The sequence below is a fragment of the Nostoc sp. genome (genome assembly GCF_036917315.1).
Taxonomy (GTDB): domain Bacteria; phylum Cyanobacteriota; class Cyanobacteriia; order Cyanobacteriales; family Nostocaceae; genus Nostoc.
This window is the reverse complement of sequence record NZ_JBALDR010000042.1, coordinates 57,672-173,014: the sequence shown is the minus strand read 5'-3', so window position 1 is coordinate 173,014 and position 115,343 is coordinate 57,672. Positions and strand designations below refer to the sequence as shown.

The window sequence follows — 115,343 nt, the reverse complement described above, 5'->3', positions numbered from 1 at the left end:
GCATCCAGTCGTACCACAATATCCTTTGTCTACGAGGACAACTCTAGCTCCATTTGATGCAGCACTCCATGCCGCCCAAGTTCCAGCTGGCCCACCTCCAATCACAAGCACATCTGCTTCTAAGTCGAGTTCAAAATCGTTTGTTAACGTCTTCAGCATCTACCATTTCCCTCCATCAATAAACTCTTAAGCATCAAGTCTTCACCCCATCCATACTGCAAAATAAATATTTAAAAATCTAGGAATTGCGACCCCTTAATACAGGTTCTGACTAGCTTGACATTACTTAAATACTTTAAATCGATCGATAAACCGTAGTTTTTAGCATAATAAAGTCTTTCACAGTTTTCAACAAAAAGCAAGCATTTTACCAAACAACTCCAAACGTAAATTTATGTAAAACCAACTGAGTTATCTTTCTCAATAACTTGCTTTGTAACGTCTTTTGTGTAGTGGTCTAATTTTGGTTGATAAAATATTTAAATTCCATAAATTTACAGTAGTTTAATAAATTTTTTCTAAACGGTTTTGTCTAGATAGAAAAGACGCGAAATTGGATTGGGCTTTGTCTTGGGGCACTAACGAATGGCACTAAGTTAATCGCAAAGCCCTGATATAACAAGATTTTTGAGTGTGGGGAGTGGGGGGAGTGGGGGAAGTGTGGGGAATGGGGGAAGTGTGGGGAGAAAGAGGAGAAATTGAATAACTGCATATCAACAAATGCTGCATTGCCTCCCCATCTTCCCACACCTCCCACACCCTGCCAGCAAGGAGGTTTCAGCTTTTCTTAGTGCCATTCGGGCACTAACAGTTGACTCCCTTAAGACTCAAGAATCCCCGGACTTTTGATTAAACCTCAGCAAATTTTTATTCAGTCCGGGGAGTGTCAAAGGTTAAAACCTAAAGACAGTACGAACCCAAGCAAATAAACTATCAGGATTGCTGGAATCTGAGTTCGGTGCAGTAATCCAGATCAAACCCGGTGTAACCTCAATATTATCTCCGATTCTATATTGGTAGAATGCCTCAACGTGTAGGGAAGTATCTTTGTCTGCTTGACCCGCACCCGCTCCCAAATCTACACCCCTACTGAGACTAATCATTTTTGGTTCCATACCAACTAAAACCCCCCCTAGAGCACCTTCACTAAAAAGATCCGGGAATGCCAGCCCTACCGCCCAATCCATAGCTTCGCCATCTCCGCGCCCCAAATAACGGTGTGCTGCATAACTTACCCAGGCATTGACTGCAAACTTGGGATTAACTTGATAAAACGCCTGTAGACCATAAAGGTTGCCCACAGTTGAGGCTCCAGGCACGGTGCTGTTTACTAGGTTACTCCCGACTGCTGGGCCGAAATTTGTTCCACTAAAACCTAGAGTATTTGGTGGGCTATAGGTATTGACGTAAGTTGCCGCCACCCGAAAATTCCGATTAGAAGAGTAGTATATTAACTGTGCTAAAGCTAAATATCTGCCTGTAAATAAGCCGTTATTAGTTGTGGGATTACCACCGTTTGGTGCGCTGTACGCTAGCCCTAATTGAACCTGTTTGCCCAATCCCTGGAGTACAGCAATTCCAGGGCCGCTATCTCCATAGTTATAGACCAAAGATCGCCGTGAAAATCGTGAAATCCCATTAGCACCAGTTGCAGAAGACGATTCAAAATATGGGTTAATAGGGCCAGAAAGACCTATCTCACTAGCTCCATCAGACAAGGGATAAATGTTGACTTGGGTATTTGGAAAAGGTAGAAACCGATAGCGAACACCACTGAGAATAAGAGTGTTGCGTGCAAAAGTAATACTGGAGTTATCAGCAGTTCTCCCCTCATAAGTTCCCAATAATCCAGCTCTTGTTTGTCCCAGTGATTCAATATTTCCACCTCCTATTGTTATACCTAGTGAATCTTTTCCGTTAAAACTGGTGTTTAACCGTAAAGAAGTTGAGCCTTGAAGTGTGACATTGTTAGGTGCTGGTCTCTTGGTGACGACATTATTACCCGCCAGAAGTTCGCTAGCAACAATTTGGACTCGACCTATAAGTTTGGTTGTGGTTGTAAACTTCGTTGCTTCTAACTTCGCAGTTCGCGTTTCCAAGCTATCTACACGTCCCCGAAGTTGAGCGAGTTCTGGAGAAAATTGTTCTTGTAGTTTTTTGATGGTATCCAAGTCTTCGCGTTTAACTAAATCTGTTGTCGAAGTCGCTATTAGTTCATTGAGGCGATCTAAAGCTGCATTCAACCCAGCGGCAAATTCATAGCGTGTTAGGGAGCGATCGCCTTTAAATGTACCATCTGTATATCCTGCAATTACACCGTAGCGCTCAACTAGAGACTGTAATGCTTGAAATGCCCAATCTGTCGGCTTAATATCTGATAGTTGCGAGACGGATGTCACTTGTCCTGCTGCATTATTTGGAGCTTTTTGCTTAGTTGGCGGTGTAGCTTGCAACAATTGCGATACAGGTATCACTCGATCTCGGAGATCGTTTGGAGCTTTTTTAAGAGTGACTGGTGCAATTAAAGTGTCTACTGTTTGATTGACAACTGATTCTGGAGCTTTGTTCTCTTCTACTTCAATATTAGATACATCAGATTTCGGTAATTCAGCCTGACTTTTAGCTGGATGAAAAACCAGTATAGCTAGAATATCTAGTATCGAAAGCAGGAACACTATGGATCTATAATTCCAGCGAAATTTTGACATGACTCCTTAACTCCTCAACCTTAAAAATGAATAAATTCGCCCGTAATTTGACATAAAAGGCACGACAAATCATTGCTCTAATGTTTATAAAAAACGATTAGAACATAGATTTATGAGGGCTTTAACCGCTAAAAAAGTGCAAAGTTCTGATAAATATCGAAACCATTGCTAAGTAGTTTAATGTCCAATTCAAAATTCGCAGCAAACTAGGAATTCTGACGTCTAAAAGAATCCTAAAAACATCTAGAATCAGACAGTGACTGCCTTAGCAAAGACTTCTCGACTTTTAAGGTAAACTCAACCACACGCTATATTATGAACTGATCCTTCTAATACATCCTAAAATCCTTTTTTTTGGTTATGCTGTATAAAGTTCATTAATGGCTATTGACATTGACTCAAGCTTGATTTAGATTCGATTATTTGCCAATTAACATTAATTGAAAACACTATTTTCTAATCAGCTATATTTTGACAGCATCAATCGTTACATAAGTACGATAGTTCTATCGACTTACCGTACTTTGGTAGAATTATCTTTGCATAGAGCTTGGTACAATGCAAGACCTAGTACTTTTTCTTCGTAGATGCGCCTTATATATTCGCCTCAAATGCCAACACTGAACTAACTGCACAGATCCGAGGCAGAAAATTGCCATCAAAATAATCGTAAATCCGGTTAAAGGCGAATAGGGGACAAAAAGACGCCGATACAAGACTAAGCTGTTAAGTACTTAATTTACACGTTGAGATCGCAGGGGAGAGGGTTTGAAGTTCTTACCCACAATTTAAATTGTGCAACTTGTATGCACAACAGCTTAATAAAGCCACCGCCACTCTACTAAGCCTAAGTAAGTTGATAACTACAGTGGCACTATTGAAAAGGACACTAGACCATTCATTGATAGCAAGGGCTAAGGATTTGCTAAAAGTGTATTTAACTTCCCCAACCAAGCGGGGGTTGCGCTCGAACCGAATTGCTGTTTGCTGAAAGCCAACCCAAGAACGTAAAGATCGTAACCTTTATCCAAACACAGACTTAGAAAGTGCAAGTTAGCAAGGTTTCTGTCGATGAAACCAGAAATGAACACTTCCAAGTCGCAAAAATGTGGGTAATTGACACAAAACTTGTATTCTTCACGACAGCTATTGTTGCAAAAAAAGTGTCATGATTATTGGCACTGTGCGTGAAAACGTCAATCTTGTGGGCAGTTATTCTTTATGAATCGTTAATCTATCACTGGCGTTTTAAATAATTTCCTGTAAAATGCTGACTATAAACTCCGGCAATTCGATCGATCTGCCGTAGGATATATACTTGTACCCTGTCTGACACAAATGCAAATTCTTTGGTTTATCCCTACTGGATCTCATGACGGACGCTATTTAGGCACAGATATTGGTTCTCGTGTTGTCACACCTGATTATTTACAACAAATTGCCCAAGCTGTGGATAGTTTAGGCTACACGGGCGCATTGTTACCGACAGGGAGTTCTTGTGAAGATGCTTGGATAACTGCCGCTGCTTTCATCTCTGTCACAAAGCAGATGAAATTTCTGGTGGCAATTCGTCCAGGAATTACTTCCCCAGGTGCTGCTGCACGGATGGCAGCAACATTTGACCGAATTTCTAAAGGAAGATTGTTAATTAATGTAGTGACAGGTGGAGATCCGGTACAGCTGGCTGGGGATGGCTTGCATCTTAGTCATGACGATCGCTATGATTTAACCGATGAATTTCTCAGAGTTTGGCGGGGTATTGTCAGTGGGGAAACAGTCGATTTTAAAGGAAACTACCTGGATATTAAAGGCGGTAAACTCCTATTTCCACCAGTTCAACAACCCTATCCACCTTTGTGGTTTGGTGGCTCATCTGCTGCCGCCAAGCGGGTTGCTGCTAAACATATAGATGTTTACCTGACTTGGGGTGAACCTCCACAACAAGTAGCCCAAAAGATCGCCGAAGTTCGGCGACTAGCGGCTGAACAAGGTAGAACAGTCCGTTTTGGGATTCGCTTGCATGTAATTGTGCGAGAAACCGAGTCAGCTGCTTGGGATGCAGCCAATGAGTTAATTAAGTATGTGGATGAGGATGCGATCGCAAAAGCTCAGAAAGACTTAGCTCAATCTGATTCTGAAGGACAGCGGCGCATAAGTCAACTACATAGTGGTAGTCGAGAAGCCTTAGAAATTAGCCCCAATCTCTGGACAGGAATTGGATTGGTGCGGGGTGGTGCTGGTACGGCCTTAGTCGGAGATCCTGACACCGTTGCCGCTAGGATGCTGGAATATCGCAATTTGGGGATAGAAACATTCGTTTTCTCTGGGTATCCCCATTTAGAAGAAGCGTATCGCACCGCTGAATTATTATTTCCCCGCCTACCTTTGCAAAGTGAACCTGCACCTTTAACGCCACCAGTATTGAGTCCCATTGGCGAAGATTTCGCCAATGAAAAATTTGCGAAACAATTAACAAGTGCTTCATGACCTAATAATTCGTAATTCGTAATTAAAGAGCAAGTTACGAATTATGCGAACGATGCTTCTAGATTCATCCTTGTGGACAATCTAAAACTCCAAATCCCATGACTATTACCCTTAAACACACCAAAAGCAACAACAATACAATATTCCTGAACGAATTGTGGGAAAACCAACAATTCCAGAAGATAGTTCCTTGGATTGTGCCTGTTACCGTATTAGTTCTTTGGGAACTTGCTTCTAGAACTGGTCTACTTTCAACCAGGATTTTACCAGCACCAAGTGGTGTAATCGCTACAGCAATTAAACTAGGCTCAACTGGAGAACTGTTCCAACATATAGGAATTAGTGCAGGGCGGGCGATATCTGGTTTTATAGTTGGTGGCAGTATTGGCTTCGGTTTGGGATTACTCAATGGCTTTTCCCGTGTAGCAGAAAAGTTATTGGATAGTTCCTTGCAAATGCTGCGTACTATCCCTAATTTGGCATTAATTCCGCTAGTCATTCTCTGGTTTGGTATTGGCGATCAAGCTAGACTATTTCTAGTATCTATGGGGGTCTTTTTCCCGTTATATCTCAATACATTTCATGGTATCCGCAGTGTTGACCCTGGACTGATTGAAATGGGAAAAGTTTATGGATTAAAAACACCACAACTTCTGTGGCAAATTATTTTTCCAGGAGCTTTATCTTCGATTCTCGTTGGTGTCCGTTTTTCCTTAGGGATTATGTGGTTGACACTAATTGTGGCAGAAACGATCGCAGCAGATTCTGGTCTTGGTTATATGGCAATGAATGCCCGTGAGTTTATGCAAACTGATGTTGTGGTTTTGAGTATTGTAATCTATGCACTGCTGGGTAAATTAGCAGATGCTGTCGCCAGAGGATTAGAAACAAAATTCTTGGCTTGGAACCCCAATTACCAAAAGTCATAAATGCTAAACTCACCAGAATTAAAGGTTGAAAATTCCTGATTTTAACTTTTGACTTCTGTTGATTTTGAGTGTGATTTGCTTTCTTCAACGTCTTATCAAATAAATAATAAAATTCAAATTGTTCTCAAAAGGAGGTTTTGCAAGTGAGTTCAAATGTACAGGGTACACAACTAAGTATTTTGGATTTGACGAAAACTTTTGGCAATAAAACTGTTCTAAACTCGCTGAATTTAGAAGTTGAAGCAGGTGAGTTTGTCGCTATTGTTGGACGAAGTGGTTGTGGTAAGAGTACCTTATTGCGTCTTGTGTCAGGATTAGATAGAGCAACTTCAGGTGGAATACTACTGGATGGAGAACCACTACATAGACTCAGCCGCTTTGTAACAGTGATGTTTCAAGATCCCCGCTTGCTGCCGTGGAAGCGCGTTATTCAGAACGTGGGGTTGGGCTTAGAAGGTAATTGGCGTGAAAAAGCTTTGTGGGTACTCAATAAAGTCGGACTCAAAGATAGAGCTGATGAGTGGCCTTATGTTTTGTCTGGAGGACAACGGCAAAGGGTATCATTGGCCAGAGCTTTAGCCAGTCAGCCCCGTTTGTTGTTGCTAGATGAACCTTTGGGAGCATTGGATGCTCTAACTCGCCAAGAAATGCAGCATTTGATTGAAAACTTGTGGCAAGAGCGAAGATTTACTGCGTTTTTGGTTACTCACGATGTAGAAGAGGCTGTGGCGTTGGCAGACCGAGTGATAGTGATTGATGAAGGAAAGATTTCTATGGATTTACCTGTGAGACTTTCACGCCCGCGAGATCGAAGTAGCGAAATGTTTATCAATATCAGAGAAGCTGTTTTAGAACGAGTAATGAGCAATGATAATACTCAGGTAAACAACCAGTTATTACAGCTAAGTAGTTGAAATTTAAGCTTTTTGTAGTCAATCAATATTAAACTTGGGGTAGCTGCGGTAAATAGGCTACTTCGAGATTAAAACCTGCTCTTAAAAAGCAGTTATCTATAGCAATAAAAAATTATTAATGAACAATCAAAATACCTCCCAACTCTTATCTCTGGTGCTTTGGGTGATATTTTTTCTATATTCACGTTTTAGATAAACTAAAATATAATAAATAATCTATATTGCTTTATTAAAAGTGAATAATACATAAATATCTAATGATTGTCAAAAAATTAACAAAATATGATGCAGAAAATTATAGACAAATCAGATTAGAAGCTTTAGATAAAAATCCAGATTCATTTGGCACAACATATCAAGAAGAAGTAATTAAGCCAATAGAGCAATTTCGGGATAGAATTCCAGTAGATAATAATAACTTTATTTTGGGATGTTTTGAGGATAAAAACTTAATTGCAATAGTTGCGTTTAACCAATAATCAAGAATAAAGCTCTGGCATAAAGCATATATTAGTAGTATGTATGTTCAACAAGAATATCGCGGAAAAAGTGTAGGTAAATTGTTACTAAATGAATTAATTGAAAGAGCAAAAGCTCTTAACGAGGTAGAAATATTATTACTTGATATTGTTAAAAATAATGTTTTAGCAAAATCACTTTATTTATCATTGGGATTTCAAATATATGGAACAGAGAAAAGAGCGTATAAATATAAAAGCCAATATTTTGATCTAGAGTTTATGTGTTTACAGATTAAATAATCAGCGATGAAATCTTACTAAATATTATCATAATCAGTGCCAAGGGAAAATGGCACTTAATTTTTTGTCAAACATAGGCAATTTCCAGATATAGCCTTGTAAATAAAGAAGAGGTAATCTACAATGAAGCTCATTTTACCGCTCGATTTGGTTGCTGATATTGAGCCACATCTACCACCCAATACACAGATTGTACGAGTAGATGTTGAAGGAAATCTAGATGGGGATGCTAGCGATGCTGAAGTTTATTTCAGTTGGTTTTTATCGAGAAGTCCTATACTGCATAAAATACTAGAATCAGCACCAGCATTGCGTTGGCATCATGCACCAAATGCAGGGGTGAATCACATCCTGACACCAACTTATTTGCAAAGAGATATTATCCTCACAAATGGGGCTGGAGTGCATGGAATTCCGATCGCAGAATTTGTCATTACTTACATACTGGCTCATGCCAAATACCTACCAGAATTATATGCTTTACAGGCTGAACGTCACTGGAAAAGAGGCTTCGCCATCCAAGAATTGACAGATGCAACCTTGCTAATTATTGGCGCTGGTGGTATTGGTCAAGAAATTGCCGCCCGTGCTAAACCCTTTGGCTTAAGAATTATTGGCAGTCGTCGTCATCCCCAAGAGCTACCAAATTTTGATAAAGTAGTGGGTGCTGATGAATGGCGATCGCTCCTGCCAGGAGTTGATTATGTAGTTATTGCAACACCTCTAACTCCCGAAACCAAAGAATTTATTGATGAATCTGTATTGCGTTCCCTGCCAAATCATGCCTACCTAATTAATATTGCTCGCGGCGGCGTAGTCGATGAATCGGCATTAATAAAAGCGCTCACAGAAGGTTGGATTGCAGGTGCAGCATTAGACACAGTTAACTCAGAACCTTTACCACCAGAAAGTCCTTTGTGGTCACTTCCTAACATCTTTATCACACCTCATACTTCCGGCCATTCACGCAAAAGTAAACAACGTTCAATAGCTCTATTTATCGACAATTTAAAGCGTTACCAAGCTGGTCAGCCGTTACGAAATGTAGTAGATAAAGAAGCAGGATACTAAGCAATTAAAAATTAAAACTTAAAAATTAAAAATTAAAAATGAAGAGGTGCTGCCGATTGGGTTGCACAATCCAAAATCCAAATCAAAAATTGAATTAGGGAGTAGCTAATGGTGAAACTAATTTTACCCGATCATCTCATTGCAGATATAGAACCACACCTACCATCTAATATAGATGTCGTGGAGGTGGATAGTGAAGGTAATCTCGATGGTGATGTTAGTGATGCAGAGATTTATGTCAATGGATTTTATCTGAAAACCTCTACCCTTGACAAAGTATTGACAGCAGCACCCGCGCTACGTTGGCAACAGTCACCAAGTGCTGGCGTGAATCACATCCTCACGCCAACTTTTTTGCAAAAGGACATTATCCTCACCAATGGTGCAGGAGTTCATGCAATTCCAATTTCGGAATTTGTACTGGCATTTATGCTCTATCACGCCAAGAATCTGCGGAAATTGCAAACTTTGCAGAATGAACACACTTGGGTAAGAGGAGTGTTTCTTGAAGAGTTGGCAGACGCGACTTTATTAATTCTCGGCACAGGAAATATCGGTCAAGCGATCGCATCTCGTGCTAAAGCCTTTGGAGTCACAGTTTGGGGTAGTCGCCGCCATCCCGAACCCCTGCCGAATTTTGACAAAATTGTGGGCGCTGATGAGTGGCGATCGCTCCTCCCAGCCGCAGACTATGTAGTTATTGCCACACCTTTAACTCCAGAAACTAAAGGCTCGATCGATGAAGCTGCGTTGCGCTCTATGCGTCAGTCTGCTTACCTAATTAACATTGCTCGTGGTGCGATCGTAGATGAAGCCGCATTACTTACTGCACTACGTGAGGGATGGATTGCGGGTGCTGGATTAGACACTGTTGCAACCGAACCTCTGCCACCGGAAAGTCCCTTATGGTCGCTACCGAACGCCTTTATCACACCCCATTGTTCAGCCTTATCGCCACGCCTGAGAGAACGCATAGCACAACTATTTATCGACAATCTTCAACGCTACCAAAACGGTCAGCCCTTGCGGAATGTTGTAGATAAGCAAGCAGGATACTGAGCAATTCAAAATTCCAAAAAATTAATTATTGCTCCTATAACGATGCGATAGCACTTGACATCCTCTCCACCTTACTTCGTTGAAGGTGGAGATTCCAAAGATCGCTCATTGGGTTTCCTCTTTCCACGAGTTGATTTACTTGAAGGAGTCACCTCACCCAAGTATCGATCGGTCTCTCCAGAGGCGTTATATCATGTCCGCATAATTAGTTATGATTCCCACAGTCATTGCACCCCACCCCCAACCCCTCCCCGCTCTTCGCTATCCATTACCCGGATCTTTCTCAACATTTACGAGAGTATTCACTCACGCTTTTTCTAACCCTGATTCGTTCGTCGTCAATTCTCAATAAAAACCTAATTTTAGCGAGAAGACTAAGAGCCAATCTGTCAAGTATGTTTGACACCTCAGTGTTCAAGATGCCTACAAAACAAGCGTTTCAAGATTGTAAAGAAAGATGTGACTAATGGATAGCCGCTCTTCGGGAGGGGAGACAAAGCGCAGCTTTGGCGGGGTGGGGTTCTTGGGGTTTAGTAAGTAATCAAGCGGACATGATATTAGTTCCGACGTGACCCGCCGTACTCAATCCTTTTTCTAATATGTCCGTGCAGCGTTCCAGTCCCGGTCTTGAATATGTCCACAAGGAAGGCAAGTATTGGTTCTTGTACAATGTGTGCAAAGGGATTTGGGCAATCTCATAACCCAAAAATCCACAAGCTAGTTTTAAAGGGAGTGAGCTATTGCCAGCAACGTAGTCCAGAAGCTTCAATTAAAAGCATTTGCCTCGTTATGTCGCTTGAATAAAGATAAATGATAGAGTATATAGCGATCGCTATGCGAAAAATGTAAATAAGATATGGCTGACCAAAAAGATAAAGCTCAAGAAAAAAACCGCCTTGAACAGCTTCAAGAAGAACAAGGCAACACAGATTCTAAACACTCAGGGGGTGCTGGCGCTTCTGGCGGCAACTCAGGTGCAGGTAAATCTGGCACATCAAAAATTTCTGCCACTGGTACACCTGATGATATCGAAAAAATCGATCAAGAGTAAAGCTGACTCCGAAAACGAGTCAAGGTTTAACTACGTCGGCTCTAATTAGTAACTCAACTCAACAAAGTCCTGATTATTTTAAGGGAACTGAGCATTGAGTATGGAGGAAGATTTTTTTCTCCTGCTCACTGCTCTTTGTCCCTAATCCGAATGGCACTAAGTTTAGCTCTTTATTAGGGTGAGGCAGGAGGCAGAGGGCTGTCTTCCTGGAGTACATGCTTTAGAGTGCATTTATACAATATTCGCTCCTGCCTCCTGCCTTCTGCCTTATCTTAGTGACATTCGTCCCTAATCCCTAGTCTTATAATCACTTGACTTTCAGCACCGACTTGCCCAAAGATTGGCAAATAACATCATTTTGTGGCGTATGTATACGGCTGCACAGAACGTCACGGTAGTGTCGCTCTAAAGGATTTCTCTTTAATAAACCAGGATTACCAGTTAGTTCTAAGGCAATCTCCACAGCACGAATCGAGTTAGTTGTAGTGAGATATTTAACAGCCTGTGTCTGTAATCCTACGTTAGGCTCATATTTGCCCTTGTCAATATCTTGAGCCAAACTATAAATCAATCTATTATTAGCAAATAGCAGTGCTTCTATCTCACCCACGGCAGTTTGGAAGCGTGGTAGAGTTGCTAGTGGCTCTTGGAGATTAGAAGGCGATCGCTCCCAAAGATATTTAACAAGCCAGTCTCGCGCACTACTAGCAACACCGAGATATAAAGCACTCACTGTCAAACTGCCCCAAGTAGAAATCAGCGGATCAAAAGATGGCGCAGCAGATATGGGGTTGATATTTAGAGCATACTCTGAGGGAATTAATACATTCTCTAAAATGAGGTCATGGCTGCCCGTAGCTCTCATCCCCAGGTGATCCCAAGTTTCGACAATTCGCAAACCAGGCAGATCGCGCGGAACCAGAAAATTCCCAACTTGTGGTTCATCTTCAGTTGTCCGTGCCCAAACAACAAAATAGCTGAGGATAGGACTGCCCGTGGTGTATTGCTTATGTCCTGTTAAACGCCAGCCATCTGCTGTTCGTTCGGCAATTGTTGCAGGTAATCCGCCTCTGGCTGGCGTTCCTAACTCTGGTTCAACACGGGCAGCATTCAGCAGGGCGATGCCTTCAATTGATTCACGACACAGCCGCCTATATACTTCTGGATGCCAGCGACGGCTACGGGCTGCATGAGCATGTTGAAGATAGTGCATTGTCAGTACTAATGCCGTCGAAGCATCGCCACGCGCTATCCCTTCAATCACCCGGCAGATAGTTGCCAATCCCAAATCCTGGCCACCGAATTCACACGGAATGGTGAGGTTGAGCAATCCTGCTTCATGCAAAGCTGTAAAATTCTCGAAAGGAAAGGAAGCATCTCTATCGTGTGCCCCTGCACGGGTGGCAAAATCTTTGGCCAGAGCCTCAATTCGGTCGAAAATATTGGGGAGAGTTTCTAAGCCTTGGGCTACAAAGGTGTCTGGCACTGCTTGCTCCAACTGTGACATAAATACTCCTTCGTAATTCACTGTACTACTAAATCAGAGATGTTTTTTCACTATGGAAGCATCTGAAGTTTGCAGGAACATCAATTTTTCGCATGACGGCAGTCTCCCCTCAATCTTCAATCCTCATTACCCAGACTGTATTACTTCTAGCGCTCGTAAAAATACTACTTAAAATCGACCGATATTTAGTAATTTAGTGGTTTTTGTAAGTATGACACAAACTCCTTTCATAGAGCAAGCCAAGTAGAAAATTCAGCGATCGCCCCACAATTTAGGAACTGAGTTCCCTACTGGTCTTTTAAGCTAATCGTCATTCAAATTAAATCTCCGCATTTGGAACTAAGCACGGAGAAACAAGCGTTTAAATATTCTCTGTTGAGAGTAATATAAAGATCCCTAGATAACACAGGGATAATTTTCTCATCAAGTAGATTTTCCAATGGATAAATATACAGCAGCACCATTGGCGATCGCAACCAAGGTGATATTGGTTGCTTTTATAGCGGTTCTTCTGCTACTGAGGTATAACTGGACTTCATATATAAATTTTTTAACTTTGAGGATGTACCCGATCTGAGTGAGAACCGCTATGGATGATTTCCTATATTTAACCAAATCTATGGTGTCACAATTTCGTCAGGGCACTGGCTCTATAAGCACCATTCAATTTATCCATTTACTACTTGACTCGATCGGATCGCAATATTAGGTTTTAAGAGACGAATTTGCGATTTATTGTCATTTTTTGAACTCTAGGCTCATTTAAACATCATGCTTATTTCTCAACTTCTATCAAGCTGTAATATGTATTGCTGCTATGCCCTTGATAGGAAAAATGCTAAGATTGCCTTAGTTAACTAGTGTGTGTGCCCGATCACAATATTAATGTGTTTTACCTCACAGCTAATTTAAACAACTTAAATATCACCTTTAAGCAAACAATAGTCGCCGTTATGGCTACCATCATGTTATGCAGCCTAGCTATTTAAAGATTTAATGTATAAATGGTTGTGAAATATATTTTTTTTGTTAAAAATCACCTATTAGATGACTTGTCCGAAAATTTACATTAAGAAACTACTAAAATATCTAAATTTAAGTGCTAAGGAGTGTAAGCTAATTATGTAAATATCATGTTTGTATGTAAATATGATGATGTTCGCAAGTCTCTTTTCGTCACTTGCATTTATTACACTATAGGAGGTATAATACAAACGTTAAATAACTTGCTAGATGCTCCCTTAAAGATACTAGGCAGTGCTGGAAAAAGATCCATTATGGAATCTCCAAGCAAGGTTAAGCAATATTTGTTTAAGTGGAGTTTTGCTTAATTGGTAAAATATTACTTAAACAAAAATTACGGTGTGCTTTTATAGCTTTATAGTTTTTATAGTCTTCTGTTTCCTGTAGCCTACTCAAGATCCTCTTTTGTTTCAGGTTGCACGAGCGGGATGAGGCTATCCCGAAGACTATCCCCTAGACTCGCAAAGCACTAGGGAATATGCCGGGAACTAATTGCACATTGTGTAAATTTCTGATTAACATTACAACGTTAGTCAGATTTGTAGTTGTGGCTTTTTTGCTGTCAGGCTTTGATCACACAACTGCAATGAATTACGTTTTCACATAATTTACGACTCAATGCAATTTCTAACTACAATTATGTCACACCATTTAAGTCAAGACAAGGCTGTTAAAGAGTTAGGAATGTCTGAAAACATTCTTTTAAGAATTCTTCCGATTCAGGTCTTGTTTAAGAGGATGAAAGCTAACTTTCAGCCATAACATTGTCCCGAACTAGAAAAAACTTTGAGAGTTTGTGATTGAGAAATGAAATACTTTGCATAGCTATATTACTGCATATAGCAAATTATGCTCCGAAAAGAATTCCTCTTAATCATCATTTACAACCACTGCTGATTGCAAAAATGAGCAATCCCGATTTGTGTGGAGTCTGTCAATGCAGTTATTTGCTCTGGAAGCTAAATGTCGGGAAACAAAGCTCTAGCTCGATATTCTGGCATTTACACAAGTTATTGCCACATCAAGAACTGGCTGCAACAAGTAGATTGCCCACTCAAGAAAAATACCTTGTATGTAAAAGAGAGATGCTTTACTACCATACTATTTCTCTCTAAACTCTACTCTAATAAAGCTTAGAGTTTCCTCGGTGAAAATACGGGATTAAATAATATTTTTAATGAAGTTTTGATTGGATTGCGACTGATAACTAACTAAATTTTTTTGTGGAGATTAGAAAATGCCACCAGTGCTTTCTGAGCAACATGTGGGTGAAAGAATTTTGTACACCTTGGGTACAAAACTTTCAGAAAAAGAATTAGAGAACTTATTGGCAGAAATGGAGGTTGTGGAGCCACCATCAGCAAAGCAATTCTGGCAATCTGCACAGACGAGTCCTGGTATATACATTATTCTTACAGGTAAAGTCCGACTATTAGATAGCTCTGAGAATTTAATTACTACCTTTGGTGCATGGTCTGTTTTTGGTGAATTGACCTTGTTTCCCGAAGCTAACTTTAGTCCTTATGCAGTTAGAGCTTCGACAAGCTTAAAACTTGGCTATTTTAGGCAAGAAGCATTGCAAAGGTTGATAGACAAGTATCCTAACATTCGCGATCGCCTATTTGCCCGTGCAGAACTTTGGGATTTGTTGTTGTTATGTCGCCAAGTATCACAATTCCCACGCCATACATCACAAGTTTCAGGAATGCTCAAAGCCTTATCTTTGTTTGAGCGACACCAGTTAGAAACTGGCTCTGTAAGTCCACACATATCACAAGATTCACAGTTGTGGCTATTGTACAAAGGTCAACTGCGGCATTCTGAAGACCATTCTTTGACACCAGGTACAATCTTTGCTCAACCAAAACAAGGAGATTGGCAAACAACGCAACCAACGATTGCTTACATTCTGAAAAACGACCAGATGCAAACAGCATTAGAATACTTCCCGGAGTTGGGGGAGTGGGCTTTTGCCATGAGCGTCAGCGGAACGGGATTGGAAACTGAGGATTGGGGACTGGGTGCTAGAGAAAAAATTCAATCTCCAAAATCTAAAATTATTCCTTTCCCCCAAAGAGAGAAGCAGTCACAACAACAGCCAACAAAAAAATCACGTTTTTACTTTCCCAGCCCGAAAGTACAAGTGGGGCATTGGTGGAAACGCATCACCAAAAGCTATCCCTTCTATGCCCAACAAAGTGCAGCTGATTGTGGCTCTGCTTGCTTGGTGATGATTGGTAACTATTGGGGCAAAAATTTTAGCATCAATCGCCTACGGGATATGACCAATGTCACCCGCAACGGTGCATCCCTAAAGGCTATGGCAGCAACAGCAGAATACTTGGGTTTTGCCACCCGTCCAGTGAAAGCTACTCTTGATAAATTAGCAGAACAACCTTTACCTGCAATTGCTCACTGGGAAGGTAAACACTTTATTGTTGTCTATGAAATTACCAAAAAGCGGGTGATTGTATGCGATCCGGCTCTTGGTCAACGCAGTCTGACAAAAGCTGAATTTCAAGCAGGTTGGACTGGTTATGCATTGTTATTGCAACCGACAGCTCTACTAAAAAGTGCTAAAAACGAAAGTAGAAGCTTCTGGAAATTTTTTGAGTTAGTCAAACCTCACTATCGAACACTAATAGAAATTTTCATCGCTTCGATAGTCATTCAATTATTTGGGTTAGTAACGCCAGTATTTACCCAGTTATTGCTCGATAGAGTACTTGTGCAACGCAGTGTTCCAACCTTAAACGCCATTGGTTTGGGAATGATTGTTTTTGGGTTGTTTGGTGTTGCTGTCAACGGTGTACGGCAATATCTCTTATTTCACACTGCTAACCGCATTAGTATCGCCTTACTCGTAGGCTTCATCAAACATACCTTCCGTTTACCCCTTGCTTATTTTGAGTCGCGTTTCGTTGGAGATATAATCTCGCGCATCCAAGAAAACCAGAAAATTCAGCACTTCCTGACTGGTCAGACACTCTCCATTGTGTTGGATATGCTGACATTAGTGGTTTATCTGGCTTTGATGTTTTCCTATAGCTGGCGGATGGCATTATTCGTGCTGTGTACTGTACCGCCATTTTTTATCTTGGCGCTGGCCAGCACAAGTATTTTACGCCGCATCTCCAGAGATATTTTTAATGCAGCTACCAAAGAACAAAGCTATCTCATAGAATCCCTAAGCGGAATTCGTACCGTCCGTTCATTAGCAATTGAACAGACAGTGCGTTGGCGTTGGGAGGAACTGCTAAATGATTTAATCAAAAAAGACTTTAATGCTCAAATAATTGACAATCGCATACAAATTATCAGTGGCGTCATCCACACCTTTGTAAATACTTCATTGCTGTGGTATGGAGCAACCCAGGTAATTAATAACGAACTAACTATTGGACAATTAGTTGCTTTCAATATGTTGGTGGGTAACGTCTTGAGTCCTTTCCAGCGACTGGCTCTGCTGTGGAATGAATTACAGGAAATCGTGATTTCTACCGAACGCATTAATGATGTATTGGAGGCGGAACCAGAAGAAGACTTAGAAACTAAACCCCGCAAATCGTTGGGTAAACTTCGCGGTAACATTTGTTTTCAGAATGTTACCTTTCGTTATCACCCAGAAAGTGACACTAACGTATTAGAAAATCTCAACTTTGAAATTAAGCCAGAACAGATGGTTGCAGTCGTAGGGCGCAGCGGTTCTGGAAAAACAACTCTCAGTAAATTGATTTTGGGTTTATACCCACCGACAGATGGCAAAATCCTCATTGATGGTAACGATATCACCAGTGTATCTATGCGATCGCTGCGTTCCCAAATCGGCGTTGTAGACCAAGATACTTTTCTGTTTGGTGGGACTGTTCGCGAAAACATTGCGATCGCTAATTCAAATGCTTCTTCAGAAGAAATTATCCAAGCAGCAAAATATGCTGGAGCCGATGAATTTATTCAAAAATTACCGATAGGTTACGAATCCGAAATTGGTGAAAGCGGCGGAATGCTCTCTGGTGGACAGCGCCAACGCCTAGCAATTGCTCGTGCTTTGCTCGGAAATCCTCGGTTATTACTATTTGATGAAGCCACTAGTCACCTAGATTCAGAATCAGAACGGATTATTCAAAACAACCTCAAAACAATTCTTCAAGGACGCACAAGTGTAATTATTGCCCATCGCCTCTCTACAGTCCGCAACGCGGATTTAATCCTGGTTTTAGATCAAGGTATTTTGGTAGAAAGCGGTACCCACGACGAATTAATCGCTAAAAAAGGTCATTATTACTACCTGAATCAACAACAGATGTCTCAAGTTAGTTGATGGGGCATTGGGCAGTCTTTTTCTTCTTTACGTTCGCGCAGCGTGTCGCAGACAGACTCTACACGTAGCTTGCTTCTCTGTAAGAGTACAATTTTGAATTTTGAATTTTGAATTTTGAATTTTGAATTGATTTCTCCCCCACTCCCCATCTACTATTATCGGAAAAAAAACCATGCCACATCCCAATAGATCGTCCCCACTTCCCCCAGATGAGCAAGATAAATATCAAGGTTACAAACAGCAAGAGGAATCGGTATTTGACGAGCAGACAGAGGCAGACAATGAAACTCAAGATTTGTACTACGGTACAGAAAAACTACTCAATGCCTTACCTCGAATTTGGACTCGTGGTTTGTTGTATACGCTCATTGCCTTTGCTGGCCTATTCTTGCCTTGGGCAATTCTCTCGAAAGTAGATGAGACTGGTAGCGCCAGAGGGCGTATAGAACCTAAAGGTGCAACTCAAAAATTAGACGCTCAAGCTGCTGGAAGTGTCAAAGCAGTTACAGTCAAAGAAGGAGATACAGTTAGAGCCGGCCAGGTTTTACTGGAACTGGATTCTGATTTGCTAGAAACAGACCTGCAACAAGTCCAGAGCAAATTGCAAGGGCTACAAAATCGGCAATCCCAACTGGAATTGCTGAAAAATCAACTCTTAATGTCAACGAGTCTTTTAGAACAACAAAATAAATCCCAAGAATTAGAAAAATTGGCTCAACTCAACCAGGTGCAGCAAAACCTGGATGCCAAACTGAGTAGCTATAACCTCCAAAAGTTAGAAAAAGAATCATCAGTTAAACAAGCACAGCAGCAAATTTCCACCAGTCGCGACGATCAAGAATCGGCTAAAAAACTTTTGAGTATAAATTCTAACCAAGTTGCTCGTTTTAGCCAACTTGTTGACCAGAAGGCAGTTCCGACAATCCAATTAGAGGAAAGCAAAAAACAAGAGGAAGAAAGCAAACGACTTTATAACAAGTCTCTATCAGATATTAAACAAGCCGAATTGCGTTTAGCCCAAGAGGTAAATAGTTATCAGGTAACTATCAAAACCTTGGAGTCTGATATCAAACAAGCAAAACTCCGACTGCAAGAAGAACAAAGTAGTTATAAAAGTGCCACGCAAGCCGGACAACTAGCTGTAATGAAAAATCAGGAACAGCTAAAAGACATACAGTCACAAATAACAGCAACGCAATCAGAAATCGCTCAGACTAAAAGTCAGCTTACATCTATAAGAGTACAAATTCAGCAGCGCGTGGTGCGATCGCCGATTAATGGGGTGATTTTTGAATTACCCACCACTAAGGCAGGAGCGGTGGTACAAGTCGGTCAAAGGATTGCCCAAATTGCACCCACGAAAACAGACTTCGTACTCAGAGCAAATATGCCTAATCAGGATAGCGGTTTCTTGAAGTTAGGAATGCCAGTAAAAATCAAGTTTGATGCCTATCCCTTCCAAGAGTATGGCATCGTGCAAGGGAAAGTTACTTGGATCTCGCCTGACTCGAAAGTTAGCCAAACACCCCAAGGCAACATCGAAACCTATGAGTTAGAAATCACTTTAGACCAGCAATATGTCCAAAATGGTAACAAACGTATTCGATTAGGTGCGGGTCAGACAGCAAATGCTGAAGTCATCATTCGTCAACGGCGAGTAATTGACTTTGTTCTAGATCCGTTCAAAAAACTGAAAAAGGGTGGTTTGGAGATGTAGTTAAAGGTATCGAAATCAGGAAATAGGACAAGGGAGATTGGAGGAATAATTAATGCCCCGTGCCCACCTGCCCTGAGCGTACCCCTGCGGGGAAGCAAGCTACGCGTAGCGTCTTGTAGAGAAGCCGAAGGGATGCCCAATCCCGCTTAATTATTGGAGATATCGTGTTATGCCCCACAATCTGACAATTTCCACCTCAGATATCATTCACAGTCTGAAACTCTCCTGTCAGATACCTGCTGTTGTGGAAGCGATCGCATCGCAAAGTATTATTGCTGAAGCCGCTCAAGCGGCAGGAATTACAGTCACGCCAGAAGAACTACAGCAAGAAGGAGATAACTTAAGGTTTGCCAAGAAGCTTGTCAAAGCTAAAGACACCTGGTCATGGCTAGAAAAACACCACCTCTCTGTGGATCAGTTTGAAGAATTAGCCTACAACAATATCCTTGCGCGGAAGTTAGCGAATCATCTATTTTCCGATCAGCTGGAAAAGCACTTTTACGAACATCAGCTAGATTATATCGCTGCCGTTACCTACGAAGTTGTTTTCGAGGATCGAGACTTGGCTTTAGAGCTTTTTTATGCCCTAGAAGAAGGCGAAATCAATTTTCCAGATATTGCTCGTCTATATATCTCAGAACCAGAAGCCCGTCGTGCTTATGGATACAAAGGACTCCGATACCGCAAAGATTTTCGTCCAGAGATTGCAGCCGCTGTCTTTGCTGCTGCACCACCAGAAGCTCTCAAACCGATAACTACTCCCAAGGGAGTGTATTTAATTTGGGTGGAAGAAGTCACTCAACCCCAATTAGATGAACAGTTGCGCCAAAAAATCATTACAGAATCCTTTTCTGATTGGTTAAAGCAACAAATCACCACGATGAAAATAGTTACTCAAATAGACTCAGACGGTTCACAAGAGGAATTAATAGATATGTTATTCACCAAGACTAAATAATGTAGGAGTTTTGAAATGTTTTTGTCGCTAAGTGTCTACCCTAAATTAGGATAGATTTCTCTAGTCTTCAAAAATGTTGCATATACAAGTTTTATTTACTTCAAAACTTAATAGCTTTTCTTTTTTAGTGTTTTGTAAATATATCTACAAAGTGCTGCTTTTGCTTTATTCAAAAATTAAATTAAATCGCTACAACTCTTGCTGGGCAGCAATTATTTAAATTTCTGCTTAAATTTGTTATGCAGTTTTTTCTAACTTCATATAGGACTACATACAATGCTTTTTAAACATAAACACATTAGTTTTTTTAATCATAAATTCCTCAAGAAAAGATTGACTTTTTTGAGGAATAAAGTATATTAGATGTATAGCCAAACGAAACAAGTTGGTTAGACCAAATATTCCCAACAACAGTTACAAATTTTAGGAGAACTCAAATGATCATTTCTGATCTAAACTACTTGGAAAATACCTCTGAAGAAATTCTTGGTGGTTGGAAGAAGATTGTAATCGTTAAGCCTGTAATCAAAAAATTCAACAGCGTTGCACAAGCTGATGCAGATGCTTCAGCAACCGGCGGCCTCAACAATGTAGCCGTAACTTTTACTAACGCTACCGTCACTCCTACTAGTGCTACTGCTTCATCATCAAGCTTTGCTCAAACTAGCAATTAGTAGTAAAAAGTAGTAATAATTAAACTCTACTTACGAAAAGTATTAACTTCTGCAAGTAGAGTTAGGCTCGAAAGCTTAGTATATTGATAAATGCCGAAGGCTCTTTGCTCATTTGAGCCTTCGGCTTTTACCAAAAATACATCTTTTGATCTTAAAAAACTGTTTCCGCAATCAAATTTTACAACTTACAACATTTAATTCTCAACTCAGTTTGCAGTCTGTGTTGTTTGCCCGCCCTGAATTAAAACTCTGGGCTAATAGTTATAAGAGGATTATTTTACCGTAGCGTTAAGCTTCTCGTAGACCCCGAAAGTAGAGAAGGGTAAAATTCCTTTTAATTAAGTTTAGGAAGTAATTAAGCAGACATGATATCAATCGATATCAGCTATAAGTTTCAAAAGCTTGAGTTCCTTGCAGATATAGGAACAAAAGACATATTAAATAAATAAAGATTGTATAAATTATAGCTCATAAATAAAAGGATACAAGCTCCTAACTTTATTTATGGGGATTGTTAATTTTGAATTTGGAGCAAAGCGACGTGACCACAATTCCTGATGCTCTCCAACTCGCAAGTTTATATTACCAAACTAAGCGCTTCACCCAAGCCGAAGAGATTTATCGTCAAATTATAGACTTAGATCCCCAGCAGTCAGAGGCATTGTATGGATTAGGTCTGCTGGCGCAGCAACGGGAACAATATCAAAATGCAGAACAATTTTTTCAAGCAGCCCTGCAATTACAGCCAGAAGTAGGGGCAATAAATAATAGTTTGGGGTTTACTCTGCAACAACAGGGTAAACTAAAAGAAGCGATCGCCTGTTATGAAAAAGCACTCTTAATTCTCCCTGACAGCATAGAAGTACAAATTAATATCAGAAATATTCTTCACATTCAAGGTAAGCTGTCACCAGAAGAACAAATCCACTACGCAGAGTTGAATGAGCAGCTTGCTTTAGGTAGGCAACAGGCAGGCGATTTCAAGATAGCAGAATTATATTATCGCCAAGCTATTGCATTGCAGCCAGATTTGGTATCATCTCATACTAATTTAGGAGAAGTACTCCAAAAACAAGGGCGATTCAATGATGCCATCGATTCTTACCAACAAGCAATAAAAATTAAACCAGACTATCATTACGCCTATCATAACTTAGGGTATCTTTTCCAGGAAAAAGGAAAATTTGCAGAAGCAATAGAAGTTTACGAAAAAACTTTAAGCATTCAACCTGATTTTGCAATCACCTATAACAACTTGGGAAATATTCTCAGGGCACAAAATAAATTTGATGCTGCCATAGAATCCTATCAAAAAGCGATTAAAATTCGACCTGATGTTGATTACATATATTCCAACTTAGGAACAGCATTGAGAGATGATAACCAAATAGAAGCGGCAGTCCAGGCATTTGAGCAAGCCGTCAAAGTGACACCAAACTACGATCTGGCTAAATTTGGTGCTTGCATGAGCCAACTACCAGTTATCTATTCTAATGTTGAAGAAATTGCATTCAGACGAAATCAGTATCAACAGTATTTGCAAGATTTAGCTAAATATTATGAATTAACTAATCGGGAAGAACGGGCCAAAGCATCTGAGGCTGTGGGAGCATTTCAACCTTTTTATTTGACATATCAAGGTTTAAATGACCGAGATTTACAGCGAACTTATGGAGAAATGATTTTCCAGATTATGTCGAGTCGCTATCCCCAAGATTGCCAGCCGCTGGTTCTGCCAAATTTAGATAAAAATCAAAAGGTTCGTATTGGTATTGTTTCTGGGTTTTTATCTAGTCATTCTAATTGGAAAATCCCGATTAAAGGTTGGGTAGAAAATATAGATCGAAGTGAGTTTGAATTATTTGGTTATTATACCGGAGACAAAACAGATTACTCAACAATGAGTGCCACCAAGGCTTTTGATAAATTTGTCCAAGGTGTTCGCTCAACTGAACAATGGTGTGAGGCGATCGCAAAAGATAAATTACATATCTTGATTTTCCCAGAATTTGGGATGGACCCAATGACGCTCAAACTGGGTTGTCTGAGATTAGCGCCAATTCAAATGACATCTTGGGGACACCCTGAGACTAGTGGACTCCCGACAATTGACTATTACTTGAGCAGTGACTTAATGGAACCAGAAAATGCTCAAGAACATTATACAGAAAAATTAGTTAGATTACCCAATCTATCTATTCATTATATGCCTTTAGTAATTAAACCCGAAGAAATTAAGAAACCAGATATAGGTTTAAAAGAGGATGATATTTTCTTCTGGTGTTGTCAGTCATTATATAAATATTTGCCCAATCATGATGATGTTTTCCCTTCTATTGCTAAAGAGTTAGGGAATTCTAAGTTTGTATTTATTAAAAGCAAAAGTGAAGAAATAACAGAAAGATTTCGCCAGCGCTTAAACCATGCTTTTGCAGCATTCGGGTTAGATTATCAAGATCACTGTTTGTTTTTGTCTTTCCTGAATAACAGTAAGTTTGCTGGGACTACAGCTTTAGCAGATGTCTTCTTAGATAGTATTGGTTGGTCTGGATGTAACTCCACGCTCGAATCTATTGCTCATAATATTCCGGTTGTCACTTTACCAGGAGAACTGATGCGATCGCGGCATTCTCTGGCAATTTTGCAGATGATGGGTATCGAAGAGACGATCGCTTCAAGTAAAGCAGAATACGTCAAAATTGCCATCCGTCTGGGGAAAGATGCTAAATATCGGCAATGTATTTCCCAACAAGTTGCAGAAAATAAACATAAATTATATGGCGATTTAAAGCCAGTCAAAGCGCTGGAAGATTTTATTTTGCAACTGGTTAATAAACCAAGACAATTTAACGCCGAAGAAGTTGCTGAACTGTTTCAACTTGCACTTCAAGATCATCGAGCTAATCGCCTAGACACAGCCGAAGAGCTATATCGTCAGGTGATAGAAAAACAACCAGACTATTCAGAAGCATTATACGGTTTAGGGATGCTGGCACAGCAGAAAGGTGAGTTGCAGGAAGCTCAGAAGCATTTGAGTGTAGCTTCGCAAGTTCAACCTAATTCTGTGAAAATTTGGTTTAGTTTAGGCAATTTGCTCCAAGGTCAAGGACAGTTACCAGAAGCTGAAGCCGCTTACCGAAAAGCTATTGCGTTGCGACCAGATGCAGGGACAATATACAACAATTTGGGCTACACCTTGCAACAACAAGATAAGTGGGAGGATGCGATCGCATCTTATCAAAAAGCTCTGGAATTTCAGCCCAACTGCATAGAAGCAGAAATCAATTTAGCGAATGCGCTGTTTGCCCAAGGGAAGCTTTCACCAGACAAACAAGCCTATTATGCAGAATTGAATTATCAGATGGGCTTTGCCCACCAAGAAGGAGCTGATTGGCAAACTGCTGTTGTTTACTATCGAACTGCGATCGCAATACAGCCTGATTTAGTAGAAGCCCATTATAACTTGGGGGTGATACTGCAAGAACACGGGGAGTTAGAAGAAGCGATCGCTTGCTATCAAAAAGCTTTGGAGTTCCATCCCCAACACCAGGAAGCCAACATCAAATTAGGAGATATTTACCAAACCCAGTAATAATAATTTACACAAGTTTACTCACTAAAATTTTCTGGCAAAACGGATTTATTTCACGCGATCGTCAATTTTCATCAATCTAAACTTAAACTTTCAAATTAAGGGGGTAAGATTTATGTCATTAACAATTTTTGAGAAAGTTAAAGACTTCCTGATCAGACTAGTCAAAGACGAAGCTTTTTACACTCAATTGATGAGTGATAAGATTGAGGAAGTGATAAAAGTCATGGAAGAAGGTGGCTATAATTTTTCTCAAGAAGAATTTGAAACAGCCTCAATTAAAATCTTGGAATTAAAAGAGCTAGGTCAGTTTGATGACCTCAGTGAAGAAGAATTAGTGGGAGCATTTGGCGGGCTTACAAACACTAAGGAAGCAGTCGCTCAACCATTGTATGGTGTTGTAGTCTCACCTCCCGAAAAAGGTGGAAAACCACCAATTAAATGTAGATGGATTCCTAAACCACATCCCAAGCCATGGCCACTTCCTTGTCAAGCAATAGATCCACCTGTACAAGCGTTATATGGAGTAGTTAGCCCAACAGCAGTACAATAACCCGATAAAAACGATGAAGAAATAGAATGCGTTAGTTTATTTTGAGGGTTGAGATTGAGAGTTAACCTATGACATATCACCGCAAAAGCTACGCAGTTTGGGAAATTACCTTAAAGTGCAATCTAGCTTGTAGTCACTGTGGTTCCCGTGCAGGACATGAACGCGCCAACGAACTTTCCCCAGAGGAAGCTTTGGATCTCGTCAAGCAGATGGCAGAAGTTGGAATTAAAGAAGTTACTCTCATTGGAGGTGAAGCTTTTCTGCGTCCAGACTGGCTGGAAATTGCCAAAGCTATCAACGAGGCGGGAATGTTATGTGGTATGACTACAGGCGGCTATGGCATTTCGTTAGAAACCGCCCAAAAAATGAAGTCAGCGGGAATTCGTACAGTCTCTGTTTCTATTGATGGCTTGGAAGCAACTCATGACCGCCTGCGGGGAAAGAAAGGCTCATGGAAATATGCATTTAAGACCATGAGTCATCTGCGAGAAGTCGGTATTTCTTTTGGTTGCAACACCCAAATTAACCGCCTGTCAGCGCCAGAATTTCCGTGCATCTATGAGTGCATTCGTGATGCCGGCGCTCGTGCTTGGCAAGTTCAATTAACTGTACCAATGGGGAATGCAGCCGATAACGCAGATATCCTCCTCCAACCCCATGAACTGTTAGATATCTACCCCATGCTTGCCCGTGTGGCGCGTCGTGCTTACCAAGAAGGTGTGCAACTTCAGGCGGGAAATAACATTGGTTACTACGGCCCTTATGAACGACTGTTACGGGGACGGGGAAAGGAGCATGATTTCTCATTTTGGCAAGGTTGCGGTGCAGGACTCTCAACCTTGGGAATTGAAGCTGACGGAGCGATTAAAGGTTGTCCCTCACTGCCGACTACTGCCTATACAGGTGGTAACATTCGAGAACAGACCTTGCATGATATTATCGAGGGTGCAGAAGAACTACGCTTCAATCTAGGAGCAGGAACACCTGAAGGGACAAAACACCTGTGGGGTTTCTGTAAAACCTGCGAATATGCTGAACTTTGTCGTGGGGGTTGCAGTTGGACTGCCCATGTTTTCTTTAATAAGAGAGGTAATAATCCTTACTGTCATCATCGCGCTCTTGTTCATGCCAAACAAGGTATGAGAGAGCGTGTAGTTCCCAAAGTCAAGGCGCAAGGATTGCCATTTGATAATGGCGAATTTGAGCTAATTGTCGAGCCTACAGATACTTTATTGCCAGCAAACGACCGATTACACTTTACTGCTGACAGCATTCAGTGGTCGGAAAGTTGGCAACAAGAACCCGAATTTTCTTACTCTTTAGTGAGACAATAAATCATGGCAGAAAATTCAGAAATTAACACAATTTCAGAGAACAAAACTGACCTTAAGTCATTACCATCTCAAGACTTAGAGAAAATACCACTGCTTCCACGTTCAGCTTGGAATAGTCAATTAGGCTATTTAAAAGTGCTGTTAAAAGCAAAGCAAATCCTAGACAAAAGCTGACAGTTTTATAGGGAACTCGAGAGGTTTTGCTCGTAAATTAGGAGAGAATTACTCCCCGAATATTTACGCGCAAATTTGTTAACTCACAAAATCAACACAGGTTTTTTATGGCATCAATAGTAAGTCTAAGACTGACACCCCAAAAGTTACTTTCTTTCAATGGTAGAACTAATCTCAATAATAGGCCCGATCCCAAGCCCGATCCTAGCCCTAATTTTGCTACAGCTGAAGGAGATGCTACTTTTTCTAACTATAGTGAAGGTGCTACAAGCATTTTAACTGCTACCCAGGCAGATACCTTAGTTAAAGGTGGCGTAACTGCTGCTATTGCTGAGGCTCAAGCAAGTTTTGATCCAACTTTTTCATCACTTTTCACTCAGGCTGCTGTAGTTGGATTAAGTGGTCAGTTTGAAGGTACTTCCAACAGCGAAGCAAAGATACTTGCTAGTTTTGCAGTTGGTCGTAATGAAAGCTTCTCTTTTGATTTTTCAGCAAATTTAGCATTGGCAGCTAAAGAAATTGAAAATCCTGACGTTGAATATAACAAGGCTCAATCTACAACCACTTTTTTGGTATTAGATACCACAAATCCTAACAGGGCTAGAGTTTTAGATTATTTTGGCATCCAGGGGAAATTAGTCTCCTCCGATAAAATCGGGGATCTAAAATTTGGTCGTAGTGGCAATGTCACAATCGACAGTCGTGATAAAGATTCTGATATTAATGGCAACAATGGTAGTGACTTTTTGGATGGTAATGCTGTTGGGACTTATGAACGGAATTTTAAGCGCAATACCAACCTAACTATAGTCAAAATTAATACTAGTTCTGTTGAATTGGCAGGAGATACTTTAATCGGCAACCTGGGTAGAGATGTTATCTATGGCACGATTCGGAAGGATAATCTGACGGGAACCAACGGGGCGGACAAACTTTATGCCAGCTTGGGAGATGATAAGCTATCTGGAAAAAGAGGCAATGATAACCTGGACGCCGGCCAAGGTAATGATTCGCTAGATGGTGGCGATGGCAATGATACACTCTATGGCGGTAAAGGCAATGATACACTCTATGGTGGTAGTGGTAATGATGTCTTAGCTGGTGGCGAAGGTAATGACACATTTACTTTCAAACGTAGCGATACCTTGTTTAAAAAAGACTTCGATGTCATTCAAGATTTCCAGGTTGGTGTTGATAAGCTTGTATTAGATGGCTGGGGAAGTCGAGGTAACATCACAGATACCAGCGATGGCGCTCTTCTCACCTTAAATTCTTTCTCTCTCGGTAATTCTTTGTCTCTTGGTAATTCTTTGATTCTCGGTAATAATCCTCAACAAAGCATACTATTTTCAAACGTGAGTGCCAGTGATATCAGCTCGGTAATATAATTTGCGTAAGGCTAATTGCTCGTTTTTGCTCGTTTCATTTCCTAACAGACTCTGATTTACAAGCATTTCAGTCAAAACAATCAGGTGAGTAAAAAATCTGATTGCACAAGAAAATGTTGATACCTTTTCTGGGAGAGATTTTGCCAACAGGAACCTCTATAATGTACGCACTGAAATTACTTGAATTGGTAATGTTTGATCGCTAAGTTCAGGTTTATTTTTCGCCCATACTGTTGACAAAATATCTCCCTTATCTTAACTAAATAGACTTGCTTTATTAACACGCAAAAATAGGTAAAATATTTTATTGAGAGTTATCACTTATGCTCTGAATTTATAGTAATCTATAACAATATAATATCCAATTCAAATATAGTTATAGATACTACATAGTTATGAATAATACAAACATTTCAGAATCTAGAGTTAAATCCTTTATTCAAATTGCGGTGCAAACGCATCAGTCAGGTGACAAGGATGAAGCTGAATCGCTAGATCGAACAGAAGTAGCTGAAATCCTCGAACTAGCAGTTCAACAGCAACAAGAGAATAGTTTATTGGAGGCAGAACAGCTATATAGTCAAGTTCTGGAAAAACAACCCGATAACCCTGAAGCTTTATATGGTTTGGGAATGTTAGCGCAGCAGATGGGGCAACCTGAAATTGCTGAACAGTGGCTAAGTGCGGCTTCACAAGTTCAACCAGATTCTGTTAAAACTTGGTTCAGTTTAGGTAATTTGCATTTAGTTCAAGAACAGTTTTCCCAAGCAGAGAAAGCTTATCGGCAAGCTTTAGTTTTATTACCTAACTCACTACCAATTTACAACAACTTGGGCTATGCTTTGCAACAACAAGGATTATTTGAAGAAGCAATTCACTATTATCAAAAAGCTCTAGAGTTAAAGCCAGACTTTATCGAAGCAGAGACTAATTTGGGCAATGCGTTACACGCCCAAGGTAAGCTCTCCAGCAATCAAAAAATCTACTATGCGCAATTAAATAATAAATTGGGTGTTGCGCGTAAAAAAGCAGGGGATTTGAAAAATGCTGTTACTTGTCACAAGCAAGCGATCGCACTACAACCAAATTTGTTAGAAGCCCATTATAACTTGGCTTTGATGCTGCAAGAACAAGGGGAATTAGAAGAGGCGATCGCATCCTATCAAAACCTCTTGGAACTTAATCCCAATTATGGAGAAGTTTACCTGAATTTAGGCAAAATTTACCAACAGCAGAATAATTTAACAGAGGCGATCTCTGCTTATCAACAAGGGTTAAAGCTAATTAATCCACATTATGCTAAAGTATTTGCAGCTACCCAAGAAAATAAAGAAGAGATATCAGCAACTCCCCTACTTCCTCAAGGAGAAGTGCAAATAGGTAAATATTACTTTCCACTAATCCCTCCAGTATCGGAAACAGAAGACAAGCGACCATTTTGGAGTGTGGTTATTCCTGCATATCAACGTCCTGACTATCTGCTAGAGTCCTTAGTTAGTGTCCTAGCTCAATGGTCAGGTATTGAGGAAATGGAAATTCTTGTGATTGATGATGCAAGTACGCCACCTCTGTATCAACTAGTAAATGCGATCGGGCGAGGTATAGTACGCTATTACCGCAATCCGCAAAATCTCAGACAGCAGGGAACTTGGAATGCAGGAGTTACTAATAGTCGAGGATTGTGGATTCACTTACTTCATGATGATGACTATGTGTTGCCAGGTTTTTATACTAGCCTCAAGCAGAGTCTAGAAGGTTGTCCAGATTCCGTTGGAGCAGCTTTTACAGGTTATGAAAATATCAACGAAACAAGAGAAATTACTTTCCGCCAACAATTATACGGAGCATACAAAGGTATAGTTTCAGATTTACTGCTATATATTGGTGTAGCAAACTCATTGAATCCACCTGCTGTTGTGATTCGTCGAACAACCTATGAACGGCTAGGTGGATATCATCCAGAATTAACCTCTACTCTCGACTGGGAACTCTATAAACGGATCGCTACCTTCTATGATTGGTGGTACGAGCCAGAAATTTTGGTTCATTATCGCGTGCATTCCCAAAGTATGAGAACTGAACTTTCCTTATCTGGAGATCGGGTAGCATCGATCCGTCGTTCTATTGAGATTTCTGAAAGCTATCTTCCAGCCGATCTTTGTGCAGGAATTACAGCACAATCACGTAAACATTACTTCATTAATTGTTTAGCAGATACAGAAGTTCCTCTCAAGGCTGGTCATCTGACAGGCGCTTTTCGCACACTTGAAGAGATTCTCAAAATCGATCGGTCTGCTGAGTCACTAGCACAGTTATTTAATTGGCTGAGAACAGATATTGCCACTCCTGTGAGGGATGAGATCGCCTTCAGGTTGATCTCTTTGCCTCTCGATAATTAGATAATCAAAACCTTAACTAAATACTGGGAGTTCGCCCATTTTTTTTGAAGTTAGAGAAATTGGTAAATGACGTAGAAATAAGGTTTTTGGATAATAGCGATCGCAATCTGGGACAAACGTTATAACCCTTATTTTTACGTTCCGTGTTTTTTATAACTGCCTAAAAAATGAGCAAACTGGGAGTAATAAATCATAAAAATACTTAAAATGACAACAATTACTGAATCTCTCCAAATAGCATCGAAACATTATAGAGCCAATGATTTAATCAAAGCCGAACAACTGTACCGTCAGATTTTGGAAAAAGAGCCTAACCACCCAGAAGCTTTATATGGATTAGGCATACTGGCACAGCAGGTTGGTCAGTTCCAAAATGCTGAACAGTTGTTGAATGAACTCCTCCAGATTCAGCCCAACTCCGTCAAGGCTTGGTTCAGTCTAGGTAATTTATATCAAGCCCAAGGTCAGTTACCAGCAGCGGTGGAAGCATATCAGCAAGCCATAGCACTAAAGACAGACTCAGCGCCACTTTATAATAACCTTGGCTATACCTTACAACTACAAAGCAAATGGGAAGAGGCAGTTGCTTGCTATCAAAAAGCATTAGAGTTACAGCCCAACTGTATTGAAGCTGAAGCGAATTTGGGGAACGCATTGCACGCCCAAGGAAAGCTTTCTTCCCAACAACAGGCTCAATACGGGGCGTTAAACAATCAGTTAGGCAGAAATCGGCACCAAGTAAAAGATTTAAAGACTGCTGTGGCTTACTATCGAGCTGCGATCGCTTTACAGCCTGATTTGCTCGATGCTCACTATAACTTGGGAATTGCGCTTCAACAACAAGGTGATTTTCAAGAGGCAGTAGCCTCTTATCAAAAAATATTGGAACTTTATCCTCACAACGGAGAAATTTACTTCAAATTAGGCAAAATTTACCAAGATCAAAACAAATTACCAGAGGCAATATCTGCCTATCAACAAGGGTTGAAGCTCACCAATCCCCACTACCTCAAAGCGTTTGTAGCTGATGCAGAAACCGACAAACATGAAGAAGTGCCGATTACACCGGAGCTTCCTCAAGAGGAAGTAATTGTGAGAAACTATAAGTTTCCCAAGATTCCAGCCGTTGTGGCTAGTGAAAAAAAGAGGCCATTCTGGAGTGTGGTGATTCCTGCATATAAACGTACTGACTATCTTCTCGAATGTCTAGCTAGTGTTTTAGCACAATGGACTGGAGAAGAAGAAATGGAAATTCTGGTAATGGATAATGCCAGTACGCCGCCACTCTTCGATCTAGTGAATTCTATTGGCAGAGGTATAGTAAGCTACTACCGTAATTCGCAAAATATTGGGTTAGCGGGAAACCATAATACAGGGATTACACTCAGTCGAGGGCAATGGATTCACATACTTCATGATGATGATTACGTTCTCCCTGGTTTTTATTCCCAACTCAAGGAGAGTTTGGAGAATTGTTCGGATTCTGTTGGAGCAGCTTTCACAGGTTTTGAGAATATTAACGAAAAAGGGGTGTTTCTTTCTCAAGGGGATATTTGTTATTGGTATGGAGAAAACAGAGGTATTATTCAAGATTGGCTCTCACAGATTGTAGTGACAAATCCGTTGAGACCCTCAGCAATAGTTGTTCGGCGGCAAACCTATGAAAGACTAGGGGGATATTGTTCTGAGTTGAGCGATCTTAACGGGTGGGAAGTGTGTAAACGGATTGCTACTTTTTATGATTGTTGGTATGAACCAGAAATTTTGGCTTCTTATCGCGTAGATACAAGTTTGTACACTAACAAAAGGTCGAACGATCTTTTTTTGACAGGAAATCATGCAGTATTTCTTCGCCGTGCTATCGAGATTACAGAGAGCTATCTTCCTGAGGATCTTTGTACAGAGATGACAGCAAAAGCCCGTAGCTATAACTTTGACTATCTTCTAGAAAGGAGGGTAATCATTCCTCTAAGAGCCGGTTATCTGACTGGTGCTTTGCGTATGCTCCAAGAAGCTCTCAAAATCGATTGTTCTCCTGAAGCGATCGCCAAGTTATTTGCTTGGTTGACTCAAGATGAAGCAGCTCCTTTGCGGAATGAGATTGCTACCAAGTTGCTTGCTATTCCTGGAGAAAATATTCCAGACAAGATTCCTGCTGAATTAAAATCCCCACAAACTGCGATCGCACTATAGGATATGAAAATACTTGTAACTGGAACTGAAGGTTATATCGGCTCGTTATTAGCTCCTCTGTTGATTCAAGAAGGTCATGAAGTTATTGGTTTAGATACTGGCTTTTATAAAGTAGGTTGGCTATATAACGGCACCAAAATAACTGCCAAAACCCTCAACAAAGACATCCGCCACATTACAACAGAAGACCTACAAGGTGTGGAAGCAGTAGTTCACATGGCAGAACTCTCTAACGACCCTTTAGGTCAGTTAGCCCCTGATATCACCTACGATATCAACCACAAAGGCTCGGTACATATAGCGAAACTGGCGAAAGCAGCTGGAATCCAACGCTTTGTCTATACTTCGTCATGCAGTGTCTATGGTTTTGCCACTGAAGACTACGTTAGCGAAGAGTCTACCATCAATCCCCAAACAGCTTATGCCAAATGCAAAGCACTTGTCGAACAGGATGTAAAACTCCTTGCTGATGATGGCTTTTCTCCCACCTTTCTCCGAAATGCCACAGCCTATGGCGCTTCTCCAAGAATGCGCTTTGATATTGTCTTAAACAATCTAGCCGGTTGGGCATGGACAATTAAAGAAATCAAGATGAACAGCGACGGTACACCTTGGCGTCCCCTAGTACATCTATTGGATATCTGCAAAGCAATTATCTGTACCTTAGAAGCTCCGCGTGATGTAATTCATAACCAAATTTTCAATGTCGGTGATACAAATAGCAACTATCAAGTCAAACAAATTGCTCAAATAGTTGCAAATGTTTTTACAGATTGTGAATTGAGCTTTGGTAAACACGATCCTGATAACCGCAGCTATCGGGTTTTATTTAATAAAATTAACCAAAATTTACCAGGATTCAAATGTGAATGGGATGCCCAACGAGGTGCCCAACAACTATATAATATTTTTCAGCAAATTGATATGGATAAAGGAACATTTGAGTCTAGAGGCTTTACCCGCCTTAAACAACTGGAATACCTCATTCGCACTCAGCAAATCGATCGAGATTTCTTCTGGCAGACTGTTTAAAAAGTTTATATAATAAGTTATGAATTTACTAAAGCCAACAAATAATCAGCTAATAACTGGTAATTGTCTATTCTGTGGAACAGGCTTACACCATACTTTTGTAGATTTAGGGATGTCTCCTCCCTGCGAAAGTTATCGCAGTCTTAAACAACTCAATGAAGTAGAGCCATTTTATCCTCTGCATGTCTATGTTTGTGAGGAATGTTTTTTAGTTCAACTCCAAGAATACATTAGTCCAGAAAATATTTTTAGCGACTACGCTTATTTCTCTTCCTACTCTGATAGCTGGTTACAACACGCCAAAAAATACGTTGATTTAGTAGTCGAACGTTTCCAATTAAACCAGGAAAGTCAGGTAATAGAAATTGCTAGTAATGATGGCTACTTGCTGCAATACTTTGTTGCCAAAAGCATCCCAGCGCTAGGAATAGAGCCAGCAGCAAATGTTGCTGAAGTAGCAATTCAAAAAGGTATTCCTACAGTTGTCAAATTTTTCGGACAGGAGACAGCAAAAGAACAGGTTGCTAAGGGCAAACAGGCAGATTTATTACTAGGAAATAATGTCCTTGCTCATACACCATATCTGAATGATTTTGTCAAAGGAATGAAAATTATCCTCAAACCGCATGGTGTAATTACTATGGAATTTCCCCACCTAATGCGGTTAATTGAGGAAAATCAGTTTGATACTATTTACCACGAGCATTTTTCTTATTTTTCATTTCTTACTGTAGACAAGATTTTTGCTGCTCATGGGTTGACAATTTTTGATGTAGAAGAATTAACTACTCATGGTGGTTCTTTGAGAATTTATGCGCGCCACAACGAAGACTCTTCTAAACCCGTTACTCAGCAAGTATCAGAACTGAAAAATAGAGAAGAAGCGGCTGGTTTTACGCAATTAGAATACTATTTCTCCTTTGGAGAACAAGTTAAAGAAACTAAACGCAACTTATTAGATTTTTTGATAAAAGTTAAGCGAGAGGGCAAATCGATTGTTGGTTACGGTGCTCCAGGTAAGGGAAATACTCTCTTAAACTATTGCGGTATCCGCACAGATTTTCTTGACTATACAGTAGATCGTAACCCTTATAAACAGGGTCAATTTTTACCAGGAACTCATATTCCGATTTTTCATCCAGACAAAATTGCCGAAACAAAGCCTGACTATATACTAATATTACCCTGGAATCTGAAAAATGAAATTATGACACAAATGGCTTACATTCGGGATTGGGGAGGTCAATTTGTTGTACCAATTCCTGAAGTTAATGTCTACTCTTAAGTATTTAATATTTTTGCTCGTCAAAAAGGGGTAAGTGACATGAAAGTAGTTTTATTTTGCGGTGGTTTAGGAGCCAGAATGAGAGAATATTCAGAAAGTATTCCTAAGCCAATGGTGAATATTGGTTATCGACCAATATTATGGCATGTCATGAAATACTATGCTCACTATGGGCACAAGGATTTTATTTTATGTCTTGGTTACAAGTCTGACCTAATTAAAAGCTATTTCTTAAATTACAATGAATGGCTTTCTAATAACTTTACCCTTTCTAACGGTAGCCAAATTCAATTGTTTAATCGAGATATTCAAGATTGGAATATTACATTTGTAGATACAGGGTTAACTGCCAACATTGGTCAAAGATTCAAAGCAGTAGAAAAGTATCTAGAAGGAGAAGAAGTATTTTTAGCTAATTATAGTGATGGTTTGACAGATTTACATTTACCAACGTATATCAATAATTTTTATCAGCGTGATAAAATCGGTAGTTTTTTATCTGTCAGACCAAGCCAAACTTTTCACTTAGTTGACATGCAAGAGGATGGTTTGGTAAAAAATATCCAAGATGTAAAGCAATGTGATATTTGGATTAATGGAGGATATTTTATCTTTAAAAAAGAGATTTTTAACTATATAAATTATGGTGAAGAACTTGTACTTGAGCCTTTTCAAAGATTGATTGCCAAAGAAGAACTTTTTGCATATAAATACACTGGCTTTTTCGGAGTAATGGATACATTTAAAGAGAAACAACAGTTGGATGATATGTATGCTCAAGGCAAAAGACCTTGGGAAGTTTGGGGAGATGAACAAGTACAAGTCGACCATATATGATCCAACTTAGTTTGAATAAGATAGAAGAATCTGAGTACAAAATTCTTTGTTTAGGTTCTCATTGTGATGATATCGAGATTGGTTGTGGAGGCACAATCTTAAAGCTGATAGAGAATTACCAAGATGTTGTTATCTATTGGGTTGTCTTTAGTTCCAATGAGCAAAGAGCAGAAGAAGCAACTGCAAGTGCTAATCTATTCTTAAAAGAAATCCCAGTCAAGAAAATTATCATTAAAAATTTTCGAGATGGCTTTCTACCTTTTCAAGGGATGGAGGTGAAGGAATGCTTTGAACAGTTGAAGCAAGAATTTTCACCAGATATAATCTTTACTCATCATCGAGACGATCGCCATCAAGATCACCGCTTAATTTCTGACTTTACTTGGAATACCTTTAGAAATCATTTAATTTTAGAATATGAAATACCCAAATATGATGGTGATTTGGGTATTCCTAATTTCTTTGTTCATTTAAATGAAACACTCTGCCGTCGAAAAATTCAATATATTTTAGATGCGTTTGCTACCCAGAATAATAAGCAGTGGTTTACAGAAGAGACTTTTCGTGCGATTCTCAGAATTCGCGGGATTGAATCAAATTCACCGAGTAAATATGCGGAAGCATTTTACTGTCGAAAAATGTTTTTCTAAAAAATTAGAATTTTAATTTTTTTCATAATTTGTAATATTTATGATCTTCACTGAAACTAAAATAAAAGAAGCATTTATTGTTGATTTAGAACTGCACCGAGATATTCGCGGCTTTTTTGCTCGGAGTTTCTGTACTCAGGAATTTCAAGATCGTGGCTTAAAACCTACTATTGCCCAATGCAATTTATCTTTTAACTATAAAAAAGGAACATTGCGGGGTATGCATTATCAAATGCCTCCTTCTCAGGAAACAAAATTGGTGCGTTGTATCAGAGGAGCTATTTATGATGTAATTATCGATTTGCGTCCAGATTCTCCTAGCTATTTATCTCATATTGGTATAGAGTTAACTGCTGAAAATCGTCTTGCTCTCTATATCCCAGATAGGTGTGCTCACGGTTTTCAAACTCTGAGCGATGAGACGGAGGTGATGTATCAAATGGGTGACTTTTATGCACCAGAATATGCTGCCGGGTATCGCTATGATGACCCAGCTTTTGGTATTGAATGGCCTCTATCTGTGACTGAAATTTCGGATAAAGATCGGGCTTGGAGTTTATTTGAATCGAAAAAAATTGTAACGACTACGGTAATGTAGGACTTTTAAGATCAATTTAAAAATATATAGTTGCTGAGTAAATATAGGATTAGGAACACACAGAGGCGCAGAGACACGGAAAATCAAAATTTGAAAAATTGAATTTTGAGTTTCTTACTTAATACTGTGTTCAAACTTTGTTACAGCAGATGAGGGCGAAGTGAGTACAATTTATTTTGATTCGATTTTTAGTGATGAAATCAGACGCAAGCATCTTTATAACGGACAAGTGTTTGTCTTTTCTCCTTGCGCCAGTGCGATCGCTCTATGTGATTTTGCTCGTGGCATGGTTGAAGAAGCATTTGCCCCTTTAGATCCGAGAGAAGCACAACATAGCTTGCCTGTAGAGAAATACGTTGAGATTTTAGCACAACTCAAGCCAGCTTTTATCCATCACCCTGAATCTAAACAACTCATTCAAGGCATCTTGAAAGAAAGTGGATGTGACTTGAACAAAACCTATTTCGATGTACCTCGCCTGAGAACAGCAACCAGCGATCGCTATCTGACTGCTGGTATTGCTTATGCTTTCCATCCTCATCGTGACACCTGGTATTCTGCTCCTATGTGCCAGATTAACTGGTGGATTCCTGTCTACGATATTACCCCAGAGAATGCGATGGCATTCCATCCCCGCTACTGGAGTCAACCAGTTAAGAATAGCTCAAGAGATTATAACTACGCTGAGTGGATTAAAGAAAGTCGCAAAAATGCGGCACAGCACATTGAAATAGATACGCGCAAGCAACCCCATGCGGAAGAAACTTTAGAAATGGAGCCGCAATTGCGGTTAATTACACAAGTTGGTGGCATGATTCTCTTTTCAGGAGCGCAGATGCACTCCACTATTCCCAACACATCAGGCTATACCCGTTTCAGTATTGACTTTAGAACTGTACATTTTGATGATGTCATAGCTCAAAAGGGTGCGCCAAATATTGATTCAGCTTGTACAGGAACTTCTTTAGGCGACTTCTTACGAGGCACTGACTTCTGCCCGATTACTGATACATTGTTGTTGTCTACAACAAACAATCTCTTGTAGAAGAACTTTTGTTTTCCCAACTCCAGTCTGCGAACAATAAATGGTGAACTCTGTTGAAAAATTGTCTGGACAAACAATACTGATTACAGGTGCTAGCGGATTTCTAGGATCTCATTTAGTCCGTCATTTATGCCACAATGGTGCAGAAGTACATGCCGTTTCTCGGAGTTTTCATACTTCTGATATCAGCTGCTTGCGATGGTGGCACGGTGACATGGAAGACATTAAGTTTGTTCAAAACCTTTTCCACAGCATTAAACCTGATGTAATCTTCCATTTATCCGGTCTTGTAACAGCAGTTCCTAATCTAGAGTTCATATTGCCTACCTTTCACAGTTTACTGACTAGTACTATTAACTTATTGACGGTAGCTGCCGAAATTGGCTGTAGTCGCATTGTGTTAATAGCTTCTTTAGAGGAACCAGAACAAGATCGTCCTGAAGTAGTTCCTTCTTCTCCTTACGCTATTGCTAAATTTGCTAGTAGTACTTATGGTCGGATGTTCCATCAACTCTATCAAACACCTGTAGTTCTTGTTAGACCTTTTATGACCTATGGGCCAGGGCAAAATGTGTCTAAGATCGTTCCTTCTGTTATTCTTTCCTTGTTGCAAGGGCAAGCTCCAAAACTTAGTAGTGGAAAGCGTCAAGTTGATTGGATTTATATCGATGACGTGATTGCAGGACTTCTTGCTGCAACACAAGTTCCTAGTGTAGAGGGTTGTACATTCGACTTAGGTTCGGGAGAACTTGTACCCATTCATGCAGTTGTGTCCCAGCTTGTTAATCTGGTTAACCCTCAAATCCAGCCTCTATTTGGTGCTTTACCTGAGCGACCGATGGAAAGGATAAGAGTAGCTGATACGGCTTATACATACGATAAACTAGGTTGGCAACCTTCAATTTCTCTAAAGAAGGGCTTGGAATTGACTGTAAATTGGTATACAAAACATCAACAAAAGATTGGATACACCAGTTAGCAAGGATTCTACTTATGGTTGCAGATAGACTTCAGAATATTAATTTAGTCGATCTAAAAAATTCTTTTAACTTAAAAGATATCAGTCTAGAAATTTACCAGCTAATTTCTGATTTATATCCCATTTGCCGTAGTATTACAGGTGATGGATTTAGAGAAACTTTAAAAATTCTCCAGCAGCATCTTTCTTTGTCAGTTCATGAAGTGCCGACAGGAACAGAGGTATTTGATTGGACAGTCCCTAATGAGTGGAATATTAAAGATGCCTATATTAAAAATTCTCAAGGTGAAAAGATTGTAGATTTTAATAATTCAAATTTGCACGTTGTTAACTATAGTATTCCCATACATCAAAAAATATCTCTTCAAGAACTTAAATCGCATCTATTTACACTTGCCGATTATCCTAATTGGATTCCTTACCGAACTTCATATTACAAGGAAAGTTGGGGTTTTTGCCTGACTCATAATCAATATTTGCAACTAAATGATGAAGAATATGAAGTATGTATTGATTCTTCTCTAAAACCAGGTTATTTGACTTATGGTGAGTATTATATTCCCGGAGACAGTACTGATGAAGTCTTGATTTCTTGCCATGCCTGTCATCCTTCACTGTGTAATGATAATCTTTCGGGAATTGCGATCGCTACTTTTATCGCTAAATATTTAAGTCAAACTACACCAAGATATTCCTATAGATTTCTCTGGATTCCCGGAACCATTGGCTCAATTACATGGTTGGCTCTCAATGAAGTTAAAGTCAATAACATTAAACATGGCTTGGTATTAACTTGTTTAGGAGATGCAGGCAACTTTACCTACAAAAAAAGTCGTAGAGGTGACACTGAAATCGATAAAGTTGCTGCTTATGTACTCAAAAACTCAAAACAAGATCACAAAATTATAGATTTCTTTCCCTATGGCTATGATGAGCGACAATATTGCTCGCCAGGATTTAATTTAGCTGTAGGTTGCTTCATGCGATCGCCTCATGGTAGTTTTCCTGAATACCATACCTCAGCAGATGATTTAAATTTCGTTCAACCCCAATATCTTGCCGAGTCATTCTTTCAATGTAATTCGATGTTGTATATCCTCAACAATAACGAAATCTACTACAACAAAAATCCCAAATGTGAGCCACAGTTAGGTAAAAGAGGAATATATCGGGCAGTTGGTGCTAACAAAGATAGCGGGCTAAATGAAATGGCAATCCTGTGGGTTTTAAATTTATCTGACGGTCAGCATACTCTATTAGATATTGCAGAAAAGTCGGGTATGTCATTTGATACGATCAAATCTGCTGCCGATACATTATCAACACATGACTTATTAACAATTAAAACCAATTAAGTTTGAAAAAGATAGGGAAAATGAAATTCGCTACGACGCAAACGTAGGCAAGTCCTTCTCACCAGGTAATCTAAAAGGGAGCATCCACTTTTGGCGGATCGCCCGCTACGCCAACAGACTAGAAGTCTGGGGCTATAAAACTAAACCCGCACAACGACCGACTCAGTGACCACCTGCGCGGGTTTCAGAAAGTCCGTGTAGGCGGCCTACCCTTCTCTTCGACCCGGATTTCTCACCACACCTCGAATGGAGGAGTAATGAGTAGTGAGTAAGGAGTAACTCGTCAAGAATGTACAAGTTCTTGCACTGGTATTGCGCCTGTTGCTCTTTTACTTATTACTCATTACCCATTACTTATTACTCATCATCAAACGCAAAGGAGCTTGTGAGAAATGCGGGTTCGAGAGGCTACGCCAACGGGTTCTCCAAAGGAGTACGTTTGTGTAGCCGCGATTTCCAATCGCCCAGTGTTTCTTCCAAAAGTGGATGTCCCGTCTAAAAGAATATCTAGGGTTTAAAACCCCTGGAGGTGGGTTAATACTTCTCGGATAAACCCAACAATCCCTCTTTGAGTCTGGGGAAAGGTTAGTGGGCTTGCGATAAAGGTAGATTCAAACCCTTTCCCTTTCCCCTTTTCCCCAAAACCCGAAAAGTATTGGGAGGTGGGTTTGATGTGTGTAGCCGCGAATTCTATTTGCTAGGTCTGCCAACTTTTTCTATATTATTATCCTCAATTGTTCTGTGAGAATACTTATTCTGTATTGATATATTTAATGTTAGTTTTACATTCTATTTATAATTACTGCCCGGAAAGTAGCTTAACTTTATAATCTAGAATATACTTCACCTCTTCACTATTACTTGGAAAAATATCCTATTTAACTTCATGATTACTTGAAATAAATGTCATTACTTATACCATTGTAAGAGCAGTTTAGATGATTGATATTAGAGAAGTAGTTTAAAAACATACCTTGTCTAGTACATGAATAAAAAATGGGCTGTTAAACGACTTACAATCAATCTCACATCAGGCGAGGCACAGAAGCTTGAACAATACTGTTCAACGACTGGCAGACCAGCAACTGATGTAATTCGGGAGTTAATTCGCTCTCTTTATGCTAAAGATGAAAAAGCCTCTGAAAGCTCATGAATCAAACTGCAAAAAAGTGAAACAGGATAAGTACATCTTAATTTGTCAGTGAAATATGCTGCTTAACAGTTATCAGCTAACAGTGAATCCCTATAATTAAAGTTAGGGAATTTAAATAAGAATACTCTCTTACAAAGTTCAGAGCCGAGGAAATCTTCGCTCTGACTTTTGCTTTGGATATTGTGCAATCATCTTGATACACTTGCATAATTAAAAATATCAAATTAATTGAATAAAAGATAGGTAGAATTCAGCATCCAGATGTTCTTACTAGCTTGCTTACCCGTAGCGGTAGGGAGTCTGTAAGTGTTTTTTAAACTACTAAATTTCAAGTTTTGTGGCTGTCTTTAAGCAGTAATTTATCCATTTTTTCGGTCAGAATACCCTTCTTGTATCTGGCTTTGCTCCTGAATTCTTTTTTGACAAATAGTAATATTACTGATCTTTTCGGAAAATTTTTAAGTTAGATATAGTACTTACCACTTATTTACTTATACTTTCCAAAGTATTAAGAATTTAATCTCTAATTTATTTAATTACAAATAATGGTTAGAAAAACCTTGGTCATAAATCAGCCAAAGGTAAGCAATTCCGTGGGCGAACTGAGGATTTTTGCTGGATTTATAACACTCAGCTTTGCGATCGCCGCAATATTGTGTAACTATCAGGATGCAATCGCCCAAACTCCTGCACCTCAGACATTACCTCCAGGTCGGTTAGACGATCTTCCTGACACTGCGTTACCGTCGGATGTGCTACCCAAGCCACCAGACGAGAATCAATTGCTTCCATCCCTAAAATTACCGAATCAGCCGATTCTGGAGCAGAATGACCCTAATACCAAATTTCGGGTCGATCGCATTGAAGTTGTGGGCAGTACAGTTTTCAAAGCAGAACAGTTTGCCGCTGTCACAAATTCCTTTGTGGGACAAGAACTGACATTTGCAGAGTTGTTGCAAGTTAAAGATGCCATCACCAAACTCTACACTGATAACGGCTATGTCACCACAGGCGCATTGATTACACCGCAGACAATTGAAGCTGGGACAATCAAAATTCAGGTGATTGAGGGTAGTTTGGAAGAAATTAAGATTGTCGGTAATAGGCGATTACACACTCAATACATTCGCGATCGCATTAAACTTGGTGCAGGCAAACCTCTAAATGTACCGCGTTTAATAGAAAAGCTGCAACTACTCCGCCTCAATCCGCGGATTCAAAACCTGTCAGCCGAGTTGCAGACAGGCGTGCAACCGGGAACCAATGTGTTGCAAGTGGAGGTTAAAGAAGCAGAAACTTTTAAACTGACAGCAAGCCTGGATAATGGGCGATCGCCAAGTGTGGGCAGTTTTCGCCGGGGAGTGGATCTGCAAGAAGCCAATTTATTGGGTTTGGGCGATACCCTGAGCGTGGGATACGCCAATACCGATGGCAGTAATACAATCAATGTCAATTACACGTTGCCGATTAATGCCCACGATGGCACTGTATCCTTTGGTTTTAGCCAAGGATGGAATCGCGTGATTGAAGAACCATTCAGTGTCCTTGATATCCAGTCAAATACTCGCTCTTACGAATTGAGTTATCGGCAACCACTGGTGCAAAAACCAACCCAAGAGTTGGCAGTGGGGCTATCGTTCTCGCGTCAGTCAAGCCAAACTGAGTTAGGTCTTGATAATATTGGGCCGTTTCGACTCTCCCCAGGTGCAGATGCGAACGGAAAAACCAATATTTCGGCTCTGCGCTTTTTTCAAGAATATACCCAGCGAAGCAACCAGTATGTATTTGCGGCGCGATCGCAATTTAGCTTAGGTGTAGATTGGTTCGATGCGAATGTCAGTAATAATGAACCAGATAGCCGCTTTTTTGCGTGGCGGGGACAAGCACAGTGGGTGCGACAATTAGCACCGGATACTCTATTTTTAGCTAGGGGCGATTTCCAACTGGCAGCAGATTCATTAGTACCTTTGGAGCAATTTGGTCTTGGTGGACAGCTAAGTGTACGGGGCTATCGCCAAGATGCATTACTCACAGATAATGGTATGTTATTTTCGGCGGAATTTCGAGTCCCAATTGTCCGCGCTGCCAAAATTGGCGGAGTGTTGCAACTGACACCCTTCATTGATGTAGGTAAAGGCTGGAATACCAAAGGCGAAAATCCATCACCGAGTACGCTTGTTAGTACTGGGTTGGGGCTGTTATGGAAACAGGGTGATGACTTCTTGGCCCGCATAGATTGGGGCATTCCTTTGATTTCAGTGGACGGGGAAAGGCGATCGCTCCAGGAAAATGGACTGTACTTCTCAGTGAGTTATTCAGCGTTTTGAGGCAATCAATAATCCCTGTGACTATGAATATATCTCAAAGAGTTTTATTCAAAAAACTCTTTGAGTTTTGCTAGTCATGGTTTTAGCAATTTGAAATGTTGGCAAACTAAATGAAAACAACCTTTATTTGGCTGGGTTTGGTGAATATTATATTGAGAAGTGGGATGTTTATCCCTCTGGCTGCTATGCTCCTCTGGAGTAATTCAACCAACGCCCAGGTGACACCTGATAGCACCCTCAACACTACCGTCTCCCAAAGCGGTAATAACTTCACCATCATCAATGGCAATCAGATTGGGAAAAACTTGTTCCATAGCTTCAGCCAGTTCTCTTTGCCTACAAATGGTTCCGCCTTCTTCAATAATGCCACCGATATCCAAAACATCTTTGCCCGTGTCACAGGTGGTAGTGTGTCTAATATCGATGGGTTAATCCGTGCCAACGGTAGCGCCAATTTATTCCTGCTCAATCCTGCGGGTATTTTGTTTGGGGCCAATGCCCAACTGAATATTGGTGGATCGTTTGTTGGAACAACTGCAACCAGCATCAAGTTCTCTAACGGGGTGGAGTTTAGTGCTACCAACACTACACCAGCCCCTTTGTTGACGATCGATGTGCCAGTTGGCTTACAATTTGGTAGTAATCCAGGAGCCATTACCGTCCAAGGGTCAGGACACAATGCCCAATTAGGCGACTCACTTCAGGTTTCTGGATTAAACCTCGGTACGAGAGGATTGCAGTTGCAACCTGGAAAGATGCTGGCATTGCTGGGTGGGAATGTTGCCTTAAATGGAGGATTGCTCTCCGCACCAGGAGGGCAAATAGAACTGGGTAGCATCACTAACGGAAGCGTCACCCTCAATTCCATCCCTGAAGGATTTGCGCTGAGTTATCCTAATGCTTCGAGTTTTGGCGATATTCAGATAACTCAACGAGCTTTAGCATCTACACGCGACCTCAGTGGGCAATGGGGAGGAGCCATTCAAATTCAGGGGAAACAGGTCAGCATCCGAGATGGTTCGCTGATATTAGTGCAAAATCGCAGCAATCAAACTGCTGGTGATATTGCAATCAATGCCACCCAGTCCCTCCAGATTATCGGCAAGTCTCCTGATTTTAAAAGTTCCAGCAGTTTAATTAATGAAACTATATCCCCAGGTGCAGCAGGGAATATTATCGTTACCACCCCACAATTGAATATTGATGGGGGTGGGTATATCTTAAACCGTACCTTTAGCACAGCACCGGGTGGCAATATTGCAATAAATACTGATGAAATGCGGGTGAATGGTTTTGCATTTGGCGATCCTTCTCCTTTTCGAGCAGTCAGCCAGATATTAGCTGCTTCCTATGGGGCTGGAAAAGGTGGAAATGTTAACATCTCCACTCAAAACCTGTCTATTTTAGCTGGCGGCAATATAGCAGCAAGACCCTACGCTTCAGGTAATGGCGGCGATCTCATCGTCAAGGCAGATACAATTCAGGTGACAAATGAGGGAGCGCCAAAGGGTTTTTATTTTAGTTTGTTGTCTACTGCCACATTCGGGTTTGGTAATGCAGGGGATTTGAAAATCGATACCCGCAAGCTGTCGGTTCAAGCTGGCGGCAGAGTGTCAGCTTCTAGCATAGTTTTAGGAAATGCGGGTTCACTGACTATCAATGCGTCTGAATCGATTGATGTGAATGGGGTCAAAGATGCAGAAAATCCCAGCTATATTGGTACTGCTGTTCGTCCTGTTTTTGGAGTTTCCAGCGCTACTTCAGGTAACACCACGATTAACACCCCACTTTTTAACATCAGTAATGGTGCAACAGTTTTTGTCCAAAACCTTGGCTCCGGTAAAGCTGGTACTCTAAACATTCAGGCGAACACCCTACGACTCGATAATCGGGCCAGCATTTCAGCATCCACAAAAGCCGGCGGTGGCGGTAACACTAATTTACAACTGCGGGATTTACTACTGATGCGTCATGGCAGCTTTATCAGTGCAGAAGCAGGTAGCAGTGGTAATGGTGGCAATATTACGATTAATGCTCCGAACATCGTGGGTTTAGAAAATAGTGACATTATTGCCAATGCTGTGAAAGGAAAGGGTGGCAATATTCAAATCGCAACCCAAGGGATTATCGGACTCAAGTTCCGTCCCCAACTCACTTCCGAAAATGACATTACCGCTAGTTCTGAATTTGGGGTTAGCGGTACCGTTCAAATCAATAACATTGGTGTTGACCCCAATTCTGGCTTAGTTGAACTACCAGCGAATGTAACCGATCCATCGCAACAAATAGCCAGTGGTTGTTCTGCAAACCAAGGCAGTCGATTTGTGGTAACGGGACGGGGTGGTGTACCGCAAAATCCCAATCAAGATGTGACGAGCAATGTCTACGACGGGCTACGCCTAAGCACTTGGTCTGATATCCGCGATATCTCTGCATACCGCAAAACTGGCGAAATCACAGCACAAATACCTGAATCTTCAGAAGTTATTGTCCAAGCTACTTCCTGGCATCGCAACACCCAAGGCAAAATTGAGTTAATTGCGGCTCAAGCAACCCATGTACAACCATATTTAACCTGTGGTGCAACGAACTGAAGTTCCAGCAATTGCAATGCCTGCGGCAAGTTTCGTTTTCAGAAAGCTACACCAAGATGACAACTAAAACCGTTGATGCTGTTCAAACACAATACCGTTTAGGGAACCCTATATGTATTAAGTATTGATGGAAAGTGAGCGATGAAAGCACCTTCTGTTTGCTGGGGTTTGATCGATATAATGCTGACAGGTGGGATGCTCCTTTGGTGTGCCTCTGTGAGTGCCCAGCTAACTCCCGATGGCACCCTCAATACTGCTGTCTCCCAAAGCGGTAATAACTTCACCATTACTAATGGTAGTGCCGCCAACAGTAACTTATTTCACAGTTTCCAGCAGTTTTCGATTCCCACTGGCGGTTCGGCTACTTTTGATTTAACGAACACGCCCAACATTTCTACCATCTTCAGCCGTGTTACTGGCGGTAATATTTCTAACATTGATGGCTTGATTCAGACGATTAACGGCAACAACCCCGTCAGTCTGTTCTTGATCAACCCTAGTGGGATAATCTTTGGAGCTAATGCCCAACTAAACATTGGGGGTTCGTTTATTGGTAGCACTGCCAGCAGTATTAAATTTGCCGATGGTGCTGAGTTTAGTGTAATTAATTCGGAATCTGCCCCCTTGTTGAGTATCAATGTTCCCATTGGGTTGCAACTGGGTAACAATCCCGCATCAATCACTGTTCAAGGTACAGGACATACTTTGAGGAATCCCAGTGGACTGACTCTAGCTCCCCCGATTCAGACTCCCAGTTCTACAAAACTGCGGGTACAGCCGGGAAACACCCTAGCTTTAGTGGGTGGCGACATACATCTAAATGGGGCAAACCTAATCGCCGAACAAGGGCGAGTTGAATTGGGTAGTGTAAGCGGTACAGCATTGGTAAACCTGATACCAACCACACAGGGCTATACACTGGGATATGGGAATGTACAAAGCTTTGGCGATATTCAACTGGCACAGCGATCGCTCTTAGATATCAGCGGCGTGAATGCAGGTTCCGTTCAAATTCAGGGTAGGCAAATTCAATTCACCGATGGCTCTCTGGTACTGGCGCAAAATTTTGGCAATCTCCCTGGTGGTGACATTCGCCTTCAGGCTACAGAGTCCATTAATCTAATTGCCAAAACAGCTGATGGCGCAATTCAGAGCGGAGTGCGTACTAATGCTTTTGGTATGGGAGCTAGTGGGAATATCAGCGTTATTACTCCCAACTTCACTATCAAGTCGGGAGCGGGGTTGAATAGCACAACTCTTGGAGCAGCTCCCAGTGGCAATATTTACATTGATGCAACCGCCATTGAACTGTCTGGCTTTTCAGCCAATAATCCTGCTGATGTCACCACAGTTAACACTACTACACTAGGCACTGGGAATGCTGGTGATGTTTTCGTCAATGGTAATAGTCTACTAGTATCAAGCGGTGCCTCACTATCTTCGGCTACCTTTGGCAGTGGTTCTAGCGGTAAAGTGACGATTCGCAACAACAATACCACGGTGATCGGAGAAAGTCCCTCTGGACTTTACAGCAACATTAGCTCAACTACATTTGCAACCGGAAGTGCCAAAACCTTGACCCTAGATACTGCGAAATTGCAAATTTTGGATGGGGGAGCAGTTGCCGCTACCGCATTTTTTGCAGGTAATGGGGGAGATTTGAGCATCAACGCTACTGAAGCTATCGCCATCAGTGGTCAAGGTCGGGCAACTAATAGTAGCATTAACGCCTCCACCATCCGACCCGATCCGTCATTGCGGAAACGATTTGGTTTGCCAGATATATTAACAGCGAATGCCGGCACTGTCAGCATTACCACACCGAACTTAACGCTGACGAATGGCGGGACAGTCAGTGTCACCAGTCAAGGTAGTGGAAATGGTGGCAATATTAATATTAGTGCAGATACCATCCAATTAAAGAATCAAGGATTTATTCAAGCACAAACAGAATCCGGTAATGGTGGCAATATTAAATTGTCCACCAAAAATCTGTTGCTTCTGCAAGACAATAGCCAGATAACTTCAACAGCTGGCGGTTCAGGGAATGGAGGTAATATAAACATCAATGCACCCATCATCATCGGCTTGAAAAACAGCGACATTATTGCCAATGCAGTCCGAGGCAGAGGTGGTAATATTCAAATCACCACTCAAGGCATCTTTGGGCTGAAGTTCCGCAACCAACTCACACCTGAAAGTGACATCACCGCCAGTTCCCAATTTGGGGTAAGTGGCACGGTTCAAGTTAATACTATCGGTATCGATCCAAATTCTGGTTTAGTCGAACTGCCTGCAAATGTCACCGATCCATCTCAGCAAATTGCTACAGGCTGCGCGGGCAGTGAAGGCAGCCGCTTTGTGGCAACGGGACGAGGTGGTGTGCCGCAAAATCCTAATCAGGTGACGAGTGATGTCTACGATGGGCTACGTCTACGCACTTGGTCTGATATCCGCCATCTCTCTGCATACCGCAAAACAAGCGAAGTGATAGCCCAAATACCCACAAAAGAGGCAGTTTTTGTCCAGGCTACAGGTTGGGGACGTAATGCTGATGGCAAAATCGAGATATTTGGAGATAAATCTGCTACTCAGGTGCAACCAGCATTAACCTGTGCTGCGGTTCCGAGAAGTTAATGATGTTATCAATCATATCATTTAGGGAATTCTAATTTTAAATCAGTAAAAGAAGTCTTTAATAATGAAAGCCGTACCCTTTGTATTTATATTGACAAGTGGGTTATTAACTCCAGGGATGATGCTAAGGGCGATCGCTCAGGTGACATCCGATGGTACTACCAATACCGTTGTCAACCAAAGTGGTAATAATTTTAATATTATTAACGGTATACAAAAAGGTAATAATTTATTTCACAGTTTCAGTAATTTCTCTATACCCACAGGTAAAACAGCAATCTTCAACAACGCCGCAGATGTGCAGAATATCTTCAGTCGCGTCACTGGTGGGAGTGTTTCCAACATTGATGGTTTAATTCAAGCCAATGGTAGCGCTAATTTATTTTTGCTTAATCCCAGTGGGATAATTTTCGGTGCAAATGCCCAACTTAATATTGGCGGCTCCTTTATTGGGACAACTGCCCAGAGCATTAAATTTAGTGATGGTGCTGAATTTAACGCTATTAATCCCCAAGCTAACCCCTTATTAAGTATCAATGTTCCTATTGGTTTGCAAATGGGCAACAATCCTACACCGTTGGCGCAGCCCGCCTTCGGCATCACCGTTCAAGGCACAGGACACCGCTTGACTAATATCGGTGTCCTGCCTCTTGTCACTCAAAATCCGAGTGCGACAGAATTGCGGGTACAGCCGAGAAAAACCCTAGCTTTGGTGGGTGGCAATCTGAATCTGAATGGGGCAACTCTGACCGCCAAGCAAGGGCAAGTAGAATTAGGCAGTGTGAGTGGTTCAGGATTGGTTAGTTTGCTCCCAACTGCACAGGGGTATACTTTGGGATATGAAGATGGGCAAAAGTTTGGTGATATTCAGCTTACACAGCGATCGCTATTAGATATAAGCGGGGTGAATGCAGGTTCCGTTCAAATTCGGGGGCGACACATTCAATTCACCGATGGCTCTCTGGTGCTGGCGCGAAATTTAGGCAATCTCCCCGGCGGCGACATTCGCCTTCAGGCTACAGAAGCGATTGATTTGATTGGCACAACAGCTGATAGCACAATTCGCAGTGGGGTGCGTACTGAAGTTGTGGGTATCGCAGCTAGTGGGAACATCAGTGTAATTACTCCCCGTCTTACCCTCCAGCAGGGAGGGGGGTTGAATAGCATTTCAGTTGGAGTGGCTCCCAGTGGCAATATCCACGTTGATGCAACAGCGATTGAACTGTCTGGCTTCTCACCAATCAATCCAAAGGTTAGTAGCCTTTCTACTTCTGGCTATGGTTCTGGGAACGCTGGCGATATCTCCGTCAATGCCAATAGTTTACTGGTGTCAAATGGTGGATCGCTGATTTCAGGTACATTTGGCAGTGGCTCCAGTGGTAAAGTGACGATTCGCACCAATCACACCACTGTCATGGGAGAAGGCCCCGATGGAGTATATAGCAACATTAGCTCAATCACTTTTGCGACCGGAAACGCCAAAACTTTGACCCTAGATACCGCCAAATTGCAAATTCTGGATGGGGGAGCAATTGGGACAACTACATTTTTTGCCGGTAATGGGGGAGATATAAGCATTAACGCCACGGAATTCATCGAGATTAGCGGTCGCAGTCGAAGCAATAACAGCAGTATCAACTCATCTAGCATTCTACTACCTCTACTACTCCGGCAGAGATTCCATCTACCGGATAAACTCACGGCAAATGCAGGTAATGTGAGCATTAACACGCCGAGCCTAACGCTGACAGATGGCGGGACAGTCGGTGTCACTAGTCAAGGTAGCGGCAATGGTGGCAGTCTCAAGATCGCAGCCAATACCATCCGATTAGACCGTCAAGGAAGTATTCAGGCACAAACAGAATCAGGTAATGGAGGTAATATCAACTTACAAGTTGGGAACTTATTGCTACTGCGTGACAAGAGCGCGATCGCAGCAACAGCAGGCGGTAATGGTGATGGAGGTAATATAAACATTAATGCACCGATCATCGTTGGCTTAGAAAACAGTGACATTATTGCTAATGCCATTAAAGGCCGGGGGGGCAATATTCAAATCACTACCCAAGGCATCTTTGGGCTGAAGTTCCGCAACCAACTCACACCTGATAGTGACATCACCGCCAGTTCCCAATTTGGAGTGAGTGGCACGGTTCAAGTTAATACTATTGGTATCGATCCAAATTCCGGCTTAGTCGAACTACCAGCAAATGTCACCGATCCATCCCAGCAAATTACTACAGGCTGCGCGGATAGTGAAGGCAGCCGCTTTGTGGCAACGGGACGAGGTGGTGTGCCGCAAAATCCCACACAGGAAGTGAGGAGCGATGTCTACGACGGGCTACGCCTACGCACTTGGTCTGATATCCGCAATCTGACTGCATACCGCAAAACAGGCGAAGTGATTGCCCAAATACCCACAAAAGAGGCAGTTCTTGTCCAGGCTACAGGTTGGCGACGTAATGCACAAGGAAAAATTGAGTTAATTGCAGATAAATCTCCTACTCAGGGGCAACAACCATTAACCTGTGCTGCTGTTCCTAAAAGTTAATCATGTTATAAATAATGCCCTGAATGGGAACTATAACTTGAAATCAGTAAGAGAAGTCCTTGGTGATGAGAGTCTTAGCTTTTCTATTTATATTTACAACTGGGTTATTCACTCCAGGGATGATGCTAAGGGCGATCGCTCAGGTGACATCCGATGGCACAACTAACACCACTGTCAATCCAAGTGGTAATAATTTTACTATTCTTAACGGGATTGAAAAAGGTAATAATTTATTTCATAGCTTCAGTAATTTCTCCGTGCCTACAGGTGGTTCAGCGAGATTCGATTTAATTAACACGCCAAATATTACAACCATATTTAGTCGAGTTACAGGTGGGAATGTTTCCAATATTGATGGGTTAATTCAAACTCTCAACACTAATAATCCGGTAAGTTTGTTTTTAATGAATCCTGCGGGGATTGTGTTTGGAGCAAATGCCCGCTTGAATATTGGCGGCTCCTTTGTGGGAACGGCGGCGAATAGTATTAACTTTGCCGATGGGACGGAATTTAGTGCTGTGAATGCTTCGGGTACTCCTTTGCTGACTATAAGTGTACCTGTGGGTTTGCAACTTGGGGCAAATGCTGGAGCGATACAAGTTCAAGGGGCAGACTTGCGAGTTAAAACCGGGCAAACACTAGGGTTAGTTGGTAGTCAAATCGACATGACCAAGGCAAAACTGACGGCACCAGATGGGCATATCGAACTATGGGCTTTGCAGAATGCTGGGATTCAAATGGAAAATCAAGCTCAATGGCAACTGACGAGTCCTGTGGCTACGACAAATTGGGGCACAATTACGTTACAAAAAGCTTCATTGGTTGATGCAAGTGGAATTAACGGGGGTGCAATCAACATCCGTGGACGTGGGTTGACGGTGCAGGATGGGTCGAATATTAGTTCCACTACCTTTGCTGGGCAAGGTAAGGGAATTACTGTCAACACCACAGACTTTGTTGACCTGCTGGGTGTTTCTCTCCCAGAACAATTTAATCCTGGCATTGGAACTTCTTTAGGTATCTTTTTTGGGCCTCCAGCAACTGGACGAGCTGGAGATGTAACAGTAGAGACAGGACGCTTAAAGTTAGCAAATGGAGCTTGGCTTCAGTCCTCTTCTAATGGCAACAATTCTCGATCGGGAGATGTAACTGTTCGGGCTTCAGATGTAGAGGTGGTAGGTTCTCATCCATTTTTTGCAATCCCCACCTCGATTACCACCACTCTCTTTGGTGGCAAGAACAATCAGAGTGGAAATATTTCCATCGAAACAAATCGAATGCGGCTGCAAGATGGTGGAATCGTCAGTACATCTTTGATACCCTTTAACGGTATCTCTCCTCCCACGGGCAAGGCTGGAAATATCTCAATCCGAGCAACTGAGAGCCTTGATATCTCAGGATACACACCCTCTCTACTACTGTCTGGAGTGGGTACGAGAATTGGTCAAACAGAAGGAGACGCGGGAAATATCTCAATCGATGTTGGACGTTTGCATCTCTTTAATGGCGGGTCTATCCGCAGTACTTTATCAGGAAAAGGGAAAGCGGGAAATATCACCATTCACGCGCAAGAGGTAGCAGTTAGCGATCCAGTAATTGATGTTATCAGCAAATTACCTGGTGGCATTACTGTTTCTGCGGGTGATAATTCAGTAGGTTCAGGTGGAAATATCGCTTTAACTGCTGACAACCTACGGCTCTTTAATGGCGGACAGATCACCTCTTCCAGTCAGGGTCAGGCAAATGCGGGGAATATTAACTTACAAGTTAAAAACATTGATATCCAGGGTATGTCTCAACCTTTAACTAACGGTGAAATTGTGCCCAGTACGATCGCAGCATCTTCAACAACTAATTTTAACGCCGGAACCATAAATATTACATCTAACACACTGAAAGTACGTAATGGTGCGGAAGTGACCGTGAGCAATATAGGAGGCGGAGATGCAGGTAATTTGAATATTACAGCCAATAATATTTTCCTCGACAATAAAGCCAGTCTGCGATCGGAAGTCAAAGGAGGTAGTCAAGGTAACATTCATCTCCAAGCAAATGATGTTTTGCTGTTACGTCGTGGCAGTAATATTACAACTAATGCCACTGGTACTTCTACCGGAGGTAACATTGATATTACTGCTGGAGCTATTATTGCCCTTCCTGACGAAGATAGCGATATCGTTGCCAATGCGGTACTCGGAAGCGGTGGAAATATTCAAATCACCACCCAAGGCATCTTTGGGCTGAAATTCCGTCCCCAACTCACCCCAGAAAGCGACATCACCGCCAGTTCCCAATTTGGAGTGAGTGGCACTGTTCAAGTTAATACTATTGGTATCGATCCAAATTCCGGCTTAGTCGAACTACCAGCAAATGTCACCGATCCATCCCAGCAAATTGCTACAGGCTGCGCGGATAGTCAAGGCAGTCGCTTTGTGGCAACGGGACGGGGTGGTGTGCCGCAAAATCCTAATCAGGTGACGAGCGATGTCTACGAAGGGCTACGCCTACGAACCTGGGATGATATACGAGATTTATCTGCTTACCGCAAAACGGGTGAGCTAAATGTCCAGATTCCAGCATCCTCAAAGGTTCTCGTCGAAGCCACAACCTGGCATCGCAATGCTGACGGTAAAATTGAATTGATTGCGGTTAAACCAGCGTATGTACAACCATCTTTAACCTGTGCTGCCGTTCGTAAAAGTTGATGATGTTAGCGAAAATACCATTTCGGGAACACCTGATAATATGCCGATCGCTGATAATTATTTTGATTTCAGGCAATGGGCGTTACCAACACAACTATTTTGGGAATTCTAAGACCATTAGTTAAAGGTAAAGTATTTAAATGCCAATGAGAGGTATGTCTAACAACAAGCCGCGAAGCGTCTATGCTTTTCTAATTATATTAACAAGCGGGTTGTTAACTCCAGGGATAATGCGATCGGCGATCGCTCAGGTAATATCTGACGGCACTACCAATACCATTGTCAACCCCGACGGTAATAACTTCACAATTATTAATGGTATAGAAAAAGGCAATAATTTATTTCACAGCTTCAGGAATTTCTCAATACCTGCTGGCGGTTCAGCAACCTTTGATTTAGTGAATACACCTACTATTACAACTATATTTAGTCGGGTGACGGGTGGAAATATTTCCGATATTAATGGATTAATTAGCACTATTAATAATAGTAACTCGGTAAGTTTGTTTTTAATGAATCCTGCGGGGATTGTGTTTGGTAAAAATGCCGCGTTGAATATTGGCGGTTCGTTTGTGGGGACAACGGCGAATAGTATTAAGTTTGCCGATGGGGTGGAATTTAGCGCTACTAATTCCGGTGCTGTGCCTTTGTTGACGATGAATGTGCCCATTGGTTTGCAGATGGGGACAAATCCAGAAGCGTTGGCACTTCAAGGTACAGGACACACCTTAACACTTAGCAATAGTCGGACTCCTATCAATCGCACTCCTAGTCCCACACAACTGCGGGTACAGCCTGGAAAAACCCTGGCGTTGGTCGGTGGTACTCTAAATTTGTATGGGGCAACTCTGACTGCCGAACAAGGGCGGATTGAATTGGGTAGTTTGGGCGACGCAGGGTTAGTTAGCCTCGTGCCAACCACTCAGGGTTATACACTGGGGTATAGCAATGGGCAAAGCTTTGGTGACATTCAACTTGCTCAAAAATCTCTACTAGATGTCAGTGGGGTAAATGCAGGTTCCGTGCAGGTGCAGGGTAAACACATTCAACTTACCGATAGCTCCCTGGTGTTGGCACAAAATCTCGGTAATCTTCCTGGTGGCAACATACATCTGCAAGCATCAGCAGGAATCGATGTGACTGGTACACTCAGCGGAATTCGCAGTGAAACCTTAAGCACTGGCACTAGTGGGAACATCAGCGTCATTACTCCCCGATTCAGCCTTCAGCAGGGAGCAGCATTAAACAACATTACTTTTGGAACAGCTACCAGTGGTGATGTTCAGGTTGATGCCTCAGTGCTGGAGATATCTGGCTTCTCGCCCATCAGTTCAACTGGTAGCGTGATTAACACTAGTACCTTCAGTTCTGGAAGTGCAGGTAATGTCTTTGTTAATGGCAATAGTTTACTAGTGTCCGATGGTGCAGGGCTGTCTTCAATATCCCGTGGTAGCGGTGACAGTGGTCAAGTTTTCATTCGCAACATGGAAACTACCGTCAGGGGAAGCAACTTAGCACCTATGGGTACTAGGATTGGCTCAACTGCTTTCAGTACAGGAAACGCTAAAACCATAACATTGGATACAGCCAGGTTGTATCTGCAAGATGGAGGAGCAATTACCACAAGTTCGTTTTCTGCCGGTCATGGCGGAGATATCAGGATAAATGCCACAGAATCCATCCAAATTATTGGCAGTAATAACGTAATAAATAATAGCGGCATCCCCAATAGCGGCATCACCTCGTCCGTCCTGAGCCTAAACCCAACATTACAGAAGCAATTTAATGTATTTTACGATACGCCAATAGGTAATGCAGGTACTATGAGCATCACGACACCAAACCTGACGCTCAAGGATGGCGGGGCTGTGAGCGTTACCAATGATGGTAGTGGCAATGGTGGTAGTATCAACCTCACCGCAGATAGTATTCAATTAAACAATCAAGCTTTAATCCAAGCAAAGACTGCATCTGGTGATGGAGGTAACATCAGCTTAGGAGTTGGCAAGTTATTGCAGCTACGCGACAATAGCCAAATCACTGCCACCGCAGGCGGTAATGGTAATGGCGGTAATGTTAACATCAATTCACCCATCATTGTTGGATTAGAAAACAGCGACATTATTGCCAACGCAGTCCAAGGTAATGGGGGCAACATCGAAATCACCACCCAAGGCATATTCGGGCTAAAATTCCGAGACCAACTTACTCCTGATAGTGATATTAGTGCCAGTTCCCAATTTGGCGTCAGCGGTACAGTTCAAGTTAATACTATCGGTATCGAGCCAAATTCCGGTTTAGTCGAACTACCAGTAAATCTCACCGATCCATCTCAGCAAATTGCTACAGGCTGTGCGGGCAGTGAAGACAGTCGCTTTGTGGCAATAGGACGGGGTGGTGTACCGCAAAATCCAACGCAGCAAGTAGCTAGCCTACGCACTTGGGACGATTTGCGAGATTTATCTGCTTACCGAAAAACAGATAAGGTAACTACGCAGATACCTGTATCCCCAAAAGTCCTCGTTGAAGCCACTTCTTGGCAGCGCAATGCTAACGGCAAAGTCGAATTAATTGCGATCCAATCTACCGCAAATATACAGCCCCAGTTAACTTGTGATGCAGTTCCCAAGAGTTAATTTGCTCAGGAATCTTATAACCAAGTTGATTAAATTTCAAAGTAATATAGTATACGCCTTATCGAACTGATGTAGTGACAATTACTTATGGATTTCCAAATTAAACAACTTCGTTGGCTATATATCAGTCTGAGTATTTTGAGCTTATGTTTGGCAATAACCATTACACCTACTAGAGCGTCTTTGCCAGTACCAACAACTTCTACCCTAAATGTGTCAGCATCGACTTCTCAACCGACCAATTGGCTAGAACAGGGACGAAACTTCTACCATTCAGGACGCTTTGCAGAAGCAGTGACGATTTGGCAAACGGCAGCACAACAGTATCATACCCAAGGCGATCGCTTGAACGAAGCTCTAAGTTTAAGTTACCTCTCACTAGCACAACAGGAGCTTAATCAATGGCAAGCAGCCCAACAGTCTATTGAGCAAAGTCTGAAACTTTTGCAAACAGGTAAACCCTCTGCTGATGCAATTCTTTGGGCACAAGCGCTCAATACCCAAGCGAATTTGCAATTGCACACTGGCAAAGCTGAAACCGCCCTCGAAAGTTGGCAACAAGCTCAAAAATTTTATGAGCAAGCAGGTGACACAATGGGAAGCCTGGGTAGTCAAATCAACCAGGCACAAGCTTTACAAACTTTAGGATTTTACCGCCGTTCTAAACAACAGTTAGAGGCACTGACTCAAAAACTCCAAGGGATGCCGGATAATGAAATCAAAGTCAGCGGACTGCGATCGCTTGGTTTAGCCTTGCAAATAATTGGCGACTCTGGTAAAAGTCAACAGATTTTAGAGCAAAGTTTAGCGATCGCACAGAAAATTGCAGCGAAACCCCATTTGAGTTCTATCCTTATAAGCTTGGGTCAAACTGCCGTTGACTTGGAAGATCCAGAATCAGCATTAAATTACTTTGAACAGGCTCAACTCTTAACAACTAACCCAAGCGATCAATTACAAGCGCGTTTAGCTCAGTTCAAACTTTTCCTCAATTACGACAAACTGGAGTTTGTTAACCCACTCGCACCTCAGCTACTCCAACAACTCCGGGAACTGCCCCCCAGTCACACCTCACTCTACGCAGCGATCAATTTTGTTGCCACTCTCAACCACCAGTCAAATTCTGACCAAATTCTACCGCTGAAAGATTTGGCGCAACTAATGGCAATCACAGTCAAATCTGCACAGCAAATTCAGGATACTCAAGCCGAAGCTCATGCACTAAATCAGTGGGGAAAACTCTATCAGCGTACACAGCAGTTATCTGAAGCACAGGACTTAACTCAGAAATCCCTCAACATTGCCCGCCAACTCCAAGCTAACGATATCATTGCTCAATCTGCTTGGCAGGTGGGACAGTTGTATAAACAACAAGGCGATCGCTCAAAAGCGATTACCGCTTATACAGAAGCAGTCAACGCTTTAAAGGCACTGCGGGGAGATTTGGTAGCTATCAACCCTGATGTCCAGTTCTCTTTTCGCACCAGTGTGGAGCCTGTCTACCGAGAACTGGTTGATTTACTTCTAGAGAATCAACCTAGTCAAGCAGAACTAATCCAAGCTCGTGAATTGATTGAGTCCCTCCAAATTGCGGAACTCGATAACTTTTTTCGGGAAGCCTGTTTAGATAAAACTCAACAGATCGATCGGGTCGATCCCACTGCAACCGTCATTTATCCGATCATCCTGCCAGATCGTTTAACAGTAATTCTCTCCAAAGCAGGGCAACCACTCCGTTCCTATGTCACTCACAAACCTCAAGCTGAAATTGAGCAGACTCTAGACAATTTTTTGGTTGCTCTTAACCCTGTTTCCGATTCCCAAGACAGGGATCGATTGTCTCAACAAATTTATAGTTGGTTGATTCGTCCAGAGGAGGCAGAGCAAGCATTGATTGATACCAAGACATTGGTGTTTGTTTTGGATGGTCGATTGCGGAACATTCCCATAGCAGGTCTTTTTGACGGTAAGCAATATCTAATCGAGAAGTATGCTGTGGCACTCTCACCAGGATTGCAACTAATGGCGACGCGATCGCTTCATCAAAACCAGATGAATGCGATCGTCGGTGGCATTAGCCAATCTCGCGCTGGTTTTAGTGCTTTGCCCGCCGTGGAATCAGAAGTGAAACAAATCTCCAAGTCAGTATCGTCCTCTGTGTTGCTAAACCAGAAATTTACCAGTCAAGCCCTCGCTGAACAGGTGAAATCCAGTAGTGCAGGTATTGTCCACCTAGCAACCCACGGACAGTTTAGTTCCCGCCTAGAAGATACCTTCTTGCTCACTTGGGATGGACAAGTCAATGTTAAAGAGTTATCTGAACTCCTGAAAAATCGGGGTAGCGATCCATCGAAAGCCATCGAGTTGCTGGTACTAAGTGCCTGTGATACAGCAGCAGGAGACGATCGCGCCGTCCTGGGACTAGCAGGCTTGGCTGTCAAATCTGGCGCACGCTCAACTATCGCCACCCTATGGCCCGTCAAAGATCGGGCAGCCGCGATGCTAATGACTCGCTTCTATGAGCAACTGCGACAACCCAAAATCACTAAAGCCGAAGCATTAAGACAAGCACAAATTAGCCTAATTCGCCAAACTGATTTCCACGAACCGTTCTTTTGGTCTGGCTTTGTTTTGATCGGCAACTGGATTTAGCTAAGTAATACAACGGAGTCTTCTGCTCATAGTTTAAGCTATTTTTTACATAGCTTGGATTAAAGTTCGCCTATACTGCTAATAGAAGTTCCCTGACTTTACTGTTACTTAGACTTCTTCTTTGAACTTCTGACCATAGCCGAAAGAAACGTATTTTGTTTGTATCACATTGCAATGACATAAGGAAAAACATCATGAAACGTCGATATTTAGCTAGTACATTGAGCGTCATCGCTCTGATCGCTAGCACTACATGGACTACTGCCTTTGCTGTTACATTTACCCCACCCCCCAACAGTAGCTCTCCTAGACAAGCAACTGGAGGAGCTTCTCGCGGCAACCTCTTTACACCTACTGCCGGGAAAGGTGCGCCCAGACAAGCAACTGGAGGAGCTTCTCGCGGCAACCTCTTTACACCTACTGCTGGGAAAGGTGCGCCCAGACAAGCAACTGGAGGAGCTTCTCGCGGCAACCTCTTTACACCTACTGCTGGGAAAGGTACGCCCAGACAGGCAACTGGAGGAGCTTCTCGCGGCAACCTTTTTACACCTGCCCCTGGCAAAGGCGCTCCCCAACAAGCAAGTGCGGGTGCTTCTCGCGTTGGTACTTACTACTTGAATCCATCGATTACAAATACAACGCAACCAGCAGCGCTAATCGCCCTCTTGCCGCAAAACTTCTATGGCACAACAGTGTCTGAACGTCCCACAATCTTGGTGTATCTCCCAGCTTCCAATGCCGAAGAAGCAGTGTTCAGCCTCAAAGATCAAGCTGGCAATATGCAACATCAGATGAACATTTCGGTTGCAGGAAAAACTGGGGTAATCGCGATCGAATTACCAGCTAATGCACCCGCTTTAGCCGTTGGTAAAAACTATCAATGGTTCCTAGCACTGAAAGTAGATGGTCAACTCAGTCCGAGTACGCCCTACGTCGATGGTTGGATTCAGCGTATCCAGCCCAGCGCTGAGTTGGCAACAGCAATCCAAGAGCAAGATGCTCTGAAGCGGGCTACTATTTTGGGTAAAAACGGTGTTTGGTATGACTGTGTGGCAACACTTGCATCGGTATACACCACTCAACCTAACAATGCGACTCTCCGCAAACAATGGGAAGAACTTCTATCCTCAGTCAGTTTGAAGGAGATTGTAACAGCGAATTTATTAGCATCTACTAACTAATACCAATTTGGGCATGGGTATGGGAAAAGACAAGGTAGACAAAGGAGAAACTTGTTCAATAATTCCTCCTTGTCCCCTTTGTTCGCCTCTTCTTACTTCCACCCAGTCCTGATTACCTCTTATCCCCAAGGCCCCACCTTCCCCAATCCCAACCCCCATTGTATGGCACCAATATGTGGCGCAGATTCCAGGCTTTTATCCAACAGACTCGCAGCGTTTTAATTATTACTCCCAGCGTTGCCTTGACGGTTATAGTTGGGCAATCGTTGGGACTTTTCAATTTACCGGAATGGAAAATTCGCGACGAATGGGTTCGTCAGCGATCTTCACAGGCGATGTCTATGGCGGGCTACGCCTACGCAGATGAGATTGTGATTGTTACAATCGATGAGCGCGATATCCAATCGGTGCGTAAATGGCCAGTTCCAGACTGGGCGCTGGCACGATTACTAGAAAAAATCCGGGCGCAGCAGCCGAGAGCCATTGGCTTGGATCTCTATCGAGATTTACCGGAAGGAAGCGGACACGAGCAACTTGTTCAAGTCTTTCGCAACACTCCCAATTTAATCGGAGTTGAGAAAATTACTGGCGAACGCGTCAATCCCCCACCAGAATTGAAAAAACAGGATCGGGTAGGATTAGCAGATTTAGTCTTGGATGGCGATCGCTTTGTACGTCGTGCCCTCTTGACAGCTGAAGATGCCAAAGAGAAAAACACCATTAAAGCCGGACTAGCAACCCTTGTAGCTCTAAAGTACCTCGAAACTGAAAAAATTAGCTTAGAAAGCATTGACCCCCAAAAACAAAAGTTTCGGTTGGGTAAGGAAATTTACTTACCACTACAAAATCAAGAAGCAGGTTATACCGATGCCGATTTAGGAGGTTATCAAATTCTGCTCAATTGGCATGGTTCAGAAGCCGCATTTCGGACAGTTGCGATGCGCGATGTGTTAGCAGGGAAAATTCCGGCAGATTTGATGCGCGATCGCATGGTATTTATTGGGTCAATCGCCTCCAGTACCAATGATTTCTTCAGTACACCCTTCTCTTCCTGGATCTCTGCTCAAAAACCGACTCCAGGTGTGGTTGTTCATGCCAATATTGCTCATCAACTAGTACGAGGAGCAAAAACAGGAAATACCAATCTGCACGGTGTTTCTGGCATTTATTTATCAGTCTGGATTGTTTTGTCGTCTGTCATTGGTTCTACAGGCAGTTGGTTGTTATCTAGTTGCAAGCTGCGGATTCCCGGCGGCAAAATTCTTTGGGCAACTGTAGGCATCAGTGGAGCCTGTATATGGGGTGGCTATGGAATGTTTTTGCATGGTGTTTTAATTCCGGTAACACCCACTTTAGCGGCGTTCATCGGTAGTGTGATTGCAACAACTAATGCCTATAAACAGCGGAAGTTAGAAGAAACAAATCGCCAACTAGAAATTGCCAACAGTCAACTATTGGATTATTCCAAAACCCTAGAGACAAAAGTCGAAGAACGAACTCATGAATTAGTGGAGGCAAAGCAAGCTGCCGATGCTGCCAATCAGGCCAAGAGTGAGTTTCTCGCCAACATGAGCCACGAACTACGTACACCTCTCAATGGCATCCTTGGTTTTGCCCAGGTACTAGAAGGATCGCCAAACATGACAGCTAAAAACCTAGAAGGAGTCAGCATTATCTACCAATGCGGTTCGCATCTTTTGATGCTAATCAATGACATTCTCGATCTCTCGAAGATAGAAGCAAGGAAATTGGATTTGGTTGTCACTAGCGTGCATCTGCCCAGTTTCTTACATGGTGTGACTGAGATTTGTGGTATCCGGGCTGAACAGAAAGGGATTAGATTTAATATCTTAATTAGCGATCGCCTACCACTTGCCGTTGAAGTTGATGAAAAACGGCTGCGGCAAGTGTTAATTAACTTGCTGGGCAACGCAATCAAATTTACAGATAGCGGTAGCGTAACCTTCAAAGTGGAAGTCATTAGTCAAGAGTCTAAACAAACGACCAATGACAATGGACAAATGACACATCAAAAGATTCGTTTTCAAATTGAAGATACGGGTATTGGGATGTCACCAGACCAACTTGAGAAAATCTTTTTGCCCTTTGAGCAAGCGGGTGAAGCCGGACAACGATCTGAAGGTACTGGCTTGGGATTGGCGATTAGCCAAAGAATTGCGGCATTGATGGGGAGCCAAATTCAGGTGCAGAGTCACCTGGGTGAAGGAAGTCTGTTTTGGCTGGATTTGACAGTATCAGTACCACTCGATGTCTACGACGGGCTACGCGACTGGCGTGGAGGAGCGATGTCTACAACGGATTACACCTCAACTCCCCAGAAAATTACCGGGATTCAGGGTAGTGCGCCTCAGATTCTGATTGTCGATGACGATCGCAACCACTGTTCTATGTTAACCAGTCTGCTGCAAGAAATTGGCTGTCGAACCTTGGAAGCAACCGATGGCAAACATGGGCTACAAGTAGCAATTGAACACAATCCAGATGTGATTCTACTCGATTTAGGCATGCCCAATATGGATGGTTTTGAGCTAATGGTTCACCTGCAAGCGAATCCCCAAACTTGTTCTATTCCGATTATCGTCTCTAGTGCCAGCGTTTTTGAGGAAAACCGTCAGCGGAGTTTAGAGGCAGGGGCAACAGCATTCCTACCCAAACCTCTCCAGATTGACGAACTACTCAATAGACTGCGATCGCTCTTGAGAGTGGAATGGATGTATGCCGAATCTTCGCCTCCCAAAGGTGAGCAGATTACTGGTAGTGAATGGGTTCTACCATCCCAAGATGTTTTGCAACAACTCTATCATCTGGCAATGATGGGAGATATCTCGGCGATTGAGGGAATGTTAAGAGAACTAATTGAAGAAAACAGTCAACTAGCTCCCTTCGCAGCAGAGTTAAGCAAACTCACTGCCAATTTCCAAACCGGAAAAATCCGTAAGTTACTCAAATCATTTGTCACAACGGAGTTACATCCATGATCGCTGTTCCTATCTTGAAACCCATACATATTTTGTTAGTGGATGACAATCCAAACAATCTCAAGGTGCTATCTGAAGCGATTCAGAAGTGTGGCTGGAAAGCCCTCATGGCAACAGATGGAGAGTCAGCGATCGAACAAACAGCTTATGCTCATCCCGATCTGATTCTTTTGGATGTAATGATGGCAGGTATTGATGGATTTGAAACTTGTCGCAGGCTGAAAACCAATCCTATCACCCACAATATTCCGGTGATTTTCATGACTGCCCTATCCGATTCTACAGACAAGGTGGCGGGATTGGAAATAGGTGCAGTTGACTACATTACCAAACCCTTCCAACAGGAAGAAGTCATTGCCCGTTTAAAGTTACACCTGAAAATCTCCCATCTCACTCGCACATTAGAAGAACGCGTGCAAGAACGCACCGCAGAATTAACTCAATCTCTACAGGAGTTACAGCAAACCCAACTACAAATGATCCAGAGTGAGAAAATGTCCACATTAGGGCAGTTGGTTGCAGGTATTGGTCATGAGATTAATAATCCCGTTGGTTTCGTTGGCGGAAATTTATCTTATATTGAGGAACATGTAAATAATCTACTTCGCCTAGTGAGCCTGCAACAGGAGAAGCTAACGCAGTCAGACTCGGAAATTCAAGAGCTTGTTGAAGAAATTGACTTGGAGTATCTGACGGAGGATTTGCCAAAACTAATGGCATCAATGCACCAAGGAATTACCCGTCTGAAAGATATCAGTCTCTCTTTGAGAACTTTTACTCGCGCAGATATTTCATCTCAGGTGGAGTTTCAGGTTCACGAAGGAATCGATAGCACCTTAATGCTGTTGAAACATCGACTCAAAGGTAATGGCGATCGCACTAAAATCCAGGTTGTCACACAATACGGTGAGTTACCTCCAATCAGTTGCTATCCCGGACAACTGAACCAGGTGTTCATGAATATCATCGCCAATGCCATTGATGCATTTGATGAACTCCATCAAAACAATTGCGATCGAGATATTGCTGCTTACCCGAACATCATCACTATTACCACATCGGTTAATCCCCAACAACAAACCGTCACAATTTGCATCCAAGATAATGGCCCCGGTATGCTTACTGAGGTGCAATCTCGAATTTTTGAGCAATCTTTCACAACCAAGGCTGTGGGCAAGGGAACCGGGCTGGGATTAGCGATCAGCTACCAAATTATTGTTGACAAACACAACGGACAAGTCAAATGCTTGTCAATACCTGGTGAGGGGACAAAATTTATTATTACTCTGCCAATGTAACTGAATATACATAATTTTTATTAGAATTCCGCAACTCAACATAACCCAATACAGTCCATATAAGCCCAAAACACTTGTAGAGACGGCGATTTATCGCGTCTAAAAAACCCAAAATTTTTGCCAGTAGCCCTTAACTGATCCGTATTACCAAATAATCGTGGGAGGTGTGGGAGGTGTGGGAGGATGGGGAAGAAGTCTTACCCCCCACACTCCCCACACTCCCCACACTCCTCTTCCCCTGAAGCCTACACTATGCGTGATAAATCCGGGATTTGGCTACGGGCGGGTGAGATACCCACAATTATGCAATTTCAATTTGGAATAACTTATTTCAGGGCGCAGAACCATCAAACGCAGTTTTGTAAGCATCAGCAGTTTCTATGCCAAAACCTCCAGCTTCGACATGACGAACTAGCGATTGAATGATAGGTGTAGCAATACTAATACCAAATAAAGCATTGAAGCCTGCAACAACCACTGGTGCTGACAAAATAACTGTAAATTCTGGAAATAAAGCTAACACAGCCACCAAGACCAAAAAAACAATTGGTGTCGCAATACCTGCTGCCTTTGCTGCTTCAAAAATTAGATTTTTATACTCTTCAACAGTGATGTCACCTCGATAAAGATCCAAAGAGTAGGAAATCGCCGTGACTACAACCTGAGTGAGAATAGCTGTTCCCGTTGCAGTAATCCCAAGTTTCGCGATCGTCCCAGAATTGCTGACAATAGAATCTACTGCATTATAAACCCGAATATAAAACTGTTCGCCAACGGTCATAACTTTGGCACCTCGGCGAAGATTATCAACACCTACTTCCCAAAGGATATTATCAGCAGCATTCGATCCACCTTGGGAACGTGGATTGATGTGGCTACCATGCTTATCTCTAAGAAATTGACGAATTGTATATTCTTTACCTCCAAGTTTTGATGTGCCAGGAATTTTCTCAAAAAGCTTCATGACATCTGCATCAGAGCGAGGTAAGTCTCCCACCCGAACGCCAGCACGATATCTCAGCCTATTTGCAATCTTGGGCATCTCTTGGGCTAATTCGGCAGCTGTCTTTGGTAAATTTTGCAAAGCATCAGCCATAACCATACTAGATGCGGCAACTCCAACAGCAGTTTGTTGAAATGTTTGACTAACATTTTGAACAGTTTGAAAACCTGACTGTGCTGCTATGGTTGACAAACTTTGTAAATCATTAATTGCATGAACACTTGAAGTAGTCATCTCGCTAGTAGCGTTCTTCATTCCATCAACTACCTCATTCATCCCGTTTACTACATTGTTGGCTGCTTCTTGAGCTTTATCTCTAACTGTATCTGCCAACTTTTGTGCTTCGTTGATAAAATCCATGTTTTATGCCGTGGAGTGTTTGCTCCAGTTTCTCTTTCTCAAACTAAGAAGCACCTCAGCATTCATGACGAATTTACTTCCAAAATTTTTAAAGAGATAGTAATCACTTTATATTGTTTGTGTATGTTGCTTTCAAAAACTTTTCTATCCTACAAAATCAGTTGTTACATTGGACAGCAGACGTTGGTATCAGGTAGTCTTACGCCATTGCAGAACCAACGTAAGCGATCGCAGCAATAAATATATTCCCTTGGCAAAGTCTATGTGTTCCAAGCCATAATGTTGCAAATATACTAACAGTAATGGTCATACCAATTACTAAAAAACAGTTTCATGGTTTGAGGTTTAGCGATTTAATAAAAGAGGCCCCATTCGTTTTTAGCTCTTCAGATGATGGGGTTATTATTACAGCTTCAACAGCAGAATTATTCTTCATACAAAGCAGACTTCTCTGATATAATATTTTATTCTCGATATTTAATCCTTTTTTCTTAATTACTTCTTGCAAGGAAGTACCGGGTTTGCCCATTAAAGTAAAGTCTTGACAGTTATATCCACTTTGATTAATGGAAGACTGAGATACTTGTTTACCCTGAATAAAACTTGTTTCATTAGCAGTTTTAACTAGAAGTTGTAAAACTTTTGGGATTCTTTGCGAGGCTATTGGTTTGGAAAAAGTTGAATGGGTCACTGAATATATAGATTGATTCTTAAGAGTTGTCCAATTCTGGCTATTAATACCTTTTATTGGAGTACTATTTTCTTCTAAAATAGTCCCTGGCATTACAATACTAAAATTTCCTTCTTTGGATGTTAAAACTTTTTCTTGGGATGATGCAGGTGTACAAGCCGATAAAACAAATATCCCGAAACAATTAATTATCCAAAAACGTTTAATACTTTTGATAAGTAAATCCATAAATGTTAATTTTATAATAATTTTTGTTTAGAACATAAAACTATTTTTTAAACTCATGCACAGGTTGCCACTCTTGTTGTGTAATCATTTGGCTAACGAATTACAACCAAATGTCTTCAACACAGGGTCTTATTTTAAGTTTTCCCATAATAGTGATTTTTCTAACACAAAAGCTGTTAAATCAAATCTTGAACCAAGATTTTCCACCAATATGGCACTCATCACTTCAATAACCCGCATCAGCACAGCTTTCGGGAATTTGGGAGAATCTATTGTTCCTGCGATCGCCTCCTTGGTTTATCCCCAGCTTTCCTTAAGACTAAGGGATTTCTCAGTTACGCAGCTAAAAATGGTGACTCGGAAAATACGATTAAATTGAGCTTCCAAACTCGGAACTTGAGCTTCAGAACATGACATTCCCAGTTCTCTACTCAAACTCCGAGTTTCTAAGCTCTAACTTTCAACTTTTTAAGCAAAATTGCCGATAGATTTTTTGCACTATTGATGCTTACGGCTGCACTTTTCCAGATTTACAGATAAAATTGCGCCTTCATCAACTTTTAGTTTCTACCTTTGAAAGAGTTTAGCCATTCTTGAACTTGCTCTCGTGCAATATCGCGCCCTCCAAGACCAAAAGCTAGGGCAATAGCAACTGCGATCGCACCGAGTAAAAGTCCAAAGGCTAAATTTACAATATCACTGGCAACTCCGATCTGTTGCAGTGCCATTGCAGAGACTAAGGCAATAATTGCAATCCGTGCCACTTGTCCCAAAATCTGGGCTTGGCGATCGCCGGAACTGGTAATGATGTTAAAAGCCAGATTTGCCAGGAATAAGCCAATGGCAAAGATCACCAATCCTGCCAAAATCCGCCCGAATATAATCACAATCCCAGACACTAATGCTGTCAGGGCTGGAATATTCAAGATATTCACCGCTGCCACTGTGGCAAACAGCATAATACCCACTAAGGCAACAATGCCGACAATTTCCGATGGAGTGCGGGTTGGAATCGGTGGGGTTGTTGGTTCTGTGGAAATGACGATTCGTCTGCTGGGTGTTGTCAGACCCAAAATAGTGAAAATGTTATTAAACCCTAAATTGGTGAGGATACTTGTAACCAAATCCGCGATAAACCGCCCAATGAAATAGGCAACAATCAAAATTGCTGCGGCTGTAAAGATGGCAGGTAGGGCGTTGAGAACCTGTTGCAGCATGGCGATCGCAGGTATTGATATCGCATCAATTCGCAAGGCATTAAGCGCTGCGATCGCTACAGGAATCAAAATCAAAACATAAACAATTGTCCCGATAATATTCGATAGAGGTTGCACCCCCGCAGATGAAGATAATCCCAAGCGACTACCTAAATGGTCAAGACCAGTTGTCGCCAGCAAGTTCGTCACAATCCGCCGTACTACATTAGCGATGAACCAGCCAACTACAGCAATCAAGATCGCCGCTAAAATGTTCGGCAGAATTAGCAGAACTTCTGTAATTAAAGCTTGTACTGGTTGTAGAGCCTGCCTGAGTTCGAGAGTATCTAAAACTGGGGCCAGAAACAGTAAAAATATAAACCAATACAGAGCATTGCCAATTGTCTCACTCAGAGACAGCTGATTCAGGCTGGGCGCTCTGTCTTCTGGTTCTGGATTCAAACGCTCATCCAGGTTAAATGCCTGTAATGAGCGCACAGTGATAATCTTTACAATGGTCGCCAAAAACCAGGCTGCTCCCAAAAGGATTCCCGCACCAACTACCTTTGGCAAAAAGCCAATAAGTTGATTGAGAAAACTATTCAGGGGTCGAGAGGCTACCTCCAAATCTAATGTCTGTAAAACAGCTACTGCCGTCAACAGAATAATGCTCCAAAAGACTAAGCTGGAGATAAATTTCTCCACTTGGGGAACATCTTGACGACCCGTTACCCCTGCGGCAATGCGGTTATCTATGTTTGTGCGCTTGAGGATTCCTCGCGTCAGTGCCGCTACACCGAAGGCAATTAGCAAACCTACACACAAAATTGCCACTGCCCCTAAAAGACGAGGCGTAAACAGAATCAACTGTTGAACAATACCTTGCACATCAGCGATTCCTTGATTCACTGCTGGTTGTATTGGTTGCAGGCTGGGCGATGATTGTGCCAAAAATTGCTGCATCCTTGTGGATAAACCAACTCCATAGGCGTAGCCCGTCGTAGACATCACCTGGGTTATTTCTTGCCAAGTCGTGTTCATGGTTTTCGGGAATTATGCTTAAGTATTCGCCGCAAACACTGAGTCAGTGTTTTGCCTATCAATTTACCAGTAAAAACATACATATTTACTCATATTTGATTTAATATACGGGCATTGAGCATAAGAAGCAGAGGGGCGGAGGGGCATAAGAAGCGGAGGGGCAGAGGGAAAAACTTACTGCAACTTCTCCCCTGCTCCCCTGCTCCCCTGCTCCCCCGCTCCCTTTCTCCCACTCCACTGAATTTTGCGTTACTCTAATTGCAGCAACAGCACCAAAGATGTGGAATGTCCCAAGTTTTGGAACAATCGATTCAAATTAATGCTACAGCTACGGTGGTGGAACGCTGTCTTAGCGATTTAGCTCTCATGCACCGTTGGCTCAACCCCGTTCTCCGTTGCGAACCTGTGGGCGAAGCTTGGAGTACTGATGTCGGCAGTAAAAGTCGTTTTATTATTCAAATTCCTCTCATAAAACCCACCTTGAATAGCGTAGTTGTAGAACGACAACCGGGTTTGGTAGTTTGGGAATTTCAGGGATTTTTTCAAGGACGCGATCGCTGGGAATGTCAACCCACAGAAAAGGGGACGCTGCTACTCAACCGCTTTGAGTACGATATCCCTAACCCCTTAGTTAATTGGGGCTTCAACACCTTTGCTGCGTCGTGGACGAAAGAAGATATGCAAGCCCAACTGCGTCGCCTCAAACGAGTCGCAGAAGAAGAAAATAATGCGTAATTCGTAATTCGTAATTCGTAATTGGGCAGAAGAGGCAGAGAGGCAGAGGGGCAGAGGGGCAGAGGGGCAGAGGGGAAAAACTTACTGCAACTTTTTCCCTGCTCCCCTGCTCCCCTACCTCTCTTTACCCAATTCGGTAAGTAGCCGCCGAATCACAGAGGCATCCTCGGCATCGGGAACTTTTGCTAAATAATTTTGTAAGTCGTCTACGGCTTGGGGGTAATAACCGAGTTGATAGTAAATCAAGCCGCGATCGCGCAATTCTAAAGTTAAACCAGGAAACAGCAACAAAATTCGTTCAACTGCTGCCAGCGCTTTTTCTAATTCTTGCTGTTTAAGGTAAATAAATTTTAAATTTGTCAGCATCCGTACCAAAAATTGCCGATTACTGACTACAGCTAAAAATTCTGGTTGTAGCGTTACAGGTTGCTGATAAAGTTGAGACAGGCGTTCTTCGCAATCTTGGGCAAATATTATTTCACCCCCATTGAAGGCATCCACAAAAATTTCTATATCGGGAATATCTGGGCGAATCAAGAAATGTCCTGGCATCCCCACACCCACCATCGGAAAATCAATTCTTCGCGCAACCTCCAGGTAAACCAGCGCTAAGGTAATGGGAATCCCCAATCGGCGATCGATTACATCATTTAAAAAGCTGTTGCGCGGGTCGTAATAGTCAATTTTATTACCAGAAAATTTTAAATCTTCGTAGAGATACTGATTAATACTTTGAACTATCCGCAAAGGATATCGTGAATCAGGCAGGCGTTCTTGAAGCTCCCACGCCATTGTCTCAAGGGCATTGAGGTATTCTTCTAAGTCTAGATTGGGATATTCTTCTTGTGCAATATACAAAGCTGCCTTTGCTAAGTCAATATGCTCGTCAGACTGCTGAATCTCCTGGTAAAAATATTGTCGTGCTGACGAGAAATTCATAAGCTGTTGTTCGGTAAAAGTGTGAGGATGAAGCGTAGATTAGCAAAAACCGCAGGCATCACGGCTGGGCTAAAAGCGCTTTTTGGTATCTAAGTATCTAAGTTTATACAGCAATTCTCAGGTATTTAAACTACAACTCAGACGGGAGTGGCAAGTAGTGTAGTTAAATTACTTGAAAAGCGTTGTCACAGAGCAAATAACAACAGCAATCTTCAGCTAAGGGACTTCCAAATAAAAAAATACTCCAACTACTGATTTTAGGTTAGCCTGATCTTGATCCCCAAGCCCTAGTCTTAAGGATCAATTTATGGCGTAGAGTAGGGGCGTTCAGTGCTAATCTGAAAGGTGACATTGTTTAATTTTATGTCTTCTACGACCTTATCTGAAATCTAGCTTCACTCATTAGGCGCAGCATGGTAACAACCGCAGAAAAAACAAACATTGGTTACATTACCCAAATCATTGGCCCAGTTGTAGACGTTAAATTTCCCGGCGGGAAATTGCCACAAATCTACAACGCCTTGAAAATCAAAGGCACCAACGAAGCTGGACAGGAAATCAACATCACCATTGAAGTACAGCAACTTCTGGGCGACAACCAGGTGCGGACTGTGGCGATGAGTTCTACCGAAGGCTTAGTCCGCGGTTTTGAAGTCACCGATACAGGCGCTCCCATCAGCGTACCAGTTGGTAAAGCCACTTTGGGCCGGATTTTCAACGTCCTTGGCGAACCTGTGGACAACAGAGGCCCAGTAAATGCTGAGGCAACTCTACCCATTCACCGCTCTGCTCCCAAATTCACCGACCTGGAAACCAAACCTTCGGTGTTTGAGACTGGGATTAAAGTTGTTGACCTTCTGACTCCCTATCGACGCGGCGGTAAGATTGGTCTGTTCGGCGGTGCTGGTGTTGGTAAAACCGTGATCATGATGGAGTTGATCAACAACATCGCTACTCAGCACGGTGGAGTATCCGTTTTTGCTGGTGTGGGTGAACGCACCCGTGAAGGTAATGACCTCTACAACGAAATGATTGAATCTGGGGTGATCAACAAAGACAACCTCAACGAATCAAAAATTGCTCTAGTCTACGGTCAAATGAACGAGCCACCCGGAGCCAGAATGCGGGTTGGTCTTTCGGGATTGACAGTAGCAGAATACTTCCGCGATGTGAACAAGCAGGACGTGCTGTTGTTTATTGACAACATCTTCCGGTTTGTGCAAGCAGGTTCAGAAGTATCAGCGCTACTAGGTCGGATGCCTTCAGCGGTAGGATATCAGCCCACATTGGGAACCGACGTAGGTGAACTGCAAGAGCGGATTACCTCGACTACAGAAGGTTCCATTACCTCCATTCAAGCAGTGTACGTACCAGCGGATGACCTCACCGACCCCGCACCTGCTACCACCTTCGCCCACTTAGACGGTACAACAGTGCTATCTCGTGGTTTGGCAGCTAAGGGAATTTATCCCGCAGTTGACCCCCTTGGTTCCACTTCCACCATGCTCCAGCCCAACATTGTCGGTGACGAACACTACAATACGGCGCGGGCGGTGCAATCAACTCTGCAACGTTATAAAGAACTCCAAGACATTATCGCGATTCTCGGTCTAGATGAATTGTCTGAAGAAGACCGTCTCATCGTCGCGCGGGCCCGGAAAGTTGAGCGTTTCTTGTCTCAACCGTTCTTTGTTGCAGAAGTATTTACCGGTTCTCCTGGTAAGTACGTGAAGTTGGAAGACACCATCAAAGGATTCCAAAAGATTCTGTCTGGTGAATTGGATGCTTTGCCAGAACAGGCTTTCTACTTGGTTGGCGATATTAACGAAGCGATCGCCAAAGCTGAAAAAATCAAAGGTTAGTCATTAGTCATTAGTCATTGGTCATTGGTCATTAGTCATTAGTTCAATGGCTAATGGCTAATGCCAAAAGACAAGTGGTAAAAGACAAAAGACAAAGGACAAAAGACAAATGACATTAACCGTTCGTGTAATTTCCCCAGATAAAACAGTCTGGGATGCTCCAGCTGAAGAAGTCGTTTTGCCTAGCACTACTGGTCAACTAGGTATCTTAACTGGACACGCACCACTTTTGACCGCTCTAGATACTGGTGTCATGCGAGTTCGTGGCGCTAAAAATCAGAATTGGGAAGCGATCGCTCTTTTGGGTGGCTTTGCCGAAGTCGAAGAAAATGAAGTGACAATTCTGGTTAACGGCGCTGAACGTGGCGACAAAATTAACCTTGATGAAGCCCGTACTGCTTACAATCAAGCAGAAGCACGTCTAAGTCAAGTTTCCGCAGACGATCGCCAAGCCCAAATTCAGGCAACCCAAGCCTTCAAACGGGCCCGCGCTCGGTTTCAAGCTGCTGGCGGTTCGGTCTAAATTCAATTTCTATTTCAAATTTGTAGGTTGGGTAATGTCCAACCTACAAAATAAAATATTTATTAATTTAAAAAAAATTACGCCAAGTTTAAGAAATTGAGCCAAGCTTTGCTGGAGTGTTAAATTAACTAATTAGTTGCCCTTTTGGGCACAAATTATGAAAAGCCTTTCATCTTTGCTTGGTACTCGTAAACAAAATAAGGTAGCTCGTTTTGCAGCATCGGTCGTAGCAACGTTAGCACTCTCTGGTAGTATTCATTCTGCCAATGCTACTTCTGTCAAAATAACTACTGCACAAGAAATTACTCCAGCATCAGTTCAGCTAAATCAGACTAAACCTAATATTGCCCAATTACAAACTAGCAGGATTCAATATCAAGCTGCTGGAATCGATCCTATTGTACTGGTTCCCGTCGTACTTATCGGCGGTTTAGTCATATTCGTCCCCCTGTTCTTTGGCGGACTGGTGGTAATTGGCGAACGTGAAGTTGGCGTTGTAGTAAGGAAATTTACCCTTTCCGGGCGTGGACTCCCCGCCGGCAGCTTGATTGCCCTTAACGGCGAAGCTGGCTTGCAGGCAGACACTTTAGCCCCTGGTTGGCACTGGGGCTATTGGCCTTGGCAATATTCTGTAAAGAAAGAATCGGTAATTGTCGTTCCCCAAGGGGAAATCGCTTTGATTGTGGCAGCAGATGGAGCATCCAACCCACCAGAGCGGATTTTGGGTAAAATTGTAGATTGTGACAACTTCCAAGATGCTCGGAAATTCCTCACCCAAGGTGGGGAAAAAGGGCGGCAAATGGGTTTTCTTACGGCTGGTACGTACCGGATTAACACCGCCCTATTTAAAGTCATCATGGCATCAAATGCCGCCACTCATGGCATGACTCCAGAACAACTGCGGGTGTACAGTCTGGCATCTGATAAAGTTGGCATCGTTACTACCTTAGATGGTGTACCAATTTCCGCAGGTGAACTCGCAGGCCCGATAATTGAAGGACACGACAACTTCCAAAATGGTCAGAAATTTATTAATGGGCGTGGGCGGCGAGGTTTACAAGAACAAACCTTGCTTTCTGGTTCTTGGAACTTGAATCCTTGGTTTGTCCAGGTTGAGCAAGTGCCGATGACGGAAATACCCATTGGGTATGTGGGTGTGGTGATTTCTTTCGTGGGTAAGGCACATCAAGATGTTAGCGGTGCAGCTTTCACCCACGGTAATTTGGTGAATCCTGGACATAAAGGCGTATGGATCGAACCGCTGTATCCTGGCAAGCACCCGATTAATTCCCGGATCATGAAGATGGAACTGGTGCCAACTACCAACATTGTCTTAAATTGGTCAGATCGCACCGAACGCCACAGCTATGATGCTCAACTAGCTTCCTTGACAGTGCGATCGCGTGATGGGTTTGCCTTTGATTTGGAAGTAGCACAAATTATCCATGTGGGTGCTTTAGATGCCCCGAAGGTAATTTCTCGCGTTGGTGCCATGCAAAATCTGGTAGACCATGTATTAGAACCGACCATCGGGAATTATTTCCGTAACTCAGCCCAAGACTATACTGTACTAGACTTTCTCACTGCTCGAAGCGAACGACAAGCTGAGGCTGCTGAGTATATTAAAACAGCATTACGGGCTTATGACGTGCAAGCGATCGACACCCTGATTGGTGATATTCAGCCACCAGCATCGTTAATGCAGACACAGACAGACCGAAAAATTGCCGAAGAAGAACGCAAGACTTATGAAGTCCAGCAGATGGCGCAAACCCAACGACAGCAGCTTGTCCGGGAAACAGCGCTGGCTAATATTCAGCAAGAAATGGTGAAATCGGAGCAGAGTGTGCATATAGCTGACCTGAAAGCCCAAGCCCAAATTAAGCAGGCGAACGGTGAAGCTGAAGGTACAAAACTCCGGGCAATTGCTGAGGCTGAAGGTATCCGAGCCACAGGTAATGCCAAAGCTGAAACCTACCGCGCTGGTGTGGAAGCTTTGGGGCCACAAGGTTATACAGCAATGCAACTAATGCAGATTATAGGCGATCGCAATGTCCGTTTGATTCCAGATGTCTTAGTTGGCAGTAATGGTAGCAATAACGGCTTAGTGGACGGGCTATTATCCATGATTTTATGGAATCAAACTGGTAAAGGTGAATTGACACCAACACCTTTGCATCCGCAACCTGTAGTTACTAAAGCACAACCAACCTCAGAAAACGGTTATCCACCTATAGTTGTGAATTTTCCCGAAGATAAGTAACATCAGAAACATGAGGTAGGGGCATAACATTGTCCATACGTGTCAACTTAACGTGAAAGCAAGTCTATAACTAGCTTTTAGATTACCTCGTTCCCAGTCTTCGACTGGGAATGCCCGTCGTTGAGGCTCTGCCTCCCTTACTGGCGGCAGAGCCGCTTTTGAGTAGAGGCTGGAAACGAGATTTTAAAGGAGTTTCAGCTTAAGTTGACACCAATAAACATTGTTGTACCCTTACAAAAAACAGGGCATTTTGCTCACCTTGTAGGTAGGGAAATTTTGCTTTTACAAGAACGTTATCGTTTACTCAAGCCGATTGGTAAAGGGGGATTCTGCAAAACTTTCCTCGCTGTCGATGAGGGAGAGTTTCCGCCAATTCCTTGCGTTGTTCAAGAATTATTGCTGGAAGACGAAACATTTAAAAATTTTCAGCAAAAGGCGCACAAGCTAGAGGACTTAGGAAAGCATCCGCAAATTCCCGCTTTATTAAATTATTTTCAGCACAACGGGTATTTTTATTTAGTGCAGGAGTTTATTGCAGGCACTAATTTAGCTCAGGTGGTTGAAGAAGAAGGCGCTTTTAATGAAACTCAGATTTGGCAACTTTTAGAAGATGTGTTGCCACTTTTGCAGTTTATTAGCGATCGCCATATCATCCACCGCGATATTAAACCCCAAAATATCATCCGTAGATCCCCAATTACTAAAAAGGGGAATTTCGTTATAGTCGATTTTACCACTGCGAAAATTGTCACAGAAATCGATCGGCTAACATCTGAAACCAGTATCGGCAGTCCAGAATACGCTGCACCAGAACAAGCGAAGGGAAAAGCCGTTTTTGCTAGTGATTTATATAGCTTGGGTGTAACTTGTATTTACTTACTTACCCAGATTTCTCCCTTTGATTTATATGATATTGCTAACGATTGCTGGGTTTGGCAACAATATCTTACTACTAAGGTTAGCGATGTCTGGCGACAAGACTCAAAAAGTCTACGCTTGGCGCAAATTCTCGATAAGCTGCTGCAAAAGACTATTAACCGCCGCTTTCAATCGGCTGATGAAGTTATGCAAGCAATGGGTATGGAATGTAAAACTCAAAATTTTAAATTACCAAATCCTCCTTGGCGATGCTTGCATACCTTAACTGGGCATTCTGGGACATTAAGTAGTGTGAATGCTCTTGCCATTAGTCCAGACAGTCACACTTTAGCCAGTGCTAGTGATGACAAAAATATCAAATTGTGGAATTTAAATACTAAAAAAGTCCTAGCTAGCTTATCAGGACATTCCCAAGCTGTAAAATCAGTTGCCTTCAGTCCAGATGGTCAAATTCTGGCAACTGCTAGCGACGATAAAACTATCAAATTGTGGGAGGTTGAGAGATTAACAGAAATCTGCACCCTCTTGGGACACTCACACGCTGTAAAATCAGTTGCTTTCAGTCCAGATGGGCAAATTCTCGCTAGTGGAAGCTGGGATAAGACAATCAAACTCTGGGATGTAAATACTGGCACAGAAATTTGCACCATAACTGGACATCAATTACAGGTAAATTCAGTAGCATTTAGTCCCCAAGGACAGCTTTTAGCTAGCGCTAGTTATGACAGAAGAATTCGCTTGTGGCAGATAGAAGGTTCCCAGAGAGAAATTCAAAACCGCCCATGCTATAGCTTGTTAAGCACCCTTTCGGGTCATGCATGGGCGGTTTTGACAGTCGCTTTTAGTCCCGATGGTCAAATTTTGGCGACGGGTAGTGATGATAACACTATTAAGTTGTGGGAGGTAAACACTGGTCAGCTAATTTGCACACTTCTAGGCCATTCTTGGTCAGTGGTAGCTGTGGCTTTTACTACCGATGGCGAAACACTCCTAAGTGCAAGTTGCGACAAAACAGTTAAACTTTGGAGGGTAAGCACAGCAGAAGAGATTGTTACTCTCTCTGGTCATATAGACTCAGTATCTGCTGTTGCTGTGAGCAAAGTTACACAATTAATTGCAAGCGGCAGCCGGGACAAGACTATCAAACTGTGGCAGCTTGTAGAACTGGACAATAGCTAATTTTGTAATATCAAGCGCTACCTGTAAAGGCAACTTCTGGAAATTTCAACTGAGCTTCTGCCATTGGACGGTTTCTGCCTTCCTCTTGCCAGTAGTTAATCACTTCTGTCGCTTTGTTAAGCAACTCAACACGATCCAGGTCAGTAATCCAATGTTTGGACTCTAATTCCTTTTTTAACTCTTCCCAGGCATCATTTCTGGGCCAAAAAAAGTACTTAGTCAAGGGACTGGTGCCTTTGCCTACAACTTGATCGACTGCGAGAGCAACGTTCTCGTCTAACCACAGAATTTTCAAAATAAACTTGGTCAATCACACCTCCGGGAATTTCCGGGCATTATTTAACAAGGATAGCGATCGCTTATTTTAACGCAATACCCTATCAAATGACCAAACAGTGATTGGATTGGGCTAGCATAAGGTGTAGTCGGCGTTAACAAAAGATGCTTATGACTGCTCAACTGCCCCAATCTCAAACAACATCTGGTTCAGATTTGTATGAGCAAGACTTTTACCTGTGGATTCAAACCACAGCAGAACTGCTCAAGCAAGGTCGGCTCACAGAACTGGATTTAGAGAATTTGATTGATGAAATTGAAACAATGGGCAGGAGTGAAAAGAAAGCACTGAGAAGCAACTTGGAAGTGGTGCTAATGCACCTCTTGAAGTATAAATATCAAGCCGAGAAGCGCTCTGGTAGTTGGCGAGCAACAATTCGTGAGCATCGTAAACGCCTCAGAGAAGCTCTAGAAGAAAGTCCTAGCCTCAAACCCTATTTCTTTGAGGTTTTTGGGCTGTGTTATGACGATGCTAGACTCTTGGCTGCCGATGAAACTGAATTGCATCTAGCTACCTTCCCCGAACAATCTCCCTTCACGCCAGAGCAAGCCCTCGACCCCGATTTTTTACCTGAGTCATAATCACACCCTGATTTAGAAGATTTTGCTGTTAATTTTGAATTCGGAGCGAAGCTACGTGACTGCCCAACTGCCTCAATCTCAAATAACATCTGGTTCAGATTTGTATGAGCAAGATTTTTACTTGTGGATTCAAACTACAGCAGAACTGCTCAAACAAGGTCGGCTCACAGAACTAGATTTAGAGAATTTAATTGAAGAAATTGAAACGATGGGCAGAAGTGAAAAGCGGGCATTGGAGAGCAATCTGGAAGTCTTGCTGATGCATCTGCTCAAATATCAAATTCAAACTGAAAAGCGGTCAAAAAGTTGGCAGTACACAATTTTGGAACACCGTAGGCGAGTCCAAAAGGCACTTCAGGAAAGTCCGAGCTTGAAACCTTACTTTGATCGAGTTTTTGACGAAAGCTATCAAACCGCTAGACGACTGGCTGTAATTGAAACTGGATTAGCGATCGCTATCTTCCCAGAAAAATCTCTCTTCACGCCAGAGCAAGCCCTTGACCCCGATTTTTTACCTGAGTCATGAGCGCATTATGATGATTTAAAACTCTTTTGCTTCCTACCCCATGACTCAACCCACTTCTGTAAAAGCGATCGCTATTTTTGATATTGATGGCGTTGTGCGCGATGTTAGCGGTTCCTATCGCCGGGCGATCGCAGATACCGTAGAATATTTTACCACCCAAGCATATCGTCCAACCCCACTAGATATTGACCAACTAAAATCTGAAGGGGTGTGGAATAACGACTGGGAAGCGTCGCAGGAATTAATTTACCGCTACTTTGAAACTCAAAAACAGAGCCGCGAACAACTGCAACTAGATTACAGTGCGATCGTTGCTTTTTTTCAATCGCGTTACCGTGGCCCAGATCCAAATAATTTTACTGGTTATATCTGTAATGAACCTTTATTATTACAACCTAGTTATTTAGAACAACTTACCCAAGCCGGCATTGCTTGGGGATTTTTTAGTGGTGCAACTCGTGCTTCCGCTAACTATGTCTTAGAAAAACGATTGGGCTTGGAATCTCCAGTGTTGATTGCGATGGAAGATGCGCCAGGAAAACCCGATCCTACTGGACTTTTTGCTACAGTTCGTGAGTTAGAAAATGGAATTGAGCAAAAATTAGCTGTAGTGTATGTGGGGGATACGGTAGCAGATATGTATACCGTCGAGAAAGCGCGGCGTTTAGATTCTTCTCGCCCTTGGATTGGTGTAGGGATTTTACCGCCCCATGTCCAGGAAACAGCAGCACGTAGTGATGCATATAGCAAGACATTGCTAGCAGCAGGAGCAGTAGTAGTTTTGCCTAATGTGCAAGAATTGACTCCAAGGCAGATTCAAGAAGTGGTAAGTTCATTTGCTTGATCTGTGTTCTAAGATTAATCAAGCTAGGAGTGCATGAATAACTGGCTGATAACAATCTTGCTTTTATCATTGGGAGATTAATAAAAATGTCTGCACTTAAACTGCCTAACGGCCCTCAAGATCGCCCTTGGGTACAAACGTATCACTGGCTTACTAATCCCTTAGAATACTTAGAAGACTGTGCTAAACGTTATGGTGATATCTTCACCCTTCAGCTCGGACAAAATTCTCCTGCTCAAGTTTTCATTAGCAATCCCCAGGCGATTCAGCAGATTTTTACTACAGATCCAAAACAGTTAGACTCTGGTGAACCAGCAGGGATTAGTTCGCCTTTATTAGGACGCCAATCACTACTGGCGCTGGAAGGAAAGCCTCATCAGCGACAGCGAAAGCTGTTGACGCCACCCTTACATGGGGAACGAATGCTAGCTTATGGTGAATTAATCCGCGACATCACTGAGCAAGTGATTAATCAGTGGCAGGTTGGAGAAACCTTTGCAGTTCTGCCATCAATGCAAGCAATCTCTTTCCAAGTGATTTTGAAGGCTGTATTTGGTCTAGAAGATGGGCCACGTTACCAGAAACTCAATGAACTCCTGATTGCAATCCTGAATCCCAAAATTCCTATTTTAAGAACAATTCTGCTTCTTTTCCCATCACTGCGACAGGATTTAGGAGCGTGGAGTCCCTGGGGGAAATACTTGCGTTTACGGCAGCAAATCGATCAACTCATCTACGCCCAGATTCGCGATCGCAAAGCACAACCCGATCCATCTCGAACTGATATTCTATCTTTGATGATGGCTGCTCGTGATGAGGCGGGAGAGCCGATGACAGACTTGGAATTACGTGATGAACTGATGACGCTATTAGTGGCTGGTCACGAAACTACAGCAACTTCCTTATCATGGGCGCTGTACTGGATTCATCATCTACCACAGGTGCGGGAAAAACTGCTGCAAGAACTAGATAAATTGGGCGAACAACCAGATCCAAACGCTATTTTCCGATTGCCTTATTTGAATGCTGTCTGTTCTGAAACCCTACGTCTTTACCCAGTGGCGATATCGGCACTAAATCGAGTGGTCAAATCACCGCTACAAATTGGGGAATACAACTTTGAGCCTGGTACTTTGCTCAATCCCTCTATTTATTTGACTCATCATCGAGAAGATTTATATCCTGAGTCGAAGCAATTTAAGCCAGAGCGTTTTTTAGAACGGCAATTTTCTCCTTATGAGTATTTACCGTTTGGTGGCGGGAACCGTCGCTGTATTGGTATGGCATTTGCCTTGTTTGAGATGAAACTGGTTTTGGCAACAGTCCTGTCTCACTGGGAGATGGAACTGGCTGATAGCAAACCAGTGCAGGCAGTACGTAAGGGTTTGCTATTTAGCCCAGCAGGAGGTGTGCAGATGGTGGTGAAGGGGAAGCGTCAGCAAAATCAGCCCATCCTTCAGACTAGCTCTAGTTCAGCGTAAAGAGTGGGAGAATGGTATGGGATAGGGTGGGAGCGATGTCTGTGACAGGCTGTGACGCTCGAATGCAAGAGGATGTCCTCAGACAAGACTCGCTAACGCTTCTCTAGGAGACGCTGCGCGTAGAGGTACCCTATCGGTCACGCACAGCCCTGGATTTTATTTAAACTGATAAAAATTCCTCGTGCCACTGTTTAGCAACTTTATCCCAACCAAAGGAATCTTTTAAAGATAATGCTTCCTTTCTCAGACTTTCTTGTTTCTCTGGATTTTTCAACAAGTCAATTACAGCTTCAATAAAAGCATTGTTTGTCTGTTTATCTCCAGCAGGCCCCTTAATTCTGACACCAGATTTAACAGTCTCATCTAAGCCGCCGTAAGTTGTTACTACAGGAACACAACCAGCCGCTTGAGCTTTCCAAGCACTAATACAGAAAATCTCAGTAGCAGTATGACAAGGATAAACCCAGATTCCAGATTTAAATAATTCTTCAACTAACTGCTTGTGCCCAATTCTGCCATGTTCATATACGTTTATTTGCTCCAAAAGCTGCAAAATTTGCTTCTTTTTATCAGGTAATTGTGGAAATATATTAATGTTAGGTGAATTAATTACCGCATCAATTACTTGCCAACCATAGAAAATATGCAATTCAACATCAGGTACTTCTTGGATAATCTTGTCCCATTGAGTAAGTAAATGTTCAATGCCTCTTGTATAGTTACTAATCGAAATAAGTCTTTTAGGATTTCTAGAAATTCCTGTTAAATTAAAATCTTCTAGATTAATACCATTAGTTGTCAAAAATATTTTTTCTTCAGGAATCCAGTTTGGTAGCATAGCTTTATGGAAATTTGACAGCATAAACAGCTTGTCAAAACTTGCTAAAAATTCTGATTGCTGAGAATCTTCTATTGGAGGAAATAACTTAGGGTTGTCGTGCATCCAAATAGCAGTTTTTTTTGACTTTACTTTCATCATCATTGGTTGCGTCCAAGCGCGATGAAAGATTAATACATTGAAGTTGTCTTGAGGATTAAATTTATCAACAGACTGATAAACTACACCATTATATTCTCCTTCCATGTCACTACATCTATTAAAAACTGTGACTGGATAACCCAATTTAAATAGTTCTTGACTTAAGTAAATGACGGCTTCTTGACTGCCTCCAATACCATTTTTAACAGAAGGAGGTGCCCAATCTTCCACATGGAACGGGAAATTGGAATAAATTACGATTGAGTTATTGTCCCAGTTCATATTATTTTATTTGTTCATAATTAATCTGTTAATTAATTTGTTTAAGCCAAGACAGGCTTGCCAGTAGAAACAGCCTGCTCAATAATCTCAGCAGCTCGACTTACCCCCCCAGCCGCGAGAGTAGCTGCTTGTAATCTGAGAGCATTCTGTTTATAAGATTCTTCTGTCAATACCCGCTTGATAGCATTCTTCAATCTGGGAACATTCAGTTTTTTAAGGGTGACAAGCTCACCCGCCCCTGTCCAAGCGATACGCGCTGCTACTCCCGGCTGGTCATTAGCAACTGGAATCGCCACCATTGGCACTCCTTTTTTCACACATTCCATAGTTGTATTCATTCCCGCATGAGTAATCATGAGGGTGGCTTTTTCCAGCACTTCTAATTGAGGTGCATACTCAACTACTAAAGGATTTCCTGCCAAGTCTGGCAGTGATTCTGGTTTAGCAGAACCTCCCAGAGAAATCACTAACTGAGCATCCAAATCTTCACAAGCTGAAGCAATAGTCTGAAAAACCCAAATCAGACGATTTTGCAATGTTCCCATCGAAGCGTAAATTAACGGTTTCCCCGTCAATTTTTCATAAGGGAAAGAAACAGTTGCTCGACTAGCTGAAGTATGGCAGCTTCCGGTGAAATGGAACCAAGGAGCTAATTCTTCCCTGCGAAATTCAAACTCAGCAGGTGCATTACTTATTTGAGCCAGTAAAGAGTCACTATCTTCAAGATTAGAGTACAAGGGTAATTTCCACTCTCGACGATATTCATTAATCAAATCTTTAAGTGGTTTGACGACGCTATTAAGTAACGTGTAACCTATTTCGTTGCGTAAACGTGCCCACGCAGCTGGGCTATACTTCCAAGTTGTGAAAAAAGGAGGAATGCTAGGTTCTCGATTCAGCACCACAGCGCTGCACACGGTAATGAAAGGAATTTTGAGAAACTCGGCAATTGTCCCTCCCTCTAGTGAACTTTGGTTTACTAGCAACGCTTCTACGCCTGCTGCTTTAATTGCTGCTGGAGCCTCTTGGAGTGTCACAGATGAAACCCGCTTCAGCAGATCAATAGTGTATCGAAATGCAGCCAATCCACGCAGTTGACCTAATTTGGCAAAGGTTTCTGCTGTTGAGCCAGGAATAAAATCTTTTTCACCAATTGCTTGGAATTCTATTCCTGCTGCCAGTACCTTAGATTGAGTATCGAGTAAGCCAAAGAAGGTGACGCGATGCCCACGCCGTTGAAGTTCCTGCCCTAAGGGAAGCATTGTATTGAGGGGGCCAGTTGCTGCACCAGGACAGATGATACCAAAATGAGTCACGATCAATGCCTCTACTGGATTTTCAAGAACTTATCTAAAGCTGTAACCAGGCTGGGAGGCCAACGCCGGATATTTTTTACCCAGTCGATATCTTTGTAGCGGCTATCAAGTCCATAAGCTGCTACCCAGTTGCTTTCGGCTTCACCTTGTTCTCCACTTACCCAATATGCAGCTGTAAGGGCGGCACGGACATCAGCAAATTTGGAGTATTTACGGGCGATATTTCGCATTTCGCGGATTGCTTGCTCTTTCTGACCAGTTTCATAAAGAGCGAGGGCATAGTTAGCACGGGCAAAGGCAAAATTTGGGGCTATCTCATTAGATTTTTTGTAGTCTGCGATCGCATCATCCCATTTTCCTAAACCTGCTGTAGCATTGCCGCGATTATTATATGCCATCGCATCTTTAGGATCGAGTTCTAGAACACGATTATAATCTGCGATCGCATCGTCCCATTTTCCCATCCCTTCCAACGCCGCCCCCCGATTCAAGTAAGGATCGGTAACATTCGGCGCTAGTTCTATGGCTTTGTTATAATCTGCGATCGCCTCTTGTAACTTATTTTGGCTCACCCGCGAATTTCCCCGGTTACTCCACGCCCCGGCATTCGTGGGAAATTGCTCAATAATCTTTGTCCAATAAGTTTCAGCCGTAGCAAAGTCACCTTGATTCGTCGCTATAAACGCTTGATTTGCCCACTCATCACCTTGTTTTAACTGTTCTTGAGTAATGGGCGGCTGAGATTGTGCCATCACTGGTGTGCCCCAGCCAAACACAAGTAACAGACTGAGAAAAATACCAATCAACTTAATCATCTAGGTTTACCTAATTTATTCTTTGTCATTTGTCATTTGTCATTGAGCATGGGGCAGAGGAATGGAGTTCAAAAGCTCATTAAAGGAGTTCAAAGACTCATTTACGAGTATCTAATGCCCCAATGCCCCTCAAGAGTGCTGAGTGGGTCAGAGGAGAGAATAACTCTTAACTCCTAACTCCTAACTCCCAACTCATTACTCATTACTCATTACTCATTACTCAGCACTGTTTTGCCCAATGTCCATAATTACAATAATGACAACTGTTCATTAGGCGGCGTGAATCCCAAATGCTTATATGCTGCCTTAGTCGCCATTCTGCCACGATGAGTTCTAGTTAAATACCCAATCTGCATCAGGTAAGGTTCGTATACTTCTTCAATTGTTTGAGTATCTTCACCTGTCGCTGCTGCCATTGTTTCTAACCCCACTGGCCCGCCATTAAATTGTTCAATTATTACACTCAGCATCTGGCGATCTGTCCAATCTAAACCGCAAGGATCTACTTGGAATAGTTGCAATGCCTCGGATGCAATGTTTTCATTAATCTCTCCAGATATTTTTACTTCCGCATAATCACGCACTCGTTTAAGTAGCCTATTAGCAATCCGTGGTGTTCCGCGTGAACGACGGGCAATTTCTGTGGCACCATCTTCTGTAATAGGGGTTTTGAGTAATTGAGCGGTTCGCAGTACAATTTGAGTCAGTTCGTCAACTTCGTAAAATCGGAGTTTTTGAATTAAACCAAAGCGATCGCGCAGTGGTGAAGTTAAAGCACCCACGCGGGTTGTAGCTCCCACTAGGGTAAACTTTGATAGCGGCAAACTTCTGATCCGAGCGCTAGAACCCTTACCAATAGTAATATCTAAGCGATAATCTTCCATTGCTGGATAGAGAATTTCCTCTGTCATCCGCGAGAGGCGATGAATTTCATCCACAAATAAGATATCCCCTGGCTTGAGGTTTACCAATAGCCCAACAATATCTCGCGGACGTTCTAAGGCTGGCGCACTGGTAATTTTGTAATTTACCCCCATTTCCGATGCTAGAATCATTGCCATTGTAGTTTTGCCCAATCCCGGCGGCCCATACAGCAGCAAGTGATCCAGTACCTCACCACGAGATTTGGCTGCTTTAATGGCAATATCTAACACATCCTTTAAATCTTTTTGCCCAATGTAATCAGCAAATCGGTGTGGTCGAATACCTTCTTCTTGCTGTTCTTGCTCATCAATAGCAGCTTCAGGCTTCAAAATATTTTCTGTGGATGGTGCTTTCGCCGACTCTCGACGCTGCTTTGGTTCTCCGTTGGGTTCTGGAGGCTGTTTTTTCGAGGAGATTATCGCCATAATTCAGCTATCTACTTTTAAGGGACTAGGGAGTGGGGAGGCAGGGGAGCAGGGGAGGCAGAGGGGCAGGGGAGGCAGGGGAGGCAGGGTGACAAAAGTTAGATCCTTGTCCCCAATTCTCCTTTCCCCTTGTCCTCTTCACCATGCCCAATACCTATGAAAATTTTCGGTTGAGAATACCCGCGCCAATTTAAAATTTAAATTCCGGTCAATTACCCAGAAATACAAAAGTTATTATGTTATCTAAAAGAATCTTACCGTGCTTAGATGTGAAGGCGGGACGAGTTGTAAAAGGAGTTAACTTTGTTAATCTCCAAGATGCAGGCGATCCGGTAGAGCTGGCCAAGGTTTACAACGAAGCCGGTGCTGATGAGTTAGTATTTCTGGATATTACAGCTACTCATGAAGACCGAGCTACAATTTTAGATGTGGTGTACCGCACTGCCGAACAGGTCTTTATTCCATTGACTGTAGGTGGTGGCATTCAATCCTTAGAAAATGTTAAAGCTTTGTTACGAGCGGGCGCAGATAAGGTTAGTATTAATTCTGCGGCAGTGCGGGAACCAGACTTGATTAATCGGGCAAGCGATCGCTTTGGTAATCAGTGCATAGTTGTTGCTATTGATGCCAGACGCAGAAATAACCCGGAAAATCCAGGTTGGGATGTGTATGTGCGAGGTGGCAGGGAAAACACAGGCTTAGATGCTCTACTTTGGGCACAAGAAGTTGAAAAACGGGGGGCCGGAGAACTGCTAGTTACAAGTATGGATGCTGATGGAACCCAAGCTGGATATGACATTGAGATCACACGGGCAATTGCCGATGCTGTAGAAATTCCAGTTATTGCTTCTGGTGGTGCAGGTAATTGTGAACATATCTACACTGCCCTAACTGAAGGCAAAGCTGAAGCCGCATTACTCGCATCACTGTTACATTACGGACAATTAAGCGTAGCAGAAATTAAAAGTTACTTGCGCGATCGCAACGTGCCAGTCAGAACATTATCTTGATCCACCATTTCCCATTTAATGACATCTATCTAAGGTTGGACACACTTCCTGAAAAGGGTGTTAATATTATTTTACAAGTATTAACAAATATTAAGAAATATGTTGCTTCCTATTTTACTTTTTGATGTAGCCCTGGTAGCGTGGTCGCTGCACTTAATGGAAAAAGCCTACGAGAGTAAAGAATTTTCTCTAATGTTGGCTGGTACATTGGTTGCTCTGGCTGCTGCTGCCATGTTAGTAGTTTACTTTTTGATGGGGCATTGTATGACCTATTTGTTGCAAGTATCCTAGAGAGTCCTGAGTGCAAGAGGAGATATTTAAAATTTAGTTTCCAGAAAGCTTGACAAAGTTAATAATAACTAAGTAATTATATATAGCTGATTTTAAGAAGATGTTTTAAAAGCACCAGAAAGTATCATTTTTGCCTTCTGGACTACGGTAAGTACAACGAAAAACTAGGGTTTCGCCATATACTTAAATGCTTGGCTGTGCTAATCATGAGAGCAAAAAACCCTTTTAAAACATCCTCTAAGGGGTCATAGCGCAGTTGGTAGCGCACCTGTACATTCACAAATTAGATGTCGCAATCGATTTCGGCGTTTGAGTAAGGATTATGAGTTGTACACAAAGCTAAGTGAAGCAATAATTTATGGCTCATTGATTCGTCTGATGGTAAAGCGAATGGCACCTTAAGCTTTTCTTGACGAATCAGCTAGCTCCAAGCATAAATATGGCTAACCAAAGCTTATTGATGCATCACTTTTTGAGTTTTACTTTGTGGAGTAATTCATCTTTAATCCGGTTAAGAATTGAAGCCTCATCCAAGTTTGCCAAAATCCGATTAATTACTGCTTTCGGGCCATCAGGCCCCCAAGTTGCGCCATTGGCTAAATAAACTTTGGTAACTTGTCCAATACCGTAAGAAGAAACACCAGCTACTCCTCCTTGGGTAATTGCCACCGATATATAAGGGCCTAGCGCAATGCCACCCGTAGCTGTTGCAGAGATTCCAAGTAAAGTTTTTAATCCACTCAAGCCTAAATTTGCTAACAATTCACTAGCACCGATACCGCCCATACTCAAGGCGATTTTTTGTAGCAATTGTACAGCCCCAGCCTCGGTCATCGAGAAGCCATAGAGTTTAGATAAACCCAAAATCAGAGCAATATCAATTACCACACTACTCAGAATATCTACCACAGTTACAGGATTGAGTGCGATCGCTAATGCCTTAGTCATCACAGCCTTCCAAATCAACTGATTAGCATTCTGTTCCCGAATCATCAGTTTTCGTTCTATCAACTGCTCATTGACGATATCGGCATAAAGCATGGTATTGAGGGCAACCAAGGCTTTACCCTCACGATGCAAAATTTCCAATATTTTCAGCTTCAGTTCCTCGACTTGGGCATTCCCTGTACGCAACTGTATGCCCCTCGTACCATCAGGGCGACGAATCGCCGTCTTCACCAATGGCGATGCCGCAGCCATGACAATTTCTAGAGGTGTGAGTAATTCTCGTACCCTTTCATCCCGGATTTTGTGATAAATTGCCATCCGGTCTGCTTCTGGATACTGATCTACTTTGTTAAATACCAGAATGATCGGTTTACCTGCTTCCCGCAACTGAGAAAGGGCAGCGTATTCTAGCTTTGTCATATCGCCAGATATCACAAATAGAATCAAATCTGCTTGTTTGGCAATCTGTTCAGCTAAGGCGGCGCGGGTTGCACCATCTACTTCATCTAACCCCGGAGTATCAATTAATTCCACCTGCGATTGACCTACACCAGGAAGAGTTACACGCAAAGCCCGTTCAGTTTCCCCAATCATCTCCTCGCTAATACTCCAATTAACTGTTTGGGCAGTACGGGTGACACCGTGCAGGGGCCCAGTTTCAAATACCGTTTGCCCAACCAAAGAATTGAGTAGAGAAGACTTACCACGTCCCACCATGCCAAAAGTCGCAATCTGCACTACCATACGGTCTAACTTTCCCAGCATGGTTTCTAACTCAGCAATTTCCGTCTCTAACCCGGTTTTTTCCTGGGGAGTAAGGTCGAGATTGGCTACCAAGTTTCGCAACGCTGTTTGTGCTTGTTTATAGTTCAGTTCCGTCTGAATGTCTTCAAAACTGAAAATAGCGCTATCCAGTTCTTCCTCCCAGCTGAGAGAATTTGCGTCAGTGTTAGCGGAATCGCTTTGATGAGGTTCAGGCACGGGCAATGTCGAAGTCATATCAATTTGAGATTGGAAATTTGGGATTTTTAAATTAGCCCTGTCTCTTATCCTAGTTATTTTTAACAGAGGTTTGTGCAGATTAGGGAGCAGGGGGGCAGGGAGCGGGGGAGAATAATAAATAACTAATGACCAATGACCAATACTTCGGCTTCGCTCAGTACAAGTGACTAATGGCTAACAAAAAGTCATAAACTGAAAAATGCATCTAAATATAACGCGTTAGGATCTTGACTAAATTACCTGTGCGGAAAATCGTTATTGCCGGCAACTGGAAAATGTTCAAAACCCAGGCAGAAACCCAGGAGTTTTTACAAGGATTTCTGCCCCACTTAGAGGAAACCCCCCAAGGGCGAGAAGTGATATTGTGTCCTCCTTTCACTGATTTAAGTGTTTTGTCCAAGACCTTGCACGGTAGCCTCATCCAACTAGGGGCACAAAATATCCATTGGGAAGAATATGGAGCCTATACGGGTGAGATTTCTGGCCCGATGCTGACAGAAAGCGGTGTACGCTTTGTGATTGTCGGTCATAGCGAACGGCGGCAATACTTTGGAGAAACGGACGCCACCGTTAATCTGCGCCTCCGAACTGCTCAAAGGTTTGGTTTGACTCCAATTCTCTGTGTTGGTGAAAGTAAACAACAACGAGATGCGGGAGAAGCTGAATCACTGATTGCTCTCCAACTCGACAAAGCCTTGGTAGATATCGATCAGGATAATTTGGTGATTGCCTATGAACCGATTTGGGCCATTGGCACTGGTGACACTTGTGAAGTAGAGGAAGCTAATCGAATAATTGGCTTAATTCGTAGCAAGTTGACTAATCCAAATGTATCAATTCAATATGGCGGTTCAGTCAAGCCGAATAATATTGATGAGATTATGGCTCAACCAGAAATTGATGGTGTCCTCGTGGGAGGAGCAAGTCTAGAACCTGAGAGTTTCGCTCGGATTGTGAATTTTAAATCAGTGTGATGTGCTTTTTTCTCGTTCCCATGCAAAGCATGGGAATGCCTAATGTAAATTTATGCCAAGGAACTTGATAATTCGAGGACGCTGTTTCGATTGGGGACAGCGGACTTATTTGATGGGCATTTTAAATGTAACGCCCGATAGCTTTAGTGATGGGGGTGAGTTTAACACTTCCTCTGCCGCTTTAATACAGGCGCAAGCACTAGTGGCTGCTGGTGCTGACATCATCGATGTGGGCGGTCAATCAACTCGACCAGGGGCAAAGCAAATCACTCTGGTGGAGGAACTTGACCGGGTACTATCGGTATTACACGTGCTAAGACCAGAGATTTCAGTCCCGATTTCTGTAGATACAACTCGTGCTGCTGTCGCCAAGGCATCTGTAGAAGTTGGAGCAGATATTATTAATGATATTTCTGGCGGCACTTTGGACTCAGAAATGTTGGCAACAGTCGCAGAGTTAGGTGTACCGATGATTTTAATGCACATCCGGGGGACACCACAGACAATGCAACAACAGACTGATTATCAAGATTTGCTCGGTGAGATTTATAGTTTTTTGGCTCGGCAAATTGACGCAGCAACTGCTGCGGGCATTGATCTGGATAAAATTATTATCGATCCTGGTATTGGTTTTGCTAAAAACTATGAGCAAAATTTAGAAATTTTTCGCGGCTTGCGATCGCTCGCACCACTCAACTGTCCTATCTTGGTAGGAGCATCTCGTAAAAGTTTCATTGGCCGCATTTTAAATCAACCAGATCCCAAAGCACGAGTTTGGGGAACGGCAGCAGCTTGTTGTGCTGCTATTTTTAATGGCGCTGATATCCTCCGAGTTCACGATGTTCAAGAAATGCGCGATGTTTCACTAGTCGCCGATGCCCTATTGAGACAGGCTACACAGCGTGACTCTTAAGTATTCCGTTCTTCGATTTTTTTGCCGTTACCTTCTTGATTTACTGACTCGGCTATCAACTCCTGAAACATTTCACTTGAGTTAGCTGGATCTACAAAGACAATTTTGGCATTACTGCTCTCACCAAGTTTTTGGCTAGCGTCTACGTAATCTTGAGCTACAAGATACCGCAGAATGTCTCTACTATCGGGATTGGAACGGAGAGCTTGGGAAATGATTTGCACTGAAGTCATAGTTCCTTCGGCTTTCCTAATGGCAGCTTCCTTTTGCCCTTCTGCTTCGGTAATCAGTGCCCGTTTTTTGATGACGGCGGCTTGTTCCTCTTCCCTAGACTTTCGGACACTTTCAGGTAGAGTAATTCTCTGAATATCTAACCGGAGAATCTCAACTCCCCAATCTGCCGTTACATGATTCAACTGATCTAAGATAGCTGAGTCCATCTCTGCTCTAGAGACGTTGGTCTGCTCTAGGGTATTTTGGGCAATGATTTCTCGGAGCGTAGTTGTGGTTATCTGTGTTAATGCCCCTTGCAGATCCTCAATCGCGTAAAAGCTTCTCTCGATATCTCGAATGCGCCAGTATACAATAGCATCCACTTCTACGTAAATATTATCTTGGGTGATCACATTCTGAGGTTTGATGTCTGTAAACTGCTCTCGTGTAGTATCTTCCATGACAATCTGATCTACCAAGGGAACAATAAAGTTCAGCCCCGGCTTAAGTTTTCGATGATACCGCCCTAAGCGTTCGACTAAGGCTTCATTTCCTTGATTAATCAGTTTTGCAGAACCTAATGCATAACCTATAAGGGCTAAAACTATAGCAATAATTGGCTCCATGTATGCTCCTATTCAGCTTTGGGGAGAATTTAGTATCAAAGATATGCTACTAGCTTGTCATATCTTTGAGTTTAATGTTTTGAGTCTGTAATTTTATCAACACCAGCAGCGATGTCGAGTCGCTGCATGTTTTGTACATATTCTCTAAGTGAGACTGTTTTGCGGAATGCGATCGCTATTAAAGCACCTTGATAAAACGCTGGCAAGGACTACTTGATGTAATCAACATTACTTGTACTGGCATTTTCGGACAGCCTGAATATAATTTAAGTATATTTACGCAATGTTTTTCCATGAAGGTAAAAATTTGGCAAGTTTTAAAAACACCACTATAATCGGATAAAAATTGGCTTGGGCCATTAAAAATATCAAAATATTATGGGTAGGTTGTTAATCAAACTTATAGGTTTAATTCTACTTTTTACAGGATTATACTTTTTTGGTCAAAACATCATATTTGTTAGCGGTTACTATTCATATTTTTATCGGAGCTTACCTGCTACAGCTTCAGTTTTGGCAACGATGATAGGTATATTTGCATTAGTCTTTTTCCAGAGAGAAACTGGTAACTTGGGATGGATTTTTCTAGGCATTGGCATAGTACTAGTTTTCTTAAGCGGTGGAGTTATTTTAAAGCCTACTAGCTTATGGAATTTTATAATTGCTTTTACAGCATTAGCAACTGGATATAAATTACTAAATGAGGGCAGAATCAACTTTTAAAATCTATTTTCATCATATATCTTAGTAACTAAGATTACATTATTCCCCAGTTCAGAGTACAGTCAAAAAAATTTACTATTATAATTTCTCCATCTTCTTTATTGGTTCTGAGAGTGCATTAGGGCACTTAGATTAACTTTTAGTTAAGTACCGATTTTAAGAGGCAGAAGTACACATAACCCGCTTCAAACGGACGAATAGCCTCTTAATCATGACTTTAGCTCAGAGGGGTTTTACTAAGGTTGAGGGTAATATTAGAATGGAAACTATTGATGATGAGGGAAAGGGAAGAATGACCCAGGTGGTTCTAGGAGAGAACGAAGGAATAGACTCAGCTTTGCGTCGGTTTAAACGTCAGGTTTCCAAAGCTGGGATATTAGCTGATGTAAAATACCATCGGCACTTTGAAACACCAATAGAAAAACGCAAACGTAAGGCAGTAGCAGCTAGACGCACAAGACGTTTTAAATAAACCTATTTGGTGTAATACCGGCGTTGCTTGAGGTTATGACCGAAAACAGGCAATAGCGCTTGCGCCATTATTCATACAAACATTAAGCAAAGTCTGCCGCACCGCTAATTAGGGTGTAAATGAGTTACTTTTCCTATACGTAGAGAGCGTTAGAGACTTTATCTTGGTTAGATGGAGCAAGCTAAAATCGCTGCCCATCAACCAAAATAAGCGCTTTTAAACATCGGTTAGCTTTCTTTAATCGGCTGATAGGATAGTATTCATCCAGCCTTAAGACTCAGAATTATTAATGGTGCGGCTATTACAAACATTCATCGCCTTTTCTACTCCCTGCTTGAGACTTAGTTCAATACACTCAACTACGAACTGAAGTACAAGAGACATCTGCTGATTTTCGGCGGCGGAAAATCGCCCCAGGACATGAGAGATAGCACCAGAATCATCGTTATTAGCTGCATCTTTGGGTTTACCAATACCGATGCGCAAACGGGGAAAGTTTTGGCTACTAAGATGTGCGATCGCACTTTTCATCCCGTTATGTCCCCCAGCTGAACCAGATAAGCGCAAACGAGTTTTTCCCAAGGGCAAATCCATATCGTCATAAATCACCAACACTGACTCAGGCGGCAATTTATACCAACTTGTCACAGCTTGTATTGCTTGTCCTGAGCGATTCATATAAGTTAACGGTTTCAACAAGCGAATCTTGCCTCCACCTGGGGCTATACCCTCGCCATACTCACCCTGAAACTTGCGGTTTTCTGTTAAGGAAATGCGCCAGGAACGAGAGAGAGTTTCTAAAGCAGCAAAACCGATATTATGGCGTGTTTGGTCATACTTAGCTTCTGGATTCCCTAATCCGACGATTAGTTGTGGAATTACCAAAGCTGGTTGCGTAGCAGCTTCTGTCATTTTGCCTACAGTCAATTGATATGCAGCACTCTTCTAGTACAATGTCTAAGCTAGTAATGAAGGGTTTGTAGTAAGCACTTTAGTGCTCAGAAAATAAGGACTAAAGTCCTTACCCTTCGGGTTCGTTAGTCGCTCATGGGGGAAACCCCCAAGACCGCGCTAACTCACTACGAACTTGACAAACTACTAGCTAGGTTGGGATGAACTAGCGGTATCCTGCTCAGATTTAGCAGGGTGGATTTGCTTAGGTTCCAATTCAGCAGTAGTCTTGACAACTTCTTCTAACTGTTCTGCTTCTTTTTGAAACTCGTTTTGAAACTCCTTGGAAGCTTCTTGGAAACTACGAATTGTTTTGCCCACACTCCGACCGATCTCTGGTAGCTTTTTTGGGCCAAAGATTAATAGCGCTACTACCATAATTACAGCCATTTCCGGCAGACCGATACCAAATATATTCATTTTTTGTCTCCTGTAAACTCTAAAACCACTACAGAAACTCACATATATAGTTAGTCTAGTCGGAAATCGCAACTCACAAAAAAACCCGGAAGAACCGGGTGTAACTTAACTTGTTATCCAAACTCGCTCGCTGTGTATGCGTTAGCGTCCTAAACTACGCCAATCGACAAATACATCCTGAACCAACAGTGATTTATTGTAAAGTTGCAGAATAATCAGCAGAAAAACCAAAAATAGCGCCATAAAAACAGCCATAACAGGGGTAGTACCCCAACCTGGAGCCACTTTCCCGTATTCAGAGTTAAGTGGTTTCAGGATATCTCCCAACCTAGTCCTTTGTGCCATAGTTCACCTAAGATTACTTGCCAAAGCTTTTTTTAATCTTCTGTAATATTCTATAAGAATAGCACTCATCATCTATCTCTCAATTATGGAACCCGCAATAGTTCTTAGCATTTCTATGGCTGCCGTGGTGGTTGCCATCACTGGAATTTCGATTTATACCTCCTTTGGCCCTCCTAGCAAGGAATTGAACGATCCGTTTGATGACCACGAAGATTAAAAGAGTCATATCATGTCCGCATAAATTGTTAGTGCGATGTCTACGACGGGCTACGCCTACGCAGACAAGCATTGCTGTTGCTCGTCTGTAAAGGCAACAGTTGCAGACTATTTTAGGATTATCCCGTCCCTGAATCAGTTGTAAAATTTTTACAGCAACCGACAAAGCCAATACCGTTAGTTGCTTTACCCGGACATGATATTATCTATAATTTTGAAGTGCGTTACGGCTTAAGCCGTAACGCACAGTACTTTGGATTGTTTTTTAATTGGAAGTCCCTAATGGGTTGCCACAACCTCTCCTTCAAGACGAACAAGTCGGTCTGCTAAAAGTTTCTCAAGGTCTTCTAGTGCCTTGGTGAAACCTTTAATACCTTCGTCTAGTTTGTCAGTTGCCATACGGTCAGCGGCGTGCATCTTGTCATAACTAGCTTTGTCAATGGATATCTTTTCGATTTCCAAGCTTGCTGCCTTCGCAGGGTCAAGTTTGCGTGGCAGTTCGCCAACGGTTGCTTGCAATTCAGCCAAAAGTGATGGCGAAATGGTCAGCAAGTCACTACCTGCAAGTTCAGTAATTTCACCAAGGTTACGGAAACTAGCTCCCATAACTTCGGTTTTGTAGCCAAATTTCTTGTAGTAGTTGTAGATTTTGGTGACAGACAAAACACCTGGATCTTCGGTTGCTGGGTAGCTATCGCGTCCGGTATCTTTTTTGTACCAGTCAAGAATCCGGCCAACGAAGGGAGAAATTAGAGTAATGCCGGCTTCTGCACAGGCGATCGCTTGGTGAAGACCAAACAACAAGGTAAGGTTACAGTGAATACCTTCTTTTTCAAGAATTTCCGCAGCGCGAATACCTTCCCAAGTGCTGGCGATTTTAATTAAAACGCGATCGCGGCCAACTCCAGCAGCTTTATACTGAGCAATTAAGTCCCGTGCCTTAGTCAGAGTAGCTTCGGTATCGTAGGACAAGCGAGCATCCACTTCCGTAGACACACGACCGGGAATGATTTGCAAAATCTTTAATCCAAAAGCAACTGCCAAACGGTCGAAAGCTAGAGAAACTATCTGTGCTTGGGTGGCTCCGGCTCCAGCATCTTTTTTGGCTTGGAGTAAAGTTTGATCGACAATTCCCTGATATTCTGGCATTTGTGCTGCAGCAGTAATCAACGAAGGATTGGTGGTAGCGTCTTGGGGCTTAAACTTTTCAATTGCCTGGATATCCCCTGTATCTGCGACTACAACAGTCACTTGTCGCAATTGTTCCAGTAAATTCTTAGACATAAAATACTCCGTGATGTTTGTTTAGGATTTACTTATTCCCCAGTTCTTTACACTCTCTACTGTTCCTTCAAATCTGATTCTGGCAATTTTTCTTAATCATTGCCCAATTTTGCTTACTATCTTGAGTCACAGACCTATTCTAGGTGGGTTATGCCGAAATTGGCTGTCCAATGGAATGCACTTTGATTAAGCTAGTTGTGCCCGATTTACCAATTGGAACACCAGAAGTAATAACTACTTTATCGCCCTTGTTTGCTAGACCCATGTCTACAACTGTGTTCACCACATTGGTAAACATCTCTTCAGCATTGTGGACTGGTGGGATCAGCAAAGCTTCCACACCCCAAGAAAGTGCTAGCTGGCGGTAAGCGGTGATGTCGGAGGTTAGGGCAATAATCGGAGAAGTCGGCCGATATTTAGACACCATTCTCGCCGTATTTCCTGATGAAGTATTACAAAGAATTGCCCGTGAGCCTGTTTCATAAGCGATGCGACAGACAGATTCTGCGACAGATTCGGTAACGCTGAGACTGCCAGCTTCATGACACCAAGCATGTTTGCTACCCTCATCGAGAGCTTGTTCTGTCCGCACGGCGATGTTGTGCATCATCTGGACGGCGGCGATGGGATATTGTCCGACAGCTGTTTCACCAGAAAGCATTACCGCGTCTGTTCCATCCAAGATCGAGTTAGCAACATCGGTTGCTTCGGCGCGGGTGGGATCGGGGGCGCTAATCATCGACTCTAGCATTTGGGTGGCTGTAATCACCGGCTTACCAGCACGATTGCAACGGCGAATAATATCTTTTTGAATTAGGGGTACTTCGTGAATCGGCACTTCCACCCCTAAATCGCCACGGGCAATCATAATCGCGTCGGCAACTTTCAGAATGGAGTCAAAGTTTTCTACTGCCTCCGATCTTTCGATTTTGGCAATTAAGCGGATCGAAGCGCCGGCGGCTTCAATCATCCGTCTGGCGGGTTCTAAGTCTTGTGGCGATCGCACGAAGGATACCGCCACCCAGTCTACACCCAACTGAATCCCAAAACGCAAATCCAGCAAGTCTTTTTCGGTGATCGAACTTACAGGTAAAGGAGTTTGAGGCAAGTTTACTCCTTTGTGCGTAGAAATTAACCCGCCATTTTTCACTTGGGCCCGAATGCGATCGGCATCGCGATCGGTAACTATCAACTTGACACGACCATCATTAATCAAAATCGGTTCGCCAGGTCGCACCATTGCAAATAAAGTCGGCAATGGTAAGGGTAGTTCGTCAATACTCTCACCCTTTTCTTGCAAAACAAAGGTAACTTCAGTACCAGCTTCCAGATTTAACCCTTCCGGTGGTAAAGTTCCCAAGCGAATTTTGGGGCCACATAAGTCTTGCATAATGGCGATCGGTTTTTGCAGCTCAGTACTAATCTGCCTGAGATAGTGAGCCGTTTGGGCGTGGAATTCATAAGCTCCGTGGGAAAAATTCAGCCGTGCCACATTCATTCCAGCTTTTACCAAGGCTTGCAGCTTTTCAGGTGCAGATGTAGCCGGGCCAACAGTACAAATGATTTTGGTTCGACGCATAGGGATTGGGGGTTGAGGAGTAACCTGCAAATTTGGATGCTTTGAGCGAGCGCACAAAACATCCAAATTCACACGTGCTTCATATCACTGGCTTGCTAAATAAAAATACTAGATTCCGTTTTATTTTCGGAGTATTTACCATTTGACCCAAATCCCAAAAGTCAAGGGTCAAAAGTCAAGGGTCAAAAGTTAATGACCAATGACAAATGACCAATGACAAATGACTAATCAAACCACAGCCGCTATCGGGGCGAGTTTTTCCTTCTGTGACATAGACAACATCAGGTCAATCACACGATTTGAGTAGCCCCACTCGTTGTCATACCAAGCAATTACCTTGAAGAAGTTTGAATTCAACTCAATCCCAGCACCTGCATCGAAGATGCTGGAATGAGTATCACCTTGAAAATCTGTAGAAACTACTTCTTCATCTGTGTAGCCCAAGATACCCTTTAGGGAACCTGCGGCAGCCTCCTTCATAGCAGCACAGATTTCCTTATAACTGGTGGCTTTGGCTGTTTTGAAAGTTAAATCAACTACAGAGACATCGGGAGTCGGAACTCGTAATGCCATCCCAGTTAACCTGCCCTTCAATTCTGGCAAAACCAATGCTACGGCTTTCGCTGCGCCTGTGGAGGAGGGAATAATATTTTGGGATGCACCTCGACCACCCCGCCAGTCTTTCTTGCTGGGGCCGTCTACAGTTGGCTGAGTGGCAGTCATGGCATGGACTGTAGTCATCAACCCTTCAGTCAACCCAAAGTTGTCATTAATGACCTTAGCAATGGGAGCTAGACAGTTCGTAGTGCAGCTAGCATTGGAAACAATGATATCCTTGCTAGGGTCAAATAGGTGATGATTGACACCCATTAACAGGGTAGTAACTCTATCTGGATCTTTGGTGGGAGCTGAAATTACCACTCGCTTTGCACCTGCCTTCAGGTGGTTTGCAGCTCCTTCATAGTCAGTGAAGAGTCCAGTCGCTTCCACGACATAATCTGCACTTAATTTTCCCCAAGGTAACTCTGCTGGATTCCTCACCGACACACAAGGAATGAAATGTCCGTCAATCAGGATGCCGTCTTCCTTGGCTTCAACCTTCTGCTTTAATTTACCGTGGGTTGAATCGTACTTTAATAGATAAGCGAGGTTATCTGGTGGTACTAGATCGTTAATACCCACAAACTCAATGTTGGGATTATCGATGCCAGCGCGAAGTACAAGTCGCCCGATTCGACCGAAGCCATTGATACCAACTTTTAATTTAGTCAAGATTAAACCTCCCGTTGTGGAAAGTTGAACAAAAGGAGAAAGTTAAAAGTCAAAATAGATTGCCTTTTACTCTTTACTCTTTGATCCTGACAGTCTCAGTCGGCTAAGGCATATTTACTTGGCATATTTTAAGGATTGGGCATTAGAAAAGGCAGAGGGGAATAAACTTACTGCAACTTCTCCTCTGCTCCCTTGCTCCCCTGCTCCTCTGCTCCTCTGCTCCTCTGCTCCCCTGCTCCCCTGCTCCCCTGCTCCCTTGCTCCTTCCCCAGTCCCTAATTCAACTCAATTAGTAGTAGGTTGGACAAATCGCTTAATTTCACCACAGGCAATATAAGATTTGCCATCCGGTGCTGTTTTGACCTCATCAACGACGTAAAGCATTCCTTCCTCGCGAACCGATCGCGGAAAACGCATATTCCAATCTGGTTCATATCCGTCGGAAACCACCCTAGCACGTAGCTTGCTGCCATCTTTGACACACTGAACTAAAATGCTGTCCCCTACACTGTCAGTTGTAGGAAGATCGGCAGCACTGGCAGGGCCTTTAGAAGCTTTACCTGTGTTAGTTGGATACGATTGTCTAGGGGCAACGAAGATATCTGTTTCACCGGGTTGAGCAAAACGGTTGATTTTACCACGTACCCGATAGAAAGTGCGTTCGCTTGAGAGTTCCAATCCTTCAACAACATAGCGTGCCCCCTCGGCACGAATGGCGCGGGGAAATTGGATGTTCTTGGTTGAATCGTAGTTTTCGGACATGACCTTGACCCGCAGTTTACCCCCTTCACGAACGCAGTACAATTCAATACCTGAACCGATTTCATTCACAATGGTCATGGCGTAAACTTCATCACCAGTAGTGACACCGCGACCCACCAAATCGCTGCGATTGCGCGTCATCGTCTGGTAAGTCTGATCTCGCATCTCTTTCCGTCCGGCATTGCCTAAAGCTTTTTGAGCGATTCGACTGGCGAAATATTCAAGCTGATCGATTTCTTCAGCAATTTCAAAATTCTCGTTCAAGCCTTTATCCCGCAAATCTTTCACAAGCGCCCGCAGCGTTTGTTCAGCTTCCTGATGCTTGCCATGTTCAGCGAGATTAAGTCCAGTCTCTTTAGCCTTAGCGATCGTCAGGCGACTCAGTTCCAGAATGATATGGCTTGTAGCAGCAAAAGCTGCTTCCTCAACAGTGCCAACTTTGGCGACGACATCGACCGTACCTGAAACGCTTTGAATGCGGTCATCTTGCACAACATCGGCGCTGTAATGCAACTTCATCACAGGTAAATCGCCAACTTGAGCGCTTGATATCCCTAGACTCAAACCGAGGAGTTTGTCTTCACCCTCGTAAAGCTCTCCCAAAGTGATGACAGCTTGACCTGCGTCATTCTGGCTAACTTTAGCCAGACTTAAGGTATCAACCAGGCTGACACCATGAGCCAATTCAAGCGTCACCTTCAGGTTCTGTCCCACTACTGCTCTGAGACTGTCTAGCTCAATACTAAACACTTCAGTTGCTTCGTCGATGCTCTGAATGAAATAGAAGTTGCCCGTGGCTGCTCTTGCCATCCCAATCAGCAGGTCTTCATTGAAACCCTGAGCAAAACCTAGCGTAGTTGTGATAATACCTTCCTCAGCTTTTTGCCCTGCTGTCGCCGTCAGTATCTTGGGGTCTTGAATGCCCATATTGGCGTGACCATCGGTAAGCAGGAGAACACGGTTGATTTTTTGCGGGTCGAGTCGCGTTTTCACGTGTTCGCATCCTTTGAGCCATCCCCCCGATAAGTTGGTAATACCGCCGGCTCTCACCTTGCGGATGGAATTTTTCAGGGTGGCTTTGTTAGTCACAGCTTGGGGTGGCACAACACTATCCACTTCATCGTCGTAAACAACTACTGAGAGAATGTCATCAGGCTCAAGTCGATCTACCACAGACTCAGCGGCTTTGAGTGCGTGATGCAAGGGAGCGCCTGCCATAGAGCCGGAACGGTCAATTACAAGCGAAAGGTTAAGGTTACGTCGAGGAGACTTAGCGATGTCAGCACGAAAACGTAGCAGAATATTAGTCTTTAATGAAGATCCTGCGGCGAGAATAGACTGGTCAAATTCGTAACTTGTCTTAATCATTTTTTATATCCCTCAGAATTGTCTTTTATCAGCTACAAGCCTTGTGAAACATAGACAGTAAGTGCTTTATTTAGTTTACCCAGAAATAAGTTTATTCAGTATAAAAATGGTATTTAATGTAAGAATTTATAGTTTTAGTATCTTACCAGCGTAGACAAAGCCCATCATAGACATTCTCGACTCTCCGCTACTGAAAGGCGATCGCACTGGTCACAATTGCGGGAAACTGAAAGCAGATATATTACGAGAGGAGAACCTAATGAGTTGGACTAAAGTTCTTGCAGTCGATGCGCTTTCCCCAGGTGCGCGAGAAGTGGTGAAAGTTAACAACCGGAAAATTTTGCTTTTGAATCACGAAAGTCAGCTTTATGCTGTAGATAACACTTGTCCTCACTTAAAATTACCGTTGAAAAGTGGGAAAATAAATGAGAATGGCGCAATTGTTTGTACCTTCCATCACAGTGCTTTTGACCTGCGGACTGGTGAGGGAAAAGATTGGTGTTCTTGGCCACCTGGTGTAGGTAAGGTACTCTCGTTAGTTTCACAACCAAAGGCACTGCCAGTGTTTCCGATTCGTGTTGAAGAAGGCAGTATCTGGGTTGATGTTCAAGAGGAATAGCACCCTCTCCCTGAATTTACTGAAATAGTTCTAAGTAAGAAAAGAAAAACCCCAGCTAAACTCATTGGCTGGGGTTTCTATCAAAATTTACCTATTTCAGGGATACAGGAATCATTGAATGAGAAAATAGAACGTCTTCTCAAGCAGTTTAAACACTTTACTGTGATGTAACGTTGGATTACGTGCTACCATTGCCGGCTTCTATAGAAGCTGTGGAACTTTGAGATTGGCCTAAATTCACTTTGAATACCTTGCTCTGCTCTTGCTCCAGTTTGGGTAAAGTCAAAATTAAAATCCCATCTTTCAAGTCTGCCTTAACTTGTTGATTGTGAACTTTGGTTGGCAGAGGAATTACTCTGGCAAACTTGCCATACCGGAATTCCGAATGAACTTTATCCTTAGATTGGGAATTTTTTTCGTAACGATGCTCACCAGCAATTGAAACTGCATCTTGAGTAACTTGAACATCGAGGTCTTTAGCTTCCACGCCTGGAATCTCAACTCTTAATAGCAACTCTGAACCATTATCATGTAATTCAACCGCAGGAACCCACGCTGTTCTCGGTGATGCAGAAATCTCAGAGTTACCGCGCTCGGCTACTGTCAGATCAGAGAATAGTTGATCCATTTGACGACGCAGAATCTCCATTTCACGGAATGGTTCCCAACGAATCAGTGCCATATTTTAATCTCTCCTTAACTTTCTAATTCAATTTTGGGTAATCAAACAAAGTTTTAGAGGTATTTTTTAGAGAGGAGCTTTATTTGCTTTGTTTCTCTCTAGTAAGTAATTTAATAAAAGAAGAATCTAAAAACAGTTGGGTAAACCGTACAGACATAGGTTGGATTTACCGTATCAAACAAAAAAATTATCAAAAGCTTGAGAATAGTGAATGTCAAAGGAAGTAGGCAATCGTAAATTAAACTATATTATGTAATGTAAATTTAATTAAATTCGCTTGTAGCTAGAAGCTCTAGCCTGATGCTAAGAGTTAGATTGACAAAGACATTGCGTGTAGCTTGCCGTATGGCGTCTCCCCAATACGAAGGGCTACGGTGTAGACACAATTAGAAAAAAAGCTCAATTATCTCCTTCCCATACAGAGCATGGCAATGGCTGATTAGGGGCTGCTGCCTCCAGTCAGACATTGAGTCTCTGACTCAATGAATGCATTCCCAGTCGGAGACTGGGAACGAGTCAAGCCTCATCAAGCTAGGTTTTTAGGACTTGTGTGTACACCGTAGCTTTGGCTGTTTGGGATTCTTCGGATTTAATTAAATAATCAAGCGGAGATGATATAAACAGTTATCCTGCTTTATATGCAACTTTTCTATACACCCGGCGCTGAAGTATGGTTGTAAGCGACGATTATTTTATTTACAATCTGGTGACAGAGTTTTGCTGTCTGATTTCATGTTCAGTTTTATTCAAGAAATTCTTCCTGATTGAAAATTAACTTAGTAACTGATATGGATGCTCAAAAAATAAAAATTTTATTAGTTGATGACAACTTAGAGAATTTACATTTTTTATCAGACATCCTTCAACCCCAAGGTTATCAGGTAGAAAGTGTCATTTCTGGACAATTGGCAATCAATACGGCAATTGCTTCTCCCCCGGATTTGCTTTTGCTAAATGTTCTCATTATAGAGAAAGATGGGTATGAAGTATGTCAATATTTGAAAGCTAACGATCGAACTCAAGAAATTCCGATAATTCTTTTCGGAATTTTCGATGATTTTTTTGAAAAAATAAACGTCTTGGATTTAGGCAATATTGACTATATTACTCAACCATTCCAAACTAAAGAAGTTTTATTACGCGTCCGAAATCAACTCACTTTCCAAAAACTGAAAAAACAGTTAAAAGAAAAAAATTTCCAACTGCAACAGGAGATTAAAGAGCGTCAACGGATTACAGTTGAGTTAAATATTCGCAACAGACAAATAGAAGATATTTTCAAAAAAATTCCCGTTAGCATTACCAAAGCCTTTTGTAGAGAAGTTTATCAAAGCGATCGCCTGGTAGTCGAAGCCGCCCTGAAGAAGAGTGAAAGTCAGTATCGCCTCCTAGTGGAGACATCCCAGGATATGATTTGGTCGGTGGACATTGATGGATTAATTACCTTTGTCAATCCAGCAGTCAAGCAGATTTATGGCTACGAACCGCAAGAAATGATCGGGCGTGCCTTAATTGATTTCGTCTCACCTACACAAGTTGCTCAAGATAAAGTAGCCTTTGAGCGTGTTCTTCAGGGAAAGTCTATTTTCCAGCATGAAACTACCTGTGTGGCTAAAGATGGTACCTTACTTTATTTAATGTTGAATGCGATCGCATTACGCAACGAAGAGGGTCAGGTTATAGGCATGACGGGCACTGCTAGTAATATTACGCAGCGTCGAGGAGTAGAAAAATTACTCCAAGAAAGCGCGATTAAGCTCCGCAATCATAATCTCGTGCTCACACAATTGGCACAAAATCAGACGCTTTATCAGGGTGATTTGAAAGCAGCTTTGAGTATAATCACAGAAACAGCTGTCAAAAATATTGGAGTAGAACGAGCTGGTGTCTGGCTGTATGACGAAACAGGCATGAAAATCCAGTGTTTCGATCTATTTGAGGGCAGTCGCAATCAACATAACGAAGGACTTTTCTTATCAGCAGTAGACTATCCAGTTTATTTTGCAGCTTTGCAGCAAGAACAACCAATCGCCGCAGATGATGCTCATACCGATCCCAGAACTCAAGAATTTTCTGCGTCTTATTCAAGATTAAATATTACCTCTATACTCGATACACCCGTTAGGCTGGAGGGAAAGACCGTAGGAGTTTTATGTCTAGAGGCGGTGGGAGTTACTCATCATTGGACGCTAGAAGACGAAAATTTCGCTCGCTCTCTGGGCAATTTAGTATCCTTGGTATTGGAGGCAAAAGAACGCCAACGCGCAGAAGCCGCGCGACGAGCTTCTGAAGAAAAGTTAGCGTCAGCTTTTCGGTCATCTCCTGACCCAATTGCTTTAATTACTGTTCCTAACAAACGCTACATCGAAGTAAACGAGAGCTTTTGTCGGTTTTTTGGTTATTCTCGTTCTCAAGTAATCGATCGCACCGATGAAGAATTGCATATTTGGGTGAATCCAGAAGAATATAATTTTCTCATTAACATCCTGCAACAAGCAAAAGCTATCCGCAACTATGAGATTGATGTCTGCACAGCAACAGGAGAAATCAAGACAACACTGTTGAGTGCAGAAATGATCGACATTGATGGGCAATGGTACGTACTGGGCACTGCGAAAGATATTACTGAACGCAAGCAGGCAGAAAATGAAAGCCGTTTGTTACTGTTGACAACCCAAGCTATCACTCGCGCCAGTGATGTCAACAGCGCCTTAACAGTGGTCTTGCGCTTAATTTGTCACACCATTGGCTGGGATTTTGGTGAAGCCTGGATACCTAATGAAGATGGAACTGTTTTAGAACACAGCCTGGGTTGGTACGGAGATGAGAGCAGCTTAGAAGAATTCTGCTACCAAAGCCAAACAGTGAAATTTGCTCTGGGAGTGGGATTGCCAGGAAGAGTTTGGCAGAGTCAAGCACCAGAATGGATAGAAGATGTTTCTAAAGTTACACAACCAGTTTCCTTGCGTAGGCGTAGCCTGCCGCAGGCATCGCTACAAGCCGCAAAGGTGGGATTAAAAGCTGGTTTTGGTGTTCCCATACTGGCCGGGAACCAAGTATTAGCTGTTTTAGTGTTTTTTAAACGTAGCTCAGTATTGGTAGATCGGCGTTTGCTCTTGCTAGTCAGTGCTGTTGCTGCTCAATTGGGTGGGTTGATTGAGCGCAAAACCTTAGAACAAGAATTAGCGCTCAGAGAAGCTCGTCTCAATGCCTTTTTTAGCAGCGCTCCCGTTGGTATGAATATTGTAGATAACCAGCTGCGGTTTGTGCAAATCAACCAACTGTTAGCAGAGATTAATGGACTACCCCAGCAAGATTATATTGGCAAGACCATCCATGAAGTCTTACCCCATATCGCCCCTTTAGTAGAACCAATTTATCAACAAGTTCTGATAACTGGTCAACCCATTCTCAATCAAGAATTAAGCAGCGCATCAATCAAACAACCAGATATTATCCGCCACTTCTTAGCTTCTTATTTTCCGATTGTTGGTGAAGGCGATCGCCCCTCTGGTGTTGGCACAGTTTTAGTAGAAATTAGCGAACTACACGCAGCGCTACGCGAACGCAAACACGTCGAACAAGAACTACGTTTAGCCAACGAACGCCTACAATATCTGCTCACCTCTAGCCCTGTAGTCATTTATAGCAGCAAAACCTCAGAGGATTTTAGCATTACTTTTATCAGTGAAAACGTTAAAGAAATGGTGGGCTACGAAGCGCGGGAATTTATCGATAACTCCAGTTTTTGGCTTTATCGCGTCCATCCACAAGATATTGAACTGATCTCGGAAAAATTTTCTCGCCTTATTAAGCAGGAGTACATTTCTTACGAATACCGTTGGTTACACGCTGACGGAACTTATCACTGGTTCTACGAAAAGATGAGGTTAATTCGTGACGAAGCGAATTTCCCGATCGAATGGGTTGGTTATTGGGCAGATATTAACGATCGCAAATTGGCAGAACTAGCTTTGCAGTCGGGTCAGCAACGATATCAACTTCTAGCAGAAGCCTCACCAGCTTGTATATTTCATACTGATGTAGATGGCAATGTTTTATATTTTAATCAACGCTGGAGTGAAATTACTGGATGTAGTTTAGAAAATTCTCTGGGAATAGGTTGGGCAAATGCAGCGCATCCAGACGACCGCGAGCAGCTATTGTTGGCATGGAATCAAGCAACAGTAGCGAAGTCAACCTATAAGTACGAACATCGTTTCTTGCATGATGATAATACAGTTGTCTGGGTAATTTGTCATGCTTTGCCAGAATTTAGAGATGATGGAGAAATTAAAGGCTACATCGGTACAATTACAGATATTACCGAGAGAAAATTGGCAGAAGAAGCCTTGCGTGAGAGTGCAGAGCGAGAAAGAGCGATCGCGCAAGTGATTCAAAGAATGCGCCAAACACTAGATTTAGAAACGATATTTGCGGCTACAACCGAAGAATTACGCCAAGTACTCAACTGCGATCGGGTTGTTGTCTATCGTTTCAATCCCGACTGGAATGGGGAATTTGTTTCTGAATCAGTGGGTAACGATTGGATTTCTCTCATAGAAGAACACAACAACGATCCTCATCTCACAGAAGGTGTTTTACAAGATGGGCGTTGTCTAGCGAAAATTTTGGATAGCGCGGATAACCAGGTGGAATATCCCGATCTGCAAGTAACCCCAGGTGCAAGTTTCCTCTGTGTCCCAGACATTTACAACGCTGAGTTTCATCCTGCTTATATCAATCTCTTAGAGCGCTTTCAGGCCAAAGCCTACATTATTGTTCCGATTTTACATGGTAGTCAGCTTTGGGGATTGCTGGCGAGTTATCAAAATTCCGATCCCCGCCAATGGAAAACAGGAGAAATCAACATCGTAGTTCAAATTGGCAATCAGTTGGGCGTTGCTTTACAGCAGGCACAATTGCTAGCGCAAACTCAAAGGCAGTCACAAGCATTGCAAGAAGCTGTGATCGTTGCTGATGCTGCTAACCGTGCCAAAAGCGAATTCCTCGCTAACATGAGTCACGAACTGCGTACCCCACTCAACGCCATCCTTGGTTTTACCCAAGTTATGAGCCACGATCGTGATTTATCAACTGAACATCAGCAAAATCTAGCAATTATCAATCGTGCTGGCGAACATCTCCTAAATTTAATCAACGATATTTTGGAAATGTCTAAAATCGAAGCTGGCAGAATAACCTTAAATCTCAACAGCTTTGACTTAATTCGCCTCTTGGAAAACCTCGAAGAGATGTTGCGCTTCCGCGCCACCTCCAAAGGGTTGGAATTGGTCTTTGAATATACATCTCACCTTCCCCAATACATCCAAGTTGACGAAAGTAAACTGCGTCAAGTCTTGCTTAACCTCCTGGGAAATGCGATCAAATTTACCGATACTGGCAGGGTGACGCTGCGAGTGGGGATTGGGGAGCAGGGGAGCAGGGGAGCAGGGGAGCAGGGGAGCAGGGGAGCAGGGGAGCAGGGGAGAATAATTAATCCCCTATGCCCACTTGCCCTGAGCGTTCGCGCAGCGTCTCCGTTAGGAGAAGCCGAAGGGATGCCCAATGCCCAATTCCTAACCTTCGAGGTACAAGATACTGGCCGCGGTATTGCCTCACAAGAAATTGACTTGCTATTTGAAGCTTTTGGGCAAACTGAAACCGGAAGAAAATCGCAACAGGGAACAGGACTAGGTTTAGCAATTAGCCGCAAATACGTGCAACTAATGGGAGGAGATATTAGCGTCACCAGCACTATTGGCGAGGGAAGTAAATTTTCTTTTGATATTCAAATTGGTTTAGCCGCAGCCAGCGAAATCCAGATCCAACAAACTAGACCCCAAGTTATTAGTTTAGCGCCTGCTCAAAGTGAATACCGTATTTTAGTGGTTGATGACTCCACAGACAGCCGTTTAGTGCTAATGAAAATTCTGACATCCATCGGTTTTGTAGTCCAGGAAGCAATAAATGGCATCGAAGCGATCGCACTTTGGCAGACATGGCAACCACATCTAATTTTAATGGATATGCGGATGCCAATTATGGACGGCTACGAAGCTACAAAAGTTATTAAAACTAGAGAAGAAACCTCAATCCAAAATACCGAATCCCAAATCCCCAATTGTAAGACCATTATTATTGCCTTAACTGCTAATGCTTTTGAGGAACAACGAGAGGCAATAATTAAAGCTGGTTGCGATGATTATATTAACAAGCCTTTCCGCGAGGAAGAATTACTAGAAAAGTTGAGCGAATATTTAGGAGTTCAATATATTTATCAAGAAGAAAGCTATCAGTTAACAAACCTAAAGCAACAAAAATCAAAATCAATATTAATGCTAGCGGATTTAGTGAATCTATTATCTGAAATGTCACCTGAATGGGTGAAACAGGTGTACACTGCCGCAGCTCAATGTAGTGATGACCTGATTTTAGAATTAATTGAGCAAATACCCTCAGAAAATGCTGTACTACAAAATTTTATCAAGAATTTAGCCCATGATTTTCAATTTGAGAAAATTATGGAATTGACGAGTATTGCAGGAGTATTATCCAGTTAATAACAATTGTGGCAAAAGCCACAACGCAAACCTATGTTGAACTATAAAATTGTATGCTACAAGCTGAATGCAACTCTGAAAGTACTCCCTCTTTGCAGTACCAAAATCAAACCTGAGTCCAACAAGCTTTAAAAAAACTGCCAGAAATAATTCAAGCGTTACTACTAGTCTGTCAAATTTAAATTGATCGGTAAACAAGTTCGTAGTAAGGACTTTAGTCCTTACTTTTCTAAGCATTACCGTAAACGTCCCGATCGCAATGTACTAATAATTAACCACAAACCCAATAAACTAGCGACTGCAAATAGGGTGGTGCTTAAAAAAGATAGCTGAGTTGTCTGCGCTCTGGTAGAAATAATTGCCGCACCCATAATCAGCGAACCCACTAATATACTAAAAGATAATCGGTTAGCGGCATCGTCCATAGTGCGCCGCACGCCATCTAACCCCCGCAGTGAGAGATTCCACTGTAAGGTTTCTGAGGTAACTCGGTCTAATAATAGTTCGATTTGGCGAGGAGATTGGAGAGACAGACTTTTAATATCTAAGGCTGTCCGTAATAGCGATCGCACTGGATTATCGCCCAGTAATTGCCGACGAAACAAGTCTGTAATTAATGGTTTAACTTCATCAAAAAAATTAAGCTCTGGATTGAATGTCCGCGCTACACCCTCTAAATTCGCTAGGGTTTTGGCATACAAACCCATATTACTAGGCAACCTAATTTTATTGTTGCGGGCAACTTGTAAAACTTCATAAATTATCTGACTGAAGTTTATTTGCGTGAGGCTGACGTTGTGATACTTTCGCAACATGCGATCGTAATCATTTTCTAACCGCGATAAAATTACTGGTTGAGCAGAATCTGATAGCTGTAAAGTTAACTGAGCGCACCTTTGAGCATCTAAATCAACGATCGCTAACAACATCTCTGTTAATATCTGCTGTGTCCGGGGATCGAGTCTTCCCACCATGCCACAATCTAAGAGAGCGACACGCCCATCTTTGAGATAAAACAAGTTTCCTGGATGGGGATCGGCGTGGAAAAAGCCATCAATATATAGTTGCTGGAAAAATACCCGAAATAACAAAGTAGTTATTTCTTTACGCTTTTCGGCAGGGTCTTTAATGTTGGGGTCATTATCCAAATCCGCCGCCAAAAACGGCACTCCATCGAGCCATTCCATTACTAGCAATTTCTCTGTGGTCAACTCCCAGTTAATTTCCGCCACCACTATTTGTGTGGGATCGTACCAGCGACTTTTAGATAAATTGCGCCGCAGCTGGTCTGTAAAACCCGCTTCCCGTGTAAAATCTAACTCGGCTTCTAAGGCTTTAGTAAATTCTTCGGCGGTAGATTTGATTTCGTAGGTTTGCCCAAACTCAGTCCGCGCCACTAAATCGGCAATACCTTGAATTAAAGCAATATCTTGGGCAATAGTAATATCAATTCCCGGACGTTGCACTTTTAGAGCGACTTCTCGACCGTCTGCTAGTGTAGCTCTATGTGTCTGGGCAATCGATCCTGCTGCTACGGGGATCGGGTTAACTGTGCTGAAGGTTTCTGCTAATGGACGTTTTAATTCTTTGCGAAGGATTATTTCTATCTCTGCCCAAGGAACTGGCGGTACTTCATCTTGTAGAGTTGACAATTCCTCAATATAAGAGGCGCTCAGTAAGTCGGGGCGGGTAGACATTAACTGGCCAAGTTTGACGTAAACTGGCCCCAAGTCTACCAGAATATTTTTTAGAACCGCAGGTGTCGGCAGCTGGGGTTCATCAGCTTTGCCACCAGTAAGTAACCTTCGCATATAGTCCCAGCCATTGCGAAGGAAGACTTCCAGGATTTCTCGTTGACGGGGAACAGTTTGGGTGAGGAACATTTTTGTAAAAAACTGCAAAGAGGCAGAGGAGTTAAAGAGGTAGGCAGCAGGGAATGACAATACAACGGGAATCGGCTCTAGTTTTGATGCTTGCTAAAGTTTTGCTAGCTGCGGCACAACCTTGAAATCTTTTTATGGATGATTGTACGGCTTGGTGGAGCTTCTGTTCGTTCAGCATTCGTTTGACGTAATTAGAGCAGGAATCCCCACCGTGTAATAAGCGATGGGAACAAGAAAATCCTTTAGACGGAGAAATGTATTTTTGATAGGCAGTAATAGAATCGATTGCCATTGTCTTGGCTAGAGGCTCAAAGCTAATAATGTCCATAACTGTCAGATAAAATAACAGACTGTCAAGTTATAATGGGAAAATAGACTTTTTCGCCTCTGCCAAGGGTTCTAACTTTTATAGCAGGTCAGTAAATCGGGAATCACTTTGGAGAATTTTAAGGATCTGCTTGATTTCCTGGGTACGTTCTTTTTTGACAACGAGGGTGACATTGCGATCGCGCACAATCACCACATCCTCTAAACCAATAGTAACAACTACATCTTCTGGATTTGAGGCGTAAATTATCGCCCCTTGCGTATCTAAACCTACGTGAGTAGCGAGTTCCACGTTTGGAGTATCTTCCGTTTTCAGTAAACGTTCGATCGCATTCCAATCTCCTAAATCATCCCAACCAAAATCAACTGGCAAAACGTATGCTAGAGTTGTCTTTTCCATTAACGCATAGTCTATACTCTTCTTAGGCAACTGGGGATAGATATCAGGGCCATGTTGTTCTAAAGGTTCGATAATTTCTGGAGCATGGGTATGTAGTTCCTTGAGAACAACCCCTGCCCGAAAAACGAACATTCCACTATTCCAGCTAAAACGTCCCGTAGATAAAAAAGTCTCTGCCGTTTCTCGGTCGGGCTTTTCAGTAAAGCGGTTCACGTGATAAGCTGGCAACTCATTAAAGCTACCTATTTTTTCACCTTGTTCAATGTAGCCGTAACCGGTTGATGGAAAAGTAGGCTTGATCCCCAGTGTAACGATCGCTGCTGTGCTTGTTGCCAGTTGCGTAGCTGCATTTAATGTGCGTGCAAACGCCTCTTGGTCAGCAATCCAGTGGTCAGCAGGGAAAAAGCCAATCACAGCGTCTTCACCATAGCGCTGTTTGATTTCTAAACTTGTCCAAGCAACGGCTGCGGCAGTGTCTCTTCCTTCCGACTCAATCAGTAAGTTTTCAACTGGTAGATCGGGTAGTTGTTGTCTTACGCCTTCAGCTATCTGACTAGAAGTGATGACCCATAGGGAATCCCACCCGCGACCGAGTTCAATCAATCGATCGGCGGTTGCTTGTAATAGACTTCTAGAGCTACCATCAAGACTTAAAAATTGCTTGGGTCGATCTTTGCGGCTTAGGGGCCAAAAACGTTCACCTTTACCACCAGCTAGGATTACGGGGAACAATAAAGTATTCATGTTGTCATACACGCCTACCGAAGAACATTACAAGTTTACAGTGAGCTTTTCCACTGGCAATATTTGTAGCTTGGATTAACATACTTTTAGGGAGTGGTTGAGTGGGGAGATAATTGTGATAAAACAAGTCGAATGGTCGGAAAATCCGGTTACGTCTCAGCAAGTAATAGAGTTTGAAAGTGACGTGCGATCGTCGCAAATTCAACGGACAGAAAATCAAGTAACACCAGTACCAGTAGCCGATTCAGAGGAAGAGCAGGTCGAACTAAACCAGCCAGCGAATCCGAACCGTAGCGTCATCGAATCTGTGGGTGCGTTTCCCAATCAGCTTTCTGAGAGACTGGGTTTAACCATGCCTCGATGGCTGTTATGGTTTATGACGGTTGTCATTGGCATCATCTTATCTGGGCTGCTGGTGTCAACGTTAGCGCTGTGGACTCCTTTATGGAGCAATCTAGATCGAACAGATGAAGATTTAGGAACTACTGCTAAAGACGAAGTAAAAATCCCATTACCAGGGGAGTTATGGGGCAAACTCTCCCAGTACAAGCTTTCACGTCCGATGAATATTTTAATCATGGGGATTGAACCAGTCAGCGGTACCGTTGATGGCTCACCAGAAAGCTTTGCCGGGAAAAGCGACTCCATGCTACTGGTACGACTGAACCCTAGTGAAAAATCTGTAAGAGTGCTTTCCATTCCCAGAGATACAATGATCGCCATCCCCGAAAAGGGAGAAAAGGGATTAACTAAGGTATCTGATGCCAATGCCAAAGGCGGCCCAGTCTTAGCTGCACGGGTAGTTAGCCGTACCTTAAATAACGCCCCAATCGATCGTTACATCCGCATTTCTACCAGCGGCTTACGCCAGTTAGTCGATCAATTAGGCGGTGTAGAAGTCTTTGTTCCCCAATCAATGGAATATAAAGACTCCAGCAGTCGGCTGTCGATTAATTTAGTTAGTGGCTGGCAAACCCTTAATGGCGAACAAGCAGAACAGTTTGCCCGATTCCGCGAACCAGGTTTGGGAGATTTGCCAAGAGTGCAGCGTCAGCAAGCACTAACAGCAGCCCTGCTGCAACGCTTAAATAGTCCCACCATCTTACCCAGGTTGCCTCAATTAACTCGCCTAATGCGAAAATATTTTGATACCAACCTGAAGATGGAAGAAATGATGGCGTTGGTCAATTTCGGACTTAACCTAGATCGGGATAATTTCCAAATGACTGTGTTGCCTGGTACCTTTAGCCGCTTTAGCAAAGACCCCGATAGCTATTGGCTGAATATGACTGGACAACAGAGCCTGTTGAATGATTATGTTGGGGTAAATGTACCTGGTCTAAAACCAGATATGCGTCAGGTTCCTAACCTCAAAATTGCTATTCAAAATGCTTCAAATCAACCTCAGCTAACTGAAAAAGTTATTGCTTATCTCAAACAGAAAGGCTTTAATAATATTTACAAAGTGCCTGATTGGCCAGATACCCAACGTCAAACTCAGATTATTGTCCAAAAAGGCAACCGACGAGTTGGGGTTGATTTGCAAAAAGTCTTAGGCTTGGGTCAAATCGAGGTGTCTGCCATTGGTGATTTAGAATCCGATCTGACAATCCGCATTGGGAAAGATTGGAAATAGCTAAGAGTCATTAGTCATTAGTCATTGGTCATTGGTTAAATGACAAAGCGCAAAATCTGAGCGGAGGTTTCCTCCGCTCAGATTTTTGTAAGATAGGACTAGTGACAAAGGACTACTGAGAAATAATAAAGTTATGAAAAAGATTTTACTGCGCTTTTTTGGTTTGATTGTAATTTTGCTACTAGCCTTTGGGTGGATAATACTTAATCCCAAACCGGCTTTTGCTCAGATAAACACAATCAATTACAACAACATAAATTTAGAAAATCGTGACTTTTCTCATGCTGATTTGGCAGGTGTAACTTTTGTAGCAGCAGAAATGCGGGGGACAAATTTTCAAGGAGCGAATTTAACCAACGCAATTCTGACTAAAGGAGTTTTATTA

General features: G+C 42.5%; 86 protein-coding genes and 2 pseudogenes (2 of these 88 cut by a window edge). 60 read left to right on the top strand and 28 right to left on the bottom strand.

Annotated features, from left to right (window positions below):
- The 3 genes and pseudogenes from V7K84_RS18875 to V7K84_RS34300 all read right to left on the bottom strand — a co-directional run.
- On the bottom strand, window positions 1-159 hold the beginning of the coding sequence (locus V7K84_RS18875) for an FAD-binding protein (RefSeq protein ID WP_334840238.1). Its footprint begins 1,479 nt before the window's first position; 159 of the gene's 1,638 nt are visible here — the first part of the coding sequence; it begins with the start codon at window positions 157-159; its stop codon lies beyond the left edge, outside the window.
- A 734-nt stretch (window positions 160-893) separates the two neighbouring features.
- On the bottom strand, window positions 894-2,708 hold the full coding sequence (locus V7K84_RS18870) for an iron uptake porin (RefSeq protein ID WP_334840236.1): 1,815 nt from the start codon (window positions 2,706-2,708) through the stop codon (window positions 894-896).
- 514 nt (window positions 2,709-3,222) lie between these two features.
- Window positions 3,223-3,728 (bottom strand): annotated as a pseudogene (locus V7K84_RS34300) (hypothetical protein); the annotation flags it as partial.
- Between the two features lie 318 nt (window positions 3,729-4,046).
- Here V7K84_RS34300 and ssuD point away from each other — a divergent pair.
- The 8 genes from ssuD (at window position 4,047) to V7K84_RS18825 (ending at window position 10,980) form a co-directional block, all read left to right on the top strand.
- Window positions 4,047-5,195 (top strand): FMNH2-dependent alkanesulfonate monooxygenase, encoded by a 1,149-nt coding sequence (gene ssuD, locus V7K84_RS18860; RefSeq protein ID WP_334840234.1) that lies wholly within the window; start codon window positions 4,047-4,049, stop codon window positions 5,193-5,195.
- 98 nt (window positions 5,196-5,293) lie between these two features.
- Window positions 5,294-6,124, top strand: a complete 831-nt coding sequence (gene ssuC / locus V7K84_RS18855; protein ID WP_334840232.1) for an aliphatic sulfonate ABC transporter permease SsuC — start codon at window positions 5,294-5,296, stop codon at window positions 6,122-6,124.
- Between the two features lie 143 nt (window positions 6,125-6,267).
- Window positions 6,268-7,038, top strand: coding sequence for an ATP-binding cassette domain-containing protein (locus tag V7K84_RS18850; protein WP_334840230.1), 771 nt, complete (start codon window positions 6,268-6,270; stop codon window positions 7,036-7,038).
- Between the two features lie 257 nt (window positions 7,039-7,295).
- Window positions 7,296-7,517 (top strand): hypothetical protein, encoded by a 222-nt coding sequence (locus tag V7K84_RS18845; protein WP_334840228.1) that lies wholly within the window; start codon window positions 7,296-7,298, stop codon window positions 7,515-7,517.
- Between the two features lie 6 nt (window positions 7,518-7,523).
- A complete protein-coding gene (locus V7K84_RS18840) occupies window positions 7,524-7,799 on the top strand; it encodes a GNAT family N-acetyltransferase (RefSeq protein ID WP_334840353.1) in 276 nt (91 codons plus the stop codon).
- A gap of 123 nt (window positions 7,800-7,922) precedes the next feature.
- Window positions 7,923-8,870, top strand: a complete 948-nt coding sequence (locus V7K84_RS18835) for a D-2-hydroxyacid dehydrogenase (RefSeq protein ID WP_334840225.1) — start codon at window positions 7,923-7,925, stop codon at window positions 8,868-8,870.
- Between the two features lie 108 nt (window positions 8,871-8,978).
- A complete protein-coding gene (locus tag V7K84_RS18830; RefSeq protein ID WP_334840223.1) occupies window positions 8,979-9,929 on the top strand; it encodes a D-2-hydroxyacid dehydrogenase in 951 nt (316 codons plus the stop codon).
- An 856-nt stretch (window positions 9,930-10,785) separates the two neighbouring features.
- Complete coding sequence (locus V7K84_RS18825; protein ID WP_138502135.1) at window positions 10,786-10,980, top strand: hypothetical protein; 195 nt, start codon at window positions 10,786-10,788, stop codon at window positions 10,978-10,980.
- 307 nt (window positions 10,981-11,287) lie between these two features.
- Here V7K84_RS18825 and V7K84_RS18820 read toward each other — a convergent pair whose 3' ends face one another.
- Window positions 11,288-12,487 carry an acyl-CoA dehydrogenase family protein gene (locus V7K84_RS18820; protein WP_334840221.1) on the bottom strand — a complete coding sequence of 400 codons (1,200 nt, stop codon included), beginning with the start codon at window positions 12,485-12,487 and terminating at the stop codon, window positions 11,288-11,290.
- 423 nt (window positions 12,488-12,910) lie between these two features.
- Window positions 12,911-13,102, bottom strand: a complete 192-nt coding sequence (locus tag V7K84_RS18815) for a hypothetical protein (RefSeq protein WP_334840219.1) — start codon at window positions 13,100-13,102, stop codon at window positions 12,911-12,913.
- 1,645 nt (window positions 13,103-14,747) lie between these two features.
- Between V7K84_RS18815 and V7K84_RS18810 the strand changes: the two genes are divergently transcribed.
- The 30 genes from V7K84_RS18810 to V7K84_RS18665 all read left to right on the top strand — a co-directional run bounded on the left by V7K84_RS18810 (window position 14,748) and on the right by V7K84_RS18665 (window position 65,327).
- A complete protein-coding gene (locus tag V7K84_RS18810) occupies window positions 14,748-17,831 on the top strand; it encodes a peptidase domain-containing ABC transporter (RefSeq protein ID WP_334840217.1) in 3,084 nt (1,027 codons plus the stop codon).
- Window positions 17,832-18,003: 172 nt separating this feature from the next.
- A complete protein-coding gene (locus V7K84_RS18805) occupies window positions 18,004-19,548 on the top strand; it encodes an HlyD family efflux transporter periplasmic adaptor subunit (protein WP_334840215.1) in 1,545 nt (514 codons plus the stop codon).
- Window positions 19,549-19,717: 169 nt separating this feature from the next.
- Window positions 19,718-20,506, top strand: a complete 789-nt coding sequence (locus tag V7K84_RS18800; protein ID WP_334840213.1) for a peptidylprolyl isomerase — start codon at window positions 19,718-19,720, stop codon at window positions 20,504-20,506.
- A 437-nt stretch (window positions 20,507-20,943) separates the two neighbouring features.
- Entirely contained in the window at window positions 20,944-21,180 is a 237-nt protein-coding gene (locus V7K84_RS18795; RefSeq protein WP_334840211.1) for a hypothetical protein, read from the top strand.
- Window positions 21,181-21,721: 541 nt separating this feature from the next.
- A complete protein-coding gene (locus V7K84_RS18790) occupies window positions 21,722-24,772 on the top strand; it encodes a tetratricopeptide repeat protein (protein ID WP_334840209.1) in 3,051 nt (1,016 codons plus the stop codon).
- A 115-nt stretch (window positions 24,773-24,887) separates the two neighbouring features.
- Entirely contained in the window at window positions 24,888-25,325 is a 438-nt protein-coding gene (locus V7K84_RS18785) for a Nif11-like leader peptide family RiPP precursor (RefSeq protein WP_334840208.1), read from the top strand.
- Between the two features lie 68 nt (window positions 25,326-25,393).
- The gene (locus V7K84_RS18780; protein WP_334840206.1) at window positions 25,394-26,659 is read left to right on the top strand and encodes a nif11-class peptide radical SAM maturase 3; all 1,266 of its coding nucleotides are present in this window, start codon (window positions 25,394-25,396) and stop codon (window positions 26,657-26,659) included.
- Between the two features lie 3 nt (window positions 26,660-26,662).
- The gene (locus V7K84_RS18775; RefSeq protein WP_180277390.1) at window positions 26,663-26,833 is read left to right on the top strand and encodes a hypothetical protein; all 171 of its coding nucleotides are present in this window, start codon (window positions 26,663-26,665) and stop codon (window positions 26,831-26,833) included.
- 107 nt (window positions 26,834-26,940) lie between these two features.
- Window positions 26,941-28,221, top strand: a complete 1,281-nt coding sequence (locus V7K84_RS18770) for a calcium-binding protein (RefSeq protein ID WP_334840204.1) — start codon at window positions 26,941-26,943, stop codon at window positions 28,219-28,221.
- 395 nt (window positions 28,222-28,616) lie between these two features.
- Window positions 28,617-30,620, top strand: a complete 2,004-nt coding sequence (locus V7K84_RS18765) for a tetratricopeptide repeat protein (protein WP_334840202.1) — start codon at window positions 28,617-28,619, stop codon at window positions 30,618-30,620.
- Between the two features lie 207 nt (window positions 30,621-30,827).
- A complete protein-coding gene (locus tag V7K84_RS18760; protein WP_334840200.1) occupies window positions 30,828-32,813 on the top strand; it encodes a tetratricopeptide repeat protein in 1,986 nt (661 codons plus the stop codon).
- 3 nt (window positions 32,814-32,816) lie between these two features.
- A complete protein-coding gene (locus tag V7K84_RS18755; protein WP_334840199.1) occupies window positions 32,817-33,845 on the top strand; it encodes an NAD-dependent epimerase/dehydratase family protein in 1,029 nt (342 codons plus the stop codon).
- A gap of 19 nt (window positions 33,846-33,864) precedes the next feature.
- Window positions 33,865-35,130 (top strand): class I SAM-dependent methyltransferase, encoded by a 1,266-nt coding sequence (locus V7K84_RS18750; RefSeq protein WP_334840197.1) that lies wholly within the window; start codon window positions 33,865-33,867, stop codon window positions 35,128-35,130.
- 39 nt (window positions 35,131-35,169) lie between these two features.
- A complete protein-coding gene (locus V7K84_RS18745; protein WP_334840195.1) occupies window positions 35,170-35,967 on the top strand; it encodes a sugar phosphate nucleotidyltransferase in 798 nt (265 codons plus the stop codon).
- Window positions 35,964-36,617 carry a PIG-L deacetylase family protein gene (locus tag V7K84_RS18740; protein ID WP_334840193.1) on the top strand — a complete coding sequence of 218 codons (654 nt, stop codon included), beginning with the start codon at window positions 35,964-35,966 and terminating at the stop codon, window positions 36,615-36,617. Before V7K84_RS18745 ends, V7K84_RS18740 begins: the two co-directional genes overlap by 4 nt.
- A gap of 40 nt (window positions 36,618-36,657) precedes the next feature.
- On the top strand, window positions 36,658-37,215 hold the full coding sequence (gene rfbC / locus V7K84_RS18735; RefSeq protein ID WP_334840191.1) for a dTDP-4-dehydrorhamnose 3,5-epimerase: 558 nt from the start codon (window positions 36,658-36,660) through the stop codon (window positions 37,213-37,215).
- A 160-nt stretch (window positions 37,216-37,375) separates the two neighbouring features.
- The gene (locus V7K84_RS18730; RefSeq protein WP_334840189.1) at window positions 37,376-38,260 is read left to right on the top strand and encodes a hypothetical protein; all 885 of its coding nucleotides are present in this window, start codon (window positions 37,376-37,378) and stop codon (window positions 38,258-38,260) included.
- A gap of 40 nt (window positions 38,261-38,300) precedes the next feature.
- On the top strand, window positions 38,301-39,239 hold the full coding sequence (locus tag V7K84_RS18725) for an NAD-dependent epimerase/dehydratase family protein (RefSeq protein WP_334840187.1): 939 nt from the start codon (window positions 38,301-38,303) through the stop codon (window positions 39,237-39,239).
- A 14-nt stretch (window positions 39,240-39,253) separates the two neighbouring features.
- Entirely contained in the window at window positions 39,254-40,594 is a 1,341-nt protein-coding gene (locus V7K84_RS18720; protein WP_334840185.1) for a DUF4910 domain-containing protein, read from the top strand.
- Window positions 40,595-41,579: 985 nt separating this feature from the next.
- A complete protein-coding gene (locus tag V7K84_RS18715) occupies window positions 41,580-41,747 on the top strand; it encodes a CopG family transcriptional regulator (protein WP_334840183.1) in 168 nt (55 codons plus the stop codon).
- 545 nt (window positions 41,748-42,292) lie between these two features.
- Complete coding sequence (locus tag V7K84_RS18710) at window positions 42,293-44,074, top strand: ShlB/FhaC/HecB family hemolysin secretion/activation protein (RefSeq protein WP_334840181.1); 1,782 nt, start codon at window positions 42,293-42,295, stop codon at window positions 44,072-44,074.
- A 110-nt stretch (window positions 44,075-44,184) separates the two neighbouring features.
- Window positions 44,185-46,668 carry an S-layer family protein gene (locus tag V7K84_RS18705; protein ID WP_334840179.1) on the top strand — a complete coding sequence of 828 codons (2,484 nt, stop codon included), beginning with the start codon at window positions 44,185-44,187 and terminating at the stop codon, window positions 46,666-46,668.
- Between the two features lie 141 nt (window positions 46,669-46,809).
- Window positions 46,810-49,305 carry an S-layer family protein gene (locus V7K84_RS18700; RefSeq protein ID WP_334840177.1) on the top strand — a complete coding sequence of 832 codons (2,496 nt, stop codon included), beginning with the start codon at window positions 46,810-46,812 and terminating at the stop codon, window positions 49,303-49,305.
- 64 nt (window positions 49,306-49,369) lie between these two features.
- Window positions 49,370-51,856, top strand: a complete 2,487-nt coding sequence (locus V7K84_RS18695; RefSeq protein ID WP_334840175.1) for an S-layer family protein — start codon at window positions 49,370-49,372, stop codon at window positions 51,854-51,856.
- Window positions 51,857-51,921: 65 nt separating this feature from the next.
- Window positions 51,922-54,561, top strand: a complete 2,640-nt coding sequence (locus V7K84_RS18690) for an S-layer family protein (protein ID WP_334840173.1) — start codon at window positions 51,922-51,924, stop codon at window positions 54,559-54,561.
- 155 nt (window positions 54,562-54,716) lie between these two features.
- Complete coding sequence (locus tag V7K84_RS18685) at window positions 54,717-57,197, top strand: S-layer family protein (protein WP_334840171.1); 2,481 nt, start codon at window positions 54,717-54,719, stop codon at window positions 57,195-57,197.
- Between the two features lie 87 nt (window positions 57,198-57,284).
- Window positions 57,285-59,849 carry a CHAT domain-containing protein gene (locus tag V7K84_RS18680; RefSeq protein ID WP_334840169.1) on the top strand — a complete coding sequence of 855 codons (2,565 nt, stop codon included), beginning with the start codon at window positions 57,285-57,287 and terminating at the stop codon, window positions 59,847-59,849.
- A gap of 194 nt (window positions 59,850-60,043) precedes the next feature.
- Complete coding sequence (locus tag V7K84_RS18675; RefSeq protein ID WP_334840167.1) at window positions 60,044-61,030, top strand: DUF928 domain-containing protein; 987 nt, start codon at window positions 60,044-60,046, stop codon at window positions 61,028-61,030.
- A gap of 173 nt (window positions 61,031-61,203) precedes the next feature.
- The gene (locus V7K84_RS18670; protein ID WP_334840165.1) at window positions 61,204-64,029 is read left to right on the top strand and encodes a CHASE2 domain-containing protein; all 2,826 of its coding nucleotides are present in this window, start codon (window positions 61,204-61,206) and stop codon (window positions 64,027-64,029) included.
- Entirely contained in the window at window positions 64,026-65,327 is a 1,302-nt protein-coding gene (locus V7K84_RS18665; RefSeq protein WP_334840163.1) for a hybrid sensor histidine kinase/response regulator, read from the top strand. Before V7K84_RS18670 ends, V7K84_RS18665 begins: the two co-directional genes overlap by 4 nt.
- Before the next feature lie 331 nt (window positions 65,328-65,658).
- On the opposite strand, the gene V7K84_RS18660 is transcribed toward V7K84_RS18665, so the two are convergent.
- Together V7K84_RS18660 and V7K84_RS18655 are read right to left on the bottom strand one after the other, a co-directional pair.
- On the bottom strand, window positions 65,659-66,690 hold the full coding sequence (locus V7K84_RS18660) for an HNH endonuclease (protein WP_334840161.1): 1,032 nt from the start codon (window positions 66,688-66,690) through the stop codon (window positions 65,659-65,661).
- Between the two features lie 331 nt (window positions 66,691-67,021).
- Entirely contained in the window at window positions 67,022-67,609 is a 588-nt protein-coding gene (locus V7K84_RS18655; protein ID WP_334840159.1) for a hypothetical protein, read from the bottom strand.
- A 55-nt stretch (window positions 67,610-67,664) separates the two neighbouring features.
- Here V7K84_RS18655 and V7K84_RS18650 point away from each other — a divergent pair, with 55 nt between their 5' ends.
- Window positions 67,665-67,988 carry a hypothetical protein gene (locus V7K84_RS18650; RefSeq protein ID WP_334840157.1) on the top strand — a complete coding sequence of 108 codons (324 nt, stop codon included), beginning with the start codon at window positions 67,665-67,667 and terminating at the stop codon, window positions 67,986-67,988.
- Between the two features lie 181 nt (window positions 67,989-68,169).
- On the opposite strand, the gene V7K84_RS18645 is transcribed toward V7K84_RS18650, so the two are convergent.
- A complete protein-coding gene (locus tag V7K84_RS18645) occupies window positions 68,170-69,846 on the bottom strand; it encodes a mechanosensitive ion channel (protein ID WP_334840155.1) in 1,677 nt (558 codons plus the stop codon).
- Between the two features lie 285 nt (window positions 69,847-70,131).
- Between V7K84_RS18645 and V7K84_RS18640 the strand changes: the two genes are divergently transcribed.
- The gene (locus V7K84_RS18640) at window positions 70,132-70,581 is read left to right on the top strand and encodes an SRPBCC family protein (protein ID WP_334840153.1); all 450 of its coding nucleotides are present in this window, start codon (window positions 70,132-70,134) and stop codon (window positions 70,579-70,581) included.
- 114 nt (window positions 70,582-70,695) lie between these two features.
- Here V7K84_RS18640 and V7K84_RS18635 read toward each other — a convergent pair whose 3' ends face one another.
- Window positions 70,696-71,520 (bottom strand): SirB1 family protein, encoded by an 825-nt coding sequence (locus tag V7K84_RS18635; protein WP_334840151.1) that lies wholly within the window; start codon window positions 71,518-71,520, stop codon window positions 70,696-70,698.
- A gap of 413 nt (window positions 71,521-71,933) precedes the next feature.
- Here V7K84_RS18635 and atpD point away from each other — a divergent pair, with 413 nt between their 5' ends.
- The 4 genes from atpD to V7K84_RS18615 all read left to right on the top strand — a co-directional run bounded on the left by atpD (window position 71,934) and on the right by V7K84_RS18615 (window position 78,226).
- Window positions 71,934-73,382, top strand: coding sequence for a F0F1 ATP synthase subunit beta (gene atpD / locus V7K84_RS18630; protein WP_094348862.1), 1,449 nt, complete (start codon window positions 71,934-71,936; stop codon window positions 73,380-73,382).
- 109 nt (window positions 73,383-73,491) lie between these two features.
- Window positions 73,492-73,905, top strand: coding sequence for an ATP synthase F1 subunit epsilon (gene atpC, locus V7K84_RS18625; protein ID WP_292715968.1), 414 nt, complete (start codon window positions 73,492-73,494; stop codon window positions 73,903-73,905).
- A 157-nt stretch (window positions 73,906-74,062) separates the two neighbouring features.
- Entirely contained in the window at window positions 74,063-76,168 is a 2,106-nt protein-coding gene (locus tag V7K84_RS18620; protein ID WP_334840149.1) for an SPFH domain-containing protein, read from the top strand.
- Window positions 76,169-76,444: 276 nt separating this feature from the next.
- On the top strand, window positions 76,445-78,226 hold the full coding sequence (locus V7K84_RS18615) for a serine/threonine-protein kinase (RefSeq protein ID WP_334840351.1): 1,782 nt from the start codon (window positions 76,445-76,447) through the stop codon (window positions 78,224-78,226).
- Window positions 78,227-78,236: 10 nt separating this feature from the next.
- Here V7K84_RS18615 and V7K84_RS18610 read toward each other — a convergent pair whose 3' ends face one another.
- Complete coding sequence (locus V7K84_RS18610) at window positions 78,237-78,536, bottom strand: 30S ribosomal protein PSRP-3 (RefSeq protein ID WP_094333099.1); 300 nt, start codon at window positions 78,534-78,536, stop codon at window positions 78,237-78,239.
- 137 nt (window positions 78,537-78,673) lie between these two features.
- On the opposite strand from V7K84_RS18610, the gene V7K84_RS18605 reads away from it, so the two are divergent.
- The 4 genes from V7K84_RS18605 (at window position 78,674) to V7K84_RS18590 (ending at window position 81,995) form a co-directional block, all read left to right on the top strand.
- Window positions 78,674-79,144, top strand: coding sequence for a DUF29 domain-containing protein (locus V7K84_RS18605; protein ID WP_334840147.1), 471 nt, complete (start codon window positions 78,674-78,676; stop codon window positions 79,142-79,144).
- Between the two features lie 55 nt (window positions 79,145-79,199).
- Window positions 79,200-79,670 carry a DUF29 domain-containing protein gene (locus V7K84_RS18600; RefSeq protein ID WP_334840145.1) on the top strand — a complete coding sequence of 157 codons (471 nt, stop codon included), beginning with the start codon at window positions 79,200-79,202 and terminating at the stop codon, window positions 79,668-79,670.
- Window positions 79,671-79,710: 40 nt separating this feature from the next.
- Window positions 79,711-80,514 carry a TIGR01548 family HAD-type hydrolase gene (locus V7K84_RS18595; RefSeq protein ID WP_334840144.1) on the top strand — a complete coding sequence of 268 codons (804 nt, stop codon included), beginning with the start codon at window positions 79,711-79,713 and terminating at the stop codon, window positions 80,512-80,514.
- An 86-nt stretch (window positions 80,515-80,600) separates the two neighbouring features.
- Entirely contained in the window at window positions 80,601-81,995 is a 1,395-nt protein-coding gene (locus V7K84_RS18590; protein WP_334840143.1) for a cytochrome P450, read from the top strand.
- Window positions 81,996-82,155: 160 nt separating this feature from the next.
- Here the strand turns inward: V7K84_RS18590 and V7K84_RS18585 are convergent, their stop codons facing one another.
- The 4 genes from V7K84_RS18585 to ruvB form a co-directional block, all read right to left on the bottom strand.
- Complete coding sequence (locus tag V7K84_RS18585; protein WP_334840142.1) at window positions 82,156-83,256, bottom strand: glycosyltransferase family 4 protein; 1,101 nt, start codon at window positions 83,254-83,256, stop codon at window positions 82,156-82,158.
- A gap of 41 nt (window positions 83,257-83,297) precedes the next feature.
- On the bottom strand, window positions 83,298-84,572 hold the full coding sequence (locus V7K84_RS18580; protein WP_334840140.1) for a glycosyltransferase: 1,275 nt from the start codon (window positions 84,570-84,572) through the stop codon (window positions 83,298-83,300).
- A gap of 11 nt (window positions 84,573-84,583) precedes the next feature.
- Window positions 84,584-85,387, bottom strand: coding sequence for a tetratricopeptide repeat protein (locus V7K84_RS18575; RefSeq protein WP_334840138.1), 804 nt, complete (start codon window positions 85,385-85,387; stop codon window positions 84,584-84,586).
- Window positions 85,388-85,635: 248 nt separating this feature from the next.
- Complete coding sequence (gene ruvB, locus V7K84_RS18570) at window positions 85,636-86,736, bottom strand: Holliday junction branch migration DNA helicase RuvB (RefSeq protein WP_334840136.1); 1,101 nt, start codon at window positions 86,734-86,736, stop codon at window positions 85,636-85,638.
- A gap of 236 nt (window positions 86,737-86,972) precedes the next feature.
- On the opposite strand from ruvB, the gene hisF reads away from it, so the two are divergent.
- The 3 genes and pseudogenes from hisF to V7K84_RS18555 all read left to right on the top strand — a co-directional run.
- The gene (hisF, locus tag V7K84_RS18565) at window positions 86,973-87,746 is read left to right on the top strand and encodes an imidazole glycerol phosphate synthase subunit HisF (protein ID WP_334840134.1); all 774 of its coding nucleotides are present in this window, start codon (window positions 86,973-86,975) and stop codon (window positions 87,744-87,746) included.
- 99 nt (window positions 87,747-87,845) lie between these two features.
- Window positions 87,846-88,037, top strand: a complete 192-nt coding sequence (locus tag V7K84_RS18560; protein WP_094348875.1) for a hypothetical protein — start codon at window positions 87,846-87,848, stop codon at window positions 88,035-88,037.
- A 294-nt stretch (window positions 88,038-88,331) separates the two neighbouring features.
- A pseudogene (locus V7K84_RS18555) lies at window positions 88,332-88,439 on the top strand (IS5/IS1182 family transposase); the annotation flags it as partial.
- 63 nt (window positions 88,440-88,502) lie between these two features.
- Here the strand turns inward: V7K84_RS18555 and V7K84_RS18550 are convergent.
- Entirely contained in the window at window positions 88,503-89,984 is a 1,482-nt protein-coding gene (locus V7K84_RS18550) for a GTP-binding protein (RefSeq protein ID WP_334840133.1), read from the bottom strand.
- Window positions 89,985-90,229: 245 nt separating this feature from the next.
- Here V7K84_RS18550 and tpiA point away from each other — a divergent pair, with 245 nt between their 5' ends.
- Both tpiA and folP read left to right on the top strand, forming a co-directional pair.
- Window positions 90,230-90,961, top strand: a complete 732-nt coding sequence (gene tpiA / locus V7K84_RS18545; RefSeq protein WP_334840349.1) for a triose-phosphate isomerase — start codon at window positions 90,230-90,232, stop codon at window positions 90,959-90,961.
- Between the two features lie 52 nt (window positions 90,962-91,013).
- The gene (gene folP, locus V7K84_RS18540) at window positions 91,014-91,874 is read left to right on the top strand and encodes a dihydropteroate synthase (RefSeq protein ID WP_334840132.1); all 861 of its coding nucleotides are present in this window, start codon (window positions 91,014-91,016) and stop codon (window positions 91,872-91,874) included.
- Here the strand turns inward: folP and V7K84_RS18535 are convergent.
- Together V7K84_RS18535 and V7K84_RS18530 are read right to left on the bottom strand one after the other, a co-directional pair.
- Window positions 91,871-92,713 (bottom strand): SPFH domain-containing protein, encoded by an 843-nt coding sequence (locus V7K84_RS18535; RefSeq protein WP_334840131.1) that lies wholly within the window; start codon window positions 92,711-92,713, stop codon window positions 91,871-91,873. The genes folP and V7K84_RS18535 overlap by 4 nt on opposite strands.
- 71 nt (window positions 92,714-92,784) lie before the next feature.
- Entirely contained in the window at window positions 92,785-92,919 is a 135-nt protein-coding gene (locus V7K84_RS18530) for a hypothetical protein (protein WP_334840130.1), read from the bottom strand.
- Between the two features lie 172 nt (window positions 92,920-93,091).
- Between V7K84_RS18530 and V7K84_RS18525 the strand changes: the two genes are divergently transcribed.
- Window positions 93,092-93,436 carry a hypothetical protein gene (locus tag V7K84_RS18525; RefSeq protein ID WP_104905479.1) on the top strand — a complete coding sequence of 115 codons (345 nt, stop codon included), beginning with the start codon at window positions 93,092-93,094 and terminating at the stop codon, window positions 93,434-93,436.
- 292 nt (window positions 93,437-93,728) lie between these two features.
- Window positions 93,729-93,908, top strand: coding sequence for a 30S ribosomal protein S21 (gene rpsU, locus V7K84_RS18520; protein WP_069073049.1), 180 nt, complete (start codon window positions 93,729-93,731; stop codon window positions 93,906-93,908).
- Between the two features lie 270 nt (window positions 93,909-94,178).
- Here the strand turns inward: rpsU and pth are convergent, their stop codons facing one another.
- From pth to psbH, 3 genes are all read right to left on the bottom strand, one after another.
- Window positions 94,179-94,820 carry an aminoacyl-tRNA hydrolase gene (gene pth, locus V7K84_RS18515; protein WP_334840128.1) on the bottom strand — a complete coding sequence of 214 codons (642 nt, stop codon included), beginning with the start codon at window positions 94,818-94,820 and terminating at the stop codon, window positions 94,179-94,181.
- Between the two features lie 186 nt (window positions 94,821-95,006).
- Entirely contained in the window at window positions 95,007-95,279 is a 273-nt protein-coding gene (locus V7K84_RS18510; protein ID WP_099103129.1) for a TatA/E family twin arginine-targeting protein translocase, read from the bottom strand.
- Between the two features lie 141 nt (window positions 95,280-95,420).
- Complete coding sequence (psbH, locus tag V7K84_RS18505) at window positions 95,421-95,624, bottom strand: photosystem II reaction center phosphoprotein PsbH (RefSeq protein WP_194046672.1); 204 nt, start codon at window positions 95,622-95,624, stop codon at window positions 95,421-95,423.
- An 85-nt stretch (window positions 95,625-95,709) separates the two neighbouring features.
- On the opposite strand from psbH, the gene psbN reads away from it, so the two are divergent.
- Window positions 95,710-95,841: a photosystem II reaction center protein PsbN gene (gene psbN, locus V7K84_RS18500; RefSeq protein ID WP_012410654.1), complete on the top strand. Its 132-nt coding sequence runs from the start codon at window positions 95,710-95,712 to the stop codon at window positions 95,839-95,841.
- A gap of 278 nt (window positions 95,842-96,119) precedes the next feature.
- Here the strand turns inward: psbN and V7K84_RS18495 are convergent, their stop codons facing one another.
- The 4 genes from V7K84_RS18495 to V7K84_RS18480 form a co-directional block, all read right to left on the bottom strand.
- Window positions 96,120-97,124, bottom strand: coding sequence for a transaldolase (locus tag V7K84_RS18495; RefSeq protein WP_334840126.1), 1,005 nt, complete (start codon window positions 97,122-97,124; stop codon window positions 96,120-96,122).
- 148 nt (window positions 97,125-97,272) lie between these two features.
- A complete protein-coding gene (gene pyk / locus V7K84_RS18490) occupies window positions 97,273-98,703 on the bottom strand; it encodes a pyruvate kinase (RefSeq protein WP_334840124.1) in 1,431 nt (476 codons plus the stop codon).
- Between the two features lie 228 nt (window positions 98,704-98,931).
- On the bottom strand, window positions 98,932-99,975 hold the full coding sequence (gene gap, locus V7K84_RS18485) for a type I glyceraldehyde-3-phosphate dehydrogenase (protein ID WP_334840122.1): 1,044 nt from the start codon (window positions 99,973-99,975) through the stop codon (window positions 98,932-98,934).
- A gap of 284 nt (window positions 99,976-100,259) precedes the next feature.
- A complete protein-coding gene (locus V7K84_RS18480; protein ID WP_334840120.1) occupies window positions 100,260-102,104 on the bottom strand; it encodes a vWA domain-containing protein in 1,845 nt (614 codons plus the stop codon).
- Window positions 102,105-102,363: 259 nt separating this feature from the next.
- On the opposite strand from V7K84_RS18480, the gene V7K84_RS18475 reads away from it, so the two are divergent.
- A complete protein-coding gene (locus V7K84_RS18475) occupies window positions 102,364-102,723 on the top strand; it encodes a Rieske (2Fe-2S) protein (protein WP_334840118.1) in 360 nt (119 codons plus the stop codon).
- A gap of 178 nt (window positions 102,724-102,901) precedes the next feature.
- Here V7K84_RS18475 and V7K84_RS18470 read toward each other — a convergent pair whose 3' ends face one another.
- Window positions 102,902-103,405: an Hsp20/alpha crystallin family protein gene (locus tag V7K84_RS18470; RefSeq protein ID WP_334840117.1), complete on the bottom strand. Its 504-nt coding sequence runs from the start codon at window positions 103,403-103,405 to the stop codon at window positions 102,902-102,904.
- Window positions 103,406-104,193: 788 nt separating this feature from the next.
- Here V7K84_RS18470 and V7K84_RS18465 point away from each other — a divergent pair.
- A complete protein-coding gene (locus V7K84_RS18465) occupies window positions 104,194-109,968 on the top strand; it encodes a PAS domain S-box protein (protein ID WP_334840347.1) in 5,775 nt (1,924 codons plus the stop codon).
- Window positions 109,969-110,204: 236 nt separating this feature from the next.
- On the opposite strand, the gene V7K84_RS18460 is transcribed toward V7K84_RS18465, so the two are convergent.
- From V7K84_RS18460 to V7K84_RS18450, 3 genes are all read right to left on the bottom strand, one after another.
- Entirely contained in the window at window positions 110,205-111,851 is a 1,647-nt protein-coding gene (locus tag V7K84_RS18460) for an ABC1 kinase family protein (RefSeq protein ID WP_334840116.1), read from the bottom strand.
- Between the two features lie 31 nt (window positions 111,852-111,882).
- Window positions 111,883-112,179 (bottom strand): membrane protein insertion efficiency factor YidD, encoded by a 297-nt coding sequence (yidD, locus tag V7K84_RS18455; protein WP_334840115.1) that lies wholly within the window; start codon window positions 112,177-112,179, stop codon window positions 111,883-111,885.
- Window positions 112,180-112,257: 78 nt separating this feature from the next.
- Window positions 112,258-113,322 carry a mannose-1-phosphate guanylyltransferase gene (locus V7K84_RS18450; RefSeq protein ID WP_334840114.1) on the bottom strand — a complete coding sequence of 355 codons (1,065 nt, stop codon included), beginning with the start codon at window positions 113,320-113,322 and terminating at the stop codon, window positions 112,258-112,260.
- Window positions 113,323-113,437: 115 nt separating this feature from the next.
- On the opposite strand from V7K84_RS18450, the gene V7K84_RS18445 reads away from it, so the two are divergent.
- Window positions 113,438-114,958: an LCP family protein gene (locus tag V7K84_RS18445; RefSeq protein WP_334840112.1), complete on the top strand. Its 1,521-nt coding sequence runs from the start codon at window positions 113,438-113,440 to the stop codon at window positions 114,956-114,958.
- Window positions 114,959-115,091: 133 nt separating this feature from the next.
- Window positions 115,092-115,343, top strand: the 5' portion of a protein-coding gene (locus tag V7K84_RS18440; RefSeq protein ID WP_334840111.1) for a pentapeptide repeat-containing protein. 255 nt of this gene lie beyond the right edge of the window; only the first 252 of its 507 coding nucleotides appear in the window; the start codon lies at window positions 115,092-115,094; the stop codon falls past the right edge of the window.

Excerpts from the sequence above, each read along its gene's own strand:
- V7K84_RS18870 (WP_334840236.1), bottom strand. The coding sequence starts at position 2,708 with ATGTCAAAATTTCGCTGGAATTATAGATCCATAGTGTTCCTGCTTTCG.
- ssuD (WP_334840234.1), top strand. The coding sequence starts at position 4,047 with ATGCAAATTCTTTGGTTTATCCCTACTGGATCTCATGACGGACGCTAT.
- ssuC (WP_334840232.1), top strand. The coding sequence starts at position 5,294 with ATGACTATTACCCTTAAACACACCAAAAGCAACAACAATACAATATTC.
- V7K84_RS18845 (WP_334840228.1), top strand. The coding sequence starts at position 7,296 with ATGATTGTCAAAAAATTAACAAAATATGATGCAGAAAATTATAGACAA.
- V7K84_RS18835 (WP_334840225.1), top strand. The coding sequence starts at position 7,923 with ATGAAGCTCATTTTACCGCTCGATTTGGTTGCTGATATTGAGCCACAT.
- V7K84_RS18830 (WP_334840223.1), top strand. The coding sequence starts at position 8,979 with ATGGTGAAACTAATTTTACCCGATCATCTCATTGCAGATATAGAACCA.
- V7K84_RS18825 (WP_138502135.1), top strand. The coding sequence starts at position 10,786 with ATGGCTGACCAAAAAGATAAAGCTCAAGAAAAAAACCGCCTTGAACAG.
- V7K84_RS18820 (WP_334840221.1), bottom strand. The coding sequence starts at position 12,487 with ATGTCACAGTTGGAGCAAGCAGTGCCAGACACCTTTGTAGCCCAAGGC.
- V7K84_RS18810 (WP_334840217.1), top strand. The coding sequence starts at position 14,748 with ATGCCACCAGTGCTTTCTGAGCAACATGTGGGTGAAAGAATTTTGTAC.
- V7K84_RS18805 (WP_334840215.1), top strand. The coding sequence starts at position 18,004 with ATGCCACATCCCAATAGATCGTCCCCACTTCCCCCAGATGAGCAAGAT.
- V7K84_RS18800 (WP_334840213.1), top strand. The coding sequence starts at position 19,718 with ATGCCCCACAATCTGACAATTTCCACCTCAGATATCATTCACAGTCTG.
- V7K84_RS18795 (WP_334840211.1), top strand. The coding sequence starts at position 20,944 with ATGATCATTTCTGATCTAAACTACTTGGAAAATACCTCTGAAGAAATT.
- V7K84_RS18785 (WP_334840208.1), top strand. The coding sequence starts at position 24,888 with ATGTCATTAACAATTTTTGAGAAAGTTAAAGACTTCCTGATCAGACTA.
- V7K84_RS18780 (WP_334840206.1), top strand. The coding sequence starts at position 25,394 with ATGACATATCACCGCAAAAGCTACGCAGTTTGGGAAATTACCTTAAAG.
- V7K84_RS18775 (WP_180277390.1), top strand. The coding sequence starts at position 26,663 with ATGGCAGAAAATTCAGAAATTAACACAATTTCAGAGAACAAAACTGAC.
- V7K84_RS18770 (WP_334840204.1), top strand. The coding sequence starts at position 26,941 with ATGGCATCAATAGTAAGTCTAAGACTGACACCCCAAAAGTTACTTTCT.
- V7K84_RS18765 (WP_334840202.1), top strand. The coding sequence starts at position 28,617 with ATGAATAATACAAACATTTCAGAATCTAGAGTTAAATCCTTTATTCAA.
- V7K84_RS18760 (WP_334840200.1), top strand. The coding sequence starts at position 30,828 with ATGACAACAATTACTGAATCTCTCCAAATAGCATCGAAACATTATAGA.
- V7K84_RS18755 (WP_334840199.1), top strand. The coding sequence starts at position 32,817 with ATGAAAATACTTGTAACTGGAACTGAAGGTTATATCGGCTCGTTATTA.
- V7K84_RS18750 (WP_334840197.1), top strand. The coding sequence starts at position 33,865 with ATGAATTTACTAAAGCCAACAAATAATCAGCTAATAACTGGTAATTGT.
- V7K84_RS18745 (WP_334840195.1), top strand. The coding sequence starts at position 35,170 with ATGAAAGTAGTTTTATTTTGCGGTGGTTTAGGAGCCAGAATGAGAGAA.
- V7K84_RS18740 (WP_334840193.1), top strand. The coding sequence starts at position 35,964 with ATGATCCAACTTAGTTTGAATAAGATAGAAGAATCTGAGTACAAAATT.
- rfbC (WP_334840191.1), top strand. The coding sequence starts at position 36,658 with ATGATCTTCACTGAAACTAAAATAAAAGAAGCATTTATTGTTGATTTA.
- V7K84_RS18725 (WP_334840187.1), top strand. The coding sequence starts at position 38,301 with ATGGTGAACTCTGTTGAAAAATTGTCTGGACAAACAATACTGATTACA.
- V7K84_RS18720 (WP_334840185.1), top strand. The coding sequence starts at position 39,254 with ATGGTTGCAGATAGACTTCAGAATATTAATTTAGTCGATCTAAAAAAT.
- V7K84_RS18715 (WP_334840183.1), top strand. The coding sequence starts at position 41,580 with ATGAATAAAAAATGGGCTGTTAAACGACTTACAATCAATCTCACATCA.
- V7K84_RS18710 (WP_334840181.1), top strand. The coding sequence starts at position 42,293 with ATGGTTAGAAAAACCTTGGTCATAAATCAGCCAAAGGTAAGCAATTCC.
- V7K84_RS18705 (WP_334840179.1), top strand. The coding sequence starts at position 44,185 with ATGAAAACAACCTTTATTTGGCTGGGTTTGGTGAATATTATATTGAGA.
- V7K84_RS18700 (WP_334840177.1), top strand. The coding sequence starts at position 46,810 with ATGAAAGCACCTTCTGTTTGCTGGGGTTTGATCGATATAATGCTGACA.
- V7K84_RS18695 (WP_334840175.1), top strand. The coding sequence starts at position 49,370 with ATGAAAGCCGTACCCTTTGTATTTATATTGACAAGTGGGTTATTAACT.
- V7K84_RS18690 (WP_334840173.1), top strand. The coding sequence starts at position 51,922 with ATGAGAGTCTTAGCTTTTCTATTTATATTTACAACTGGGTTATTCACT.
- V7K84_RS18685 (WP_334840171.1), top strand. The coding sequence starts at position 54,717 with ATGTCTAACAACAAGCCGCGAAGCGTCTATGCTTTTCTAATTATATTA.
- V7K84_RS18680 (WP_334840169.1), top strand. The coding sequence starts at position 57,285 with ATGGATTTCCAAATTAAACAACTTCGTTGGCTATATATCAGTCTGAGT.
- V7K84_RS18675 (WP_334840167.1), top strand. The coding sequence starts at position 60,044 with ATGAAACGTCGATATTTAGCTAGTACATTGAGCGTCATCGCTCTGATC.
- V7K84_RS18670 (WP_334840165.1), top strand. The coding sequence starts at position 61,204 with ATGTGGCGCAGATTCCAGGCTTTTATCCAACAGACTCGCAGCGTTTTA.
- V7K84_RS18665 (WP_334840163.1), top strand. The coding sequence starts at position 64,026 with ATGATCGCTGTTCCTATCTTGAAACCCATACATATTTTGTTAGTGGAT.
- V7K84_RS18660 (WP_334840161.1), bottom strand. The coding sequence starts at position 66,690 with ATGGATTTTATCAACGAAGCACAAAAGTTGGCAGATACAGTTAGAGAT.
- V7K84_RS18655 (WP_334840159.1), bottom strand. The coding sequence starts at position 67,609 with ATGGATTTACTTATCAAAAGTATTAAACGTTTTTGGATAATTAATTGT.
- V7K84_RS18650 (WP_334840157.1), top strand. The coding sequence starts at position 67,665 with ATGCACAGGTTGCCACTCTTGTTGTGTAATCATTTGGCTAACGAATTA.
- V7K84_RS18645 (WP_334840155.1), bottom strand. The coding sequence starts at position 69,846 with ATGAACACGACTTGGCAAGAAATAACCCAGGTGATGTCTACGACGGGC.
- V7K84_RS18640 (WP_334840153.1), top strand. The coding sequence starts at position 70,132 with ATGTCCCAAGTTTTGGAACAATCGATTCAAATTAATGCTACAGCTACG.
- V7K84_RS18635 (WP_334840151.1), bottom strand. The coding sequence starts at position 71,520 with ATGAATTTCTCGTCAGCACGACAATATTTTTACCAGGAGATTCAGCAG.
- atpD (WP_094348862.1), top strand. The coding sequence starts at position 71,934 with ATGGTAACAACCGCAGAAAAAACAAACATTGGTTACATTACCCAAATC.
- atpC (WP_292715968.1), top strand. The coding sequence starts at position 73,492 with ATGACATTAACCGTTCGTGTAATTTCCCCAGATAAAACAGTCTGGGAT.
- V7K84_RS18620 (WP_334840149.1), top strand. The coding sequence starts at position 74,063 with ATGAAAAGCCTTTCATCTTTGCTTGGTACTCGTAAACAAAATAAGGTA.
- V7K84_RS18605 (WP_334840147.1), top strand. The coding sequence starts at position 78,674 with ATGACTGCTCAACTGCCCCAATCTCAAACAACATCTGGTTCAGATTTG.
- V7K84_RS18595 (WP_334840144.1), top strand. The coding sequence starts at position 79,711 with ATGACTCAACCCACTTCTGTAAAAGCGATCGCTATTTTTGATATTGAT.
- V7K84_RS18590 (WP_334840143.1), top strand. The coding sequence starts at position 80,601 with ATGTCTGCACTTAAACTGCCTAACGGCCCTCAAGATCGCCCTTGGGTA.
- V7K84_RS18585 (WP_334840142.1), bottom strand. The coding sequence starts at position 83,256 with ATGAACTGGGACAATAACTCAATCGTAATTTATTCCAATTTCCCGTTC.
- V7K84_RS18575 (WP_334840138.1), bottom strand. The coding sequence starts at position 85,387 with ATGATTAAGTTGATTGGTATTTTTCTCAGTCTGTTACTTGTGTTTGGC.
- ruvB (WP_334840136.1), bottom strand. The coding sequence starts at position 86,736 with ATGGCGATAATCTCCTCGAAAAAACAGCCTCCAGAACCCAACGGAGAA.
- hisF (WP_334840134.1), top strand. The coding sequence starts at position 86,973 with ATGTTATCTAAAAGAATCTTACCGTGCTTAGATGTGAAGGCGGGACGA.
- V7K84_RS18560 (WP_094348875.1), top strand. The coding sequence starts at position 87,846 with ATGTTGCTTCCTATTTTACTTTTTGATGTAGCCCTGGTAGCGTGGTCG.
- V7K84_RS18550 (WP_334840133.1), bottom strand. The coding sequence starts at position 89,984 with ATGACTTCGACATTGCCCGTGCCTGAACCTCATCAAAGCGATTCCGCT.
- folP (WP_334840132.1), top strand. The coding sequence starts at position 91,014 with ATGCCAAGGAACTTGATAATTCGAGGACGCTGTTTCGATTGGGGACAG.
- V7K84_RS18535 (WP_334840131.1), bottom strand. The coding sequence starts at position 92,713 with ATGGAGCCAATTATTGCTATAGTTTTAGCCCTTATAGGTTATGCATTA.
- V7K84_RS18525 (WP_104905479.1), top strand. The coding sequence starts at position 93,092 with ATGGGTAGGTTGTTAATCAAACTTATAGGTTTAATTCTACTTTTTACA.
- rpsU (WP_069073049.1), top strand. The coding sequence starts at position 93,729 with ATGACCCAGGTGGTTCTAGGAGAGAACGAAGGAATAGACTCAGCTTTG.
- pth (WP_334840128.1), bottom strand. The coding sequence starts at position 94,820 with ATGACAGAAGCTGCTACGCAACCAGCTTTGGTAATTCCACAACTAATC.
- V7K84_RS18510 (WP_099103129.1), bottom strand. The coding sequence starts at position 95,279 with ATGAATATATTTGGTATCGGTCTGCCGGAAATGGCTGTAATTATGGTA.
- psbH (WP_194046672.1), bottom strand. The coding sequence starts at position 95,624 with ATGGCACAAAGGACTAGGTTGGGAGATATCCTGAAACCACTTAACTCT.
- psbN (WP_012410654.1), top strand. The coding sequence starts at position 95,710 with ATGGAACCCGCAATAGTTCTTAGCATTTCTATGGCTGCCGTGGTGGTT.
- V7K84_RS18495 (WP_334840126.1), bottom strand. The coding sequence starts at position 97,124 with ATGTCTAAGAATTTACTGGAACAATTGCGACAAGTGACTGTTGTAGTC.
- pyk (WP_334840124.1), bottom strand. The coding sequence starts at position 98,703 with ATGCGTCGAACCAAAATCATTTGTACTGTTGGCCCGGCTACATCTGCA.
- V7K84_RS18480 (WP_334840120.1), bottom strand. The coding sequence starts at position 102,104 with ATGATTAAGACAAGTTACGAATTTGACCAGTCTATTCTCGCCGCAGGA.
- V7K84_RS18475 (WP_334840118.1), top strand. The coding sequence starts at position 102,364 with ATGAGTTGGACTAAAGTTCTTGCAGTCGATGCGCTTTCCCCAGGTGCG.
- V7K84_RS18470 (WP_334840117.1), bottom strand. The coding sequence starts at position 103,405 with ATGGCACTGATTCGTTGGGAACCATTCCGTGAAATGGAGATTCTGCGT.
- V7K84_RS18465 (WP_334840347.1), top strand. The coding sequence starts at position 104,194 with ATGGATGCTCAAAAAATAAAAATTTTATTAGTTGATGACAACTTAGAG.
- V7K84_RS18460 (WP_334840116.1), bottom strand. The coding sequence starts at position 111,851 with ATGTTCCTCACCCAAACTGTTCCCCGTCAACGAGAAATCCTGGAAGTC.
- yidD (WP_334840115.1), bottom strand. The coding sequence starts at position 112,179 with ATGGACATTATTAGCTTTGAGCCTCTAGCCAAGACAATGGCAATCGAT.
- V7K84_RS18450 (WP_334840114.1), bottom strand. The coding sequence starts at position 113,322 with ATGAATACTTTATTGTTCCCCGTAATCCTAGCTGGTGGTAAAGGTGAA.